At 34.8% G+C, this 95,109-nt stretch carries 94 protein-coding genes and 1 tRNA gene; 47 read left to right on the forward strand and 48 right to left on the reverse strand.

Annotation, left to right across the window (positions count from 1 at the left end; translation table 11 throughout):
• The 7 genes from GA0061080_RS02450 to GA0061080_RS02480 all read right to left on the reverse strand — a co-directional run.
• Positions 1-243, reverse strand: a 243-nt coding sequence (locus GA0061080_RS02450; protein ID WP_141683077.1) for a transposase, incomplete at its 3' end; no start/stop codon positions are given.
• Between the two features lie 128 nt (positions 244-371).
• Positions 372-1,286, reverse strand: coding sequence for a UTP--glucose-1-phosphate uridylyltransferase GalU (galU, locus tag GA0061080_RS02455; protein ID WP_091120490.1), 915 nt, complete (start codon positions 1,284-1,286; stop codon positions 372-374).
• A gap of 19 nt (positions 1,287-1,305) precedes the next feature.
• The gene (locus GA0061080_RS02460) at positions 1,306-1,818 is read right to left on the reverse strand and encodes a DUF2569 family protein (protein ID WP_091120494.1); all 513 of its coding nucleotides are present in this window, start codon (positions 1,816-1,818) and stop codon (positions 1,306-1,308) included.
• 432 nt (positions 1,819-2,250) lie between these two features.
• A complete protein-coding gene (locus GA0061080_RS02465; protein WP_141683078.1) occupies positions 2,251-3,198 on the reverse strand; it encodes a hypothetical protein in 948 nt (315 codons plus the stop codon).
• Positions 3,199-3,751: 553 nt separating this feature from the next.
• Positions 3,752-3,883, reverse strand: coding sequence for an entericidin A/B family lipoprotein (locus GA0061080_RS02470; RefSeq protein ID WP_202112501.1), 132 nt, complete (start codon positions 3,881-3,883; stop codon positions 3,752-3,754).
• A gap of 35 nt (positions 3,884-3,918) precedes the next feature.
• Complete coding sequence (locus tag GA0061080_RS02475) at positions 3,919-5,121, reverse strand: amino acid aminotransferase (protein ID WP_091120502.1); 1,203 nt, start codon at positions 5,119-5,121, stop codon at positions 3,919-3,921.
• Between the two features lie 272 nt (positions 5,122-5,393).
• Complete coding sequence (locus GA0061080_RS02480; RefSeq protein ID WP_091120505.1) at positions 5,394-5,777, reverse strand: RidA family protein; 384 nt, start codon at positions 5,775-5,777, stop codon at positions 5,394-5,396.
• A 199-nt stretch (positions 5,778-5,976) separates the two neighbouring features.
• On the opposite strand from GA0061080_RS02480, the gene ffh reads away from it, so the two are divergent.
• Positions 5,977-7,344, forward strand: a complete 1,368-nt coding sequence (ffh, locus tag GA0061080_RS02485; protein ID WP_034915314.1) for a signal recognition particle protein — start codon at positions 5,977-5,979, stop codon at positions 7,342-7,344.
• 138 nt (positions 7,345-7,482) lie between these two features.
• Here the strand turns inward: ffh and GA0061080_RS02490 are convergent, their stop codons facing one another.
• Positions 7,483-8,355 carry an EamA family transporter gene (locus GA0061080_RS02490; protein ID WP_091120507.1) on the reverse strand — a complete coding sequence of 291 codons (873 nt, stop codon included), beginning with the start codon at positions 8,353-8,355 and terminating at the stop codon, positions 7,483-7,485.
• A gap of 109 nt (positions 8,356-8,464) precedes the next feature.
• The gene (ispB, locus tag GA0061080_RS02495; RefSeq protein ID WP_091120510.1) at positions 8,465-9,451 is read right to left on the reverse strand and encodes an octaprenyl diphosphate synthase; all 987 of its coding nucleotides are present in this window, start codon (positions 9,449-9,451) and stop codon (positions 8,465-8,467) included.
• 200 nt (positions 9,452-9,651) lie between these two features.
• Here ispB and GA0061080_RS02500 point away from each other — a divergent pair, with 200 nt between their 5' ends.
• On the forward strand, positions 9,652-10,440 hold the full coding sequence (locus tag GA0061080_RS02500) for a TonB family protein (RefSeq protein WP_167349166.1): 789 nt from the start codon (positions 9,652-9,654) through the stop codon (positions 10,438-10,440).
• A 92-nt stretch (positions 10,441-10,532) separates the two neighbouring features.
• On the opposite strand, the gene pepP is transcribed toward GA0061080_RS02500, so the two are convergent.
• A complete protein-coding gene (gene pepP, locus GA0061080_RS02505) occupies positions 10,533-11,843 on the reverse strand; it encodes a Xaa-Pro aminopeptidase (protein ID WP_439330214.1) in 1,311 nt (436 codons plus the stop codon).
• Between the two features lie 44 nt (positions 11,844-11,887).
• Positions 11,888-12,430: a UPF0149 family protein gene (locus tag GA0061080_RS02510; RefSeq protein ID WP_091120521.1), complete on the reverse strand. Its 543-nt coding sequence runs from the start codon at positions 12,428-12,430 to the stop codon at positions 11,888-11,890.
• Positions 12,431-12,553: 123 nt separating this feature from the next.
• Between GA0061080_RS02510 and GA0061080_RS02515 the strand changes: the two genes are divergently transcribed.
• The 4 genes from GA0061080_RS02515 (at position 12,554) to crr (ending at position 15,622) form a co-directional block, all read left to right on the forward strand.
• Entirely contained in the window at positions 12,554-12,916 is a 363-nt protein-coding gene (locus GA0061080_RS02515; protein WP_091120524.1) for a hypothetical protein, read from the forward strand.
• Between the two features lie 155 nt (positions 12,917-13,071).
• Entirely contained in the window at positions 13,072-13,329 is a 258-nt protein-coding gene (ptsH, locus tag GA0061080_RS02520; RefSeq protein WP_091120528.1) for a phosphocarrier protein Hpr, read from the forward strand.
• Positions 13,330-13,381: 52 nt separating this feature from the next.
• Positions 13,382-15,109, forward strand: coding sequence for a phosphoenolpyruvate-protein phosphotransferase PtsI (gene ptsI, locus GA0061080_RS02525; protein WP_091120532.1), 1,728 nt, complete (start codon positions 13,382-13,384; stop codon positions 15,107-15,109).
• A 9-nt stretch (positions 15,110-15,118) separates the two neighbouring features.
• A complete protein-coding gene (gene crr / locus GA0061080_RS02530; RefSeq protein WP_091120535.1) occupies positions 15,119-15,622 on the forward strand; it encodes a PTS glucose transporter subunit IIA in 504 nt (167 codons plus the stop codon).
• An 82-nt stretch (positions 15,623-15,704) separates the two neighbouring features.
• Here crr and pgi read toward each other — a convergent pair whose 3' ends face one another.
• The 22 genes from pgi to GA0061080_RS02640 form a co-directional block, all read right to left on the reverse strand.
• The gene (gene pgi, locus GA0061080_RS02535) at positions 15,705-17,354 is read right to left on the reverse strand and encodes a glucose-6-phosphate isomerase (protein ID WP_091120539.1); all 1,650 of its coding nucleotides are present in this window, start codon (positions 17,352-17,354) and stop codon (positions 15,705-15,707) included.
• Between the two features lie 317 nt (positions 17,355-17,671).
• On the reverse strand, positions 17,672-18,259 hold the full coding sequence (yfbR, locus tag GA0061080_RS02540) for a 5'-deoxynucleotidase (RefSeq protein ID WP_091120542.1): 588 nt from the start codon (positions 18,257-18,259) through the stop codon (positions 17,672-17,674).
• Positions 18,260-18,341: 82 nt separating this feature from the next.
• On the reverse strand, positions 18,342-19,256 hold the full coding sequence (gene lpxC / locus GA0061080_RS02545) for a UDP-3-O-acyl-N-acetylglucosamine deacetylase (RefSeq protein WP_209435706.1): 915 nt from the start codon (positions 19,254-19,256) through the stop codon (positions 18,342-18,344).
• A gap of 62 nt (positions 19,257-19,318) precedes the next feature.
• Positions 19,319-20,449 (reverse strand): cell division protein FtsZ, encoded by a 1,131-nt coding sequence (ftsZ, locus tag GA0061080_RS02550; protein WP_439330215.1) that lies wholly within the window; start codon positions 20,447-20,449, stop codon positions 19,319-19,321.
• A gap of 93 nt (positions 20,450-20,542) precedes the next feature.
• A complete protein-coding gene (gene ftsA, locus GA0061080_RS02555; protein WP_091120553.1) occupies positions 20,543-21,796 on the reverse strand; it encodes a cell division protein FtsA in 1,254 nt (417 codons plus the stop codon).
• Positions 21,797-21,805: 9 nt separating this feature from the next.
• Complete coding sequence (locus GA0061080_RS02560) at positions 21,806-22,651, reverse strand: cell division protein FtsQ/DivIB (RefSeq protein WP_091120557.1); 846 nt, start codon at positions 22,649-22,651, stop codon at positions 21,806-21,808.
• A gap of 13 nt (positions 22,652-22,664) precedes the next feature.
• Positions 22,665-23,573 (reverse strand): D-alanine--D-alanine ligase, encoded by a 909-nt coding sequence (locus tag GA0061080_RS02565; RefSeq protein ID WP_091120560.1) that lies wholly within the window; start codon positions 23,571-23,573, stop codon positions 22,665-22,667.
• An 11-nt stretch (positions 23,574-23,584) separates the two neighbouring features.
• On the reverse strand, positions 23,585-25,024 hold the full coding sequence (murC, locus tag GA0061080_RS02570) for a UDP-N-acetylmuramate--L-alanine ligase (protein ID WP_091120563.1): 1,440 nt from the start codon (positions 25,022-25,024) through the stop codon (positions 23,585-23,587).
• 131 nt (positions 25,025-25,155) lie between these two features.
• The gene (gene murG, locus GA0061080_RS02575) at positions 25,156-26,208 is read right to left on the reverse strand and encodes an undecaprenyldiphospho-muramoylpentapeptide beta-N-acetylglucosaminyltransferase (protein WP_091120566.1); all 1,053 of its coding nucleotides are present in this window, start codon (positions 26,206-26,208) and stop codon (positions 25,156-25,158) included.
• Positions 26,208-27,359 (reverse strand): cell division protein FtsW, encoded by a 1,152-nt coding sequence (ftsW, locus tag GA0061080_RS02580; RefSeq protein ID WP_091120569.1) that lies wholly within the window; start codon positions 27,357-27,359, stop codon positions 26,208-26,210. Before ftsW ends, murG begins: the two co-directional genes overlap by 1 nt.
• On the reverse strand, positions 27,356-28,690 hold the full coding sequence (gene murD / locus GA0061080_RS02585; protein ID WP_091120573.1) for a UDP-N-acetylmuramoyl-L-alanine--D-glutamate ligase: 1,335 nt from the start codon (positions 28,688-28,690) through the stop codon (positions 27,356-27,358). Before murD ends, ftsW begins: the two co-directional genes overlap by 4 nt.
• Positions 28,691-28,715: 25 nt before the next feature.
• Positions 28,716-29,798, reverse strand: a complete 1,083-nt coding sequence (gene mraY / locus GA0061080_RS02590; protein ID WP_091120577.1) for a phospho-N-acetylmuramoyl-pentapeptide-transferase — start codon at positions 29,796-29,798, stop codon at positions 28,716-28,718.
• A gap of 4 nt (positions 29,799-29,802) precedes the next feature.
• The gene (gene murF / locus GA0061080_RS02595; RefSeq protein ID WP_091120580.1) at positions 29,803-31,176 is read right to left on the reverse strand and encodes a UDP-N-acetylmuramoyl-tripeptide--D-alanyl-D-alanine ligase; all 1,374 of its coding nucleotides are present in this window, start codon (positions 31,174-31,176) and stop codon (positions 29,803-29,805) included.
• A complete protein-coding gene (gene murE, locus GA0061080_RS02600) occupies positions 31,173-32,726 on the reverse strand; it encodes a UDP-N-acetylmuramoyl-L-alanyl-D-glutamate--2,6-diaminopimelate ligase (protein WP_091120584.1) in 1,554 nt (517 codons plus the stop codon). The genes murF and murE overlap by 4 nt, the downstream gene beginning before the upstream one ends.
• 9 nt (positions 32,727-32,735) lie before the next feature.
• Positions 32,736-34,517 (reverse strand): peptidoglycan glycosyltransferase FtsI, encoded by a 1,782-nt coding sequence (ftsI, locus tag GA0061080_RS02605; RefSeq protein WP_091120588.1) that lies wholly within the window; start codon positions 34,515-34,517, stop codon positions 32,736-32,738.
• On the reverse strand, positions 34,517-34,900 hold the full coding sequence (gene ftsL / locus GA0061080_RS02610) for a cell division protein FtsL (RefSeq protein ID WP_091120594.1): 384 nt from the start codon (positions 34,898-34,900) through the stop codon (positions 34,517-34,519). Before ftsL ends, ftsI begins: the two co-directional genes overlap by 1 nt.
• On the reverse strand, positions 34,893-35,828 hold the full coding sequence (gene rsmH, locus GA0061080_RS02615; protein ID WP_065637024.1) for a 16S rRNA (cytosine(1402)-N(4))-methyltransferase RsmH: 936 nt from the start codon (positions 35,826-35,828) through the stop codon (positions 34,893-34,895). The genes ftsL and rsmH overlap by 8 nt, the downstream gene beginning before the upstream one ends.
• Positions 35,829-35,844: 16 nt before the next feature.
• Positions 35,845-36,291, reverse strand: coding sequence for a division/cell wall cluster transcriptional repressor MraZ (mraZ, locus tag GA0061080_RS02620; RefSeq protein WP_065637023.1), 447 nt, complete (start codon positions 36,289-36,291; stop codon positions 35,845-35,847).
• A 774-nt stretch (positions 36,292-37,065) separates the two neighbouring features.
• A complete protein-coding gene (locus GA0061080_RS02625) occupies positions 37,066-37,395 on the reverse strand; it encodes a hypothetical protein (RefSeq protein ID WP_091120598.1) in 330 nt (109 codons plus the stop codon).
• 15 nt (positions 37,396-37,410) lie between these two features.
• Positions 37,411-37,620 (reverse strand): hypothetical protein, encoded by a 210-nt coding sequence (locus tag GA0061080_RS02630; protein ID WP_091120601.1) that lies wholly within the window; start codon positions 37,618-37,620, stop codon positions 37,411-37,413.
• A gap of 11 nt (positions 37,621-37,631) precedes the next feature.
• Positions 37,632-38,330, reverse strand: coding sequence for a DeoR family transcriptional regulator (locus GA0061080_RS02635; RefSeq protein ID WP_091120605.1), 699 nt, complete (start codon positions 38,328-38,330; stop codon positions 37,632-37,634).
• A gap of 23 nt (positions 38,331-38,353) precedes the next feature.
• Positions 38,354-39,103: a YaaW family protein gene (locus tag GA0061080_RS02640; RefSeq protein ID WP_091120608.1), complete on the reverse strand. Its 750-nt coding sequence runs from the start codon at positions 39,101-39,103 to the stop codon at positions 38,354-38,356.
• 353 nt (positions 39,104-39,456) lie between these two features.
• Between GA0061080_RS02640 and GA0061080_RS02645 the strand changes: the two genes are divergently transcribed.
• Entirely contained in the window at positions 39,457-39,765 is a 309-nt protein-coding gene (locus tag GA0061080_RS02645; RefSeq protein ID WP_167349167.1) for a transposase family protein, read from the forward strand.
• A complete protein-coding gene (locus tag GA0061080_RS13080; protein ID WP_091120616.1) occupies positions 39,746-39,910 on the forward strand; it encodes an integrase core domain-containing protein in 165 nt (54 codons plus the stop codon). Before GA0061080_RS02645 ends, GA0061080_RS13080 begins: the two co-directional genes overlap by 20 nt.
• A gap of 486 nt (positions 39,911-40,396) precedes the next feature.
• Here the strand turns inward: GA0061080_RS13080 and GA0061080_RS02655 are convergent.
• Positions 40,397-40,484: transfer RNA gene (locus GA0061080_RS02655), tRNA-Ser, on the reverse strand.
• Between the two features lie 193 nt (positions 40,485-40,677).
• Between GA0061080_RS02655 and GA0061080_RS02660 the strand changes: the two genes are divergently transcribed.
• From GA0061080_RS02660 to GA0061080_RS02685, 6 genes are read left to right on the forward strand one after another with little or no spacing between them, the layout of a single operon-like run.
• Entirely contained in the window at positions 40,678-40,995 is a 318-nt protein-coding gene (locus GA0061080_RS02660; RefSeq protein ID WP_065637018.1) for a TusE/DsrC/DsvC family sulfur relay protein, read from the forward strand.
• 21 nt (positions 40,996-41,016) lie between these two features.
• Positions 41,017-41,313, forward strand: a complete 297-nt coding sequence (gene ftsB / locus GA0061080_RS02665; protein ID WP_065637017.1) for a cell division protein FtsB — start codon at positions 41,017-41,019, stop codon at positions 41,311-41,313.
• Positions 41,313-42,026: a 2-C-methyl-D-erythritol 4-phosphate cytidylyltransferase gene (gene ispD, locus GA0061080_RS02670; protein ID WP_091120619.1), complete on the forward strand. Its 714-nt coding sequence runs from the start codon at positions 41,313-41,315 to the stop codon at positions 42,024-42,026. The genes ftsB and ispD overlap by 1 nt, the downstream gene beginning before the upstream one ends.
• A 4-nt stretch (positions 42,027-42,030) precedes the next feature.
• A complete protein-coding gene (gene ispF, locus GA0061080_RS02675; protein ID WP_091120622.1) occupies positions 42,031-42,516 on the forward strand; it encodes a 2-C-methyl-D-erythritol 2,4-cyclodiphosphate synthase in 486 nt (161 codons plus the stop codon).
• Between the two features lie 18 nt (positions 42,517-42,534).
• Complete coding sequence (gene truD, locus GA0061080_RS02680; RefSeq protein WP_091120626.1) at positions 42,535-43,560, forward strand: tRNA pseudouridine(13) synthase TruD; 1,026 nt, start codon at positions 42,535-42,537, stop codon at positions 43,558-43,560.
• A 5-nt stretch (positions 43,561-43,565) separates the two neighbouring features.
• A complete protein-coding gene (locus GA0061080_RS02685; RefSeq protein ID WP_091120630.1) occupies positions 43,566-44,192 on the forward strand; it encodes a protein-L-isoaspartate(D-aspartate) O-methyltransferase in 627 nt (208 codons plus the stop codon).
• A gap of 123 nt (positions 44,193-44,315) precedes the next feature.
• Here the strand turns inward: GA0061080_RS02685 and rsgA are convergent, their stop codons facing one another.
• Positions 44,316-45,344: a small ribosomal subunit biogenesis GTPase RsgA gene (rsgA, locus tag GA0061080_RS02690; protein ID WP_091120634.1), complete on the reverse strand. Its 1,029-nt coding sequence runs from the start codon at positions 45,342-45,344 to the stop codon at positions 44,316-44,318.
• Positions 45,345-45,423: 79 nt separating this feature from the next.
• Between rsgA and orn the strand changes: the two genes are divergently transcribed.
• The 3 genes from orn to hemH are packed head-to-tail and all read left to right on the forward strand — an operon-like array spanning position 45,424 to position 48,229.
• Positions 45,424-45,987, forward strand: a complete 564-nt coding sequence (gene orn, locus GA0061080_RS02695) for an oligoribonuclease (RefSeq protein ID WP_065637012.1) — start codon at positions 45,424-45,426, stop codon at positions 45,985-45,987.
• Positions 45,988-45,992: 5 nt separating this feature from the next.
• Positions 45,993-47,267 carry a lipid IV(A) 3-deoxy-D-manno-octulosonic acid transferase gene (gene waaA / locus GA0061080_RS02700; RefSeq protein WP_091120638.1) on the forward strand — a complete coding sequence of 425 codons (1,275 nt, stop codon included), beginning with the start codon at positions 45,993-45,995 and terminating at the stop codon, positions 47,265-47,267.
• A complete protein-coding gene (gene hemH / locus GA0061080_RS02705; protein ID WP_091120642.1) occupies positions 47,267-48,229 on the forward strand; it encodes a ferrochelatase in 963 nt (320 codons plus the stop codon). Before waaA ends, hemH begins: the two co-directional genes overlap by 1 nt.
• A 214-nt stretch (positions 48,230-48,443) precedes the next feature.
• Here the strand turns inward: hemH and lolA are convergent, their stop codons facing one another.
• The gene (gene lolA, locus GA0061080_RS02710) at positions 48,444-49,037 is read right to left on the reverse strand and encodes an outer membrane lipoprotein periplasmic chaperone LolA (RefSeq protein ID WP_091120644.1); all 594 of its coding nucleotides are present in this window, start codon (positions 49,035-49,037) and stop codon (positions 48,444-48,446) included.
• A 178-nt stretch (positions 49,038-49,215) separates the two neighbouring features.
• Between lolA and GA0061080_RS02715 the strand changes: the two genes are divergently transcribed.
• From GA0061080_RS02715 to nrdB, 3 genes are all read left to right on the forward strand, one after another.
• Complete coding sequence (locus GA0061080_RS02715) at positions 49,216-50,553, forward strand: replication-associated recombination protein A (protein ID WP_091120648.1); 1,338 nt, start codon at positions 49,216-49,218, stop codon at positions 50,551-50,553.
• Positions 50,554-51,094: 541 nt separating this feature from the next.
• On the forward strand, positions 51,095-53,383 hold the full coding sequence (gene nrdA / locus GA0061080_RS02720; protein WP_091120651.1) for a class 1a ribonucleoside-diphosphate reductase subunit alpha: 2,289 nt from the start codon (positions 51,095-51,097) through the stop codon (positions 53,381-53,383).
• Between the two features lie 144 nt (positions 53,384-53,527).
• Entirely contained in the window at positions 53,528-54,658 is a 1,131-nt protein-coding gene (gene nrdB / locus GA0061080_RS02725; protein WP_091120751.1) for a class Ia ribonucleoside-diphosphate reductase subunit beta, read from the forward strand.
• Between the two features lie 144 nt (positions 54,659-54,802).
• On the opposite strand, the gene mutH is transcribed toward nrdB, so the two are convergent.
• The 3 genes from mutH to GA0061080_RS02740 form a co-directional block, all read right to left on the reverse strand.
• On the reverse strand, positions 54,803-55,489 hold the full coding sequence (mutH, locus tag GA0061080_RS02730) for a DNA mismatch repair endonuclease MutH (RefSeq protein WP_091120655.1): 687 nt from the start codon (positions 55,487-55,489) through the stop codon (positions 54,803-54,805).
• Positions 55,490-55,564: 75 nt separating this feature from the next.
• Complete coding sequence (locus GA0061080_RS02735; RefSeq protein ID WP_091120660.1) at positions 55,565-56,113, reverse strand: NADPH-dependent FMN reductase; 549 nt, start codon at positions 56,111-56,113, stop codon at positions 55,565-55,567.
• 71 nt (positions 56,114-56,184) lie between these two features.
• Entirely contained in the window at positions 56,185-56,721 is a 537-nt protein-coding gene (locus GA0061080_RS02740) for a Dps family protein (protein WP_065637005.1), read from the reverse strand.
• A 264-nt stretch (positions 56,722-56,985) separates the two neighbouring features.
• On the opposite strand from GA0061080_RS02740, the gene srlA reads away from it, so the two are divergent.
• The 6 genes from srlA to srlR all read left to right on the forward strand — a co-directional run bounded on the left by srlA (position 56,986) and on the right by srlR (position 61,127).
• On the forward strand, positions 56,986-57,534 hold the full coding sequence (gene srlA, locus GA0061080_RS02745; RefSeq protein ID WP_065637004.1) for a PTS glucitol/sorbitol transporter subunit IIC: 549 nt from the start codon (positions 56,986-56,988) through the stop codon (positions 57,532-57,534).
• Positions 57,535-57,554: 20 nt separating this feature from the next.
• The gene (gene srlE, locus GA0061080_RS02750; protein ID WP_091120664.1) at positions 57,555-58,562 is read left to right on the forward strand and encodes a PTS glucitol/sorbitol transporter subunit IIB; all 1,008 of its coding nucleotides are present in this window, start codon (positions 57,555-57,557) and stop codon (positions 58,560-58,562) included.
• Positions 58,563-58,639: 77 nt separating this feature from the next.
• The gene (locus GA0061080_RS02755; protein ID WP_091120668.1) at positions 58,640-59,005 is read left to right on the forward strand and encodes a PTS glucitol/sorbitol transporter subunit IIA; all 366 of its coding nucleotides are present in this window, start codon (positions 58,640-58,642) and stop codon (positions 59,003-59,005) included.
• Between the two features lie 14 nt (positions 59,006-59,019).
• Positions 59,020-59,799: a sorbitol-6-phosphate dehydrogenase gene (srlD, locus tag GA0061080_RS02760; RefSeq protein WP_091120672.1), complete on the forward strand. Its 780-nt coding sequence runs from the start codon at positions 59,020-59,022 to the stop codon at positions 59,797-59,799.
• Between the two features lie 79 nt (positions 59,800-59,878).
• Entirely contained in the window at positions 59,879-60,244 is a 366-nt protein-coding gene (gutM, locus tag GA0061080_RS02765; RefSeq protein ID WP_091120676.1) for a transcriptional regulator GutM, read from the forward strand.
• Positions 60,245-60,344: 100 nt separating this feature from the next.
• Entirely contained in the window at positions 60,345-61,127 is a 783-nt protein-coding gene (gene srlR, locus GA0061080_RS02770; protein WP_065636999.1) for a glucitol operon DNA-binding transcriptional repressor SrlR, read from the forward strand.
• Between the two features lie 278 nt (positions 61,128-61,405).
• Here the strand turns inward: srlR and serA are convergent, their stop codons facing one another.
• On the reverse strand, positions 61,406-62,647 hold the full coding sequence (gene serA / locus GA0061080_RS02775; RefSeq protein WP_091120680.1) for a phosphoglycerate dehydrogenase: 1,242 nt from the start codon (positions 62,645-62,647) through the stop codon (positions 61,406-61,408).
• A gap of 72 nt (positions 62,648-62,719) precedes the next feature.
• On the reverse strand, positions 62,720-63,385 hold the full coding sequence (gene rpiA, locus GA0061080_RS02780) for a ribose-5-phosphate isomerase RpiA (protein WP_091120684.1): 666 nt from the start codon (positions 63,383-63,385) through the stop codon (positions 62,720-62,722).
• 205 nt (positions 63,386-63,590) lie between these two features.
• Between rpiA and GA0061080_RS02785 the strand changes: the two genes are divergently transcribed.
• From GA0061080_RS02785 to GA0061080_RS02800, 4 genes are all read left to right on the forward strand, one after another.
• Positions 63,591-64,505 (forward strand): LysR family transcriptional regulator ArgP, encoded by a 915-nt coding sequence (locus GA0061080_RS02785; RefSeq protein WP_091120688.1) that lies wholly within the window; start codon positions 63,591-63,593, stop codon positions 64,503-64,505.
• 84 nt (positions 64,506-64,589) lie between these two features.
• The gene (gene hemE / locus GA0061080_RS02790) at positions 64,590-65,660 is read left to right on the forward strand and encodes a uroporphyrinogen decarboxylase (RefSeq protein ID WP_091120691.1); all 1,071 of its coding nucleotides are present in this window, start codon (positions 64,590-64,592) and stop codon (positions 65,658-65,660) included.
• Complete coding sequence (locus tag GA0061080_RS02795; protein WP_091120695.1) at positions 65,657-66,250, forward strand: YjaG family protein; 594 nt, start codon at positions 65,657-65,659, stop codon at positions 66,248-66,250. Before hemE ends, GA0061080_RS02795 begins: the two co-directional genes overlap by 4 nt.
• A gap of 181 nt (positions 66,251-66,431) precedes the next feature.
• Positions 66,432-66,704, forward strand: coding sequence for an HU family DNA-binding protein (locus GA0061080_RS02800; RefSeq protein WP_065636993.1), 273 nt, complete (start codon positions 66,432-66,434; stop codon positions 66,702-66,704).
• A gap of 176 nt (positions 66,705-66,880) precedes the next feature.
• On the opposite strand, the gene ybaK is transcribed toward GA0061080_RS02800, so the two are convergent.
• From ybaK to glyQ, 4 genes are all read right to left on the reverse strand, one after another.
• Positions 66,881-67,366, reverse strand: coding sequence for a Cys-tRNA(Pro) deacylase (gene ybaK / locus GA0061080_RS02805; RefSeq protein WP_091120699.1), 486 nt, complete (start codon positions 67,364-67,366; stop codon positions 66,881-66,883).
• 91 nt (positions 67,367-67,457) lie between these two features.
• Positions 67,458-68,276 (reverse strand): hypothetical protein, encoded by an 819-nt coding sequence (locus GA0061080_RS02810; RefSeq protein ID WP_091120702.1) that lies wholly within the window; start codon positions 68,274-68,276, stop codon positions 67,458-67,460.
• A gap of 72 nt (positions 68,277-68,348) precedes the next feature.
• Positions 68,349-70,421, reverse strand: coding sequence for a glycine--tRNA ligase subunit beta (gene glyS, locus GA0061080_RS02815; RefSeq protein WP_091120706.1), 2,073 nt, complete (start codon positions 70,419-70,421; stop codon positions 68,349-68,351).
• Between the two features lie 10 nt (positions 70,422-70,431).
• Entirely contained in the window at positions 70,432-71,364 is a 933-nt protein-coding gene (glyQ, locus tag GA0061080_RS02820; protein WP_091120710.1) for a glycine--tRNA ligase subunit alpha, read from the reverse strand.
• 1,245 nt (positions 71,365-72,609) lie between these two features.
• Between glyQ and GA0061080_RS02825 the strand changes: the two genes are divergently transcribed.
• Positions 72,610-74,154: a hypothetical protein gene (locus tag GA0061080_RS02825; protein ID WP_091120713.1), complete on the forward strand. Its 1,545-nt coding sequence runs from the start codon at positions 72,610-72,612 to the stop codon at positions 74,152-74,154.
• A 447-nt stretch (positions 74,155-74,601) separates the two neighbouring features.
• Positions 74,602-76,185, forward strand: a complete 1,584-nt coding sequence (locus tag GA0061080_RS02830; RefSeq protein WP_091120717.1) for a hypothetical protein — start codon at positions 74,602-74,604, stop codon at positions 76,183-76,185.
• 70 nt (positions 76,186-76,255) lie between these two features.
• Here the strand turns inward: GA0061080_RS02830 and argA are convergent, their stop codons facing one another.
• The gene (gene argA / locus GA0061080_RS02835) at positions 76,256-77,584 is read right to left on the reverse strand and encodes an amino-acid N-acetyltransferase (protein ID WP_091120720.1); all 1,329 of its coding nucleotides are present in this window, start codon (positions 77,582-77,584) and stop codon (positions 76,256-76,258) included.
• A 354-nt stretch (positions 77,585-77,938) separates the two neighbouring features.
• Between argA and focA the strand changes: the two genes are divergently transcribed.
• The 10 genes from focA (at position 77,939) to GA0061080_RS02885 (ending at position 91,584) form a co-directional block, all read left to right on the forward strand.
• On the forward strand, positions 77,939-78,787 hold the full coding sequence (gene focA, locus GA0061080_RS02840; protein WP_245174429.1) for a formate transporter FocA: 849 nt from the start codon (positions 77,939-77,941) through the stop codon (positions 78,785-78,787).
• A gap of 67 nt (positions 78,788-78,854) precedes the next feature.
• On the forward strand, positions 78,855-81,137 hold the full coding sequence (pflB, locus tag GA0061080_RS02845; protein WP_091120723.1) for a formate C-acetyltransferase: 2,283 nt from the start codon (positions 78,855-78,857) through the stop codon (positions 81,135-81,137).
• A 503-nt stretch (positions 81,138-81,640) separates the two neighbouring features.
• Positions 81,641-84,709, forward strand: a complete 3,069-nt coding sequence (gene fdnG / locus GA0061080_RS02850; RefSeq protein ID WP_091120727.1) for a formate dehydrogenase-N subunit alpha — start codon at positions 81,641-81,643, stop codon at positions 84,707-84,709.
• Positions 84,710-84,724: 15 nt separating this feature from the next.
• Positions 84,725-85,699, forward strand: a complete 975-nt coding sequence (fdxH, locus tag GA0061080_RS02855) for a formate dehydrogenase subunit beta (protein WP_091120730.1) — start codon at positions 84,725-84,727, stop codon at positions 85,697-85,699.
• Entirely contained in the window at positions 85,692-86,375 is a 684-nt protein-coding gene (locus GA0061080_RS02860) for a formate dehydrogenase subunit gamma (RefSeq protein WP_065636154.1), read from the forward strand. Before fdxH ends, GA0061080_RS02860 begins: the two co-directional genes overlap by 8 nt.
• 119 nt (positions 86,376-86,494) lie before the next feature.
• Complete coding sequence (fdhE, locus tag GA0061080_RS02865; RefSeq protein WP_065636155.1) at positions 86,495-87,403, forward strand: formate dehydrogenase accessory protein FdhE; 909 nt, start codon at positions 86,495-86,497, stop codon at positions 87,401-87,403.
• A gap of 159 nt (positions 87,404-87,562) precedes the next feature.
• Positions 87,563-88,525, forward strand: coding sequence for an ABC transporter substrate-binding protein (locus GA0061080_RS02870; RefSeq protein ID WP_091120734.1), 963 nt, complete (start codon positions 87,563-87,565; stop codon positions 88,523-88,525).
• A 306-nt stretch (positions 88,526-88,831) separates the two neighbouring features.
• Positions 88,832-89,782, forward strand: a complete 951-nt coding sequence (locus GA0061080_RS02875) for an ABC transporter substrate-binding protein (RefSeq protein WP_091120759.1) — start codon at positions 88,832-88,834, stop codon at positions 89,780-89,782.
• Positions 89,783-89,842: 60 nt separating this feature from the next.
• The gene (locus tag GA0061080_RS02880; RefSeq protein ID WP_065636158.1) at positions 89,843-90,787 is read left to right on the forward strand and encodes an ABC transporter permease; all 945 of its coding nucleotides are present in this window, start codon (positions 89,843-89,845) and stop codon (positions 90,785-90,787) included.
• Positions 90,788-90,789: 2 nt separating this feature from the next.
• A complete protein-coding gene (locus GA0061080_RS02885) occupies positions 90,790-91,584 on the forward strand; it encodes an ABC transporter ATP-binding protein (protein WP_091120737.1) in 795 nt (264 codons plus the stop codon).
• A gap of 197 nt (positions 91,585-91,781) precedes the next feature.
• On the opposite strand, the gene smpB is transcribed toward GA0061080_RS02885, so the two are convergent.
• Positions 91,782-92,264, reverse strand: coding sequence for an SsrA-binding protein SmpB (gene smpB, locus GA0061080_RS02890; protein ID WP_065636160.1), 483 nt, complete (start codon positions 92,262-92,264; stop codon positions 91,782-91,784).
• A 33-nt stretch (positions 92,265-92,297) separates the two neighbouring features.
• Here smpB and GA0061080_RS02895 point away from each other — a divergent pair, with 33 nt between their 5' ends.
• Genes GA0061080_RS02895 through GA0061080_RS02915 form a run of 5 tightly spaced genes read left to right on the forward strand, consistent with a single transcriptional unit; the run spans position 92,298 to position 94,213 of the window.
• Positions 92,298-92,759 carry a type II toxin-antitoxin system RatA family toxin gene (locus GA0061080_RS02895; RefSeq protein ID WP_081300137.1) on the forward strand — a complete coding sequence of 154 codons (462 nt, stop codon included), beginning with the start codon at positions 92,298-92,300 and terminating at the stop codon, positions 92,757-92,759.
• A 1-nt stretch (position 92,760) separates the two neighbouring features.
• Positions 92,761-93,036, forward strand: coding sequence for an RnfH family protein (locus tag GA0061080_RS02900; RefSeq protein WP_167349168.1), 276 nt, complete (start codon positions 92,761-92,763; stop codon positions 93,034-93,036).
• Between the two features lie 15 nt (positions 93,037-93,051).
• Positions 93,052-93,486 (forward strand): zinc uptake transcriptional repressor Zur, encoded by a 435-nt coding sequence (gene zur, locus GA0061080_RS02905; RefSeq protein WP_091120744.1) that lies wholly within the window; start codon positions 93,052-93,054, stop codon positions 93,484-93,486.
• The gene (locus GA0061080_RS02910) at positions 93,474-93,830 is read left to right on the forward strand and encodes an EamA family transporter (RefSeq protein ID WP_065636162.1); all 357 of its coding nucleotides are present in this window, start codon (positions 93,474-93,476) and stop codon (positions 93,828-93,830) included. Before zur ends, GA0061080_RS02910 begins: the two co-directional genes overlap by 13 nt.
• Positions 93,830-94,213, forward strand: a complete 384-nt coding sequence (locus GA0061080_RS02915; RefSeq protein WP_065636163.1) for a DMT family transporter — start codon at positions 93,830-93,832, stop codon at positions 94,211-94,213. Before GA0061080_RS02910 ends, GA0061080_RS02915 begins: the two co-directional genes overlap by 1 nt.
• A gap of 206 nt (positions 94,214-94,419) precedes the next feature.
• Here the strand turns inward: GA0061080_RS02915 and GA0061080_RS02920 are convergent, their stop codons facing one another.
• Complete coding sequence (locus GA0061080_RS02920; RefSeq protein ID WP_091120747.1) at positions 94,420-94,635, reverse strand: DUF4177 domain-containing protein; 216 nt, start codon at positions 94,633-94,635, stop codon at positions 94,420-94,422.
• Between the last annotated feature and the right edge of the window lie 474 nt (positions 94,636-95,109).

Below are 95,109 nucleotides of genomic sequence, written 5' to 3' on the forward strand. Positions count from 1 at the left end.
AACCAGACGACGTTCACTGGGAATACCGAAAAGATACCCCAATAGCATGATTTTAAACAGTCTGACCGGATCTTCTGCCAGGCGCCCGTTATTAGGGCAATAAAGTGGTGCTACCGCTTCTCGAATAAATTCAAAATCAATGACTTTAGCTATTTTACGAACAAGATGATTTTGAGGAACAAGCGCATCTAGTGAGATTTGCTCTATTTTTTCTGGTGTCGCTGGAGTTGGTTTTTTTAGCATAGAAGAATTCCTCTTATAATGGACTCCTCTCTATTAGATCAAAGAACTCGCCAAAAAGCGAGTTCTTTGTCATCAATCTGAAGGACACAAACTGTGTCCTTCTTAGTATTGTTTGATATTAGTTAAAACTAAAGCGTTTTTAACCAAGTTTTAACATCACCACCTAAGCTTTTATGTCGCATCGCATATTGAACAAAAGTTTGTACATAACCTAATTTATTACCACAGTCATGACTACGGCCTTTTATGCAATAAGCATCAACGGGATCTTCTTCAAGTAACATGGCAATGGCATCAGTTAACTGAATTTCACCACCTGCGCCTAATGGCGTTTTAGCAAGTAAAGGCCAAATTTTTTCAGATAACACATAACGCCCAACAATAGATTGATTTGATGGTGCTTCGTCAACCGGTGGTTTTTCAACAACGCTATACATTTGTGTAACATTCCCGGCAGATAGCGATTCACCATGGCAGTCAACAATACCGTAAGAAGAAACTAATTCTTTTGGCACGGGCTCTACCATGATTTGGCTATGTTTGGTTTCATGGTAATTTTTGATCATTGCAGCTAAATTATCGCTGGTAAGGTCACTTTCGTATTCATCGATAATCACATCGGGTAAAACAACAGCAAAAGGTTCATTACCAACCAAAGGGTAAGCACATAATACCGCATGGCCAAGCCCTTTTGCTAAGCCTTGGCGAACGCTAGTTATAGTGACATTTTTAGGTAAAATGCCTTGTACTTCTTGTAATAATTGGCGTTTAACACGCGCCTCTAACATGGCTTCTAATTCAAAACTAGTATCGAAATGGTTTTCAATTGAGTTTTTTGATGAGTGCGTAACAAATATAATTTCAGTTATGCCTGCGGCAATACACTCTTTAACTACATATTGAATAAGTGGCTTGTCAACAACAGGGAGCATCTCCTTTGGAATAGCTTTAGTTGCTGGTAACATACGAGTACCCAAACCTGCAACAGGGATAACCGCTTTTGTTACTTTTCCATTTACTAAATTTTCTAAATTTGATGTCATTTTATTTCCTTAAAACAAATTAACTAATTATGTCGCTATGAGTAACTTCACTATGGCGACCATTAACAAATGTATTTTTGACTCGCACTGACTTTAACACATAAGCAATCCAAATACTGGTATAAATGATTGCTATCACAATATCTTTTATAAAAGAAAACTCAAATTCGAATGGTAATATGATAAAAAGATACCAACATCTTTCAATTAGCTTAAAAACAATAAAACTGCTACTAAATATAATAAAAAAGTTAGGAAATTTATAACTTTTAGTAAAATATAAAAATATAATATAAGCGTTTAAAAGCAATAATAAACAATTTAGACCCATGTCACCTAAAATAAACAGACCCAAATGAATTGTGTGCATTTTCGAGTAGGGATCCAATAATTGTGTCCATACGTCGATAAAATCAACCACATTTAGTATAGAAAAAATAACATATCCAATGTAAAAAAAATAAGAAAATAATTCAATACCAACTAAAATTAGCCAACCGCCTAAACCTTTAAGTTCTTTTTCCTTGATCATTTTTGTTCCTGCTTAATAATCGATAAATCGTTAGATTCAATGAGTGAAGGATTATCCTTATCTTTAGCTAAAGAATCAATAGCGATATAAACAATTTGGCAATTTTGTAACACGGTTTGTCTTTTAACCCCTGTTAAATTTATGTATTTACCTATTTTTTGAACGACTCTAATTAATAAAAACAAGGTAAATATAAAATAGACAAACAAAAACTAAGAAAATGGCAGCAGGACTGGATAAAAGCATAAAAATGTAGAAAGACTTAGGAAAACAAGCATTCTATCTGAGTATTTTTAGCCAATTCAGCGCTTACTCAAAAGATTTTTTATTTCAAAAAAGCGCTTTTGCTATCTAATCACAAAAGCGCAGCTTTATTGGTTTAACACCCATCTTATGCTAGGGTAGCTTTCTATTAGGATTAATGGCTAAAAACTAAGGTGTAACACAAATCATACGTAGAGAAGTAGAATAATCATAGCCGCCTATATCACCAAAACGTGGCCACACAGTGAGCTGGTACCTGTGGTCATCACTTTCGTCACTCGTCCAGTGAAACCCTTCTCTAAATTCTGCGCCATAAACTGAGAGTAGCCCCCACTCTGTAATAAACCCGGCGCCTATTCGACGCTGATAATGATTACCATTTGAGGACGGCGTAGCGCCAACAGCGCCTTTACACCAAAATCCTGAGTTAAAATTGAAACAAACTGCGTTAGTGACATCTTTTACTTTAATAAGTCGATAGCCTAAACTACGGCACCAACTTACTTGATTAGGAAGAGTTTCGAATTTATTAGGCCCTCCACTGACAAACCATTTCTGCAAAACAAATCCATATTTTACAACTTCATTACCTGAACTATCCCTACCCACTAGCTCAAATGTCTGTGGTAAATTTGGCACAGTAATTTTACCTGGATCTGTTGACTGTTTCTGACTATTATTTGCCATTGGTCCGGTTAACTTAACACGTGCTACAACTTTTCCTTTATCGGCAGGAGTAGTCATCCACCACTCATTAGCAACGACATTCGTTACTGTTGCTGTTATTCCCTCATGTGTGACAGGTTCCCATATCAATCCCCCCTCATATCCGTCTATCAATAAATCAAAATATAACCCATCAGCACCCGTTGTCGGAAAATTTTGACTGTATAACATCGGGTTAATTTGAACTAAGAATCCCTTATATGGATTCCATATTTCAGCTGGACCTGCCAGAAAGTCGCTATCGTGAATATCGTCAAGAACGCCACCACCAAATCGTAGACTCGGCCTTGCGTAATTGATAACTGGCGACGGAATCATTATTGCATCACTACGATTACCCGATCGTTCAATTTTACTTATTGATGCCTGTAAATTCCATGAAGACGACAATAATAATGCTAATACTAGCACGGCTTTTTGAGATAACTTCGGCGATAATGCCGATAATAATTTAAGTGATAACTTCGAGAATATAAACGAGGAAAGCGTAAAAAATTGTCTAAGGGCGTTATTTGATAAATTTAAGAGATAGGGTTGCCAGTGTCGGTGTTCGGTGTTCGGTGTTTAAAATTATACAACATAACATTTCGCCTGTCAATTAATTATTTGTTTTATTTAATTTTTTATTTTTATTAGTTCACTAAGTGAACTGAATTGGTTATGATTGTAACTATAAAAAAAACACTTGGCTAGTTTTTTGTGGGATTTTTTTGAAGACTGCTAATAACCTTCTGATTTATCAAAAGGATTATTTCAGGTATATGCTAGGTGATGTATTTAATAAAAATTCGATAGGTTTGAATATTGGCAATTTTCCATAATTAAAGGTGCAATTCGTAAATTTAACGAACCGCACCCAACAAGTAAAAATATAAAATACAAAACATTTTTACTCTAAAAATAGTTAAAAAACGGATATTTTGCTAGACATAGATAACCTTAGTTACATTTTATCACTCACTTTTTCGGCTGTATGTGAAATGGCTTTTCCGCCAGATTCGACATCTTGACCAACACCTTTAACGGTGTTACATCCAACAACTAGAGTCGTCATTGCTATACCTAATATTAACATTAACATTTTATGGAACATAAAAATACACTCCTTTATTAACATGATTGTTTTAGTGCAGCAAATGCTTCTGCCACACGTTCGATATTATGGTGATTTAAACCTGCTACACACATTCTTCCGCTACCCACCAAATAAATAGCAAAATTATCTTTTAATTGTGTAACTTGCTCTTTACTAAAACCGGTATAACTAAACATGCCTTGCTGTTTTACTAAATAATCAAAATGACAATCAGGTACTGCTTTTTTTAATAATTCAACTAGAGTTGATCGCATGGTTACGATGCGATTTCTCATGGAGTCGACTTCTTTAAACCATTGCGCTTTAAGTTCTGGATTATTTAAAACATAACTCACTAACTGCACGCCATATGCCGCAGGAGAAGAATAATTTTTGCGAACGGTTGCTTGCAGCTGCCCTAATACGCAGTTGGCAACATTATTGTTATCACATAAAACCGATAAACCACCGACACGTTCACCATAAAGTGAAAATGTTTTCGAAAATGAGTTGCTAACAAATCCACACAATCCTGCATCTGCCATTTTTCGAATCGCATAAACGTCTTGTTCAATACCTTTGCCAAAGCCTTGATAAGCAATATCCATAAATGGAATAAGATCTCGTGCTTGTAAAACTGCTATTACTTTATCCCACTGTGCTTGCGTTAGATCAGCGCCAGTTGGGTTATGGCAACAAGGGTGTAGTAAGACTATGCTTTTAGCTGGTAGTTGATTTAATGTTTCAAGCATTGCCTCAAATTTTACGCCACATGTTTGTTCATCAAAGTAAGGATATTGGTTTACTTTAAAACCTGCACCATTAAAAATGGCGATGTGATTTTCCCAAGTTGGAGCGCTGACCCATACTTGTGAATTTGGGAAATAGCGAAATAAAAAATCAGCACCTATTTTAAGAGCACCCGATCCGCCTAAGGTTTGTATCGTTGCGATACGTTTATCTTTATAGGCCGAATGCTCTTCACCAAATAATAAAGATTGGATCGCTTGGCAATAAGCTGGTAGCCCACTCATGGGTAAATACAATTGAGCATCTTGATTGTGATGATAGATATAATCACGCGCCGTTTTAATACATTGTAATTGAGGCACTATGCTATTTTCATCATAATAATAACCAATACTTAAATTTATTTTGTTGTCTCGACTATCATTAATAAATTCAGAAACTAACGATAAAATCGGGTCCCCTGCATACGGCTCTACTTTTTCAAACATTTTTACAATCCAATTGGTACAAATAATAATAATAATAAATAATTGTAGATTATTGCACCAACTCTATTGGCGATCAATCATTAAATATTAGTTTTATAGCAAATAATTAAGTTGATTTTTGGTTGGAAAATTGCCGTTTTTTAATAAGAGGAATAAACAACAAAATAACCCAAAAAGGCATGTTTTTATATTAATTTTATACTGAAACACATAGTTACCTGAAACTTTTTGACAAAAATTAGCACCTATTGGTGCTAATTTGATAAGCAAATTTATTTAGCGGCAATAACTTCGATTTCGACTTTAGCATCTTTGGGAATTCGAGCTACTTGTACGCAAGAACGTGCAGGGAAAGATGCATTATTTTCAATAAAAAAGGCTTCGTATACTGCATTTACCGCAGCAAAATCATTCATATCGGCTAAAAAAATAGTCGTTTTAACAATATTATTTACTTGATAACCCGCAGCGGTAACAATGGCTTTAACATTAGCTAAACTTTGTTTGGCTTGCTCTTTAACACAAGTTGGCATTTCACCAGTTGTTGGATCTAATGGAATTTGTCCTGAGGCAAATAACATATTGCCTAAATCCATAGCTTGAACATAAGGTCCAATAGCGGCTGGCGCTTTATCAGTACTAATTATTTTTGCCATATTTAATTTTCTCCTTTTTAATCTATTGCATTATTTAGTTATCAATATGGTGAATATATTTGGTTTTTCTTTTTTGTTTTATGTTCTCATTTCATCAGGAACACAATTTAGTGTCAAGCTAACGCAAAATTATGATCGTGGGACTTATTGAAATTTTCTGATATTATAAACATAATTTTTTTATTCATTGAGAGTTAATATGTTCGAGAATTTAACCGACCGTTTATCACAAACATTCCGCAATATTAGTGGTCGAGGAAGATTATCTGAAGATAATATCAAAGATGCATTGCGCGATGTTCGTATGGCACTACTTGAGGCCGATGTTGCACTACCCGTAGTTCGTGAATTTATTAATCAAGTTAAAGAAAAGGCTGTTGGATTAGATGTCAATAAGAGCTTAACCCCAGGTCAAGAATTTATCAAAATAGTTCAGGCAGAATTAACAACGGCTATGGGTGAGGTTAATAGTTCGCTCAATTTGGCAACTCAACCACCCGCAGTGATTTTAATGGCAGGTTTGCAAGGGGCAGGTAAAACAACGAGCGTTGCTAAGCTAGCTAAATTTTTAAAAGAAAAACATAAAAAGAAAGTGTTGGTTGTTTCTGCCGATGTTTATCGCCCTGCTGCGATTAAACAGCTCGAAACGTTAGCTAAAGCTATTGATGTTGAAGTTTTTCCATCTGATATTGCTGAAAAGCCAGTCAATATCGTTAATAAAGCTATTTCGCACGCTAAATTGCAATTTTTTGATGTGTTAATTGTTGATACTGCAGGCCGTTTGCATGTTGATAGCGATATGATGGATGAAATCAAAGCGCTCCATCATGCCGTCAATCCAATTGAAACGCTATTTGTGGTCGATGCTATGACAGGGCAAGATGCTGCTAATACCGCAAAAGCATTTAATGATGCATTACCGCTTACTGGTGTAATTTTAACAAAAGTTGACGGGGATGCTCGTGGTGGTGCAGCGTTATCAATTCGCCATATTACCGGTAAGCCAATTAAATTTTTAGGAATGGGTGAAAAGACAGACGCTTTAGAGCCATTTTACCCTGATCGCATTGCTTCACGTATTTTAGGTATGGGCGATGTGCTATCTTTAATTGAAGAGTTGCAAAGCAATGTCGATCGCGAAAAAGCTGAAAAAATTGCCAAGAAGCTAAAAAAAGGTGATAAATTTGATTTTAACGATTTCCAAGATCAGTTAAAACAGATGCGTAATATGGGCGGAATGGGGGCTTTGTTAGCTAAATTGCCAGGTGTTGGTCAACTTCCTGATCATATTAAAGCACAGATGGATGATAAAATTACCATCAAAATGGAAGCAATCATTGGTTCAATGACATTAAAAGAGCGAGCTAACCCTGAAATCATTAAAGGATCTCGTAAACGCCGTATTGCCAACGGTTCGGGAACTCAGGTTCAAGATGTCAACAAGCTGTTAAAACAGTTTGAAGATATGCAAAAGATGATGAAAAAAATGAAAGGTGGCGGCATGATGAAGATGATGCGCCAAATGAAAGGATTAATGGGCGGTGGTATGGGATTACCTCCTCGTTAAGTCATTAATACTAAATTTTCAATTAAATGAGTTATAACTGAGTACTTAGTAACTGTTAACTATAGCTCGCCGTACAACCACTATCGCGCTTATAAACCACTATCCACTTATAAATAGTGCGATAGTGGTTTTAATTGTTTAATTGTTTGGTTTACTCGATTTTATTTTTACTGGACGACTCATAGTTAGCACTGTACCTATCGATGAGGTAATAATAAAAATAATGGCTAACCACTGGTAGTGGGTTAGTTGTTCATGCAAAACAATGAATCCAGAAAGTGCGGCAAAAACAGGCGATAAGCTCATTAATGTACTAAATGTTTGTGCTGGTAATTTTGGTAGTGCAATCATGTCTAATCCATAAGGGATTGCTGATGCTAATAATGAGACCAGAAAAACCATTGGGAGCAATTCCAACGAAAACATGGTACTGCCACTTTGCCAAATTCCAATAGGAAATAAAAAGCACGAAGCAATGACTGATCCAATCGCTACGCTGGCTGAGCCATAAATAGTGCTGGCTTTGCGTCCAAATAAGATGTAACACGCCCAACCACTTCCCGCTAACAACGCAAATAAAATCCCTATAGGGTCTAAATTATCTGAAACTTGATAAAGTGGTAAAAGCATAGATAGACCAATAATAGCAATACCTAACCAAATAAAATCAAGTAGTTTTCGTGATGAGCACATCGCCACTATAATTGGCCCAGTGAGTTCAATGGCAACTGCAATACCTAGCGGAATTCTTGCGATTGCGTTGTAAAACGCTAAATTCATACAACCAATTGAAATGCCATACAAAAAAACGTATTTCAATGCCTGTTTTGTCATTGTTTTACGCCATGGTTTGAATATAAAAATCAACATAATGGATGAAAAAAACAATCGCCAAGCCGTCATCCCTTCAGGCCCTAATACAGGAAACAGATATTTGGCTATTGAGGCACTACCTTGCACTGAAATCATCGAGATAAAAATTAACAAAACAGGCCAAAACCTTTTAAGCATAAATAATTACCTTAAATTTAATTATTGTATATGAAACTAATGACAAAAAGTTTCAGGAAACTATGCGTTTGAGTATAAAAAGCATATATTTAATTGATTTATTGGATAATTAGCTTTCTCTTTTTACTGACAATAAGGCAAGATCTTGTAACGCTTGTTTATAAGGCGAATCAGGTAAAATTGCGATAACGTCAAACGCTTTTTGCGCTTCTTTTTGAGCGGTTTGTAACGTAAAATCTAGCGAACCACATTCGTCCATGATGTTTAAAATACGATCTAATAATTGTCGACCATTACCTTGCTCTATTGCTTGGCGAATTAATGCCGCATCTTGGGCATTTTTTGTGTGGTGCATAGCATGTAAAAGCGGTAGAGTGGGTTTGCCTTCGTTAAGATCGTCCCCTAAATTTTTACCTAATTTTTGATTGCTATCAGCGCTATAATCAAGTAGATCATCAATGATTTGAAAGGCTGTGCCTAGATATTTTCCATATTCTTGTAAGGCGAGTTCTTGCTCCTCACTAGCTCCTGCTAGGACTGCAGCAGAATGCGATGTTGCTTCAAATAGACGTGCCGTTTTGCGATAAATTACATCTAAATATTGTTCTTTTGTGATATCAGGATCATTACAATTAATCAACTGTTGTACTTCACCTTCAGCTATTACATTGGTTGCAGCCGACATGATCGTCAATACTTTAAACGATTCTGTACGTACCATCATTTGAAAAGAGCGTGTGTAAATATAATCGCCAACTAATACGCTCGCGGCATTTCCAAAAAGTGCATTGGCGGTTGATTTACCTCGGCGTAAATCGGATTCGTCAACAACATCATCATGCAATAAGGTGGCGGTATGAATAAATTCAATAAAAGCAGCTGTGATAATATGTTTATCACCTTGGTAGTTGAGTGCTTTAGCAATTAACAATGCAATAACCGGACGAATACGTTTTCCACCACTACTAATAATGTAATTGCCTAATTGATTAATTAAAGCCACATCAGAAGTTAGTTCTGCCTGTATTGCCTCATTTACTTTGACTAAATCATTTTTAACAAGATCGAGTATTTGATTCATTGATGGAGTGTTCATCAGCCTAACCACTACAAATAATAAATATTTGTTTCTATTATCTGATAAATATCTTTATGCAACAAGGTGTCATCTATCTTATTTTAAAATAACACTACAAATGATAAGCATTTTCATTTAGAATAACGGTCATTAAGTTAAATATGATTATTATTATGAAGATTAACTTTGATATAGATCTCAATAATACTAAGGTCCCTTTGAGTCCAATTAAAAAAAAACCTAGAAACACCTATGCATATACATCAGTTTCTGTATTGTCGCATCTTATCTTATTTGCACTGATCTTTAGTTCTGCCTTGTTTGCTAAAAATATTACTGTTGATGAAGGTGATAATGCTATTAAAGCAATTATGGTCGATCTATCGCAATTTGCCGCCCCTGAACAATCATTAGTTGAAAATACCCCAGAAACTCAAGGTGCGGAAAATAGCGAACTGATCGATAACAAACAAATTGAAGAAACACCAATTGATCCTGTTGTTGAACCTGAAGTGGTTAAAGAAGAAAATTCGGAACCTATTATCGAAAAAAAACCTGATAAATCAACCACTTCCCCCCAAAAGGAAGTTGTAGTAAAAAAAGAGAAAAAGCCCAAAAAAAAGCGCCAATCAGTCCAAAAATCTTCTCATAAACAAGTTAGGCAAGAAGTGATTAGTGAAAATTTGGCAAATACCTCTGTTGCACCCAAACTTTCAGATAATCGCCAATATTCAGGTAATCCTTCTCCAATTAGACGAAATCAACCTGAGTATCCACGCCGAGCGCTTGATATGCGCTTAGAAGGTTATGTGATAGCAATGTTTGATGTTAATAGCGATGGTCGAGTTGAAAATATTCGCATCGTTGAAGCAAATCCTAATAATATATTTAATCGTTCGGTAATAAATGCCATGAAAACTTGGAAATACAAGCCAATTCCGGCAAAAAACCTAAAAATTAGAATTATTTTTAATCGTGATAAATCGATTCGTTTAGATAACAATTAGATGCCTAAATAGTTAGGTATTAACTTTTTGATGATTAGCTAACTAATAAGCCATAACTTTAAGCAAAGAGGTTATGGCTTACCATTAATAATTTACTTATTTTTTCCCATTAGCTTTTCAATTTCGTTCGGTTCTTTAGGAACACCGCTGGTTAGAACTTCATTGCCTGATTGTGTGATTAAAATATTATCTTCAATCCGAATACCGATACCTTTATATTGCTCTGGCACATCGGCATCTTGATTAATATATAACCCTGGTTCTACTGTTAAAACCATACCTGGCTCTAATATTCTAGCTCGATTACTACCTACATCATGCACATCAATTCCTAACCAATGTCCTAAACCGTGCATGTAATATTGTGTATAAGCTTTATTAGCAATTAAGCTATCAACATCACCTTGCATAATCCCGAGTTTTACTAAACCTTCTACCATCGTTCTTACAACTTGATTATTGACTTCCATAATTGAAGTGCCCGGTTTAAATAATTTAATGGCTTGATATTGTGATGCTAAAACGATGTTATAAATTTCAAGTTGAGCGTGGTTAAATTTGCCATTGATAGGAAAAGTGCGAGTTATATCTCCTGCATAGTACTGATATTCACAACCCGCATCAATTAAAACTAAATCGCCATCTTTTAACTGCTGACTATTATTTTCATAATGTAGTATACATCCATTATTACCACTACCAACAATGGTGTTATAAGATGGATATCGAGCTCCATGCCAAGCAAATTCGTGTAAAATTTCGGCTTCTAGCTGGTATTCAAACATAGTTGGCTGACATTTTTGCATAGCACGAACATGTGCTTTAGCACTAATTTGACAAGCTTGGCGTAAAATAGCCATTTCAAAGTCAGATTTAAACATGCGCATTTCATGAACTAGCGGTCGCCAATCAATCATGCAATTGGGTGCGAAAAGATTCAATTTATTACCTTTTCGCAACGTTTCCATCGCATTATCAACAATGTCATCAGCATAATCATATTGTTGATCAGCATGATAGATTGCTGTTTTACCATTCAATAAATGAGGTAATACGGTATCAATTTCATCAAATGCATAGGCTTCATCAACAAAAATGGCATCTAACGCTGCTTGTTGTCCTAATCGGTAACCTGTCCAAGTTTCGGCTAACGGATCTTTTTTGCGATTAAATAAAACAAATTTAGTTGAATTATCTTGTTGTTTAACAATAATAAAAACTGCTTCTGGCTCAGCAAAAAGCGTAAAATACCAAAAATCACTATTTTGTCGATAAGGGTAATTTGTGTCATTACTTCGTGTTATTTCAGGGGCCGCAAAAAAAAGTGCAACGCTATTTGCGGTCATCTGAGCTAATAGTTTTTCCCGTCGTGTCAATAGTTCTGTTTTGATATTACTGTTTATCATAGTTATGGCCTTATTTAATGGGATGTAATTATTAATATTGATTAATGAATTGTTGTAGCTATATCGGGCTCGTTAAACTCATCAAAACAGAGCATAGCGGTTATACGAACATACTCTTTAATTTCTTCAAATGCAAAACCAAGTTCTTGTTGATCTTCACTTTCATCATAACCCAATTTAACAATTTGGCGTAGATCATAGATTGCTTCACCAACATCACCTTTAAGATGATTAATTTTTGGCTGTGCAAGTCCAATACCAAGCAAAAAGTGATTCACCCAGCCAACCAAATCATCAATTTGCGTAAACAAATCATGATGGCTAAGTAACAGCTCAAATTCAAAATTATCTTCAGAAAACTGTTGCTTAGTTAACTGATAAAGCCTTGTTATTTGCTCAGCTAATGGTTCAACAATCGCTTGACCATTATTTAACATATCGCTAACTAAAGGACGCCAACTTTCATCATGATTACCACCTGCTAAAATTCCAGAAAGAAAACCATGAAACTCAGCAGCGGTAATACCGATTTTATTTTGGATTAGTTGACGATTAAATTCGTCGTAATTAATAGTATCTTGCATAAATTTCCTCTAATATTATCACATTGCTAAAAATGTACTCTGCACTTTCTTTGATTATTAGTATATAATCCGTAACCAATTGTAAATAATAAACAGGTTACTGTGCTTTATAAAGGAATTATTTTGAACATTGTTAGATTAATTGCCAAATTACCTCTGAAACGATTAAGTCTATTATGTTTTTCAGGATTAGTGTTTTTGTTAGCATCCTGTAGTTCATTTTTACCTAATAAAGGTGTCATTATCCTTGATGTACAGGATAAAATACAGACCAATGTAACCAGTCAAGATTTACCTAAATCATATAAAATAGGTGATGGCGAACAAGAATTACAGAGATTTGAAACTTTCTGTAAAGAAGAAATTCACGCCTCACAACTTGATGGTAGTGAAGAAATTGTGTTTGAAAACATCAAACATGGAATCCATGGACAGGTAGAATTTAAAAAATGTAGTGATAAAATCACTCGCATCTACCGATATTAATAAAATGGTATTAATAAAAGGTAGCTATCTTTATAAATTAAAGCTAATAAGATTGAGTTAATATAAAAGATATATGAAAAATCTTACTAGCCTTTCAGACAGTTTTTATTTATATTGGTCGCTAGAATGAAAATATTTTTGGGAGTAACAATAATATGTACAAACAAGATGTAACCATTACTGCATCTAATGGTCTTCATACTCGCCCTGCAGCACAATTTGTGAAAGAAGCCAAAAACTTTAATGCAGAAATTACTGTCACATCTAATGGTAAAAGTGCAAGTGCTAAAAGCCTATTTAAATTACAAACATTAGGTTTAACACAAGGTACAACCATTACCATCGCAGCCGAAGGTGAAGATGAAAAAGAAGCAGTTGATCATTTAGTAAAATTAATTCCTAAATTGGAATAATAACTCCCGATTAGCTATGAAAGGTTTTGAAATTGAATAAGGATTAAATGTTATGGTATCAGGTATACTTGTTTCCCCCGGCATCGCGTTTGCGAAAGCGTTATTACTAAAAGAAGAACCAATTGTTATTAACAATAGACAAGTTGTTGATAATAAAATTGACTCTGAAATCGAACGCTTTAAGGCAGCTCGAGAAAAATCAAGTGAACAGTTACACGTAATTATGGAGCGTGCAAAATCAACATTAGGCGAAGATAAAGCAGCCATTTTTGAAGGACATATTATGCTTCTTGAAGATGAAGATCTTGAACAAGAAGTGATTTCTCGTATTCAAAGCAAACATTCAAGTGCAGACGCTGCGGTCCAATCTGTTTTTGAAACTCAAGCTAAAGAATTAGAAAACTTAGATGATGAATATTTAAAAGAGCGTGCTGCCGATATTCGTGATATCGGTAAACGATTACTTAAAAATATTTTAGGTATCGAAATTGTTGACTTGAGTGCAATAAGCCAACCATGTGTTTTAGTTGCTACTGACTTAACACCGTCAGAAACCGCGCAATTAAACTTAGACATGGTATTAGGTTTTATTACTGACGCAGGTGGCCGTACTTCACACACATCAATTATGGCTCGCTCTTTGGAAATCCCTGCTATTGTTGGTACATCTAATGCTACTCAAAAGATCAAGCATGGTGATTTTATTATTTTAGATGCAATAAATAATGCCATTTATATTAATCCAAATCATAGCACTCAAGAAAAACTAAAACAAGTTCAGACCAAATACGTTGCCGATAAAGAAGAACTGGCAAAGTTAAAAGATTTACCTGCAGTCACACTTGATGGTCATCAAGTAGAAATTTGTAGTAACATAGGTACCGTCCGTGATATTACTGGAGCTGAGCGTAATGGTTACGAGGGGGTTGGGCTTTATCGTACTGAATTTTTATTCATGGATCGTGAAGCATATCCAAACGAAGAGGAACAATTTAAGGCCTACAAAGAAGTTGCTGAAGCAGCTAATGGCCTATCAATTATTGTCCGTACCATGGATATTGGTGGTGACAAAGATGTACCTTATATGCACCTACCAAAAGAAGAAAACCCATTTTTAGGCTGGCGAGCTATTCGTATATGCTTAGATCGCAAAGAAATATTACACGCACAACTACGTGCAATATTACGGGCATCGGCATTTGGTAAACTTCGTATCATGTTCCCGATGATTATTTCAGTTGAAGAAATTCGTACCTTAAAGTCAGAAATCAATATTCTTAAAGAACAATTAAATGTTGAAGGTAAAGCATTTGATAAAAATATTGAAATCGGTGTTATGATTGAAACACCAGCAGCAGCTGTAATTGCACACCATTTAGCCAAAGAGGTGGATTTCTTTAGTATCGGTACTAACGATTTAACACAATACACTTTAGCTGTTGACCGTGGTAATGAACTTATTTCTCACCTTTATAATCCTTTTTCACCTTCAGTGTTGGCACTGATTAAAAAAGTTATTGATGCTTCTCACAAAGAAGGTAAATGGACTGGCATGTGTGGTGAACTTGCTGGCGATGAAAGAGCAACTATCTTATTACTTGGTATGGGACTTGATGAATTCAGTATGAGTGCAGTATCTATTCCAAAAATTAAAAAATTAATTCGCAATACAAATTACGCAGAAGCGAAAAAATTTGCAGATACCGTACTTGAAAAAGCAACATCCAAAGAAATCATCGAGTTAATTGAAAATTATACTGCTGAAAAGCAAGTTTGTTAGGAGACAATAATGGGTCTATTCGATAAAATTAAGCAATTTGTATCCGATGATAATAAAAACAGCATCGAGATTATTGCTCCTCTAAGTGGCGAAATTGTCAAAATCGAAGATGTTCCAGATGTAGTTTTTGCTGAAAAAATCGTTGGAGATGGCATTGCAATTAAACCATCTGGCAATAAAATTGTTGCACCATTAAATGGTAAAATTGGCAAAATTTTCGAAACCAACCACGCTTTTGCTATTGAATCAGACGAAGGCATTGAACTTTTTGTTCACTTTGGTATTGATACCGTAGAACTAAAAGGCGAAGGCTTTACTCGAATTGCAGAAGAAGGTCAACACGTAAAAGTAGGTGATACGATTATTGAAATCGATTTGCCATTACTTGAAAGCAAAGCAAAATCAGTGTTAACCCCAGTGGTTATTTCTAATATGGAAACTGTCGTTGAGTTAACTAAATTATCTGGTTCTGTTGAAGCGGGTAAAACACCAATAATACGAATTAAAAAGTAACTCCATAAAATATAATAAAACCTTCAGCCAAGGCCGAAGGTTTTATTTTGTCCTCTTATAATAGCTGATTGACTAAAACAATCTAACGCCACTTTTTATATTGGTTGATCAAATTGTTGGTCGAATCATCATGGGAACTCACTGGCTTATCATCAGCTAATTCAGGTAGAATTCGCCCAGCTAATTGTTTACCAAGCTCCACACCCCATTGATCGAAACTAAAGATATTTAAAATAACCCCTTGAGTAAAAATTTTATGTTCATACATCGCAACCAATGCGCCAAGTGTATAAGGAGTGATTTTCTTCACTAATATCGAATTAGTCGGTTTATTACCATCAAAGACTTTAAATGGCACAATAGATTTAACCTCGTTAAGTGTCTTACCTGCGGCAATAAACTCTTGCTCGACTTGCGCTTTTGTTTTACCAAATGCTAATGCCTCGGTTTGAGCAAAAAAGTTAGAAAGCAACTTAGGATGATGATCGCCAACAGGATTATGGCTAATTGCTGGAGCAATAAAGTCACAAGGAATGAGCTTAGTTCCTTGATGAATTAATTGATAAAACGCATGTTGACCATTTGTTCCTGGCTCACCCCAAATAATTGGACCTGTAGTATAAGGCGTTTTATTTCCATTACGATCAACACTCTTACCGTTCGACTCCATATTCCCTTGTTGGAAATAAGCAGCAAAACAATGCATATACTGATCATAAGGCAAAATTGCCTCGGTTTCAGCACCGCAAAAATTGTTATACCAAATACCAATTAACGCAAGCAAAGTTGGAATATTTTTATCGATTGGTGCATTTTGGAAGTGTTTATCCATTGCATGGCCGCCAGCTAAAAATTGCTTAAAGTTATCAAATCCAATAGATAAAACAATCGATAATCCTATTGCAGACCATGACGAATAACGTCCACCAACCCAATCCCAAAACTCAAACATATTAGCTGTATCAATACCAAATTTTTCAACCTCTTTGGCATTGGTTGATAATGCAACAAAATGCAACGCAACCGCTTTATCATCCTTAGCAGCATCAATTAACCATGCGCGTGCTGTCTGTGCATTAGTCATAGTCTCTTGTGTAGTAAAGGTTTTAGAAGCCACTAAAAATAATGTCGTTTCAGGATTTAAACCTTTAAGTGCTTCAACAATATGTGTACCATCTACATTTGATACGAAATGCATGTTCAAGTGGTTTTTATAAGGTCGTAGTGCTTCGGTAATCATTACTGGTCCTAGATCTGAACCACCAATACCGATGTTCACCACATCAGTAATTTTTTTACCGGTATAGCCTTTCCACTCACCATTGATCACTTTTTTACTGAATGATTCCATCTTAGCTAAGACAGCGTTAACATCATCCATCACATTCTTACCATCAACATAAATTGGTGTATTTGATACGTTACGTAATGCAACATGTAATACAGCTCGATTTTCTGTACAATTAATCTTTTCACCACTATACATGGCTTTAGTAGCACCAATTAGATCGCATTCATCAGCTAGCTTATAAAGCAATTCTAGCGTTTCTTGCGTTACTCTATTTTTAGACAAATCAACTAAAAACTCATCTTCAAAAGGAATAGTAAGTTTTTCAACGCGTTTCGGTTCTTCTTTCAAAATTTGTGCAATGGTTTTATTGTGGTGTTTTTCGTAACTAGCTTGAAGGGATTTCCAAGATTGGGTTGTTGTCGGATCAATTGATTTTAACATAATTTATTCCTTAAATAACATTATATTCCTTTCATAATATAACTAAGCCTAAAATGATGCAAGTTAATGATCTTATCAGTAAAAATAAGTTTAATAGGAAATAATAGATACTATATTCTTTAATCAAAGTACATAAAATATGGCATTAAATTAAAATAGAACTTACCCTAAATTTTGTATCTATCAATTAAAGTTTAGCTACAACTAAAAACTATTACCGTTATTAAAATATCTTTCTTATCGGCAATATCATATTTTATGTTCTGAAAATAATGGATTAGCTGTAATAGATAATACCTTAACTAGGTAAATTATTTTTACATCGTTATTTCATCTAATGACAAACTAAAACTAGGAAGAAAAGCATCTAAAAAATAGTCCATTTCAGGGCTGCTGCGTTCAGATAAAGTTTTCTTTAAACGTTGTTCTGCTAATTTAAACTCATTATTACCAGCACTCAATTCTTCAATCGTTTTAAGATAGGCACATAATGCATCAGCCTGTTTTACGATACTTTTTTCTGCTTCGTTATAAAAATCATCATCAATGAGTGTTTTAAAATCTTCCTGTAGATCTTTTGGAAGCATATTAATTAGTTTGTGTTGGGCTATTTTTTCAATTTTTTTATATTCAACGGTAATTTGTGGGTTGTAGTATTTTGTCGGTGTTGGTAAATCGCCCGTGATAACCTCTGAAACATCATGATACATTGCTAACAATGCAATTCGTTCGGGGTTTACATTGCCATTAAATTTTTTATTTTTAATTATAGCCAAAGCATGCGCAATAAAAGCAACTTGTAAACTATGTTCTGATACATTTTCTGTTCTTACATTACGCATTAAAGGCCAACGGTTAATAAGTTTTAATCGCGATAAATGAGCAAAAAAATGACTATTATTCATGTTATTATCTCTTTAATATAAAATAAAAACGCCCCTATTTAAAATAGGAGCGTTTATAATATATAATAATATTTTTATGACTTTATGCTAGAATAAGCTGCTTAGTACCCAACGCAAGTGGTACAGTTTGTTCTTCTGTAAATGTCACATATTCCCACGCACTTTGTTTAGCTAACAATGCTTGTAATAATTGATTATTTAATGCATGGCCTGATTTATAACAAACGACTTCACCAATCATATTATGACCGCTCATATATAAATCACCAATAGTATCAAGCATTTTGTGACGTACAAACTCATCCTCAAAACGCAGTCCATCTTCATTAAGCACTTTATAATCATCAACAACAATTGCGCAATCTAAACTACCACCTAAGCATAAACCTTTAGATTGCAATGCTTCAATATCACGCATAAAACCAAACGTCCTAGCTCGGCTAATTTGACAAATAAATGATTCAGATGAAAAATCCAATTGATAGCGTTGTGAACTACTATCAATAGCAGGATGATGGAAATCAATAGTAAAATCTAATCTAAAACCACTATGAGGTCTTACTTCTGCCCATTTATCACCATTTTCAACTCGAACAGTTTCCTTTATTCGTAAAAATTTTTTAAGTGCATTTTGTTCAGCAATACCTGCATCAAGTAATAAATAAACAAAAGGGCTAGCACTACCATCCATAATTGGAATTTCAGGAGCATTAACTTCAATAATAATATTGTCAATGCCAAGTCCTGCTAAGGCAGAATTAATATGTTCGACTGTTGAAATTCGAACATTATCTTCGTTTACTAAACAAGTACAAAGCATCGTATCACGTACAGATTTTGCATCTACAGGAAAATCCACATATGGATCTAAATCAGTACGACGATAAATAATACCTGTATTTTCAGGCGCAGGGCGTAATGTCAAAGTAACTTTCTTGCCGGTATGTAAACCAACTCCAGTTGCTTGAATAGTTTTTTTTAATGTTCTTTGTTTCACTTTGCACCTACTTTTTATATATACCTATCGATTTTGACAATAAAAAATCAAATAAGTTCATTTTAATTTGCTTGCTTACGTATGAAAGCAGGAATATCTAAAATCTCACGATTATCAAGAGGAGAAACCGTTGGCTCATTAACAACTTTAGCTAATTTCTCTTCTGATTGTCCTAACTCATTATTTTGACCAAATAATGCATTATGTGCTGGAACCGTTTTAGGCATTTTAACTTCTGGACGTTTATCTATACCAATGCCGGTCGCAACCACTGTTACTCGAATTTCATCAGACATATCAGGATCAAAAGTTGTACCAACAACAACTGTCGCATTGTCAGAAGCAAATGCACGAACCGTACTACCAACAGTTTCAAACTCTTCTAAGCCAAGATCTAATCCTGCAGTTACATTTACCAATACGCCTCGAGCACCAGATAAATCAATATCTTCAAGTAATGGACTAGAAATTGCCATTTCAGCCGCTTCTTCAGCTCGATTATCACCACTAGCTCGGCCAGAGCCCATCATTGCATATCCCATTTCAGACATTACTGTCCTTACGTCAGCAAAGTCAACATTGATATGACCAGGTTTAGTGATAAGCTCAGCTATACCTTGCACAGCACCTTTTAAAACACCATTAGCTGCTGCAAAAGCATCAAGTAATTTCACTCCACGACCTAATACTTTTAATAATTTGTCATTTGGAATAGTTATCAGTGAATCAACATGCTTTGCTAATTCAGCAATACCCTGCTCAGCAAAGGCCATACGCTTTTTGCCTTCGAAACCAAAAGGCTTAGTAACAACAGCGACAGTTAGTATACCTAACTCCTTTGCTATTTCAGCAACTACCGGTGCAGCACCTGTTCCTGTGCCCCCACCCATACCCGCTGCGATGAAAACCATATCAGCTCCTTCAATAGCACTACGGATGACCTCGCGATCTTCCTCAGCTGAGTTCCTACCAACCTCTGGATTAGCACCAGCACCAAGTCCTTTAGTTACATTAGTACCAATTTGAATAGTTTGACCTACCTTAATTCTTTTTAATGCCTGCGCATCTGTATTTGCCGCAAAAAATTCAACACCTTCAATATGCTCGGCAATCATATGCTCGACGGCATTACCACCGCCACCACCGACACCAATAACTTTAATGACTGCTGCTGGTTCATCATCTGCAACCATAGGCTCAAACATAACTTATCTCCAAATTTACGATCTTGAAACATTGTACAGATAATCATCTACAATGTCCACGAAGTTCTTGAAATATATTAGCTAAAATTCTTTTTTAAACCAACCGGTCAATCGTTTAGCTATCCCTTTTAATGATGATTTATTACTATCTTTAGCATCATCATTTAATAAACTCTGTTTTCCATAATGTAATAACCCTATAGTTGTTGAACAATATGGTTTTTGTACATAATCAGTTAACCCTGATATATTTAATGGTTGCCCAATACGAACTTGATTTTGAAAAACTTTTTCAGCACACTCAACCATTCCTTTTATTTGAGCAGCTCCACCTGTTAATACAATACCTGCTGCTAATTGGTATTTAATATTTTGTTTTTTAAGTTCATCTTGTAGTGTAATTAATTCTTTTTTCACCAATAAAAGAAGCTCGGAATAGCGAGGCTCAATTACATCAACAAGGGTTTGGCGTTGCAATGAACGAGAAGGCCTACCGCCAACACTTGGTACATCAATAACTTCATCTTTACCAATCAGTGAACCAACAGCGCATCCATAACGAATTTTAATATTTTCAGCATCCATCGGTGGTGCACCAAATGCATAGGCAATATCACTAGTAACAACATTACCAGCATATGGAATTACAACAGAATGACGTAAAGCACCACCAGTATAAACTGTCACATCCATTGTGCCACCACCTATATCAATAACACAAACCCCTAATTCTTTTTCATCATCGGTTAAAACAGCATAACTAGAAGCTAACCCTGAAAAAATAAGTTGATCGACTTTCAATCCACAACGTTCAACAGCTTTAACAATATTTCTAGCCATATCATTATGACAAGTGACCAAATGAACTTTAGCTTTCATTCTTACGCCAGATAAGCCGATAGGGTTTTTAATACCTTCTTGTAAATCAATAGAATATTCTTGTGCAATAACGTGTAATATACGATGCTCATCTAGAATTCTGACCGATTTTGCAGTATGAACAACATTGTCGACGTCTTCTGCTGTTACTTCTTCATCCGCTATTGGCACCATGCCTATTTCATTTTGACAACGAATGTGTTTACCTGAAAGGCTTAGATATACTGAAGATATTTGGCAATCCGCCATTAGTTCAGCTTGTTCAACTGCTCGTTGGATTGATTTTACGACGGCCTCTAGATCGTTAACCCCTCCTTTATCAACCCCTTTTGATGGACAGTGTCCTACTCCAATAATATTAATAATACCATCGGGAAGAACCTCGCCAACAAGAGCAAGTACTTTAGAGGTACCAACTTCTAGTCCAACAACCAATTTTTTTTCTGTTGCTTTCATACTTCAGCCTTAATTTATTCCTTTCTGCACCATTTTTTCTTTTTGCACTGAAATACCATTTTCGTAACGTAAATCAGCGACCATTATTCTTTCATTTTCTGGCAACCGTGATTGAATTTCAGGAAATAATTTAATAAATTGTTGATATCGCTGTTCAATATTTTCATTGCCTAACAATAGCTTTATTTCCTGATTTTCAAGGCAAAAACCAGATACACACGGTTCCACCATTAATTGCCATGCATTCCTTTCATCAGTTATAGCCACTTTAATTTGTAATGCTAACTGATTATTCGCTAGCTTTTTGGAAAGACTCTCTAATTTATAATAAGTTTCTAAAGCCGATTTAGCCTTACCTTCAGGGCCATATAGCCTTGGCAATTGTAGTTTAGTAATACGGTCAAGTGGTACACTAAAAATATTGCCATTTTCATCAAGTAAAAATAGATCATTCCAATAAAGCACAGGTCTATACTCTTCCACATAGACAATTAACCTATTAGGCCACTGTTTACGCACACTTGTTTTCTTAACCCATGGAAATCGCATCACTTCTTGTTGGATATCATTCACGTCTTGTCCAATATAAGTGTTAGGTAATCCTAATCCAAGAATGGCCTCACGAAGATCATTCTCAGTTGTATAAGTATATTCACCACTTAATGTCAATTGTGATAATACCATTTGTTCGGGATCATCCATCCAATTTTTGAAGCTTTGAACAACCCAAATACAAATAAAAATAATTATAATAAAGAACAAAAATCCAATTAATTGTTCAGTATTACGAAAGATAAGCAATCGCCTTCTATTTTTATCTTCTCGTCTATGCGCTGCCTGCCTAACTTGCTTCATAAAATAAGGTCAGTTATAGTGTTGCCAAATTTAAAATTCTGTCCACAAGTTCATTAAATGACCAACCATATTGTTTGGCTGCCATTGGCACTAAACTATGATCTGTCATACCTGGCGCTGTATTAACTTCAAGCAAATACGGATTTTGATTAGTATCAAATATAATATCTACTCGTCCCCAACCTCTACAACCCACAGCTTTATAAGCCTCTAATGCTAATTTGCTAATCTCTTGTTCTTTATTATCTGGCAATCCACTTGGACAAAAATATTGCGTTGAGTTCGATAAATACTTTGCATCATAATCATAAAATTCAGTAGTCGGTTGGATGCGAATTGTAGGTAAAACATCTTCGCCTACAATTGCAACTGTAAATTCTGGACCTGCTAAAAATGACTCAACCATTACAATGCTATCATATTTGAAAGCTACATTAATAGCAGACTGTAATTCAGATGCTTCATTAACTCTGGTCATTCCCACACTTGAACCTTCATGACTTGGTTTTACAAACAATGGTAAACCAAGTTGTTTAACAATAGCATCTGTATCAATTAATTGTGATTTTTCTATTATAACATAATCAGCAACAGGTAAATTAAGTGATTTCCAAACTAATTTAGTTTTTAACTTATCCATTGTTAATGCAGATGATAAAACATCACTACCTGTATAAGGAATATTTTGATAAGTCAAAATCGCTTGAATAATACCATCTTCCCCACCACGTCCGTGTAAAATAACGAAAGCTTTTGTATAACCTTGTTCTTTCAAATTGGTAACAAGAAGCTCTTTTGTATCAATAAGATGAGCATCAATACCATTTGCCAACAATCCTGCATGCACTGCTTTACCTGACTTAAGTGATACTTCTCGCTCAGCAGAAGTGCCGCCGTACAATACAGCAACTTTATCAACCATTTTTATAAAACCTATTTTGAGAATAATTGAGTTTGGGTTAATTGGCGCGCAATACGGCCAACACTACCAGCCCCTTGTGTAATTAATAAATCACCACCTTGTAATACTTCTTGCATAATTTCAGGTAGCAAATCTAAATCCGAAACATAAATTGGGTCAACTTTGCCTCGATTACGTATTGAACGACATAAAGATCGGCTGTCAGCCCCAGTAATAGGCTGTTCTCCCGCTGAATAAACATCTAACATTACAAGCGTATCGACTTGAGAAAGTACTTGTGCGAAATCATCAAATAAATCGCGAGTCCGTGTATATCGATGGGGTTGAAATAACATTACAAGCCGTCGATCAGGCCAACCATTTTTTGCGGCCTGAATTGTTGCATTAACTTCACTAGGATGATGACCATAATCATCAACCACCATAATATCACCACCATCAACATGCGGAAAAACACCTAATAAATCAAAACGTCGACTAGTACCAGCAAATTTAACCAATGCATTGATAATTGATTCATCATCAATACCGTCTTCAGTCGCCGCAATAATTGCAGCTACCGAATTTAAGGCGTTATGTTTACCTGGTGCATTTAGTTCAATCTGTAAATCACGATAGCCAGGACGACAAACCGTGTAATAACTTACACCTCGTTCTTGATGATAATTTTTAATGACAACATCAGCATCTTCACTAAACCCATAAGTAATTATTTTACGTCCTACAATCGGTAATAATTCGCGATTAATAGGATCGTCGTAACACATAATAGCTAAGCCATAGAATGGAAGATTACGTAAAAACGAAATAAATGTTTGTTTAAGATTATCAACACTTCCTTGATACGTATCCATATGGTCTGGCTCGATATTTGTTACAATAGAGACCATTGGTTGCAAATGAAGAAATGATGCATCGCTTTCATCTGCTTCCGCAATAAAATAACGACTATTACCTAATCTAGCATGTGTTCCTGCCGCCTTAACTAAACCACCATTGACAAATGTTGGATCAAGTTTGGCTTCGGCATAAATAGCTGTAACCATTGCGGTAGTGGTGGTTTTGCCATGAGTACCAGCAATAGCTATTCCGTAACGAAAACGCATTAATTCTGCCAACATTTCTGCACGTTGAATTACAGGTATACGCGCTTCGCGTGCAGCAATCACTTCAATGTTATCTTGTGAAATAGCCGAAGATATAACAACAACACTAGAGTTAAGCACGTTTTCAGCAGCATGACCAATAACAATTTTTGCACCTAATGTTTCAAGATGTTGAGTGACCGCATTTTCAGCAATGTCTGAACCACTGATTTTGTAACCTTCATTAGCTAGAACTTCAGCGATTCCCCCCATACCGGCGCCACCAATTCCCACAAAGTGGATATGCTTGACTCGTTTCATTTGAGGAATAATTACTCTTAACTCCGCTAATTCCCTTGTATTCACTATTGGACTCCTAAATTATTCTTTTTATTGTATAGTGCCTTATATCATCATGGCTTATTTGTATCGCAATTATTTTTCTTAGCTTACACAAATTATTCCGCCAACTACATAAGATGTATATCTAAATTCTACTATTTTATCACTGACTCAAGGTTTTTAGCTACTTTTTCAGTGGAATTTACAATAGATAGGCTTTTAGCTTTAATTGCCATTTCAAGTAACTTATTGCGATGCAAATTTAATAACAAATTTGATAGTGATTCAACGTTAAAATCTGGTTGCTCTATAATATGGGCAGCGCCTATATCCGCTAATGATTTTGCATTCCAAAACTGCTGGCGATCTTTATGCATAAATGGCACAAAAATAGCGCCAATACCTACGACCTCAATTTCACTAACAGTTAATGCACCACTGCGACAAATCACAATATCGGCCCAATTGTATGCATCTGCAATATCAGATATAAATTCCGTCACTTTATTATTGGTCATATCACAATTTTGATAAGACTGAGTTACCGAATCTAACATTCCTTTACCTGTTTGATGCCATACCTCATATTTATCGGACAATTTTGCCATCACTTGAGGTACAATATCATTAATAATTTTAGCTCCTTGACTTCCCCCCATGACCAACACTCTAATTGATCCATTACGATTTTTGAATCTTTCTTCAGGTTTTGCAACCGTTAAAAGATCACTTCGTACAGGGTTACCAACTACTTCAGCCTTAGAAAAAGCGGTAGGAAATGCCTGCAAAACTTTAGTTGCAATTTTAGCTAGCCACTTATTGGTTAAACCAGCTATACCATTTTGTTCATGTACTACAATTGGTATGCTTAGTGTTTTAGCTGCGATTCCTCCAGGACCAGAAACATATCCCCCCATTCCTAAAACAACATCAGGACGATAAGCTTTCAATATTTTTCTAGCTTGTAAAACTGCTTTTAGAATTTTATAAGGTGCTTTTAATAATGCCATAACACCTTTTCCTCGTAGCCCTGATATTTCAATAAAATCAATATCAATACCATTTTCAGGAACTAGCTGTGCTTCCATTCGATCGGCGGTACCTAACCACCTGACTTGCCAACCTTGCTTCATTAAATAATGCGCAACAGCAATACCGGGAAAGACGTGTCCGCCAGTTCCACCTGCCATAACTAATAACTTTTTCATTATTTTATTAACCTTATTCGTGCTTGCGCTTGTTGTTGTCTAAATTCAAAATCTATTCTGAGTAGTATTGCAACTGCAATACTACTCAGAATAAGGCTTGAACCACCATAACTGATAAATGGTAATGTTAATCCTTTAGTTGGTAACATACCAGATGTAACTCCGACGTTAACAAACGTTTGAAAACCAAACCATATACCTATTTCACAGGCTAAATAACCTGAAAACAGTGAGCCTTCATTCAACGCTCGATAACCAATTGCTAGAGCTTTAAATGTCAAAAAGAAAAGTAATGACAATAAAGCAACTACCCCTATATATCCATATTCTTCAGAAATAATCGAAAAAATAAAATCAGTATGACATTCGGGCAAATAACCTAATTTTAAGATAGAATTCCCCATACCTTGCCCAGTAATACCGCCACTACCAATTGCCATTAATGATGCAACTAGTTGATAACCAGAACCTGTTGCATCTTGCCAAGGGTCAAGAAAAGTTAACAGCCTTGTTAAACGGTATGCTTCGTATAAAATCAAACAAATTACAACACCAACCCCCGTTAACAAAATAGCAATAAATTGCCACAATTGTGCACCAGCAATAAATAAAATACCGATAGTTACCATAAACAAAACGATAACTGTACCTAAATCAGGTTGTTTAAGTAACAAAACTGAGAGTATGGCCATAACAACCATTGGTTTAAAAAAGCCCCAAAAGCCATTTTTTACTTCTTCACATTTACGTGATAAATAACCAGCTAAAAATAAAAATAAAGCTAACTTTGAAAGCTCTGCAGGCTGAAAATTAAACACACCTAGAGGTATCCAACGAGATGCTCCATTAATCGAAGAACCAATACCTAACACAACGATTAACATAATAATAGCAATAATAAGTAAAACAGAAGCAAACTGTTGCCAACGTTGCATCGGAATATACAATGTAATAAACATTAAAAATAACGATATTCCTAACTGAATAAGCTCTCGTTGTGTATAAAAAAAAGGGTTGCTTTCATTAAATGACATCGAAGCTGATGTCACCATAATCAAACCAAATATCATTAAACCTAGCACAGTCCAAAGTAGTTGGTTATCAAATGGTACATGTGGGTTAACTTGTTTTTTTAACCAAAAAAATGTCATTTTTTACCCCTTTGAACATATTTTTTAGCTAATTTTGCAAATTGATTTCCTCGTTCGATATAATTTTTAAATTGATCTAAACTTGCGCAAGCAGGCGAAAGCAAAACCACATCATTTGATATTGCTTTTTGAGCAATGATTTGCATCGATTCAGCCATTGTTTCAGTTATTGTTGTTATATTAGGAGCTAATTTACCAAGCAAATAACGATCTCGCCCAAAACAGAAAACCTCAAGATTGTTATTTTGTAAGTAAGGTAATAGAGGAGAAAAATCAGCTGATTTGCCATCACCACCTAATAATAAGTATAGTTTACCGTGGCAAATAACACTTTTTAGCGCTGCTTCCGTGCTACCTACATTGGTCGCTTTAGAATCATTAATCCACTTTACACCATTTTGCTCAAAAACCAGTTCAAAACGATGTGGCAAGCCTTGAAAGGAGGCTATTGTTGCTAAGCTTGATTGTCGTGGAATATTTAATTTATCTGCAATTGCTAAAGCAGCTAACGCATTAAGATAGTTATGACACCCAATTAGTTTTATCATTTTAGTATCTAACACGCTTTGTTTTTGTGCAATTAGGTGTTCATAATGGACATCTAAATGATAATCACCTTTATTCACACCGAATGAAACACAGTTGCTTTGTTTATCAGTTGGAATAGTTAATTTATCATCATGGTTAATTACACAATATTTTGCATTATGATAAATACGTTGCTTAGCCTCGACATATTGCATTAAACCAAGAGGATACCGATCCATATGATCTTCTGAAATATTTAAAATTGTTGCAACAGTCGCCTGCAAACTATATGTTGTTTCTAGCTGGAAACTTGATAATTCAAGAACATATACATCATATTCCTGCTTTAAAAGGGATAATGCAGGTTCGCCTATATTTCCACCAACACCCACTTTAATACCGGATGATTTAATTATATCACCAACCAATGTTGTCACCGTTGTTTTACCATTAGCTCCAGTGATCGCAACAATTTTTTTATTTGGTTGCAGATTAACTTCACGACAAAAAAGTTCTATATCACCAATAATTTCGATACCTTTTTCAGCTGCTTTTTTCAATTCTGGAGTTGATAATGCAATGCCTGGGCTAGTGATAATTAAATCAGCTTTTAACAACCAATCAATATTTAAGTCACCTAAATGATAATTAACACGATTATCTAATTGCTCTAATCCTTGTGGTTTTAAACGAGTATCAATTACCTTTGGGATAACGTTTTGATCAAGAAAATAATCAACACAAGAAAGACCTGTAATGCCTAATCCAATAATTACAACATTTTTGCCCTGATAGCTAACCATGATTCAATCCTGATCTATGTTTAAATTAACGTAATTTTAGAGTTAATAATCCAATTAAAACTAACATTAATGAAATAATCCAAAAACGCACAATAACTCTAGGCTCTGGCCAACCTTTTAATTCATAGTGATGATGAATCGGTGCCATCTTAAATATCCTTTTACCTCGTAATTTATATGAGCCTACTTGTAAAATCACGGATAAAGTTTCGATAACAAAAATTCCACCCATAATTAGTAATAAAAATTCTTGTCGTAATAAAACAGCAATAATTCCAAACACACCACCTAAAGCTAATGAGCCAACATCCCCCATAAAAACCATAGCAGGATAGGTGTTAAACCATAAAAAACCAAGTCCAGCACCAATAATTGCAGTACAAACAATCATCAACTCTCCGCTGAATTTGATATAAGGAATATTCAAATAAGCCGCAAAATTGACATTCCCTGTAGCCCAGGCTACAAGCGTAAAACCAGTGGCTACAAAAACAGTTGGCATAATTGCTAATCCATCAAGTCCATCTGTTAAATTAACGGCATTACCAGCCCCAACAATAACTACGTAAGTTAACAAAATAAACCATAGTCCCAATTGAGGCATAACGTCTTTAAAAAATGGCACAACAAGTACTGTTACCGAGCTATCTTTGCCATAAACATAAAGACCAAAAGCAACAATTAACGCAATAACCGATTGCCAAAAGTATTTCCATCTAGCAATTAATCCAGCACTATTTTTACGAATCACTTTTAAATAATCATCAGCAAAGCCAACAATGCCATAACCAATTAAAACAAACAAAGTTACCCAAACATAAGGATTGCGTAAATCTGCCCATAACAATACCGATAAGGAAATTGAAGCTAAAATTAGCGTCCCCCCCATAGTCGGTGTTCCTTTTTTACTTAAATGAGACTCAGGTCCATCATGACGAATAACTTGGCCAATCTGTAATTTTTGTAGCCAATCAATGACTTTTTGCCCCAAAAATAATGAAATTGCTAACGAGGTTAATAAACCTAAAATAGCTCTTACCGTTAAATAAGAGATAACATTAAAAAAGGTAAAATGTTTAACTAAATATTCTGATATCCAAAGCAACATAATCTTAATCCTGACTCATTTTGAGTTGTTCAATTTGAATTTTTTCGATAACTTCTTCCATTTTTGCACTACGTGAACCTTTAACTAAGATTGTTAAACTTGGTTGTTGACGTAACAGCATTAATAGATAATTCACTGCATCTTGTTTGTTATTAAAATGGTGACCCTCACCACTATACTGACTAATAAATTGACTTAATTTGCCAATACTTACTACACAATCAAGCTTTTGATCGCGGGCAAGTTCTCCTATTTGTCGATGATATTTTTCAGATTCAGGCCCTAGTTCCCCCATATCTCCAACGACCAAAACTCGATAGCCTGGCTGTTTTGCCAAGACTTTGACTGCCTCTGACATTGATCCAACATTAGCATTATAAGAATCATCCCAAATTAATTGAGTATGATTCAATTTTATTGGAAATAACCGCCCTTTTACAGGTGTTAAAGAGGTTAAGCCTTGCTGGATCTGATCCAAAGTTGCTCCGACAGAAAGCGCTAAAGCTGATGCTGCGATCGCATTTGAAATATTATGTTTCCCAACTAGCGATAACATAATCTCACATTCACCTTTAGGTGTATGTAATGTAAATGTTGTTTTTTTATCGTGTTGAATATTGCTAGCATAAAATTGAGCGGAAGGATTCGTTAACGAAAAAGTCCAAACTGTTTTGTTTACTAACTGGGTAAACCATTTATCTGAACAACTATCTAAATTAATAATAGCAATACCACCATTAAGCAATCCTTGAAAAATTTCACCTTTAGCTTTTGCTACACCTTGAAGCGATCCAAAACCTTCTATATGTGCTTCTGCAATATTATTAATTAAAGCGCTTTGTGGTTTAACAATATTCGTAGTATAGGCTATTTCACCAATATGATTAGCGCCTAATTCTATAACTGCAAACTGGTCTTGTTTAGTTAAGCGTAACAGTGTTAATGGCACCCCGATATCATTATTGAAATTGCCTTGTGTAGAAAGAGTCTGTCCACAGTGTTGTAATATTGCCGCAGTCATTTCTTTAACTGACGTTTTACCTGATGAACCTGTAAGTGCAACAATTTTAGCTGTGCTTTGCTGCCGGATAAAATTAGCGATTACCCCTAAAGCCAAGCGAGTATCCTTAACAACAATCTGTGGTATAGTCTTATCAAGTTTATGATCGACGATCACGGCTATAGCACCATCTTTAATAGATTGTTCAGCAAAAGCATGTCCATCAAAATTATTTCCAACAAGTGCGATAAACAATGATTGTTTTATTATTTTTCGTGAATCAGTACAAATAGTATCAATCACAGCACTTTCATCATGAATGTAATAAGATTCACCATTAACTATTTTTTTTATTTGCTCAATTTCTAATGGAATCATGATTGATTCTCTACTCCTAGAAGTTTTTTCACTGTTTCTTGATCTGAATAGTGATATTTAGTTTTACCGACTATTTGATAGTCTTCATGCCCTTTGCCTGCAATTAAAATGACATCATTAGGCTTAGCCTGCTTTAATGTTTGTGTAATAGCCTGCACTCTATTGGTAATTATGTGTACATTATCGGTGTGATATAAACCTTGTTGAATATCATGAATGATCTTCATTTCATCTTCAGTGCGTGGATTATCATTAGTCAAAACAATTTTATCGGCAAATTGTTCTGCTATTTCAGCCATTAAAGGTCTTTTTCCAGTATCCCTATCGCCACCACATCCAAAAATCACCCATAAAGAACCTTTACAATGAATTCGACTAGCTTGCAAAGCTTTCTGTAACGCATCTGGAGTATGCGCATAATCAACAATAACCGTTGAGCTATTTTTTACATGTAAAACCTCCATTCGTCCACAGATTGGAGTCAAAAAAGAAGCCATATTAACAACAGCAAAAAATGGGTAGTTCAATGTTAAAAGTGTAGCTATAGCCAATAGCAAATTAGAAACATTAAATTCACCTAGCAATCGGCTATTAATAATGGCGTTTCCCCAACTTGACTCCATATGAATTTGGGCACCTTTATCAAGATATTCGATCATTGATACACCAACGTAAGGTATATTTAACGCTTTGAGTCGACGTAATGATTTTGTTTGACATGATACAGCTGTCACTTGTGGAAGTTTTTCAATCCATCTTTTACCATATTTGTCATCATAATTAATAATTGATTTACCCGTAGTTAAAACTTGTTTTTCTTTTTCATCGGGACTAAATAACGACCATTTTGCTTTTGCATATCTACTCATTGTTTTGTGATAATCAAGATGATCTCTACTTAAATTGGTAAATACAGTAGCAGCGCAATTTAGCCCTTTAACCCGATCCATCGCAAGCCCATGTGAAGAAATTTCCATCGTGACAGCTTTGACCTGTTTCTCTACAAATTCAGCTAATAAGGTTTGCACATCAACCGCCGATAACGTTGTATTAACTGATGGCTCAAGTTCATTATAAATCCCATTACCAATAGTTCCCATTAATGCTGTTTTTTCATTCAATAATGTTAAACATTGGGCAATAAGCTGACTAACAGTTGTTTTCCCATTGGTTCCTGTCACACCAATAACGGATAATTTTGTTGATGGGGAATAATAAAACTCATTAGCAATCAGAGATAAGCGTTGTGAAAGTTGGAAAACACTAATTTGTGGAATTATCGATTTATTTTCACGCTTAATATAGTCAATTTTTAAGTCATTTGATTTTCTACTTGCTTCTACTAAGATAACAACCGCCCCCATTGAAATAGCTTGAGGAATAAATGCTCGACCATCAACTGTATGACCTTTAATTGCGATAAACACATCATTTTTTTTCACTTTACGACTATCTATACGCAAATGATTAAGTGGAAAATCATCTAATTTTAAATTACATCTTCCACCTAATAATTCAAATAATGTTTTAAACGAGTTTGTTGCTAACATTTTCACCTACTAATAAATAATCATTTGCCTATCAACTTGGCGATCAGGTTTTACATTCATCGTTCTAAGCACACCACCCATAATGCGACTGAAAACAGGCGCAGAAACCGAACCACCATAATATTGTCCTGCTTTAGGGTTATCAATAACAACAACAAGTGAATACTTTGGCGCTGTTGCTGGAGCGATACCTGCGGTATAAGCTAAATATTGATTAACATACCGTCCACCAGATAATTTTTTCGCCGTTCCTGTTTTAACTCCAACACTATAACCAGGAACCGATGCTTTAGTTCCGCCACCGGTAACAGCTACAGCTTCCATTAATTGAACGACTGTTTTAGCATCTTTTTCAGAAACTACACGTTTACCCTTAACAGGTTCCGTAACTTTTAAAATTGATACAGGTCGGTAAATTCCATAACTACCGATGGTGGCATAAGCTCTTGCTAATTGTAATGGGGTAACACTTAATCCATACCCAAACGCAAATGTTGCTCGCTCAATATCAGCCCATTTTCTGGTTCTATCAGCTGCAATTGAACCACTAACTTCACCGCCTAAACCTAATTCCGTTGGTTGACCTAATCCAAACCGGCTATAGAACTCTACCAGATCATCCTGCTGCATTTGCAAAGCGAGCTTACTTACGCCAACATTACTTGATTTTTCTAAGATACCAGCCAAATTTAATGTTTTTTGATATGACACATCTTTAATTTCATAGCGATTAACATAAAACGGTCTAGTATCGATAATAGTATTTAAATTAGCAATTTTTTTTTCTAAAGCAGCCATTACAACTAGCGGTTTAACCGTAGAGCCCGGTTCAAACGCATCAGTAACAGCTCTATTTCTCAATAAATTATAATCAATTGATGAACGGTTATTAGGATTATAAGATGGACTGGTTGCCATCGCTAAAATCTCACCAGTATGTACATCAATCAATACAGCTGTTCCACTGTCAGCTTTGTTAAATTTAACTGCTTGACTAAGTTCACTATATACAAGTGATTGTAAACGCTCGTCTATACTTAATGTTAAGTCTGATGCCTTTTCGCTTTCTGTACGTTGCAATTCCTCAATTACACGACCTACTCGATCTCGGCGAACTATTCTTTGCCCTGCTTCACCAATTAACCATTGATTAAAGCTTTTTTCGATCCCCTCAGAACCTTTTTCTGTTCCATTTTCATCTATTTCTGTTAAACCTATTAATTGAGCAATATTTTCTGCCGCTGGATAGTAACGTTTAGATGTTTTTGCAAATGATATTCCGGGTAATTTCAACTTTTTCAGATAGTCAGATATTGTTGGCGTTACTTGCTTAGATAAATAAACAAATCTCATTGATGGGTTGTTTAATTTTTGTTCTAGCGTTGACATTGGAATATTTAACGTTTGAGCTAATCCTTGCCATCTAATATCATCCGCTTTAACCCCTCCTTTTTTTACAACAATTTTGGGATCGGCCCAAACGTCGAACATTGGCACACTTACTGCTAATGCACGACCGTTACGGTCGGTAATCATTGCTCTTGGTGCATCCATTTCTTGGTGACGAAGTGAACGTTTATTACCTTCAGCAATAAGTTTATCAGGCTCAATAATTTGTAACAATGCCATTCGAACAATAAGGCAAATAATCGCAAAAATAATTAAACCATATATAATATAAAAACGATTGGGTGTAAAAAATTTCTTTTTACTGTTATTCAACTTATTGGCTTTAGTTGTTTTAGTAGCCTTTTTTACTTTATTGTTTTTATATTTAGTGACAGGTTTCATTATTTACTCTTTATCACAATAACTGTTTCATTTTGCGGTGTGACATAAGACATACCTAATTGATTCTTAGCTCTTTCTTCCACTCGTTTGGGATCGGCTAAGACATTTTCTTCAATAACTAGATTCCGCCATTCGCTTTCTAATACATCTTGTTCTAATAAAAGTTGCTCACGCTCAAATAACTGCTTACGAACCTGCTGAGTTGTTATTAATACCGCACCAGCAGACATAACAATCATTACAAGTAATAATAATGAAAGTTTTTGATGACCAAATAAATCACTAATAATTAAGCCACATAAACTTCTACTTGGCCTTTTTTGAATCTCTTTATCAATATAGGTGTTATTTTGAAAATTATCATTGTATTGGTTGCTATTCATTTTTCCTTTCTGCTACCCTTAATATTGCACTTCGAGAGCGCGGGTTATTTTTGATTTCAATAGTATTTGGCTTGATTTTACTAATAGATTTTAATTTAGCACTACCATATTGTTTAATTTGCTGCTCTGTTAGTGGTAATCGAGCAGGTAAATTAGGACCTTTACTATGCTTACCAATAAATTGCTTTACAATTCTATCTTCTAGTGAATGAAAGCTGATAACCGCTAATCTTCCTTGACCTGCAAGTACGGATAAACTGCTATTTAGTGCTTGCTCAACTTCTTCCAATTCGCTATTAATATAAATACGAATAGCCTGAAAACTACGTGTAGCAGGGTGCTTATTTTTATCTTTTCTTGGTGTTGCTCTTTCAATTAAATTAGCCAACTCTAAAGTACGGGTGATTGGCGAAACTTTATTTTGCTCCACGATCGATCGAGCAATACGTTTGGCAAATTTTTCTTCACCAAATGTTTTTAACACCCATGAAATATCATCTTCATCACTGCTAAGTAACCATTCGCTTGCTGTTAAACCTTTATGGTTATTCATGCGCATATCAAGCGGTCCATCTCGCATAAAAGAAAACCCTCTTTCAGGATCATCAAGTTGTGGGGATGAAACACCAAGATCTAACAAAAGTCCATCAATCTTACCTAATAGTTCAAAATTATTAATATATTGGTAAATATTTGAAAATTCGCCCCTAATAAAAGTAAATCGAGGATCTGTTATTTGTAAAGCAACTTGCTCAGCACGCTCATCACGATCAATCGCAATTAATCGACCTTGTGGACCAAGTTGTTCAAGTATTAAACGAGAATGACCGCCTCGCCCAAAGGTACCATCAACATAAATGCCATCTTTTTTTATATTTAGTGCGTTTACAGCTTCGTTTAATAAAACCGTTTTGTGTTGGTAATCCATCAATCTTTTACTCTTATTAAATAGTTAAATTTTTTAAATTATCTGATAAGTTTTCAATATCCGTTGGTAATGCGGCAATATCGTCTTTAATTTGTTGATACCAAATTACCTCATCCCAAATTTCGAATTTATTAGATTGACCAACAAACATTGTATTTTTTTCTAATTTAGCATAAGTACGTAACGTAGGTGGTAATAAAATTCGACCTGAATTATCCATTAAACACTCAGTTGCATAACCCAATAATAGTCTCTTAATTCTACGTTCAGCTTCTACAATCGTTGATAATGTCGCAAGTTGCTGCTCTATACATTTCCATTCAGATAAAGAGTAGAGAGTTAAGCAAGGATGGTATAAACCAATTGTGCAAACCATACCTTCAGATAAAGATTCACGGTAGCGAGTAGGAATAGCTAACCGCCCTTTATTATCTAAATTGATTGAAATTGCACCACTAAACATAAAAGAATTGTTATTTATAAATTTTTTGTCATTTTTTAATTAAAAAAATCAAAGTGTTAATTAAAAGTTCATTTTCACCACTTACTCCCACTTTTTACCACAAAATCTCACAAAATAATAGGTTGTTAATTAATTATTTATAATACATTGATTTTATTACCAAAATAAACAAAGTCTATAATAAAGTATAGCAGAGGGAATATATAAAAATTCCTCGTGTTGTTTACAGTAATTTGAGAAATGGCTGTAATAAATATTCATAAAAAAACAAAATTAACGCTCTATCACAAATAAACGATAGAGCGCTGATATCATAAAGAAAATAACCGTTACTAATTTGGCTAGGCGCGTTATGGTTTCCCGACCATTTATAGCGTACTAAATAAAGCCCAATTAGAGTTTTTGTCTTTTTAAGTAGTAAAAATGAATGTTATAAAACCATCAGTTAGGGTATTAACTATCTGGTTAAATTCGAAAAATCTATTGAAAATAAATTAAGACGGTAAGCTAAAGGCGATAACAAAACCTCTCTGAGCGAAATACTACAGGTTGATACTAAAGGTTTACCTTTACTTAAAAATCAAACTAAACGGCAAATTAGAGAATATTTATTTTTAAGTAACATAATGATTTTTTTATTTTTTTACATAAACGTGGTGCGTTCCTGAAACTTTTTGACAAAATGGAGCAGCTTTTATTTGTTTAGATAAACAGCGTATCAGAATCGACCCTGTAAATAAATTTGTGTATTTACAGGATCAACATTAAAAGTATTTATTTAAACGAATAGGTTTTCGTACCTTTATTTGTTGCAACTTTAACTTCAAGAACTGAACATCCAATAATTGGTGTTACCCGTACACGTTGCCCGTATTTTAGTGTAACTCTATACTCTCTAGGTGACGTACCTATTCTACAATTTCCTTTATTGATTGTTACGCCCTTTATTGCAACCGAATTTTCCATAGAGGTAATATAAACATGTTGGCTATACATTCCAGCTAAGCTATTGTAGTAGTTTTGAACATTCACTTTTAATTGAACAGCAAAAGAATTGAATGTACTTCCAACTAATATTAGCAGTAATAATATCTTTTTCATCATTGTTTTCTCTTCATTTTATTTATAGATAGATTTAATAACGTTACTAATTGTGCCACCAATAGCAGCCAATACAACAAAACTAGTTATTACTCTAGCCGCTATATTTTGGTTTGTTGATAATGCATATTCATTGCATTTTTTCCCTACAACTTTTTGAGCTTCATAAATAGAAGAAACGGTTAATATAAGTCCAGAGGTAATACTAATAATTCTAAAAATAGGCATTTCTATCCCCTTTAAATGTTATGTTTGTTAATTTTGTGAAGAATCTTAGTTGTATAATTAGGAAGTGATTGTATAAAATCATCTTCCTGAATTGTTTCAGAAATATTCAAATCAATCTTAAAAGAAGCCTCAATTTTTTTTATTTCTTTAATAACGTCATACGCTATAACAAGGATATGTTTCTCTAATTCTCCTACTAAATACCAATGACGTTTAAAATGAATAAGTTGATAAGGAGCGAAGTTATTACATACTTCATTATTCGTTTTTATTGTAATTAACGTTCTATCAATGATAGATTGAATAATAGTAAGAAAAGGTCCATACATACTAGGTTGATCATCTAACGAATCAGTATAAATAATACAAGGTGAATGATTTTTATTTGAAAGTAGAATATCAATAAACTTATGATCAAAAGCATGTTTAGGGAATAATTTATCAATATCAATTATTCGACTAAAATGTAATATTTCTCTATAAGTTTTTAATGAACCTGCAGAATACTTAGATAATTTAAAATATCCTTTTTTAACGTCTTTAATTTCTATATCAGGAATCATCTTTATGCGGTCATTAAAATCTCTACGTATTGTTCGTTTAGAGACGTTAAATTCATGAGCTAAATCTGTTACTGAAAGTGTTTCCCCAAGAAATAAACGCACTAATATCGTATAAATTCTCATACATAATGGATCATGTTCAGACATGTTATATTCCCTAAATTTGTGCCTCAATTCTTATTAATAATTTCCTTATTTAGATACTTTTGTCGCATATATGCGACAATTACACATGCAGGAACTGTGACCCTAAAAGCAGGAGAAGCAAAATCACTTGCTAGCCAAGATGCAGTTATTCCCCAACCTATTGGACCTGCTAAAATGCTCATTGCTGTGGTTAATGAAGTATAAACAAAAAAAGGAACCTTCATACCAATTTGCCTTAGTACCATAGCAAGAGTACGAGTAGCAAAAGTATAGGCAGCAAAACCGGAAAGATTAATAGCAGATTGAATCGACATCAAAATTAACTCAGGAGTAGGATTCATTAAATCCATTTGCATATCTTTTGATACTTGATTTAGTTGTTCTGTTGTCATTTCTTTTAATGACTCTTCTAGAATTTTTAAAAGCAAATTCATTTCAATAACTTCTATTGAAGAATTTTTATTAAAATTCACTTTTTTCTTTTCACAAACATCTATTAAAATCTCACGATAAGAAACACCTTTCCCCCCTCTAAATAGTTTTGTGACAAATGTATTAGCTCCATAGGTTTGTAGCTCAGCAGCAATACTTTCCCAATATCGGTTATGATTGGGATAATGTCTTTTATACATCTCACATCCCGTTAATTCTTCTGTATATCGAGGTCTATTATCAGCAGGATCAACGGTTAAAATAGAAACCAACAATTCTAAATCGTCATTGCTACAGTGTTTTAAAAAAGCAAGATCTGTGTCAGAACGGTAAATAGCCATTTTTATCTCCTCAATATTGATATAATAAATATTCAGGGATAATTTAATGGATGTTATGGACAGGTTATGACCATTGTTAAAAATAATTAAAAATTTTTTTATTTCCAAAATAACAATAAAACATAAAATGTATTATGTTGATTTTTAATAAAATTTATCAATAATGAAAAAGTGAGAATATCAGCATTTCAATATAATTAATACTGAAATAAAGAAACACAAAAAAGACATGCTTTAGATAAAATAGTGCTAAAATCCTTTCAAAGCTGACTAGTTTTAACAAAGTGTAAATAAGAGAAATAGCCTATCGTTCAAAAACAAGAATGGAATTGTTGCTTTGCAAACAGGGCTATTTGATAAGTGATAATTTATTTATTGGCATTGATGATTTTTCATGTGAGCTTTATGCCGGTATTTACCCTGATAAATCCCAATTTAGTGCAGCACAATTTTTACAAAACGATGTGTTAGCCCAGTGTCCTTATACCACTACATGTATTTATTCCGATAATGGACGTGAATATCAAGGCGCCAGTGAACACCTATTTGTTAAAACGTGCCATAGCCATCGTATTAATCAAAAATTCACCAAGCTCACCCTGCCCACAAACGAATGGGAAAGCCGAAAGAGTGATATGAACTTTGAATTGCGATGTACATAATCAGCATATATTTAACGATTCAAAAGATAGAAAACAAAAACTGAAACGCTTTATTAATTTTTATAATACTGTTAAACCACATAAAGCGATTTTTGGAAAAACGCCTTATGAGTTTTTAGAGGATTATTTTAACCATGAAGTGTAAACAACTCGGCGTTTTCCTACATACGTAAGCTGTACTATTGGCTATTTACTCAACTATTTGCTTTTTCAGGTAAATATTTTTGTAAAAAATATTCAGGAGTCTATACCGTCTGGAGATTAAAAAAATAATAATATTGAGGCAAAATTTGAATTAAGGTTTGGCATTATCGCAAATATTCAACAAGTTAAAGAATTGAAAACAAATATTAAGCCATTTTGGGAAAAACGGGTTATGCCCGTTCTAAGAATTATTTAATCATGAAATGTAAACAACTCGATGTTTTCCTACATGTTGTATCGCTAGATTATTTTTAACTGAACTATCGGTCTGGAAAGCCTGTGTTTCTTGATGCTATAGCGAATAAAAATGTTTAAATCCTCTTTTACATTTATCATAGAGAATTTTCTACTTTCGGGTCGTATTATTTAGGGGATAGTTAAAAATAGAATAGTACGATTTGGTTTTTAAATGATCTTTGTAGGAAGATGGCGGAAGCGCAGAGATTCGAACTCTGGGAGGGTCGCCCCTCGCCGGTTTTCAAGACCGGTGCTTTCAACCGCTCAGCCACACTTCCGCAATGGCTGTGAATATTAAAGGAGACTTGCTTATTTGTAAATAGCTATTTTAAGATTTTTTATTGTTTGCTTTAAATTTCATCAAATTTTATGAGGATCAGGCAAGCGATGGTGCATTAGTCATCAAAATTAGTGTTGGTTTTTGATTAATTGAGTATAATATAACGCAAATTAAATAATATGCTTTAAAAAATGTTAGATCAGATAGAAACCGATGATAAAGGTTATTTAAATAATTGGCAGGATTGGACTGTTGAGTTGGTTCCTGAATTGGCCACCAAAGAAGGCATTGATTTAACCGATGCTCATTGGGAAGTTATCTTATTTGTTCGTGATTTTTACTTAGAATATAAAACCTCACCGGCTATACGTGCATTAGTTAAAGCGATGGAAAAGAAATTTGGTGCAGAAAAGGGCAATAGTCGTTATTTATATAAGTTATTTCCAGATGGTCCAGCCAAACAAGCAACTAAACTTGCTGGTTTACCAAAACCCGTTAAATGTATATAGATAAAGGATAATATTAAGCTAATGATAAGATGGAAGCTCCCTTTATTATTACTAGTCGTGTTTGGTTATCTGCAATATGCTTTATGGTGTGGTAAAAATAACGTGTACGATTATCGAGATAATGTCGAAATGTTAGTCAATTTGCGTGCTGATAATGAAAAATTAAAGGCTCGTAATGAGCAAATGTTTGCTGAAATTAATGATTTACAACGAGGTTATGAAGCAATAGAGGAGCGTGCACGTAGTCATTTAGGGATGGTTAAAGCTAATGAATCTTTCTATCGAATTATTATTGATTCGGATACAAAAAAACAATAATGCATAACGTAAATAATCTTAATAATATTATTGCTATTGTGCCGGCAGCAGGAATTGGTAGCCGTATGAATAGCCAAATTCCCAAGCAATACCTAAAAATCGCTTCAAAGACGATTTTAGAACATACGTTACATAAATTATTAACGCATCCTCAAATTACTCAAGTTATTGTTGTAATCAGTCCTGAAGATCATCTATTTAACACCCTTTCGATCGCCTTGCATGATAAGATTAAAATGACGTTAGGCGGTGAAACTCGTGCTGATTCTGTTTTAGCCGGATTAAAATTGCTGAATGATGAACAGTGGGCATTAGTTCATGATGCTGCAAGGCCTTGTGTTGATCATGATGATATTACGCGCTTGATTGAAACGGTAACAAATAAAAAGCAAGGTGGTATATTAGCTACTCGTATTAGCGATACGGTTAAACGAGCTTATCGAAATAATGATACGGTTATTGATTATTCTGAAGACCGAACTTATTTATGGGGCGCTGCTACTCCTCAACTGTTTAATGCTGGCGAACTAAAATCATGTTTGCAACAAGCTCTAAATGACCATGTTGCCATTACTGACGAAGCTTCAGCCATTGAGTATTGTGGTGGGCATCCTTTATTAGTTGAGTGTCGTGGGGATAATATAAAAATAACCCGTCCTGAAGATTTAGCTTTAGCAACTTTTTATTTAACTAAGCAAACTCCAAATAGGTAAAAGTATGAGAATAGGACAAGGTTTTGATGTGCATAAGTTTGGTGGTGAGGGTCCTATAACTCTTGCTGGGGTAAAAATTCCTTATCAATATGGCCTTGTTGCTCACTCTGATGGTGATGTTGTGTTACATGCAATAACCGATGCTTTAATTGGCGCATTGGCATTAGGTGACATCGGTAAGCTATTTCCTGATACAGATCCTAAATATAAAGGTATAGATAGTCGAATATTATTGAAAGATGTGTATACCCTTGTTCAAGCTAAAGGTTATGAATTAGTTAATTTAGATACTACTATTATTGCCCAAGAACCTAAAATGCGACCTCATGTTGATCAAATGCGAGTTAATATAGCAGAAGATCTGAAAGTTCATTTTGATCAAATTAGTGTAAAGGCAACAACAACTGAACAATTAGGCTTTACTGGGCGTAAAGAAGGCATTGCTTGCCAAACGGTAGTGTTATTAAGTAAAAAATCCGAAACAGTTTAAATTATACAATAGGCGATAATAGTGTTAGCACAACTTAATTATTTATATGGTAAACCGACCACTAAAGGACAATACAAGCAACAATACGAAGATTTTAATGTGACAGAAGATCTTGGCTTTGAATTGACTGGTGAAGGTGAACATGTTTTAGTTTTTTTGCAAAAACGTGATTGTAATACCCTATTTGTGGCCGAACAGTTGGCTAAATATGTCGGTATTTCGCCAAAGTTAGTAAGTTATGCAGGATTGAAAGATCGTCACGCAGTAACTCAACAGTGGTTTAGCTTACATATGCCTGGTCAGCAAACACCTGACTTTTCGGCATTTGATTTAGCATGTTGTGAAATATTAGACGTTACTCGGCATAATAAAAAATTAAAAATTGGTGCTTTAAAGGGAAATTATTTTAAAATTATTTTAAGAGATTTAAGTAACCAACCCGAAATCGAATCTAAATTAGCATTAATCAAACAACACGGCGTACCTAATTATTTTGGTGAACAGCGTTTTGGTCGTGATGGAAATAATATTACTCAAGCCATAAGTTGGGCTAAAGGTGAAATTTCGGTAAAAGATCGCAAAAAACGCAGTTTTTATCTTTCAGCAGCACGAAGTGCAATTTTTAATGATATTGTCAGCCAACGAATTGCACAAAACTTACAGCAAACCGTGCTTGATGGCGATATATTACAATTAGCACAGCGCAATAGTTGGTTTGTTGCACAGAATGATGAATTAACACTGTTACAACAGCGCTTAGATAGCGGTGAACTTAATATTACAGCACCTATGATAGGCGATTCCCCACTCGGTACTTTGTGTAAAGCACTAGAGTTTGAGCAAAAATGTTTAGAAACTTGGTCTGAATTTAATGATTTATTTAAAAAAGAGCGAGTAGAAACAGCAAGGCGATCCATATTGTTACGAGCACATCAGCTTAATTGGCAATGGTTAGATGAGCATAGTCTCGAACTCAATTTTTATTTGCCATCAGGTTGTTATGCAACAAGTGTGATACGTGAACTAATAATAGAAAATGAGTAGCCCAAATGCAAAGTTTAAAAATGCAATCCTTAATTAAATTCTTGCGTCAACAAGGCATAAAAGATGAGCGCGTTTTAAATGCTATTGCCAGTGTTCCTCGGGAACACTTTGTTGATGAAGCGCTTTCGCATCAAGCTTATGATAATCGTCCATTGCCAATTGGCAGTGGTCAGACCATTTCTCAACCTTATATTGTAGCAAAGATGACAGAGCTATTAAGATTAGAACCACACTCCAAAGTGCTTGAAATCGGCACAGGGTCAGGGTATCAAACTGCCGTTTTAGCTAAATTAGTTGAAAATGTCTGTTCAGTAGAACGAATAAAAAGCCTACAATGGAATACTAAGCGCCGTTTAAAGCAACTTGATATTCATAACATTGCAACGCGCCATGGTGATGGTTGGTTAGGTTGGCCTGAGCGTGGACCATTTGATGGCATCATTGTTACCGCCGCCGCATCTGAAGTACCACAAAGCCTATTAGAACAGCTAGCCGATAAAGGTCGATTAGTGATTCCAGTTGGTGAAAATAAACAATTTTTACAACTAATTGAACGTGTTGGCAATAGCTTTTTAGCTAAAAATATGGGCGAGGTCATATTTGTACCTTTGGTTAAAGGCGATATAGAATAATGATTTCTCATCACAAATTAAATAGTTACTCATTTTAGCGGATAGTTTGGTTAACTTATTATTTCATTTATAAATTGAAAGAATAATGATTTATCTAACTACCCACTAAAATGGTACAACTGGTTATTTATAGCTTTTATTAGTTTTTGCCTTAACTTCTTGCATTGACTGCAAAATTCGATGATAGTTATCTAACCTTGATTGAGCAATTTCACCATCTTGCACGGCTTTTTGTAGTAAACACCCTGGCGTATCAAAATGGTTACAATCACGAAAATGGCAACCGCCCAAATAATTATTAAACTCTTTAAAACCACTAATCACTTGCTGTGGCTCTAAGTGCCATAATCCGAATTCACGGATCCCTGGAGAATCAATAATATCACCACCGTTTGGTAAGTGATAAAGCCGAGAGGATGTGGTTGTATGTTGACCAAGTCCTGATATTTCTGAAATATCCCCTGTCATGGCTGATTGTGATTGATGCGGTAACAGCAAATTAATAATACTTGATTTACCCACACCAGACTGACCCACTAAGATAGAAATCTTACCTTGCAAAATATCTTGTAATACCGCGATACCTTGTTGATGCTGGCATGAAACATACAACACTTGATAACCAATTTTAGTATAAATAGCCAACTGGCTTTCAATATTTTCTCGCTCGGCATCGTTTAACAAATCAATTTTATTTAAAACAATAATTGGTCTTATCTCTGTTGCTTCACAAGCAACTAAATAACGGTCAATAATATTAAGAGATAACTCTGGCAATACTGCCGATATAATCACAATTTGATCCACATTTGCCGCAACGGGTTTAACGCCATCATAAAAATCAGGCCGAACCAATTCAGAATGCCTAGGATGAACCGCTTCAATCACACCATTGGTATTAGGCTCTAAACTTTCACGCCACACCACTTTATCGCCAGTGACTAACGAAGGCAAAGTTCGACGAATACTACAGCGATAAATATTGCCGGTACTATCTTCAACATCAGCCGATTTACCAAAACGACTAATAACCACACCATCGCGCGGTGATGAAAAGTTAGATAAACTTTCATCTTGCTTTGTTGCTAACCGTTGTTGATGTTTATCTGCCATGCGTCTTTTTTGATTATTGGATAATTGAATTTTTGCCATAGTACTCATTTTTTACTAAAACAGATTGCCAGTTATGCTACACTACTCAGTATCAAAAAGAAATTATCTATCACATATTATGACCAAACAAACACAAATTAATAGCAACAATCTAATTTGGATTGATCTTGAAATGACTGGCCTAGATCCTGCCGTTGATCGCATTATTGAAATTGCAACGATCGTCACCGATTCCGACCTTAATATCCTTGCTGAAGGACCTGTCATTGCCGTTCACCAATCTGATGAGCAATTAGCACTAATGGACGAATGGAACCAAAACACACATGGCAAATCAGGATTAATTGATCGTGTTCGCCAAAGTACCATCGGCGAACAACAAGCCGAATTACAAACCATTGAGTTTTTAAAACAATGGGTGCCAGAAAACAGCTCACCAATTTGTGGCAACACCATAGGGCAAGATCGACGCTTTTTATTTAACTATATGCCTAATTTAGAAAGCTATTTTCATTACCGCTATTTAGATGTCAGCACAATTAAAGAGCTAGCCAAACGTTGGAATCCCGAAATATTAAAAGGCATCAGCAAACAAAGCTCACACCAAGCACTTGAAGATATTCGTGATTCGATTGCTGAATTGGCTTATTATCGCCAACACTTTTTTAACATAACCATTTAACTCGTATGCAAATTTTATATACTATTTTATTGTATTTGCTACAACCCTTTGTCTGGCTAAGGCTACTCTGGCGTAGCCTTAAAGCGCCAGCTTACCGCAAACGTTGGCTTGAGCGTTATGGTTTTTGCAAAAACAAAGTCAAGCCCAACGGCATTTTAGTTCATGCTGTATCGGTAGGCGAAACCATCGCCGCAATACCACTTATCCAAGCACTTAAGCAACAGTATCCGCATTTACCCATTACTGTCACCACCATGACACCAACAGGATCTGAACGAGTCAAATCGTTACTTGGTGATAGTGTCAGCCATGTTTATTTACCTTATGATTTACCTTGTGCAATTCATCGGTTTCTAAAAACAGTACAACCAAAGTTAGTAATTATTATGGAAACCGAACTTTGGCCTAACATTATTAGCCAATGTCATAACAAAAACATCCCCCTAATTATTGCCAATGCTAGATTATCTGAGCGATCAGCCAACCGATACCGAAAACTCGGTTCAGCCATTAGCTACTTATTATCAAAAATCAGCACTATTGCCGCACAAAATAAGCAAGACGGCGAACGGTTTATATCATTAGGCTTACCGCCTGACCACTTAACCGTCACAGGCAGTATTAAATTTGATATTGAGTTAACCGAACAACAACAGCAAAAAATTGCTACGCTAAAACAGCAATGGCCATTAAATCGCCCAATATTTATTGCCGCAAGTACCCATAATGGTGAAGACGAAATTATTTTAACGGCCTTTCAACGGTTATTACTCAAACATCCTGATTTATTATTAATTATTGTTCCTCGTCACCCTGAGCGCTTTAAAACCGTCGAAAAATTAATTAATGATTGCGGATTAAATTATATAAACCGCAGTAGCGGTCAAACTCCTGCTAAACAAACACAAGTCATTTTGGGCGACACAATGGGCGAACTGATAGAACTTTATGGCATTGCCAACATCGCCTTTGTTGGGGGAAGCTTAGTAGAGCATGGCGGACATAACCCACTAGAGCCAGCACTCCATCACATCCCAATTATTAGTGGTAAACACTTTTTCAATTTTAAAGTGATTGGTGAACAACTCATTTCAGCGCAAGGAATGCAAGTTTGTCAAAGCTCGGCTGATGCAATTTATGCAACGATTGATGCATTGTTAAACAACCAAAATAATCGCCAACAAATGGGTGAAAACGCCTATCAAGTATTAAAACAAAATCAAGGAGCATTAGGTCGGCTTCTTGCTATTATCAACCAATATCTTAAAAATAAGGATTAATGGTGAACCAAAAAGAAGGGCTATTACTCGTTAACCTAGGCACTCCAAACGCCGCAACGCCAAAAGCCATAACGCAGTATTTAACTGAATTTCTGCTTGATAGGCATGTTGTTGATCTACCTAAACTACTTTGGTATCCGCTTTTAAAGTACCGCATAATCCCCAAACGGGTACCTTATATTATTAAGCATTACCAAAAAATCTGGATAGAGGGTAGCTCGCCATTATTGCATTATAGCCAATTATTATGTAACAAGTTACAGCAGCGTTTACCCAATGTGCAATGTGAATTAGCCATGACCTATGGTGAACCCTCTATGCAATCGGCATTGAATAATCTTAGCTCATGTACCAAAATTACGGTATTACCTCTTTTTCCGCAATACTCAACCACCACAACACTTGCGGTAATAGATAAACTTAACCAACTGATCACCCTAAATCAAATTATTGCTGAGATTAACTACATTCGTGATTATGCTGATCATCCAAGTTATATCAATGCGCTTTATTTACAAATTAAGCAAGCTTTTGAAGATCAAGGCGAGCCTGAAATGCTCGTGCTGTCTTACCATGGTATTCCTGAACGTTATATTCACAAACGAAAAGACGATTATATAAAACGCTGTAAACTAACCACGCAATTATTAATTGAAAAGTGCCAAAAAAATGACATAAATCTGCCGATTGAAATGGCTTACCAATCCAAATTTGGCAAAGGCAAATGGGTCGAACCCAATACCAGTGATGTATTAGAACAGTTAGCCAAGCAAGGCATAAAAAACGTGAACGTTATTTGCCCGGGTTTCTCGGTAGACTGTATTGAAACCCTTTATGAAATTGATGGAGAAAATCGAGAACTGTTTTTTAATGCAGGCGGAAAAACATTTTATTATATTCCTGCATTAAATGATACGGATTTGCAGGTTGAGTTGGTAGTGGATTTATTGGTTAATAATTAGGGAGTAAGGTGTTCATAAGTTGAATTGCCCATGCTTTATTCATGGTAAGATATTGGCTTGGGCTTTTTTATATAGATAAATTTAGTGTTCAGTCATCTTTTTCATGTCTAAATTTTCTTTTATTTTTATTATAGATAATTTTCTACTTGTTGGCTGTACTATTTTAGAAGGGAGTTATTGTTCCATAAACCACCTTTAAGTACTGTAAAATCAACTAACGTTGATCATCAATGGTTACGCCTGCTGGCGGGGTAAATTTAAATTTATTTAGATCGACTTTACCTAGTTTTTGATGAGACAAGTCATAAAAGCTACGCTGACCATCTTCTTCAATTATCGTAAAATTTGAGATCATTCCAGTTGGTAAAACCGAAATCACAAAGTCTTGATTAGAACCATCAGTCGCTTTAAGTGTAAATGAGTTTTGCTTACGTGTAACGTTATAAGCATTCCATATGGAATTGTGGCTATCGGTAATAAGTAACATTAATCGGTTATCGATCGCTTTTTTCAAGTCCATTACACTAACTTGTTGAACTGCTGGTGTGTATACCCACATATTCTTTCCATCAGAAATAATCGATGTTTCATCAGGTTCATTCATCGTCCAATTAAAATAGTAAGGTCTACTAACCCATAAATCGCCTTTACCTTCTTGTACTTGTTGATTATCGGCCGTTTTCACATCTTGCGAAAACCTTGCATAAAATCCGTCAATTTTATCTAAACGTTGTTGTAATACTTCTTTATCGCCTGCCCATGCTGATAAACTAACTAATGCTCCAATTAAAAGTAAAAACTTTTTCATAACCAATCCTTATGTATTTTTTCTATAAAAATATGTTAAATATATTTTGATTACTATATATGATCGAAATATTACCGTTTTTATTCTAGTGGGGGAAGATATTTTCTTTTCTTTTTTCACTTGCAGAATAACAAGTATATAATAGGTTTTATTTTATAAATGCGGATAAATACCTGCCATGCCGAGTATGTCTTTTGAATTTACTACTGATGAATTTAAACCATTAGCAGCTAGAATGCGCCCACGTGATCTAGCTGAATATATAGGTCAATCTCATCTATTAGGTAAAGATAAACCGCTATCCAAAGCGATTGAGGCTGGAAATTTACACTCAATGATCCTCTGGGGGCCACCAGGCACAGGCAAGACAACTTTAGCTGAAATTATTGCTCATCATGCTAATGCTAAAGTTGAACGAGTTTCTGCCGTTACATCTGGCATAAAAGATATTCGTGAAGCAATTGAACGAGCTAAAATTAATCAGCAAGCAGGGATCCGCACTATATTATTTGTTGACGAAGTTCATCGTTTTAATAAAAGTCAACAAGATGCGTTTTTACCTTATGTTGAAAACGGTACTGTTACGTTTATTGGGGCAACAACTGAAAATCCATCATTTGAATTAAATTCTGCGTTATTATCTCGTGCGAGAGTTTATTTGCTCAAATCATTAACCAACCATAACATTGAGCAAATTTTACAGCAGGCAATGAACGATCCTAAGCGTGGTTATGGTAATAAAAACATCAATCTACCCGAAGAAACAAAAAAACAAATTGCTGAATTTGTTGGTGGTGATGCAAGGCGAGCACTCAACACACTTGAACTATTAATTGATATGTCAGATGGGCATGAACTTACACCTGATTTACTCAAAGAAGTTATGGGAGAACGTAGTGCGAGATTCGATAATCAAGGCGATCGTTTTTACGATTTAATTTCCGCAGTACATAAATCAATACGTGGTTCCGCACCTGATGCCGCTCTTTATTGGTATGCAAGAATTATCTCAGCTGGGGGCGATCCGCTTTATGTTGCACGTCGATTATTAGCCATTGCCTCGGAAGATGTTGGTAATGCCGATCCTAGAGCTATGCAAGTAGCGCTTGCCGCATGGGACTGCTTTACAAGAGTTGGTCCTGCCGAAGGTGAACGTGCAATTGCACAAGCAATCATCTATCTTGCTTGTGCACCAAAAAGTAATGCGGTTTATCTTGCATTTAAACAAGCAATGACTGATGCCGAATCAAAACCTGATTACGATGTTCCTGAGCATTTACGCAACGCTCCAACAAGCTTAATGAAAAACTTAGGTTATGGCGCTGAGTATCGTTACGCCCACGATGAACCCAACGCTTTCGCCGCAGGTGAAAATTACTTTCCGCCAGAAATGGCTAATACAAAATATTATCGCCCAACAACTCGTGGTGCTGAAAAAAATTATACTGAAAAATTAGCATGGATAGAAGAACAAAACCTCTCAAGCTCTATTCAACGTTATAAGTCTAAAAAATAGAGGCTATGATTATTTTTATAAAAATATTTTGAAGAAATCTGATCTAAAAAAATACTAAATCGATAAGCTTCAACTAAAAATAAAAGAAGATAACAAAATGCTTGTAAAATAGAGAGTAGTATTTCTACGTACTAATTTGCGTACCCTACTTTCAAATCTTAAAATGATGTTAAAAACTTTCAGAAAAGTATGTGTTTGAGTATAAAACATTAAATAATAAAGTACTATTTATCTAAAAATAGCAATCAAATTCTTGTACAATAAGTACATTTTATCCTATATAAGTTTTACTTTGCTGATAACCAATTGAATGATATCCACTGCATGGCGTAACTTGCATGAATTCTTTCTTTCATTTTTTAGACAAAATAAACTTTAACTATTTAAATCAATATCGTTTTATTTAAATCAATAAATTTGAGCTATTGATTAATAATACTACATATAGTGACAAATTCAATTAATAGGTACTACATATTGTATGTTTTAATAAATATGAATTATCATAACTAAAAATATATGTTAATGTTGGAATGAAAGAATGAATAAATCAATACTAGTTACTAAAAGAAATGGAAAGAAAGAACCTATCAACCTTGATAAAATCCACAAAGTTATTACGTGGGCCGCTGAGGGGTTAGACAATGTCTCGGTGTCGCAAGTTGAATTACGTTCTCATATTCAATTTTATGATGGCATTCGTACTTCCGATATTCATGAAACAATTATTCGAGCCGCCGCCGACCTTATTTCACAAGATGCACCAGATTATCAATACTTAGCTGCTCGTTTGGCCATTTTTCATTTACGTAAAAAAGCTTATGGTCAATTTACTCCACCACCACTTTATGATCATGTGAAAAAACTAGTTGATAGTGAACGTTATGATAGACATTTGCTTGAAGATTATACCCAAGAAGAGTTTGAACAGATGGACAAAATTATTGACCACTGGCGTGATATGTCGTTTTCGTACGCTGCGGTTAAACAACTTGAAGGTAAATACTTAGTACAAAACCGTGTTACAGGTGAAATATACGAAAGCGCACAGTTTTTATATATTTTAGTTGCGGCTTGTTTATTTGCCAACTATCCCAAAGAGACACGCCTTAACTATATCAAACGCTTTTATGATGCTGTTTCAAATTTCAAAATTTCGCTACCAACGCCAATTATGGCGGGGGTTCGTACTCCTACTCGTCAGTTTAGCTCTTGTGTATTAATTGAATGTGATGATAACTTAGATTCAATTAATGCAACGGCAAGTGCTATTGTGAAATATGTATCACAACGAGCAGGAATTGGGGTTAATGCAGGGCGAATTCGTGCGTTAGGAAGCTCAATTCGTGGTGGTGAAGCTTTTCATACAGGCTGCATTCCATTTTATAAATATTTCCAAACAGCGGTTAAATCTTGTTCGCAAGGTGGGGTGCGCGGAGGAGCTGCTACTGTTTTCTATCCGCTTTGGCATTTAGAAGTTGAAAGTTTATTAGTTTTACGTAATAACCGTGGCGTTGAAGAAAACCGTGTTCGTCATTTAGATTATGGCGTACAAATTAATAAATTGATGTATCAACGACTAATTAAAAACGAAAATATTACTCTATTTAGCCCATCAGATGTGCCAGGGCTTTATGAAGCCTTTTTTGCCGATCAAAATAAATTTGAAGTACTTTATTGCCAATACGAACAAGATCCAAATATTCGCAAACGAGTAGTTAAAGCTATTGAACTTTTTGCATTATTGATGCAAGAACGTGCATCAACTGGCCGTATTTATATTCAAAATGTTGATCACTGTAATACTCATAGCCCATTTAATGCGCAACTTGCTCCAATACATCAATCCAATTTATGTATGGAAATCGCGCTACCGACTAAGCCACTTTATAATATTAATGATGAAAACGGCGAAATCGCACTTTGTACTTTATCAGCATTTAATTTAGGCAAAATAGAATCACTTGATGATTTTGAAGAATTAGCTGACCTAACCGTTCGTGCACTCGATTCTCTATTAGATTATCAAGATTATCCTGTTCCTGCAGCTCGTAATTCTTCATTAAATCGCCGCACATTAGGTATTGGTGTTATTAACTATGCCTATTATTTAGCAAAACATGGGGTTAAATATTCCGATGGCAGTGCCAATAATTTAACTCATCGTACTTTTGAAGCCATTCAATACTATTTGCTAAAAGCCTCTAATAACCTTGCTAAAGAAAAGGGTGCATGCCCACTATTTAACGAAACAACCTATGCGCAAGGCATTTTACCAATCGATACTTACAAAAAAGATTTAGATACTATTACCAAAGAGCCTTTACATTATGATTGGGAATCGCTACGAGCATCGATTAAAAGCTATGGACTTCGTAATTCGACATTATCGGCATTAATGCCATCAGAAACTTCATCACAAATTTCCAATGCAACAAATGGTATTGAACCACCACGTGGTTTTATTAGTGTAAAAGCATCAAAAGATGGTATTTTAAAACAAGTAGTTCCAGAGTATAACCATCTGAAAAACTTCTACGAGTTACTTTGGCAAATTCCAAATAACACAGGGTATTTACAATTGGTGGGTATTATGCAGAAATTTATTGATCAATCAATTTCGGCTAATACAAACTATGATCCGACCAAGTTTCCAAATGATAAAGTACCAATGAAACAATTATTAGCTGATTTATTAACGGCTTATAAATTTGGCGTAAAAACACTCTATTATCATAATACTCGTGATGGTGCTGAAGATATTCAAGGTGATATTGTTCCAACAACCCATGGGGATGATGGCTGTGAAGGTGGAGCTTGTAAGATTTAACCTTGATTAAAACCAAACAGTTATACGCTAAAATTTAATTTTTTATTGGGGAAAACTAGTAATTTCCCCATTCAATTAGCCTTTTACACTGTCGAAAGGTAGCAGTAAAAGCAACAGTGAATGAATAGGAGCTTTTTTATGAGTATGAATTACAGTACCTTTTCGCATGTGCATAATGACCAGCTTAAAGAACCAATGTTCCTTGGACAATCGGTCAATGTTGCGCGTTATGATCAACAAAAATATGAGATGTTTGAAAAACTAATTGAAAAACAACTTTCCTTTTTTTGGCGCCCTGAAGAAGTCGATATCTCGCAAGATCGCATTGATTATGCTGCGTTACCAGAACATGAAAAACATATATTTATCAGTAATTTAAAATATCAGACGTTACTTGATTCAATCCAAGGTCGTAGTCCTAATGTGGCTTTACTGCCACTCATTTCAATACCTGAACTTGAAACATGGGTAGAAACTTGGTCATTTTCTGAAACCATTCACTCTCGTTCATATACTCATATTATTCGTAATATTGTTAACGATCCCTCAGTGGTCTTTGATGATATCGTTACCAATAAAGAGATCCAAAAACGGGCTAGTGATATTGCAGGTTATTATGATGATTTAATTAGCTACGCAAGTTATTATAACTTATTTGGCGAGGGTAAACATAATATCAATAATCGCACTGTTTGCATTAATTTACGCGAACTCAAAAAGAAGCTTTACCTGTGTTTAATGAGTGTCAATGCACTTGAAGCGATTCGTTTTTATGTTAGTTTTGCTTGCTCGTTTGCATTTGCCGAACGTGAACTAATGGAAGGTAACGCAAAAATTATCAAGCTTATTGCTCGCGACGAAGCGCTACATTTAACTGGCACTCAGTTTATGATCAACACACTGCGCAGTGGTGAAGACGATCCCGAAATGGCAGCTATCGCTAAAGAGTGTGAACAAGAGTGTTATGACCTCTTTTTGCAAGCAGCAAATCAAGAAAAAGAGTGGGCACAATACCTGTTTGAAGGCGGATCAATGATTGGTTTAAATAAAGATATTTTATGCCAATATGTCGAATACATCACCAATATCCGTATGCAAGCAGTTGGTCTAAAATTGCCGTTTGAAGCAAAATCCAATCCAATTCCATGGATCAACAATTGGCTAGTGTCTGACAACGTACAAGTTGCGCCACAAGAAGCCGAAATGAGCTCTTATCTGGTTGGGCAAATTGATGCTGAAATTAGTGAAGATGATTTAAGTGATTTTAAATTATAATTTTATACTCAAATGCATGCTTTCCTAAAAATTTTTTATAAAAGAAATAAATTATTGTTGATAAAGTTATCTAATAACCGCTTGTTGTTTTAGACAATAATTTGATTTTATAGATAAAAATAATCTTTAGTTTCTATTGTTAATTTATTTACTTTGGTGGGAACTACATATTGAAGCTTGTAAGATCTGCATCGTAAATGTTTTTTTTAAATAAAATCCACGTGGGCGAGTTAAAATAATTTGTCCATTTTCACCAATTGCTTCGGTAAGGGCTTTTCCGTTGGCGGCTTTAGGTCTAATTTGTAAATAAGTACCATATCGAGCAGTAATTTTTTCAACTTTGCCAAGCGTTACCATATCCATTAATTCTTCCCAGTCTTGTTTTAGCTGTTGTTCTTGTTCTTGATTTGGTTCCCATAAAATCGGTTTTCCAACTTTTCGCTCTACAAGAGGAATTGTTCTGTCACCTTCAATTGGAATCCAAAGTACCTTGGCAAGTTTGTATTTAACATGACTTGTTTCCCAAATAACGCCATGATTAGCCATTAATGGCGTAACACTGACAAACGTTGTTTCTAATGGTTTTCCTTGTTTATCAACAGGGATTGTTTTTAACTCTATACCTAGTTTAACAAAGTCTCGTTCGGCTTTACTGCCTGCATTTGCGCCTAAAAAAGTTTCGATGAGGTTACCAACCCAGCCTTTTTGTTTGTTTAAATTAGCAGGTATGGGAATGTTTAAATATTGTGCTATTTCACCAAAGCTATAACCTGCAACTAACTCTGCCCGATTTAATAATTCTTGCTCGCTTGTTGGAATAGATAAAATCATTACAAAAAATCTGAATTAGTTATTAATAAAAAAACAGCCAAAAAATTTGGCTGTGAATATAAAAATCTATATCAATTAGCTTAACTTTTCAACCCAAGCAGCATAACTATTGATAAATAATGATAAAAATTCTTTGCTTTTTTCGGTAATATTGCCTTGTTCATCAAAGGCAGTACTTACTCCACCAAAATAAGCTTCCGGTTGCTGTAAGGTAGGCATATCAAGAAACACTAATGATTGACGTAATTGATGATTTGCACCAAATCCACCAATTGCGCCCGGAGAAACAGAAATAATAGCCGCTGCTTTTTTTGACCAAACACTTTTACCATAAGGACGTGAGCCTACATCTATGGCATTTTTAATAACAGCAGGTAAACCTCGATTGTATTCAGGTGTGACAAATATAGCACCTTGGCATTCAGCTATTTCTTGGCGAAAACGAGTATACGAGGCAGGAGGGGTATCAATATCAATATCTTCATTATATAAAGGTAGATCCCCAATTTGAATAATTTGTAACGAAAGTGATGGTGGTGCAATTTTCTGAAAAACTTTTGCCACTTTTAAGTTATAAGAGTCTTTACGTAAACTCCCAACTAATACAGCAATTTTTTTACTCATCTTAAATCTCCACGTAGTTTTAATAAGAGGCATTGAATATACCTCTTATTATTGTCATTAATAATTAGTTATTAATGTCCTGATGAGTCGACTTTTCGGCCAGCTTCAAATAAGAACCATGCACGCTGTTCAGTTTGATCTATCCACTCTTCAATTAAACTTGCAGTTGCAGTATCGTTATATTTATCACAGATATCATGGGCAACACGCATACGTTCAGTGAGCCTTACATTATCTTGACAAAGTTCAGCAAGCATATCTGATGGTTCGACAAAATCAGCATTATTATCTTCAATGCTTTGTAATTTAGCAATATGACCGATTGAACGTAGTGTTGTGCCACCTAATTTACGTACTCGCTCTGCAATTGGATCTGTCATAGCAAATAACTCATCACCATGATCGTCTAACATCAAGTGGTAATCACGAAAGTGAGGGCCACTAACATGCCAGTGGAAGTTTTTAGTTTTTAAATATAAAGCAAATACATCTGCTAAAACAGAATTCATTGCTCCAGAAATATCTTTTGATGCCTGTTGACCTAAATCAGTTGGAAACAAAATCGCTGATTGCTGTAACTTTTTAGCAGAAGTCGTACTTTTAGCCATGATATATTCTCCTTTAAATTGAATAATAAATACCCGTATTGACAAAATTACGCCAACTTAATGTTAATGTCCAATGAAAAAAGTTATTTTTTTACTATTATTGCCATTACAGTAACCTATGACTTTTTTATTTTTTCATTATTTTTATTTAAAATATTTTCTTTCAAAATAAAAGAAAATATTTTAAATTGTGATCTAGTTAAAAGTTTTATTCTTTCTTAATTGATAATATTTTCTCGAACTTTAACAAAAACAGGAGGAAATATGATCGACGCTATCTCATTTGGTGCCGAATGGTTTATTGGTTTATTTCAAGAAGGTGGAAAAGTCTTTGTTGGGATGGTAACAGGTATTTTACCTTTGTTAATTTCACTACTTGTTGTAATGAACGCTGTAATTAAATTTATTGGGCAAGATCGTATTGAGCGTTTAGCTCAAGCATGTGCAGGTAACCCTATCTCTCGATATCTTTTATTACCATTAATTGGTACCTTTGTTTTTTGTAATCCAATGACATTAAGCTTAGGGCGTTTTATGCCTGAGTTTTACAAACCAAGCTACTATGCGGCAGCTTCTTATAGTTGCCATTCAATGAATGGATTATTTCCACATGTTAACCCCGGTGAGCTATTTGTGTATTTAGGTATTGCTGCTGGTTTAACTAAATTAGGCCTGCCACTTGGTCCCCTTGCTGTGAGCTATTTTTTTGTTGGTTTAGTCACTAACTTTTTTAGAGGTTGGGTTACTGACTTTTGTACAGCCATTTTTGAAAGAAAAATGGGCATTAAATTAGAAAGAAAAGTTCATCTATAACAGTAATAAGGAATATAAAAATGACTAAATTTATTCGAATTGAAAAAGGTGAAGCGGGTTGGGGTGGTCCATTAGAACTTCCTGTTATTGAGGGTAAAAAGATTGTTTATATTGCAGCAGGTACTCGTCCAGCAATAGTTGATACCTTAGTTGAACTAACAGGCTGGCAAGCTATTGATGGTTTTAAAGATGGTGAACCACCTAAAGATGAAATCGGTGTTGCCGTAATTGACTGTGGTGGTACGTTACGATGTGGTATTTATCCTAAAAATCGTATTCCAACTATCAATATTCACGCAACAGGTAAATCAGGCCCACTTGCTCAATATATTATAGAGGATATTTATGTTTCTGCGGTTAAATCAAACAACATTAAAGTGATAGAAAAAGAAGGGGATGCAATAACCGAAGTTCAATTAAATCATAAACAACAGCAAACCAATAAGACATCATCTGAATATAAAGAATATGATACTAGTAAAAAAATCACTGAACAAAGTGATGGATTATTGGCAAAAATTGGTATTGGGATGGGATCTGGCGTTGCCGTTTTCTTCCAAGCTGGTCGTGACACTATTGATACTGTACTTAAAACCATACTTCCTTTCATGGCGTTTGTCTCTGCAATTATTGGAATCATTATTGCATCAGGTTTGGGTAACTTTATTGCTCATGGTTTAGTTCCGCTAGCGAATAACCCAATTGGGCTTGTTATCTTAGCTTTAATTTGTTCTTTTCCATTACTTTCACCATTTTTAGGGCCAGGTGCTGTTATTGCACAAGTTATTGGTACATTAGTTGGGGTACAAATTGGTTTGGGTAATATTCCGCCTCAATTAGCATTACCTGCACTTTTTGCGATTAATGCCCAAGCTGCTTGCGATTTTATTCCGGTAGGTTTATCGCTTGCAGAAGCAAAACAAGATACGGTACGTGTTGGCGTTCCCTCTGTGCTTGTTGGGCGTTTTTTAACAGGTGCACCAACCGTGTTGCTTGCATGGGCTATTTCGTTCTTTATTTACCAGTAATCATATTTTGTTTGCTAGCTAGTGTTTGCTAGGAACGAAAACCTTAAAACTATATAAATATTTAAGCAGGTTAAATAATGTCAAAAACTATTTATCAATCAAAAATTAATCATATTGGAGAATTTGCTCAAGAAGCCTTAGCCGATGGCATGTTAATTCTATTTAAGGAAGGTGCTCCATCAGACTTAGCGGATTATTGCTTTATTCACAGTCATGATGATTTTCAACTAGAACTATTGGTTGGGCAAACACTTCAATTAGGTAATCAAAGTTATCTCATTACTTCGGTTGGTGAAGTTGCTAATGCTAATTTTCGTCAATTAGGGCACATCACATTAAAGTTTGATGGTAACCATCAGGCTGAGTTACCTGGAGCGGTTCATCTAGATGGGCAATGCCCGAACCAACTTTCTATTGGTGATGAAATTAAAATTTTAAATTGATGAGGAATCTAAAAATGAAACAAGTCGCAGTCATTATTGGTGGGGGACAAACCCTAGGTGAATTTTTATGCAATGGTATTGCTGATGCAGGATATCATGTTGTTGTTGCTGATTTAAATATTGACAATGCTAATAAAGTCGCAGAAGCAATTAATCAAAAACATGGCGTTGGCACAGCCAAAGGTTTTGTTGTTGATGCTACAAACGAAGAAAGCGTGATGCAATTAGCTCAAGATGTTGATAGTGTATTTAAACGTGTTGATTTAATGGTGTATAGTGCCGGTGTTGCAAAAGCATCACCTATTACCGATTTTACATTGAGTGATTTTGAATTATCCGTCAATGTTAATCTAACAGGTTACTTTTTATGTGCGCGTGAGTTTGCTAAACTAATGATTAAATACAATATTAAAGGTCGAATTATTCAAATTAATTCAAAATCAGGTAAAGTAGGTAGCAAACATAATTCGGGATATAGCGCTGCCAAATTTGGTGGGGTTGGATTAACGCAATCTTTAGCTTTAGATCTTGCTGAATATGGTATTACTGTTAACTCGTTAATGCTTGGTAATTTGCTTAAATCGCCTATGTTTCAATCATTATTACCTCAATATGCCAAAAAACTAGGTATTCCTGAAAGCCAAGTTGAACAGGTCTATATTGATAAAGTGCCACTAAAACGAGGTTGTGATTATCAAGATGTGTTGAATTTATTGTTATTTTATGCAAGTGATAAAGCTTCTTATTGCACTGGGCAATCAATTAACATTACAGGCGGACAAGTAATGTTCTAGTTAAAACAAAGTGCGAAAATTAATTTAAAATTTATCGCACTTTGTGCTTCTAATTTAAACTAACTGGAAAATCACACATATGACGACCACTCTAATAGCTATTGCTCTAATTGCTTGGTGCATTCAGATTATTTTTAGTTGGCTTCAAATTCGTCGTTTTAATCGAGCCTTTTTAGCAATGAAACGAGGAACTTATCTAGGTATTGGTCGTAATGAAACAACACGATTTAAGCCAAGAGTATTAATTGCAATTTCATTAGATGAACATCAAGTAGTTATTGATTCTGTATTAATGAAAGGTATTACTGTTTTTGCGTTACCAAAGCCAATTGCTCAACTGCATGGATTATCGGTTGCTAATATTATTCCTGAAAATATTTTCCCAAATGATTCTGCCTGCCAAAGCGCATTGATTGTGGCATTATCTGCAAAAAATAATAACTAGCAAACTTTTATTTTGAAAAATATTCCCTTTCATTATGAAATAATATATTTTAAAGTAAGATAGTTTATTATGCGTATCAATAATCATGGTGGATCTAATAATGAAAGTGAAACAACGACAAACAGCGATTTTGGAGTATTTGCAAAAAAATGGGCAAATTAGTGTTGAAGCATTAGCAGAGCATTTTAAAACAACAGGTACAACAATTCGTAAAGATCTCACACAACTGCATGAAAGTGGTTTAGTTTTACGCACATATGGCGGTGCTATGCTCAACCGTGAGGTTGGAGATAGAGCCATTGATCACAAAACTTATATTAATACGGCACAAAAAAAAGCCATCGCAGAAGAAGCAGCTAAACTTATTCATGAGGGCGATTCTATCATTTTTGATGCAGGAAGCACAGTTGCACAGATGATCCCTATATTAGCAAGGTTTAATAACTTAACGATTATGACCAATAGTTTACACATGGTTAATGAGCTAGTAGCAAATGATAATGATCAAACCATTATTTTAACTGGTGGCACATTTCGTCGAAAATCAGCCTCCTTCCATAGTAATAATGCTTTAGCTATTGCAGCGTTTGAATCTTATACGTTTGATAAGTTATTTATGGGAGCCGATGGAGTGGATCTAGTCGGTGGAGTGACCACTTTTAACGAAAGTTATCATGGTAGTGTAGCTATGAGTAAAGCTGCTGCGAAATTAATTTTATTAGCAGACTCATCAAAATTTGGTCGCCGTAGCCCAAATGTTGTGTGCGATTTAAGTGCTGTTGATACAATTATTACTGATGATAATTTAGATAATAAATATTATGATGCATTAACCCAAAAAGGAATTAATGTTATTAAAGTAAAAACTAACGAATGTGATTAGCGCAAATAAAATAGATTTTGTAGTTTATTTCATTAAATAAAAAGAAATGAATATTTTGCAACAAGAATTAGGTTACGGTAGAGCGATAAGCATTCTGTTATTAACGCAGTAGAATAATTATCGGATGGAGACTAGATAGGACTTACCACGATGAAGAAATAACTGCACGTGTAAGCCCTTAAAATCAAACAATGTCAGATTTGCTTTAACTACTATCTCATTTAAATAATAGTGATTAGCCACTTATCAAAAGATTGGTGGCATTTAACACATGTAACTTAAAACAACAACCTTGCCCGAATTGTGCCAAGTACACATTTTAATTTTGCAAGTAATTCTTCAGCTTTACTTTGTTCAACTCTATCAATATCAATCACAACATAACCAATTTTAGTATCGGTTTGCAAATACTGTGCTGAAATATTTAATCCTTGCTCGGCAAATAGCGTGTTTATGGCTGTTAACACGCCGGGTTGATTATGATGGATATTAATAAAACGGCTTGAGCCTTTAGCTGGAATAGGTAAAGAAGCTTCAGGAAAGTTAACGGCTGAAAGCGTTGCGCCAGTATCTGAATATTTAGCGAGTTTTGTGGCAACTTCAATACCAATATTTTCTTGTGCTTCGCTAGTAGAACCACCAATGTGTGGGGTAATAATTACGTTATCAAATTGGCACAATGGTGATTCAAATGGATCGTTGTTACTAGCAGGCTCTGTTGGGAAAACATCAATAGCTGCCCCACTAAGTTTATTGGTTTTCAGTGCTTTAGTTAAAGCATCAAGATCGATAACTTTACCACGCGAAGCATTAATCAAAATTGCACCTGATTTCATCGCATCAATTTCTTTATCGCTGATCATTTTGATAGTAGTTGCGTTTTCTGGCACATGCATTGAAACAATATCACTTATAGCTAGTAATTCTTCCATTGTTGAAATTTGTTTAGCATTACCTAAAGGTAGTTTTGTTTCGATATCGTAAAAATAGACATTCATCCCTAATGACTCAGCCAAAATACTTAACTGGCTACCAATATGTCCATAACCAATGATACCTAAATTTTTACCACGAGCCTCGTGCGAACCTGTGGCAATCTTATTCCATTTTCCTTGGTGTGCTTTAGCATTTGCTTCGGGTACTCGGCGCAATAGCAAAATAGCTTCAGCCAAAACAAGTTCAGCAACTGATCGAGTGTTTGAAAATGGCGCATTAAATACAGGAATACCTTTTACAGTAGCAGCATCAAGATCGACTTGATTCGTACCAATACAAAAACAACCAATGCCAGCAAGCTTTGGTGCTGAGTCGATGATCTCTTTGGTTAATTGCGTTCTTGAGCGGATACCAATAAAACGGACATCTTTTAAGGCTTGTTTTAGTTCTTCGGACGATAGTGCACTTTTTTGATATTCAATATTCGTAAAACCAGCGGATTTTAATACATCTATTGCACTAGAATGAACACCTTCAAGTAACAAAAACTTGTTTTCATCTTTGGTTAAAGTCTGAACAACCATTATTTCCTCTCTTTCCTTTTTTCTTCAAAATGCGAATGGATACCTATTGTTATACAAAATGATAAGTTGATTCTAATTAGCTAATTTCAGCTCTTTTACACCAGAGCTACAGCCAACTAGAGCAATATCCGCCCCTTTATTAGCAAATAGGCCAACAGTAACCACCCCGGCAATGCTATTAATTCGATTTTCTAACTCTATTGGATTTGAAATGACAAGATCATGAACATCCAAAATAACATTACCATTATCAGTAACGACACCTTGACGATATATTGGTTTGCCTCCCAATTTAAATAATTCGCGAGCGACATAAGATCGCGCCATAGGGATCACTTCAACAGGTAATGGAAACGAACCTAAAACATCAACAACTTTGGATTCATCAACAATACAAATGAATTGCTTAGCTATGGCAGAAACAATTTTTTCGCGCGTTAAAGCTGCACCACCACCTTTAATCATTTGTAAATGATGATTTATTTCATCAGCACCATCGACATAAACATCTAAGTAATCGACTTCATTACAATCTAATACAGTAATACCATAGTTTTTTAATTTTTGTGTTGATGCTTCTGAGCTTGAAACAGTGCCTTTGATTTGATCTTTAATTGTTGCTAATGCATCAATAAAATGAGATGCCGTTGAGCCAGTGCCTACACCGACATAAGAATCGGGTTTGATAAATTTTAATGCTGACCAACCTACGGCCTTTTTTAATTCGTCTTGAGTCATGGTACCGCCCTAATTTAAGGATAATTTTCTAAAAAAATAAAATTTTGAAAGAAAAATTATTGAAGATATGGCATAGTACCCAATTAGAAAATAAAAATCATCAGTATTTTAAGAAATATATCAACTTTTTGATATATTTAAAACTTATTGCGATATCCAATTAGCTTGAACATTCAAGCAATGATCAAATCATAGTAAAGAGATTATGAAGCGTCCAGATTATAGAGCATTACAAGCGTTAGATGCAGTGATAAAAGAGCGAGGATTTGAGCGAGCAGCAGATAAACTGTGTATTACACAGCCTGCCGTATCGCAACGCATTAAGCAATTAGAAAGCTTTTTTGGTCAGCAATTGTTGGTAAGAACTATACCTCCGAAAGCAACTAAACAAGGTAAACACTTACTTGGTTTATTACATCAAGTTGAATTATTAGAACAGCAATGGTTAGGTGATAACGATAAAAATGCCACACCATTATCACTATCTATTGCGATTAATGCAGATTCCTTAGCAACTTGGTTTTTACCTGCATTAAAACCAGTTTTGAATAAAAATATCTTACGTTTTGATATTCAGGTCAAAGATGAAGAACATACTTTAGAATTATTGCGTTTAGGAACTGTAGTTGGTGCAATTAGCATTCAAGCTACCCCATTACCAGGTTGCCTGTCTGATTTATTAGGTGCTTTAGACTATATTTTTGTGGCTTCGCCCGATTTTGCTAAAACATACTTTGCAAACGGTGTAAGTCGAGCTTCATTATTAAAAGCGCCAGCGGTTGCATTTGATCATTTAGATGACATGCATCAAGCCTTTTTGCAAGAAAACTTCAACCTTACGCCTGGCAGTGTCATTTGCCATATTACTAGTTCATCTGAAGCATTTGTGCAACTCGCTAAGCAAGGTTCAGCTTGTTGTATGCTACCTAAATTACAGATTGAACAAGAATTAAAAAGCGGCGAACTAATTAATTTAACCGAAGGATTATATCAAAGACGAATGCTCTATTGGCACCGTTTTGCACCAGAAAGTTGTGTAATGCAAAATATCTCTGAGACCTTGATTAATTATGCGCAACATACATTATCACAGCCTCAGGTTTTAAATCACAAAAAATAGATAAATTAACTGATTTTTATACTGAAACACATGCTTTCCTGAAACTTTTTAACAAAATAAAGTCTATATTTAAAGGCTGAAAATATGAGTCAATTAAAAAATGATCGTTATTTACGCGCTTTGCAATGTTTGCCTGTTGATTACACACCAATTTGGATGATGCGCCAAGCTGGTCGTTATTTACCTGAGTATCGTCAATTAAGATCAAAAGCGGGTGATTTTATGACAATGTGTCAAACGCCAGAATTAGCTTGTGAAGTCACCTTACAACCATTACAACGATTCGAGCTTGATGCGGCTATTATTTTTTCGGATATTTTAACTATTCCTGATGCTATGGGGCTTGGCTTATATTTTGAAGCTGGTGAAGGTCCTAAGTTTACACAATCGATCACTTGCATGTCCGATATTGAGCAATTACCGATTCCCGATCCAGAGCAATCACTTAGCTATGTAATGGATGCAATTCGTTTAACCAAAAAAGAACTTAATGGCAAAGTGCCATTAATTGGATTTTCAGGCAGCCCATGGACATTAGCTACCTACATGATCGAAGGGGGAAGTAGCAAAGCATTTACTAAAATAAAAAAAATGCTTTATAGCGATCCTAAAGCGTTACACCTATTACTGGAAAAGCTCGCAGACAGTGTGGCATTATACTTAAATGCCCAAATCGAAGCTGGAGCGCAATCTATTATGATTTTTGATACTTGGGGTGGCGTATTAAGCCATCAAAGTTATCAAACATTTTCACTGCATTATATGCAATTAATCTTATCAAAATTAAAGCGTGGCCATAAAACTCAAGATATTACTTCATATGTACCTGTTACGTTTTTTACAAAAGGTGGGGGATTATGGTTAGATAGCATTGTCAATACAGGTTGTGATGCCATTGGTGTTGATTGGACAGTTAATTTAAGTGCTATCACGCAAAAAGGGTACATTGCCGTACAAGGGAACTTAGAACCATCGGTTTTATATGCCGACAAACTAACAATAGAATCTAATGTAGAGAGTGTTTTGAGTGAATTTGGTATTTATAATGGTCATATCTTTAATCTAGGTCATGGTATTCATCAAGACATTCCTATCGAACATGTGCAATATTTAATTGAAGCAGTGCATCAACAGTCAAAAAGGTTTCATCAATGATTAAAAACCCCGTTCAATTAAGAATAGAAAAATTACCACAATGGCAACAACGTTTATTTATGGCTTGCCTATGTGAAAGAATGTATCCTAATTTTGTTTTTTATTGCCAACAACAACAAAATGATGAAGATCCCAAAAGCTACAAAAAAATACTGGACTTAGTTTGGGAGTCATTATTGTTTGAAGATGCTAAAATCAATTTTGATTTACAGCTTGAAAAATTAGAAGCTATTATTCCTACAGTGACTAACAATAGCCCTTATATGGTTTACCCTGCTATAGATGCGTGTCATGCGCTTAGCGAAGTTTTACACTCCTATTTAAGTGGCGAAATTACCGAACATAGCGCTAAAGTAAGTAGTATATCAGCCACGACAGTTGCTGAATTTGAAATGACCAAAAATAATGTTTCATTAACAGAAGATGAACAACAAGCTTTATCTAGTGTAATTGATGAATTTGATTTACAGTGGGAATTATTTCGCTTATTGCGTGATGAAAACAACGAAAAAAATGAATTAATAAAAAGTTTAAAAGATGAAATTCGAGTAACGAAAACAAGTAATATTGGTGTTTTTTTAGGCGATTAGCTAGCCTAAAGTATAATTTTTTTATTTTTTATTAAATTTTTCTTTAATATTATGCAAATATAGACTACATTTAGCAACAATGTAATCTAAATAACGTTTACAGTAACGGCGCTAAATTTTAAGTTTAGCTTCGTTTATAATGTTAACTTTAACAATAAAATAACATGTAAGGATATCCCCCATGAATAAAACAGAACTTGTCGACGCTATTGCTAGCAAAGCTGATATTACTAAAGTAGCCGCTAAAACAGCGTTGGAAGCTACATTAGCAGCTATTACTGAATCATTAAAAGCTGGTGAACCAGTTCAATTAGTTGGTTTTGGTACATTCAAAGTTAATGAGCGTAAAGCACGTACTGGCCGTAATCCAAAAACGGGTAAAGAAATTAAAATTGCAGCAAGTAAAGTACCAGCATTCGTATCTGGTAAAAGTTTAAAAGAAGCAATCAAATAAGTTGTGTTTCTTTCTGTCGATGATTTTTGATGGAACACTTAAGGGCATAAGGCGGCGTCTTATGCCTTTTTATTGTACTAAAATAACATGTGTTATAAAAAAATAGATACCTACCTAATATTATATTGATTTTCTAACTCATTGGCTATATTCAAACTTGATTGCCATTAACCATGTTAGGTCGTTATTTCTATTAATTTGGCTTGTAATATGCTAGCTAAATCGTGAGGTGATATTTCAATTTCTAGGCCTCTTTTACCACCAGATACAAACATAGTGTTGTACTGAATAGCACTTAAATCTATAAGTGTTGGGAGCGTTTGTTTTTGGCCTAAAGGGCTAATTCCCCCAATTAAATATCCGGTTACTTTTTGTGCTAAATTAGGATCAGCTAAATCTATTTTTTTACATTTTAATGCTTTTGCGGCTTTTTTAAGATCTAAATAACCATCAACGGGTAACACACAAACAGCTAGAGTTTTAGAGTTACCGTTCAAACATACAACTAACGTTTTAAAAACTTGATCTGCAGTAATATTTAAGCTTGGATCAAGCTTATCGACAGCTTCTTGCCCATAGTGGGTTTGGTTTGGATCGTGTTTATATTGGTGGATATTAAATTTGAATTTTAACTTTTTAAGTAAATCAATTGCTGGAGTCATAGCTTTTATCCAATAGATTTAGTTAAATCAAAATAGTATATGGCAAATAATATCCTTACCAAAATAGAGTTGGTAAGGATATGAATAACAATTAAAGAATTAATTTGTGGTCTTCTTTATTTTTATCATCATTGTTAGGTGGTGCTGCTGAGTTAGAGGTAGTATTTGCTAACGTATAAAGACGATAGAAAAAGCTAGTAACAAAGATATCAAAAAAGATACTACAGAAAGAAAAGAGCGTATCAAGGATAAAATTGTCATTATCAAACGCAATAGCTAATTGAGCAAAAACCATCACAAATGCTAGGCAGATTAATACCATCAAAATAGCTGGGCGCCACTGTGTTTTTGATAACTGAATGCTTAATGAAAGTGAGTCAAGAATATTGTTTTGACTAGGTTCAACCAGCGAAGCCAAAAAGAAGTTACAAAAGATAATTAAAATTAGGATTGGAATCAGTAGTACTAAAAAAATTAATATAAAAATAAGTTCTTTAGGTAAAAGCAAAGTTAAAATAATAAGCACTATAGATAACATAAATAAGATAAAAAATATAAAGGCTCCAATGATAAGATAAAAAAGAATAATTTTTAATGTATTTGATAACGCTTTAGACAGTAATAGATTTAAATTAAGTTTATCGCTGATATAAAAGTTAGAAATTGTTGCTATACTAATTGCTTTTAAAATAATGCTAATTAGTAATGTCAGCATCATGAATAAAATATAGTTAGTTAAATTTCGTGAAACATAGATTTGTTCAGCTAGATTTTGTTTGTCAAAGAAAGAATTAAAAAACGCATAAAATAAAGCTAGCGTTAGACTAACAAGAGTAAATTGCGTAATACGATTACGAATAAAATTGCGAGTTTGTGTAAAAGTTAAAGGAAAAGAGATTTTTTTTTGCATTTCTATGTAAGTTCCTTATATGTGGTAACTGGTTTAGTTACCACTATTATTTTGAATGATTAAATTCGTAAATTAAGCTTGCAATAATGAAATATCAGCCACTTTTAAAAATAGATTTTGCAGTTTTTCTAAAAGAGCTAATCGATTTACCTTAATTTGTTCATCATCGACCATCACCATCACCGACTCAAAAAAAGCATCAATAGGCGTTTTAAGCGAAGATAATTCGACTAAAGCATCTTGGTAATGCCCATTATTAAAATAAGGGACTAGTTTGTCGGTTAAAATGGCAACTTGTTTAGCTAATTCACCTTCTGCGCCTTCTTCTAATAAAGCAACATTGATTTTTTCAGGAATTGCAATATTCGCTTTAGATAGAATATTTAACACTCGCTTATTGGCTTCAGCTAAAGAAGCGGCTTCAGGTAGCGTTCTAAAGTGAGTAACTGCCTTAACGCGTGCATCAAAATCAGCAGGCTTGGTTGGATTCAACGCTAAAACAGCTTGAATTGTATCAATGGCAAAACCTTGCTCTTGATACCAAGCTCGGAAACGACCTTGCATAAAATTAACAATATCTTCAACCACGTTTTTATTATTAAGCTTATCTTCATATAATGATGCGGCATAACCTGCCAATTCAACTAGATCTAAAGGCAGTGCTTTTTCAACAATAATACGTAAAACACCAATAGCAGCGCGACGTAATGCAAAAGGATCTTTATCACCCTTAGGATGCTGACCAATACCAAAAATGCCGGCTAAAGTATCCAATTTTTCAGCGATAGAAACTGCACAAGAAACAGCAGTACTTGGTAATTCATCGCCAGCAAAACGCGGTTTATACTGTTCTTCAATGGCGGTTGCAACTTCAATATTTTCGCCATCTTTAAGAGCCAAATAACGCCCCATAATACCTTGTGTTTCAGGGAACTCAAAAACAGTATTAGTCACTAAATCGCATTTTGTTAATTTGCCTGCTCGTTTGGCTTGCTCAACATCAGCACCAATTTTATCGGCAATAAAGCCTGATAACGACTCAATGCGAATTGCTTTATCCCTAACTGTTCCAAGTTGTTGTTGAAATAAAACTGTTTCAAGGCGAGGCAAACGGTCTTCTAAACGTTGTTTTAAATCAGTTTGATAAAAGAATTCTGCATCAGCAAGGCGTGGGCGAACCACTTTTTCATTACCCGAAATTACAACTTGTGGATCTTTTGACTCAATATTAGCCACAAAAATAAAGTTTGGTAATAATTTGCCTTGTTTATCATAAACAGGGAAGTATTTTTGATCGCCTTTCATGGTATAAACCAATGATTCAGCAGGAACCTCTAAAAATCGCTCCTCAAATTTAGCAGTTAACACAACAGGCCATTCAACCAGAGAGGAAACTTCTTCAAGCAAATTATCTGTTAAATCTGCTTTACCATTTAATTTTGCGGCTTCTTCTTCAGCTTGTTGTTTAATGATAGATTTACGTTTATCGTAGTCAGCAATTACTTTACCACGTTGTTCTAAAATTTCAGGATACTGGTCTGCATTATCAATAGTGAACTCTTGCTCACCCATAAAACGATGGCCACGAATAATGCGATCTGATTTAATCTCTAAAATCGTGCCAGGCACAAGCTCATCACCATACAACATGGTAACAGTATGACATGGACGAATAAATTCAACTTGGCGAGCAGCCCAACGCATTGGTTTAGGGATAGGTAATTTACTTAATGCGGTTTTAACCATATCACATAACAAATTAACAACTGGTTGGCCTTTTTGATTTTGAGTATAAGAAAGCCATTCACCTTTATCAGTTTGTATACGCTCAGCCTGATCAACCGTAATACCACAACTGCGCGCCCAACCTTCAGCAGCTTTAGTTGCATTACCATTGGCATCAAAAGCAGCACTGACCGCCGGACCTCGTTTAACTATTTGGTTATCGGGTTGCGTATCATTCAAATTTAAAACTTTTAATGCTAAACGACGGGGCGATGCATACCAAAGCACCTCACCATGTTCTAAATTGGCATTATCAAGCTGCTGTATAAAATTAGCCGCAAAGCTTTCTGCTAACGTGCGGAGTGATTTTGGTGGTAACTCTTCGGTACCAATTTCCACTAAAAATGTTTTTTGCATAATCTTCTAATTCCTACTTTGATGCACTTTCGTTAGATTGTGAATTTTGGCACATAGGAAAGCCAAGAGCTTCGCGAGATGCGTAATAGGCTTCTGCCACCATTTTGGTTAATGTTCTGATGCGCAAAATATAACGTTGTCGCTCAGTTACTGAAATTGCTTTACGAGCATCAAGTAAATTAAAACAGTGGGCCGCTTTTAAGATGCGTTCATAAGCAGGTAGTGGTAGTGGTTTTTCTAACTCAAGTAAAAAATTGGCTTCTTTTTCGTGTTGTTCAAAACAATAAAATAAAAATTCAACATTTGCATATTCAAAATTATAAGTGGACTGCTCAACTTCGTTTTGATGAAACACATCGCCATAAGTTGTTTTACCAAATGCACCATCACTCCAAACCAAATCATAAACACTATCCACGCCTTGAATATACATTGCTAAGCGTTCAAGTCCATAAGTGATTTCACCAGTAACTGGTTTACATTCAAGCCCACCAACTTGTTGAAAGTAAGTAAATTGGGTTACTTCCATACCATTTAACCAAACTTCCCAACCAAGCCCCCAAGCACCAAGGGTTGGGTTTTCCCAATTGTCTTCAACAAAACGGATATCATTAACAGTGGGATCAAGACCTAATTGTTTTAACGAACCTAAATAAAGCTCTTGAATATTGTCAGGAGAAGGTTTTAAGATAACTTGAAATTGATAATAATGCTGAAGCCTGTTTGGGTTCTCGCCATAACGACCATCGGTTGGGCGACGTGATGGTTGAACATAAGCCGCATTAATAGGTTCTGGTCCCAGCGCTCGTAAACAAGTCATCGGGTGAGATGTCCCTGCACCGACTTCCATATCTAAAGGTTGAATTACGGTGCATCCTTGATTAGCCCAGTAATCTTGTAACGTAAGGATTAACCCCTGAAAGGTTTTGACATTAAACTTTTGCATGATGTTATCTTTATGGTTGAATTGATATTTCGATAATTTAAATAGTGCTATATATTATACTTTTTATCAATACTTGTGAAATGTCTAATTTTACATTGTTTGCTATATTACCTAATTAGGTTATTTGTAGGAATGCTTCGCGTTGTTTACACTTTATGATTAAACTAATCCACTAAAAACGCATAAGGCGTTTTTCCTAAAATTGCTTTATGCGGTTTAACGGCATTATAAAAATTAATAAGGCATTTAAGCTTTTGTTTTCTCTCTTTTGTATCACTAAATATTGGCTGATTGTGCAACTTCCCATTAACGTACCTATCACTATTTCGGCTGTTCTATTCGTTTGTGGGCAGGTGGGGTTGGTAGATTTTGGCTTGATATGATGGTTATCAGGCAGTTTATCTAAACAAACATTTATCTAACAAACAAAAACAGTATTATTTTTGTCAAGAAATTTCAGGAAAATAATGTATTTAAGTAAAAAAATCAACAAAATCAACATTAATTCCGAAAAATGAATGTTCTCTAGCTTATTTTTTAGTTTGATTTTTAATCAAATGCAAGCCTTTGGTATCAACGTGTAGTATTTCATCCGGGTAGGTTTTGTTATCACCTTTAGCTTGCCGTCTCAATTTAGCTTCAATAGATATTTCGACTTTAACCAGACGTTTAATACCCTAACTGGTGATTTTATAACGTTCATTTTTACTACTTAAAGGGACAAAAGCTTCAATCGGGCTTTTTTAGCTCGTTATAAATGGCTAGATTACTGACCATAAAGCGTTTATCCAAATTGGTGACTGTATTTTTCTTTATGATATCAGCGCCCTATCGCGTGTTTTTGGTAGGGGGGATAGCTTTGTTTTTTATGTATATTTGACTTTTCGCAAATAACAGCAGTTTCTTTAATTATTGTAGAAAGCGCAAATTATTTCTATATTTAATAGTATTTGAGTAATATAAAAACAAATAAAAATAGGTTATACTCTAAAATAATATAAAAAAAGTCATGTTTTTAATGTTTATATGCTAATTTAAGACTTAGTAAAACAAAAAAACATCTTTGATTATTTTATATTCGATTAACATTGATTTTGTTTTGATAGATAAATAAAAATAAGCGATAATAAAGATTAAAGATCTTTATTATTGTTGTTTAAATAATTGACGCGATTTTTAATTGATAAAAATTAACTTTAATAATCTATATGCTGATTATTAATAATAAATAATTGAGAAATAAATATGAAACAAAATATAAAGGATTATCCGAGCTTTTTTACAAAATATTATTTTTTTAGTAATATCCATTCTCGATTGACTTTGGGTTTAAATAAGGATTTCTTAGGTGTATCTTCTGTATTTAATACTCAAAGAAAAATTACGAAAATAACTTTTTTTTCTGCTATTTTTGCATTAAATAGTTTTAATGTGGCTAATGCAGCAATTTCATCCACAACTTCCCATACAATTCAAGGAACTAAGCCACAATTTTTTGCAACCGAGACTGCAATAAATAAACTTGGATTTAACTACAAAGGAAACGATTATAGTGAAATAAAGGGAAATATAAGAAGTGATACTACTAAGTATTTTGATGAAAATACTAAACTTAGTGAATTTGTAATAAAAAGTTATTTTATACCTAGAACTACAAAAGATGATCTAGATGGTGATTATTTTGATTTTGATGGTGATGCTTTTGATCCTGTCATGCCGATTACAAGTACACTTGAATACGTTTGGAAAGATAGTAGTGGTAAAACTATTGATAAAGCGGATTATGATGATATTGCGTGTACTCATAATAAGTACACAATGCCTTTACAATTAGAAATTACAGCAAAAGATATTCAAGTTAAAACAGAATATGGCGATCCTAAAGAAAGTGATCCAGTAAGCAGCATTAGCAAAACGTATCAAATCGCGGTTGCTAAAACATGTTTTGCTAAACCAAATGGAATCAATCTAGATCCTAAAACTCAATGGCGTTCAGTCAGAAATGATAGTGCCGAAAATGATGCTCAATGGAATCTCACTGGAGCAGGCTTAAACGGTATAGATAAAGATAAACCTAATCCTAAGGTGGGCGGTGGTCATACTGATGATTATGTAATAAACCAAGGTTTTAAAGTTGAACCTAAAGTGGCTAACAAACATTTTCCAACCACTGGATTTCCTGGTGCGCAGTTCCAACTGGTTATGGGCGGAATACAGCAAGATTATACTTTTACAAGTAGTAGTGATCAAGCATCCGTGGATAAAGATGGTATTGTTACTTTAAAAAGCCCAGTTAAAGAGGTCACTATTTCTGCAACGCTAAAATCAGACAGTAACATTCATTATGATTATAAGTTTACATTAGATCTATGGGTTGAACCTCAGTCTGAATATGTAGCTAACCAAGCAGAAGCAAGATCAAAATGTACTAGCCCTATGCAATTATTAGAGCGCAAAGATTTAAATAATGCTTCCAGTTTTGCAAGTGCGAATTTAAATAATCATCAAGGACGTATATATAATATATTTACGCGAGGTATTGGTTTAGGTGTTTTGAGCGAGTGGGGAAGACCGTTAAGAGCAGCATATGGAGTTATACCAGCTACTTATCCACAGTCAAAATGGAATTTTGGTTGGTATTTCACAAATGAAAATCACCCAACCACTGATAGCGAGAATCAACCTATTACGGAAGGAATAGTTGTTGCTAGTCATGATGGCATGATATCATTTCCAAGTGCATGGGGACGTGATGAACCTAAATGGGCGGTTTGTGGTAAGCATTTATAGTTAACCCTTGTTTAACTAGTAAGAAAGGTATTTCAAGAACCTTTTAAAAAATCTTTATAATTTCTAATATAAAAGACTTCTCTTTGGTCTTTATATAAAAAGAGGAGTCCTAACATTTTGTTTTCGTTATACTTAATAGTACGATGAGTTTATTCTAAGGTAGAAAAACATCGGGTTGTTTACAATTACTGATGAAAATAACCTTCTAAAAATCCATAAGGTGTTTTATTGAAATTACTTTATGTGGTTTTAATCCTATTATAAAAGTTAATAAAGCAGTTAAAATTTATTTTTATAAGTATTTATTACAGTAACAAGTTTGAATAATTTCTAAAATTAAAGCGTAGTAATCGAAGAAAATATTTGATTAATTTTTATATCTAATTTGTGTTAATTTTGTTCTTTTTGTCCAGAAAAACAGTCAATAATAGAAAACGAGAATTAAATATGAAACAAGATAATAGAAGATGTCATTCAGGCTTTTTAAGTGGAATAAAATATCATTTTTTAGAAAAGTTCAACTCTCACTTAACTTTGGATTTAAGTGAGAATTACAAATACACATTTTTTTCCTTAAATATTAAACAAAAAATTGCAAAAATAAGTTTTTTTTCTGCTATTTTTGTATTTAATAGTTTTAATGTGGCTAATGCAGCAATTTCATCCACAACTTCCCATACAATTCAAGGAACTAAACCACAATTTTTTGCAACCGAGAGTACAATAAATAAACTTGGATTTAACTATAAAGGAAATGATTATAGTGAGCTAAAAGGCAATATAAAAAGTGATGCTATTAAGTATTTTGATAAAGATACTAAACTTAGTGATTTTGTTATAAAAAGTTTTTTTACACCTAGAACATCAGAAGATGACCTTAATGGTGATTATTTTGATTTTGATGGTGATGCTTTTGATCCCGTTACAGCAATTACAAGTACGCTTGTACCTGTTTGGAAAGACAGTAACGGTAAAGTTATTGATATAGCAGATTACGATAATGCTGCTTGTAACCCTAATAAATATACCATGCCTTTACAATTAGAAATTATAGCAAAGGATATTAAAGTTAAAACAACATATGGTGACCCTAACGAAAGTGATCCTGTAAGTAGCATTAAAACTTCATCCCAAGAAAAACCAATAACCAAAACATATAAGATAATGATTGCTAAGGCCTGTTTTGCAAAACCAAATGCAACAAAGTTAGATTCAGGCACTCAATGGCGTTCAGTTAAAAATGATAGAACTGAAAATGATGCTCAATGGAATCTAACAGGACTTGGTTTAGGCGGTATAAATAAAGATAAACCGAATCCAGCTGTTGGTGGTGGACATACTGATGATTATGTAATAAACCAAGGTTTTAAAGTTGAACCTACTGTGTCACACAAGCATTTTCCAACAACTGGCTTTTCAGGTGCGCAGTTCCAACTTGTTATGAGTGGAATGCAAAACGATTATAATTTTACAAGTAATAATAGCCTTGTAGAGGTTGATAGGGAGGGAATTGTTACTTTAAAGGCCCCAGTTAAAGAGGCCACTATTACAGCAACGTTAAAATCAGATGCTAATATCCGTGATAATTATACATTTACATTAGGTTTATGGGTTGAGCCTCAGCCTGAATATGTAGATAATCAAGCAGATGCAAGATTAAAATGTACAAGCCCTATGCAATTATTAGAACGTAAGGATTTAAATAGTGCTTCAAGTTTTGCAAGTGGGAATTTAGATAGCTATCAAGGCCGTGTATACAATGTATTTACTCGAGGTATTGGTTTAGGCGTTTTTGGCGAATGGGGAAGAATGCTTAAAGCTCAGCATTATGGTCTATCGCCTACTTATCCACAATCAAATTGGAATTATTCTTGGTATTTTACGAGTGAATCGCACCAGACCACTGATCTTAATCACCAACCAATTACAGAAGGAATAGTCGTTTCTAGTCATGATGGCATGATATCATTTCCAAGTGCGTGGGGACGTAATGAACATAAGTATGCTGTTTGCGGTAAAAAAATTTACTAATGCCTGATAAGTAAGGGCTTCTTTTTTAGCGTTATAATAAAAAAGTAGCCCTTACTTGTTTTATAAAACACTAAATAATATTAAACATTAGGATTTTTGAATTTCGCTGATAATTATAAAGTTGTTTCTTTTTAATTGGTAAATCATCTACTTCAGCAGGGCTAAAGCCTTTTTCGCGAAACCAATGAATGCTACGTGTAGTTAAGACAAAAATTGTTTTAAGTCCTAACTGCTTTGCTTGTTCTATTAACTTTTCAATAAGAATATTTCCTCGAGATGAGTTTTGATAATTTGGATGAATAGCCACACATGCCATTTCGCCCATTTTTTCTTCTAGGTAAGGGTAAAGTGCAGCACAACCTATCGTCATATTATCGCGTTCAATAATAGTAAATTTATCAATTTCCATCTCTAATTGTTCACGTGAACGTTTAACTAAAATACCTTGTTCTTCAAGTGGCCGAATAAGTTCTAATATTCCACCGATATCGTTAATTTTTGCCGAACGAACTTGTTCAGAGTGTTCCATTGCAACTTGTGTTCCAATTCCATCACGAGAAAATAATTCTTGTAAAATCGAACCATCAACCAAATAACTTACCAAATGGCTTCGCCTAACACCATTACGGCATGCTTTTGAAGCTGCTCGCAAAAAACGTACCTCACTGGATAAATGCTTACCTTGCTGTTCTTTTTGTTTAATATAATTATCAGCATCAATAGGATAAAGGTCGGTGATAACATGGCCATATTCATCTAACACACCTTGTTCCGCACAAAAACCAATCAATTTATCGGCTTTTAAGCGAATAGCTACTTCAGCGGCAACATCTTCAGAAGCTAAATTAAAACTTTCGCCTGTAACTGAAACACCAACAGGGCCTAACAATACAATAGAATCTCGTTCTAATTGTTGTTCTATGGACTCTTTATTAATACGCCGAATTTTTCCTGTATGGCAATAATCAACACCATCATCAACCCCCAAAGGTTGTGCAATGACGAAATTACCACTCACAACACTGATATGTGCACCTTGTAATGGTGTATTATTTAAACTCATTGATAAACTTGCTGTAATATTGAGTTGTAACAATCCAGTGACCTGTTTAACAATATCTAAAGTGCTTGCATCAGTAATTCTAGTATTTTTATGATATTTAGGTTGGATTTTATGGTTTATAAGAGATTCATCAATTTGATTACGTGCGCCATGAACAATAACCAGTTTAATACCAAGGCTATATAACAGTCCAATATCATTGATGATACTTGAATAATTATTACTTTTTAAAACAGCACCAGTGAGTAATATAACAAATATTTCACCATGATGTGCATTGATATAAGGTACTGAATGCCGTAATCCTTCAACTAATTCCGTTGTTCGCTCTTTCATTTTGCACCCTTTTAAAATGAATATTTATTCACATTTTATATATTTTTATTTATTTTGGATTTAAACACAAGATGTTTTTATAAAAATTTATTAAATAATCAATAGTTATTGCAAGTCATATACAGCTTATCCTTTTGTTTGTTGTTTTCTTTTGTGTTAAGTAAGGTTAGTACATTAAACGCAGACAAATTTCTTATAAAACTTTAGCTGATTAAATTTTTATTATAAATAACTTATTTAATAAATAATGGTTTTTTGGGTTTATAATTTTTTTTAATAAAAAAACGTGATCTGCTTCAAATTTTGAGTATACTATGCGTCTCATAAAACCCTAGTTTTTTTGAGGATGTTAGTTTGAGTACAGATAAACTTGTGGATTCATATTCTCCCGCACAAATGACCCAAATTGCCGAAGACCTTGGCAATTACAAAGTAAACAAACACCCATGTAGTACAATTTTATCTGCGATGCTTGCTGGTGTTTATATTTCTATCGCTTTTGTATTTTATATTACTGTAACAACAGGAACAGCAATCGTTGCTTTTGGTTTGGCAAAATTAGTAGGCGGTATTTGTTTCTCTTTAGGGCTTATGCTTGTTGTGTGTTGTGGTTCTGACTTATTTACTTCAACAGTATTGACCATTTTACCTAAAATGACCCATAAAATTGGCTGGACTAAAATGATTCGTAATTGGATTTTGGTCTATGTTGGTAACTTTATTGGTGCTATACTGTTTGTCACAGTTATTTGGTTTTCAGGCCAGTATATGGTAGCCAATGGTTTGTGGGGATTAAATATTTTACAAACCGCTGATCATAAATTACATCATACCTTTATTGAGGCAGTATGTCTTGGCTTTCTAGCTAATCTAATGGTTTGTTTGGCCGCTTGGTTGAGTTACGCTGGTCGTAGTTTACTTGATAAAATGCTAATTATGGTTTTACCTGTTGCGATGTTTGTTGCCAGCGGTTTTGAGCATAGTATTGCAAATATGTTTATGATTCCTATGGGAATTGTAATTAACAACTTTGCTTCCCCTGAGTTTTGGCAAGCAGTTGGTGTATCGGCAGATGCCTTTAAAGAGCTAACTGTATCGCATTTTATATTTAACAATTTAATTCCAGTTACAATCGGGAATATTTTAGGTGGTTTAGCGGTCGCGCTACCTTATTGGGCTTTATATTTACGTAAGCCACATTGATTTTATGATATTTGCCCTAACATATATGAGGGTAAATAGATATTTTTGTAAACCTGAGGTGAAAATTATGAGTAATTTAAACGAAGTACAAGCAGCTGCTTGGAAAGGATTTAAAGATGGTGATTGGCAAAATAATGTCAATGTCCGCGATTTTATTCAAAAGAACTACACGCCATACGAGGGCGATGAGTCTTTCTTAGCTGGTGCAACAGAAGCTACAACTAAGTTGTGGGATAAAGTAATGGAAGGCATTAAAGTTGAAAATGCAACCCATGCTCCTGTGGATTTTGATACAAGTGTTATTTCGACAATTACTGCTCATGATGCAGGTTATATCGAAAAAGATTTAGAAAAAATTGTTGGTTTACAAACTGAAAAACCACTAAAACGTGCGATTATTCCGTTTGGTGGTATTAAAATGATCGAAAATTCTTGTAAAGCTTATAACAGAACGCTTGATCCTTTAGTCAAAAAAATCTTCACTGAATATCGTAAAACTCATAACCAAGGTGTTTTCGATATCTATACTCCTGATATCCTTCGTTGTCGTAAATCTGGTGTTATCACTGGTCTGCCTGATGCTTACGGTCGTGGTCGTATCATTGGTGATTACCGTCGTGTGGCACTTTACGGTATTGATTATTTGATGCAAGACAAATTTGCACAGTTCAATTCATTACAAGCTGATTTTGAAAATGGTGTTGATTTAGCAATGACTATGCAACGTCGTGAAGAAATCGCTGAGCAACATCGTGCACTTGGTCAAATTAAAGAAATGGCTGCTAAATACGGCTTTGATATTTCTGGACCTGCAAAAACAGCACAAGAAGCGGTTCAATGGACATACTTTGGTTATTTAGCTGCAGTTAAATCACAAAATGGTGCGGCAATGTCTTTAGGTCGTACTTCAACTTTCTTTGATATCTATTTCCAACGTGATCTTGCCGCTGGTTTAATCACTGAAAAAGAAGCACAAGAAATTGTTGACCATTTCGTGATGAAATTACGTATGGTTCGTTTCTTACGTACTCCTGAATATGATGAGTTATTCTCAGGCGATCCAATTTGGGCAACTGAATCTATCGCTGGTATGGGTGTTGATGGTCGTACATTAGTAACTAAGACTTCTTTCCGTTTCTTAAATACTTTATATACAATGGGACCTTCACCAGAGCCAAATATGACTATCCTTTGGTCTGAACAATTACCAAGTGGATTTAAAGAGTTCGCATCAAAAGTATCTATCGATACATCATCATTACAATATGAAAACGATGATTTAATGCGTCCAGACTTTAACAACGATGACTACGCTATCGCATGTTGTGTAAGCCCAATGATCGTTGGTAAACAAATGCAATTCTTTGGTGCACGTGCTAACCTTGCTAAAACACTTCTATACGCAATCAACGGCGGTGTGGATGAAAAATTAAAAATGCAAGTAGGCCCTAAAGAAGATCCAATCACTGATGAGTATTTAGATTTTGATACAGTGTTTGCTCGTTTAGATCACTTTATGGATTGGTTAGCAAAACAATATGTAACTGCATTAAATGCTATTCACTATATGCATGATAAATATAGCTACGAAGCGTCATTAATGGCATTACACGATCGTGATGTTATTCGTACTATGGCATGTGGTATTGCTGGTCTTTCTGTTGCTGCTGACTCACTTTCTGCAATTAAATATGCAAAAGTGAAAACAATTCGTGATGAAGATGGTTTAGCTACTGACTTTGAAATCGAAGGTGAGTACCCACAATTTGGTAATAATGATCCACGAGTTGATGATATCGCTGTTGATTTAGTTGAACGTTTTATGAAGAAAATTCAAAAACTTAAAACTTATCGTAATGCTATTCCTACTCAATCAGTACTTACTATTACATCAAATGTTGTATACGGTAAGAAAACAGGTAATACACCTGACGGACGTCGTGCTGGCGCACCATTTGGACCAGGTGCTAACCCAATGCACGGTCGTGATCAAAAAGGTGCGGTTGCTTCATTAACTTCTGTGGCAAAACTACCATTTGCTTATGCTAAAGATGGTATTTCATATACTTTCTCTATCGTTCCAAATGCATTAGGTAAAGATGATGATGTGCGCAAACGTAATTTAGCTGGCTTAATGGATGGTTATTTCCATCATGAAGCGACAATTGAAGGTGGTCAACATCTAAATGTTAACGTGTTAAATCGTGAAACATTATTAGATGCAATGGAACACCCTGAAAAATATCCACAATTAACAATTCGTGTTTCTGGATACGCAGTACGTTTTAACTCTTTAACGAAAGAGCAACAAAAAGACGTAATTAGTCGGACATTTACCCAATCAATGTAATGTGTGATAAATGAGCACTAGCTTGAAGTCAACTTATTGATTTTAATAATAAGTTGACTAGATTGGATGGTTATTTTTATTATCTAATCTTTGATAATAGCCTTGTGGAAAATTATATAATGTCCACAGGGCTATTGTATAAAAATCAAAAAGAAGATGTAGCCTTTAACTATTGAAAGTAAATCATAGTCTAAAAGAGCCTATTTTTTAGGATTTCTTTTTTAAATCGATCACAAAAATTCTTTTTTATCCAAAAACGTATTTATACTGAAACCTAGTTTTTTCTGAAACTTTTTTACATTAATATCATTTTTTTACCAAATGTGATATAAATTAAGCTGTTGAAGATTTATTTTTTGACATATATCAAACTTTGTGAATTCATACCTGTTTTTCCCTTTATTTCCATGCCATTAAAGATTATCATTACAACTTGTAGGGATGTTAATAGCTTCCAATATAATAAATCAAATAATGTAATGTCAGCTTTCTAAGGAGCCCATATGCTATTTAACCGTAGGCAGTTCTTTAAGATCTGCGCTGGTGGTATGGCAGGAACAACGGTAGCCACACTAGGATTAGCGCCTAATTTGGCGCTTGCACAAACTCGCCAATTTAAATTACTCAAATCTAAAGAAACTCGAAATAATTGTACTTACTGCTCTGTTGGCTGTGGTATGTTGCTATATAGCCGTGGCGATGGGGCTAAAAATGCCGAATCGTCTATTTTCCATGTAGAAGGCGATCCCGATCATCCTGTTAGTCGTGGTTCTCTTTGTCCTAAAGGTGCTGGTGTACTTGACTTTATAAAAAGTGAAAATCGTGTTAAATACCCCCAATACCGCGCGCCAGGTTCTGATAAATGGCAAAAAATAAGTTGGGATGAGGCTATTGACCGTATAGCTCGTTTGATGAAAGCTGACCGAGATAAAAATTTTATTGAGAAAAATGAGAAAGGCACAACAGTTAACCGCTGGACAACAACAGGGTGGCTTGTTACATCTGCTGCAAGTAATGAAACAGGTTGGTTAGCATTTAAAGTTGCTCGTGCATTAGGTATGTTAAGTCTTGAAACTCAAGCACGAGTTTGCCATGGCCCTTCTGTATCTAGCTTAGCAGCTACATTTGGTCGAGGAGCAATGACTAACAACTGGAATGATATCAAAAACGCTAATGTTGTTATTGTCATGGGCGGTAATGCCGCAGAAGCCCATCCAGTTGGTTTTAAATGGGCAATTGAAGCTAAAATTAATAATGGCGCAGAACTAATTGTTATTGACCCTCGTTTTCAGCGAACGGCTTCAGTTGCCGATCACTATGTACCGATTCGTTCAGGATCTGATATTGCTTTTTTACTTGGTATTATTAATTATCTGATTACTCACAACGAAGTTAACTTTGAGTATTTGGTAACACACAGTAATGCTAGTTTAATTGTGCATGATGATTTTAATTTTGATGCCAATAGCGGATTGTTTAGTGGATATGATGCAACTAATCGTCAATACGATCAAACTAGTTGGGCATATCAAAAAGATGAAAATGGTTACGCACTTCGGGATAAAACACTAAGCCATCCTCGTTGTGTTTGGAATTTATTAAAACAACACGTTAGCCGTTATACACCCGAAATGGTCAATAAGGTAACTGGTAGCCCAATTGATGGCTTTTTACATGTCTGCCGCTCACTTGCTAGTACCAAAACCAATGATAGAGCCGCAACCTTTTTATATGCATTAGGTTGGACTCAGCACACTTATGGCTCACAAATTATCCGTACTGCAGCCATGATTCAGCTTCTTTTAGGCAATATTGGTGTTATGGGTGGAGGCATTAATGCACTGCGTGGGCATTCAAATATTCAAGGTTTAACCGATGTAGGTTTGTTGTCAAATCGCCTGCCTGCTTATCTTGATTTACCAAAAGAGTCTCAAGTTTCACTTGCTCAGTATCTAGATGAAAAAACACCAAAACCACTTGGCCCAAGTGAAGTGAATTTTTGGGGAAATTATCCAAAATTCTTTGTTAGCTTTATGAAATCAATGTACGGTGATAAATCGACTCAAGATAACGATTGGGGATTTGATTGGTTACCAAAATGGGATAAAACCTATGATGTTTTAAGATTTAGCAAAATGATGCGTGATGGTCAAGCTAATGGCTTTATTTGTCAGGGCTTTAACCCACTTGCTGCACTTCCCGATAAAAATAGTATTCGTGAAGGTTTATCTAACTTAAAATTCTTAGTTAGCATCGATCCTATGCCGACCGAAACCGCGGAATTTTGGAAAAACCACGGTGAATCAAATGATGTGGATTCTAGCAAAATTCAAACCGAAGTATTTAGATTACCATCAAACTGTTTTGCTGAAGAAAACGGAACAATTGTTAACTCTTCTCGTTGGCTACAATGGCATTGGGCAGCAGCTAGACCGCCTTACGAAGCATTATATGATCCTGAAATTATTGCGCGTATCTTTTTAAGAATTAAAGAGCTATATGCCGAAGAAGGAGGCGCTTATCACGAGCCAATTGATAATTTAGTTTGGGATTATCAAAATCCTGAAGGTCCAGCAGCCGAAGAGCTAGCCAAAGATTATAATGGACGTGCGCTTGCAAATATCACTGATACAAATGGAAATGTTATCCTTAAAAAAGGTCAGTTACTTAGTGGTTTTTCGCAATTAAAAGCAGACGGAACAACTTCATCAGGTATTTGGATATTCTGTGGTTGTTGGACAGAACAAGGTAACCAAATGGCAAGGCGTGATCCAAGCGATCCATCAGGAAAAGGCGTTCATGCTGGTTGGGCTTGGGCATGGCCAATGAATCGACGTGTACTTTATAATCGTGCATCAGCAGATGAAAACGGCAAACCATGGGATCCTAAACGAGTTCTAGTAAAATGGAATGGCTCAAGCTGGGTTGGTAATGATGTTCCTGATTTTACTGCAACGTTATCGCCAAGTGTTGGTGCAGGTGCTTTTATCATGAATAACGATGGTTTAGGTGGATTATTTTGTTTAAATCGATTAGTCGATGGGCCATTCCCTGAGCATTATGAACCATTTGAAACACCTATTACCAATAATCCATTGCATCCAAATCAAATAAGCAGTCCAGTTGCACGAGCATTTAAAGAAGATTTGGCTCGCTTAGGGAATGCTAGCGAATTTCCTTATGTTGGTACGACTTATAGCATCACAGAACATTTCCACTTCTGGACACAACATGCAAGGTTAGCATCGATAACTCAACCAGAGCAATTTATTGAACTAAGTGAAAATTTAGCCAATAAAAAAGGTATCAAATTAGGTGATACGGTTAAAGTGACTTCATATCGGGGCTATATCAAAGCCAAAGCTGTTGTGACAAAACGTCTTCCGACATTAACCGTGGATGGTAAAGAGATTGAAACCATAGGAATTCCGATTGTATGGGGATTCACAGGGCAAACAAAGAAAGGATTTTTGGTTAATGAATTAACACCTCATTTAGGTGATGCTAATTCACAAACACCAGAATATAAATCATTCTTAGTCAATATCGAAAAAGTTACCAGTGCGGCATAAGGAGGAAGAGCAATTATGTCATTACAAACACAAGATATTATTCGCCGCTCAGGAACCAACTCATTAACCCCTGCACCACGAGCGCGCGATTATCAACAAGAAGTCGCAAAATTAATTGATGTAACAATATGTATCGGCTGTAAAGCGTGCCAAGTTGCCTGTAGCGAATGGAACGATTTGCGAGCTGAAATTGGCAATACTGTTGGTGTTTATGATAATCCCGCTGACTTAGAGCCCAAAGCTTGGACAGTAATGCGTTATTCGGAAGTTGAAATTAATGGTAAATTTGAATGGCTGATCCGTAAAGATGGTTGCATGCACTGCTCAGATCCTGGTTGCTTAAAAGCTTGCCCTGCAGAAGGTGCTATTATTCAATACGCAAATGGTATTGTGGATTTTCAATCCGAACATTGTATTGGTTGTGGTTACTGTATTGCTGGTTGTCCGTTTAACATTCCAAGAGTTAGTAAAGAAGATAACCGTTCTTATAAATGCACTTTATGCGTAGATCGCGTCGCTGTTGGACAAGAGCCAGCGTGCGTAAAAACCTGCCCGACGGGTGCTATTCATTTTGGCACAAAACAAGACATGATTCGCCACGCCGAACACAGAATTGCCGATTTGAAAAAACGAGGGTTTGACAATGCGGGGCTTTATGACCCACAAGGTGTTGGTGGCACGCATGTGATGTATGTTTTACACCATGTAGATCAACCAGAACTTTATCATGGTCTGCCTAAAGATCCACAAATTAGTGAAATTGTTAAATTTTGGAAAGGTGTTTGGAAACCACTTTCAGCCGCAGCATTTGTTGCCACTTTTGGTGGCTTACTATTTCACTATATGGGTGTTGGTGCAATTGATATCGATGAAGATGATATTGAATACGAAAAAGAAGCAGATAAGCAAGCACGAAAAAAATTAGGCTTGCCAGTTGCTGAATGTAAAAATAGTGATAACTTACCGCAACAGGAGAATCATCATGAATAAAAAAAGCATGATATTAAGAACACCACTTATTGTTCGCTTCTGTCATTGGTGCATGGTGTGCCTGTTTATTTTAACGGCATTATCAGGTTTGTCGCTGTTTTTTCCATCAATTAAACTGTTTGGATTATTTCTTGGCACACCTCAATTAGTCAGAGAATTACACCCTATTTTAGGCTGTGTTGTTTTTATCTTACTAATGTTTATGTTTTTAAAATTGGCTCATCATAATATTCCTAATAAAGATGATCTTTTATGGATTAAAAACTTTAAACATGTGATTTTAGGTAAAGAAAGAGGCATTCCAATAGGTAAATATAATGTGGGTCAGAAATTTTTATTCTGGTGCATAATGGGATTAATTTTTGTCTTATTTGTCACAGGAATAATTATGTGGCGTCGCTATTTTGCTGATAACTTTTCTATTCCAATTATTCGTATTGCTATATTTTTCCATTCACTTGCCGCAATTGGCCTAATTCTACTTGCTATTGGCCATGCTTATATGGCAATTTGGGTTAAAGGTTCAATTAAAGGAATGATAACTGGCTATGTATCGCGTGCTTGGGCTTGTAAAAACCATTCATCATGGTATCAAGAAGAAATGGAAAAAATCTATCAAGAAGAGCTAAAATTAAAAGCTGAATTAAAAACTGAACAAGCAACCAAACCTGAATAAAAAATTTTTATAAGCAATTTTTAATTAAATAACAATATCGCTGATATTCATCAGCGATATTGTATTGTCTATATAGATAAACCTATTATGGATAAAATAATCATCAATGGTAACTAATAATGAGCATAAAAATCATCCCACAAAAACAACTTGAACAACACGCATCAAACTCAGTTATTAGGCAAATTCCATTACTGTTTTACCCATCACCAAAAACCATTTATGCACATCGAGCAAAGCGCTTAAAAACCTTGGCAACCAATAATCCATTTAGTGATTATTTAAATTTTTGCGCCACAATCGCCGAACAGCAAGCTAATTTAGTAAAACAAAATCCTATTAATGTCGATTTGTCTGAGTACCTTAACAACGAAAATCCACCATTAAGTTTAAGTAACCGACCATTATCAACAAATTGGCAAGAATACCTCAATGAATTATTAAGTTCGATAACAGCAACAACCGAACAAATAACATTAGTTATTGAGCAACTTAAAAAAAATAGTGTTCAACAGTTACAAGATAAAGCCCTACATCTACTCAATAATGAGTTTGCTCATGTAGAGGGCAACGAAGCAATATTTATTTGGGCAGCATTGTCGGTTTATTACAGTCAACTCGCAAGCCAAATTAAAGGCAAAGCAATAGCAGAAAGCACAGATAAAAGCTGGTTATGCCCTGTATGTAATAGCATACCTGTGGCTAGTATCATCCAATTAGGCAGCAACAATGGCCTGCGCTATTTACATTGCAGTTTATGTGAAAGCCAATGGTATGTGCCTAGAATAAAATGTACCTGCTGTGATAACATGAAAGATATCCAATATTTTTCACTCGATAACGAATTATCTGCCACCAAAACGGAATGCTGTGATGCTTGTCATAGCTATTTAAAAATCTTCGATCAAGATAAAGATCCACATATTGAAATTATTGCTGATGATATCGCTTCATTAATATTAGATATTAAAACAGAAGAAGAAGGTTTTACTAAAAGTGGAATAAATCCTTTTATATTTGCTCAATAAAACCAAAAATAACACAATGATTAAAAACAATTTAATATTATTTATCACCACTTTATAACGGCTGTGTTAGCAATAATCATTAATTCATAAAATACAACTTAACTTTTGAGAATAATAAGGCTACAATGGAACTATTGTACTAGTTTATGAGTGTATTTTATGAGACGTTTTACTTTATTGATAATAATGATATTGCTTGTGCCTTTTTATAGTTTTGCTGATGCAATGAAAAATGTTGCCATTACGGCAATTGTTGAACATCCTTCATTAGATCAAATTCGTGATGGTGTTAAAGATGAATTAACAGATAGTGGTTATAAATTAAATGAAAATTTAACTATTCAATATAAAAGCGCACAAGGAAGTAGTGCAACTGCAGCTCAAATTGCAAGGCAATTTATTTCAGCAAAATCTGACGTTATTGTTGCAATTGCAACACCAAGTGCACAAGCAACAGCAGCGGCTACAAAACAAATTCCTATCGTCTTTGCAGGTATTACCGATCCCATAGCAGCTAAACTAACCAAAGATTGGAAGCCAACAGGTACCAATATTACTGGCGTGTCTGATTATCAAGAAATAGGCCCACAAATTGATTTTATGAAAAAAATTGTACCTAACGTTAAATCAGTCGGTTATATCTATAGCCCGAGCGAAATAAACTCAACAGTGGTATTAAAACACCTGCAAACTCTACTGGCAGAACAAGGAATTGCTCTTTTTGCAGTACCTGCTCAACGAACAGCAGACATTTCAACAGCTGCATTTTCATTAAAAGGTAAAGTTGATTTAATCTATACTACAACGGATAACAATGTCGTTTCAGCTTATGAGTCTTTAGTCAAATTTGCTAATGAAAATAAAATTCCCCTTTTAGCATCGTTCCCAGATGCTATTGAACGAGGAGCTGTTGCTGCATATGGAATGAGTTATTACGATGTAGGTCGTCAATCAGGTAAACTTGTTGTACGTATATTAAAAGGGGAAGCAGTAGGTACCATTGCTCCAGAATTAGGGCAAGCTCTTCGCCTTGTCATTAATATGGATGCGGCTAAAAAACAAGGAATCACCTTTACACCTGAAGTGATTGAGTCTGCCGATAAAGTCATCGGTAATCATTAAATTTAATACCACTAAACAAATAATAAGCCTTGCTCGCTGAGCGAGTAAGGCGCTTGATATGGCAAAGGATCATTCCCAATAGATAAATATCACTAACTACCGACTTTAGTCTAATACTAAAATACCCCTCATCAACATCACTTCTTTAATAACCCTTCATTTCTGTAATGAAATATTTACAGCAAACATGCTTTTTACTCTAGAAAATTATCTATTTTTGCTTTATAGTAGCTTAATATTGAGCTTGGTTGTAAAAAAAATATTACAGGAGTGCTTTCTATGCGTGATTTTATTATTAGACTTTTTATGCTGCTTAGTGTACCGCTTGTAGCATTTTATTCTTCAGCAAATCCTAAAATTGAACAAAAATTTGTAGCCATTACAGCCATCGTTGAACACCCAGCATTAGATAATGTACGTAAAGGTGTTGAAGATGAATTAAAAGATAACGGTTATATTAATGGTGAAAATTTAAAACTACAATTTGCTAGTGCACAAGGCAGTAGTGCAAATGCAGCGCAAATTGCTAAACAATTTGCAGCAAGTAAACCTGATGTTATCGTTGGTATTGCAACTCCAAGTTCGCAAGCATTAGTTGCAACAACAAAACTGATTCCTATTGTTTTTACTGCTGTCACAGATCCTGTTGCAGCTAAATTAACATCAAGCTGGGAAGCATCAAAAACGAATGTAACTGGTGTGTCTGATGCACTGTCACTGGATTCTCAAATTGATATGATGCTTAAAATTAAACCAGATGCTAAAAATATTGGTTATGTTTATAGCCCAAGCGAAGTTAATTCAACAATCATACTTAAACAATTACAAGATGAGCTAGAAAAAAGAGGTATGAAAATTATTGCTGCACCTGCACAACGCACTTCTGATATCTCAACTGCAGCGAGAAGCTTAAAAGGTAAAGTTGATTTAATCTATACAACAACAGATAATAATGTGGTTTCTGCTTATGAGGCTTTAGCTAAAGTGGCTAATGAAAGTAAAATTCCTCTTATTGCTTCTAATCCTGAATCAGCAGAACGTGGTGCTATTGCTGCTTTAGGTATGAGTTATTATGATCTTGGTCGACAAGCAGGTAAAATTGTTATTCGGATTCTTAATGGCGAAAAACCGGGCGATATTCCACCACAAGTGGGTAATATTACTCAACTAACAATTAACAAAAAAGCAGCTGAACGCCAAGGTGTCACTTTATCTGAAGATATATTAAAATCAGCCGCAAAAATTGTCGAAAAATAATGTTTTATTTTTTTATAACTAAACCGCCAGCCTTGGCGGTTAACTTTAATGGATTTTTTCATGTCTTTTGAATTTTTATTTGGCTCAATGGGGATTGGGCTTATTTATGCACTTGTTAGTTTAGGTGTATTTATTTCGTTTCGTTTACTGGATTTTCCTGATCTTACTGCTGATGCGAGCTTTCCTCTTGGTGGCGCAATATGTGGATTATGTATTTATATAGGTATCGACCCTTGGATCGCAACACTATTAGGTATGTTTGCTGGTTGTCTAGCGGGAGCAATGACAGGGCTTTTATACGTTAAACTCAATATTTTACAATTGCTTTCTAGTATTATTGTCATGATAGGGCTTTATTCTATCAATTTAAGAATATTAGGTATTGGGCCTTATGTTATGAATGAAACAACGAGGCTTGCAGGTTCGCCTAATCTTTCATTACTCGGTCAAAATACTATTTTTTCACCGTTTATTTCTGACGATTTTAGTAATCAATATATAGTACAACCCATAATGATCTTAGGGTTTGTAATTGTATTTTGGATGTTACTAAATGTGTTTTTAAATACCCAAAAAGGGCTTGCCTTAAGAGCAACAGGCACAAATCCACGAATGGCAAAATCTCAAGGTATTCCAACTGATGGAATTACAATCCTTGGTATGGCAATATCAAATGGTTTAATTGCTTTAGGTGGTTCGTTATTTGTTCAAACGCAAGGAAGTGCCGATATTACTATTGGTGTTGGTACAATCGTTATTGGACTAGCCTCAATTATACTTGGTGAAAGCATTTTCCCAACAAAACGTATTTGGGCTGTTATGCTTTCGGTTATTTTTGGATCTATCTTGTATCGCTTATTTATTGCTTTCGCATTAAGTAATGAATTGCTACAAGATATAGGGGTTGGAACAGAAGACCTAAACCTTATTACAGCAATATTAGTTGTGTTGGCTCTTGTCTTACCGAAGCAGTTAAAAAAATTCTCTAAAAAAAGAGGAAAGTAAACATGATTAAAGCAGAACAATTACAATTAACCTTTAATCAAGGTACACCGATTGAAAATCATGTATTACGAGGGTTAAATCTTAACATCAGCGAAGGAGAGTTTGTCACTATCATTGGTAGTAACGGTGCAGGGAAAAGCTCGTTACTTAACGCAATTAGTGGTGATTTGCTAACTGATTCTGGCTGTATTGTGATCAATGATAAAAATGTTACTCGTTGGCCAGCATGGAAACGCGCAGGTATGGTTGCTCGAGTATTTCAAGATCCAATGGTTGGAACTTGTGAAAACCTAACAATTGAAGAAAACCTTGCTATTGCTTATAACCGAGGTAAAAAATTTACATTATCTTCCGCACTTAACCGCAAAGCACGCTCAATATTTAAAGATAAATTAGCGATGCTAAATCTAGGCCTGGAAAATCGACTAACCGACATGATGGGACTACTTTCTGGTGGGCAAAGGCAAGCTGTTAGCTTATTAATGTCAACTTTACAACCGTCTAAAATACTACTTCTAGACGAGCACACAGCGGCACTTGATCCTAAAACTGCGCAATTTGTTCTAGATCTTACCGATCAAATGGTGTCACAAAACAAATTAACGACCATGATGGTAACTCACTCAATGAAACAAGCCTTGGAATATGGCACCCGAACCGTCATGCTGCATCAGGGGCAAGTGGTGCTTGATGTATCGGGCGAAGAGCGTACAAAATTAACTATCACCGACCTTTTAGCCATGTTTGAACAGACACGCGGTGAAAAGGTTACCGACGATGCTTTACTTTTAGGTTAATAATAAATCAAAAAGCAGTATCTTGGTTAGATATTGTTTTTTGATAATTATAGAGACACATTTTATTCTAGCAACATCTGCTACTTACCGTGATTTGGAAGAAATAGAAACTAAAAATTGTAAGCGAAAGCAGATGTTTAATTAAGTTAGAAATTATAAGCCACCATAAAAGCTTTCAATAAATTAACACTGTAGTATTATCGATTGGAATTTTTCATTATCCGAGCTTTATCAACTTGCCATTGACGCTCTTTAATATCTGTTCGTTTATCGTATTCTTTTTTACCTTTGGCTACCCCAATTTTCACTTTCGCCCACGCATTCTTCCAATATAAAGAAAGGGCAACAACGGTATAACCTTGGCGATTGATTTGACCAAATAACGAATTGAGTTCACGCTCATTTAGCAGTAATTTACGGTTGCGCATAGGTTCGCAAATGACATGAGTTGAAGCAACATTTAACGGAGTAATAGTTGCCCCAAATAACCATGCCTCACCATCTTTTAGCAAAACATAGCTGTCGCTAATATTGGCTTTGCCTGCGCGCAGTGATTTTACCTCCCAACCTTGCAGAGATAATCCCGCCTCGATCTCTTCTTCAATGAAGTATTCATGACGTGCACGTTTATTTAATGCAATAGTTGCCGAACTAGGCTTGTGTGATTTTTTCTTATTCATAATGTGCGTTATTATAGAGTTACGTGATATTATATGCTACTAATTTTATTTTTTTATTTTATTATTATGGTACATGTTTTTCGCGAAGTTATCGAGCCTTATTCAATTGAACAAATGTTTGCTTTAGTCAACGATATTGAAAAATATCCAGAATTTATTCCAGATTGTATTGCAACAGGTATTATTAAAAAACAAGATAATATTACTGCCGCATTTATTGAGGTTGAAAAGTTTGGTTTCAAAAAATCGTTCACCACATTAAATCAAATCAATGAACCTAATTCAATTGATATTACGCTTTTAGAAGGTCCATTTAAACAATTATCAGGCCGGTGGCAATTTGTTAAAATTACTGAAAACCAAAGTAAGATCAGTTTTAATTTAGATTTTGAGTTCAAAAATAAATTATTAGATATGACTTTTTCTCCTGTCTTTAAAGAAGTCATGAATGGCATGGTTAATGCGTTTTCAAAACGAGCAAGGCAGATTTATTAAAATGATAAGAATTCAAATTGTTTATGCATTACCCAATAACGCAATTGTTATTGATTGTGATGTCGATGAGCAAACGAATGTATTGCAAGCAATTACAAAATCCAATATCTTAACGATATGCAAAATAAAATTAGATGACCATCTAATTGGTATTTATGGAAAGCGTTGTGAGCCGACTCAATTGGTCAAAAACGGTGATCGCATTGAGATATATCGGTCGTTAATCAACGATCCCAAAGAAATAAGACGAAGAAAAGCCGCTCAAAAAAATAATTAAAGCAAAGGAAACTAAATGCACAATCTGCTAATTGAAAAGATTGAAAATTTATGCAAAAAGCGTGGCATTAAACTGACAACTCAACGTCGAACTGTTTTAGGTATTATGTTAACGGCCAATAAAGCAATGAGTGCGTATGATCTTTTAGATCTGCTCAAAGTTAGTGAACCACAAGCTAAACCACCGACCATCTATCGTGCGCTTGAATTTTTACTTGAGCAAGGGTTTATCCATAAAGTGGAATCCTCTAATAGCTATATTATTTGTCCACATTTTCAAGATCCAGAACATATTTCGATTTTATTTATTTGTGATAAATGCCAACAAATTATTGAAAAACATTCTGAAAATATTGAAGAGCAGCTTAAACAACTTGCACACCAAAATCAGTTTTTAATAAAGCACAGCGTGCTTGAAATACATGGACTTTGTCAGCAGTGTCAACTTTAATTATTTTTCTTTGGCTAATTAACATTGCTTGCGATACCGTTGGGCAAATTGCATTTAAGTATGCCGCACTCACCTCCAAAAATAAGCAAGGTTTACATTATTGGCAAACATTATTTAGTAATATTTGGATATGGATTGGTTTTAGTACTTATTTTCTTGGATTTATTTGTTGGTTGGCGTTTTTAAGTGAAGTGCCATTATCAGTAGGCATTTTATTAGGATCATTTAATATTATTACCGTTATGTTAGCAGGGCGAATTTTATTTAAAGAGCATCTAACTTTGTTTCGTATTGTGGGGATATTTTTTATTACCATCGGTGTAGTATTAGTGGGACTGACTTAATGAAAAAATTTTATATTATTGGTTTTATCTTACTGCTATTTTTTGATACTTTTGGACAAACTAGCTTTAAATTAACCGCACTATCAGCCTTGCCCTTTGAAATCAGTTTTGATTGGTTGGTTCGTATTTTTACTTATGGTTGGGCTTATTTAGTCATATTGGGTTATACAGGAGCGTTTATTACTTGGATGATATTATTAAAAAAAGCTCCAGTTGGTCCGGCCTTTGCGGCATCTCATTTACAGGTGGTTACAGTGATGCTAGTATCGGTGATTGTTTTTGATGAAAAAATTACATTCACACGCATGCTTGGTGGATTATGTATTATTATTGGTATTGTTTTTTTGGCTATAGCCGAGCAAAAATTGCAGCGTAAATCGTAAATCCCTTCTATTTTTATACTAAAATTCCGTGTTTTCTGAAAGTTCTTTACAAAATATTACGGATCTAATTTGTTTAATTTAGTAATTTATTCTATTTTGTGAAATTAATATGCTTCAGTAAGTATATTAATATTCAACCTCATAATTATTAATTTGGAATATTACTTCTAAAAAGATTTTGTTAATAAAAATTATTTTCGGTTTATTTAAATACGGTCACGTTCAAGGATAACTATGTGAGCTTCTCGTTTCCAAAATAGGAACAAGCGACGAATCTCTCTTTCCATAGTAACTACACGCCAGCCTGCTTCAGCATTTCTATTTAACAATTGGGAAAATCTAACGGGATTAACATTGGCTGCGCCAAAAAGAAATGAAGAAAAAGCATTTTCTTGATAAATAACTACCTTATATTCTTTCATAGCAATTAAATCTCCAGTACTTTCTTAAATTAACATTAAAGTTTGTAACATTATATACTTTTTAAACGTTAGTATCTATCACACAACAATTTGGTTTTTATTTAAAAATAGTTATGATTATTTGTTTTTATTCTGTAGTGTAACTATTCCTTAGAATAGTACAACAAAAAGTAGAAAATTCTCCATAATAAAAGTAAAAGAAGATAGCCACCGCTCCCTTACCCAAATCCTTGGTGAAGAGGATAGTTAGAAAAGTTAAAATCTACAGTTATCTAAACAAAGACCGCCCCATTTTTGTCAAAAAGTTTCAGGAGTGCACTACGTTTATGTATAAAAACAATAAAAATCAAATGGGTATTAATGGGTAAATATTCTTTAGTTTGCTGTTTTGTTTGATTGTTAAGTCAAGGTAAACCTTTGGTATCAGCCCTTATCGTGTGTCTGTGACAGGCGTTAATTCTGTTTTTTATGGGG

Source organism: Gilliamella intestini, assembly GCF_900094935.1.
Lineage (GTDB): Bacteria > Pseudomonadota > Gammaproteobacteria > Enterobacterales > Orbaceae > Gilliamella > Gilliamella intestini.

Bases quoted from the DNA above. Each gene is read 5' to 3' on its own strand.
- GA0061080_RS02640 (WP_091120608.1), bottom strand. From the start codon at position 39,103: ATGGCTATTTACCGTTCTGACACAGATCTTGCTTTTTTAAAACACTGT.
- GA0061080_RS02875 (WP_091120759.1), top strand. From the start codon at position 88,832: ATGCTGCTTAGTGTACCGCTTGTAGCATTTTATTCTTCAGCAAATCCT.
- orn (WP_065637012.1), top strand. From the start codon at position 45,424: ATGACCAAACAAACACAAATTAATAGCAACAATCTAATTTGGATTGAT.
- GA0061080_RS02870 (WP_091120734.1), top strand. From the start codon at position 87,563: ATGAGACGTTTTACTTTATTGATAATAATGATATTGCTTGTGCCTTTT.
- GA0061080_RS02830 (WP_091120717.1), top strand. From the start codon at position 74,602: ATGAAACAAGATAATAGAAGATGTCATTCAGGCTTTTTAAGTGGAATA.
- ffh (WP_034915314.1), top strand. From the start codon at position 5,977: ATGTTCGAGAATTTAACCGACCGTTTATCACAAACATTCCGCAATATT.
- ispB (WP_091120510.1), bottom strand. From the start codon at position 9,451: ATGAACACTCCATCAATGAATCAAATACTCGATCTTGTTAAAAATGAT.
- GA0061080_RS02685 (WP_091120630.1), top strand. From the start codon at position 43,566: ATGCAAAGTTTAAAAATGCAATCCTTAATTAAATTCTTGCGTCAACAA.
- pflB (WP_091120723.1), top strand. From the start codon at position 78,855: ATGAGTAATTTAAACGAAGTACAAGCAGCTGCTTGGAAAGGATTTAAA.
- GA0061080_RS02635 (WP_091120605.1), bottom strand. From the start codon at position 38,330: ATGTCTGAACATGATCCATTATGTATGAGAATTTATACGATATTAGTG.
- serA (WP_091120680.1), bottom strand. From the start codon at position 62,647: ATGGTTGTTCAGACTTTAACCAAAGATGAAAACAAGTTTTTGTTACTT.
- ispD (WP_091120619.1), top strand. From the start codon at position 41,313: ATGCATAACGTAAATAATCTTAATAATATTATTGCTATTGTGCCGGCA.
- ptsI (WP_091120532.1), top strand. From the start codon at position 13,382: ATGGTATCAGGTATACTTGTTTCCCCCGGCATCGCGTTTGCGAAAGCG.
- rsmH (WP_065637024.1), bottom strand. From the start codon at position 35,828: ATGGATTACCAACACAAAACGGTTTTATTAAACGAAGCTGTAAACGCA.
- GA0061080_RS02470 (WP_202112501.1), bottom strand. From the start codon at position 3,883: ATGTTAATATTAGGTATAGCAATGACGACTCTAGTTGTTGGATGTAAC.
- rpiA (WP_091120684.1), bottom strand. From the start codon at position 63,385: ATGACTCAAGACGAATTAAAAAAGGCCGTAGGTTGGTCAGCATTAAAA.
- murE (WP_091120584.1), bottom strand. From the start codon at position 32,726: ATGTTAGCAACAAACTCGTTTAAAACATTATTTGAATTATTAGGTGGA.
- GA0061080_RS02900 (WP_167349168.1), top strand. From the start codon at position 92,761: ATGATAAGAATTCAAATTGTTTATGCATTACCCAATAACGCAATTGTT.
- zur (WP_091120744.1), top strand. From the start codon at position 93,052: ATGCACAATCTGCTAATTGAAAAGATTGAAAATTTATGCAAAAAGCGT.
- ybaK (WP_091120699.1), bottom strand. From the start codon at position 67,366: ATGACTCCAGCAATTGATTTACTTAAAAAGTTAAAATTCAAATTTAAT.
- GA0061080_RS02715 (WP_091120648.1), top strand. From the start codon at position 49,216: ATGCCGAGTATGTCTTTTGAATTTACTACTGATGAATTTAAACCATTA.
- crr (WP_091120535.1), top strand. From the start codon at position 15,119: ATGGGTCTATTCGATAAAATTAAGCAATTTGTATCCGATGATAATAAA.
- GA0061080_RS02510 (WP_091120521.1), bottom strand. From the start codon at position 12,430: ATGCAAGATACTATTAATTACGACGAATTTAATCGTCAACTAATCCAA.
- smpB (WP_065636160.1), bottom strand. From the start codon at position 92,264: ATGAATAAGAAAAAATCACACAAGCCTAGTTCGGCAACTATTGCATTA.
- GA0061080_RS02915 (WP_065636163.1), top strand. From the start codon at position 93,830: ATGAAAAAATTTTATATTATTGGTTTTATCTTACTGCTATTTTTTGAT.
- fdxH (WP_091120730.1), top strand. From the start codon at position 84,725: ATGTCATTACAAACACAAGATATTATTCGCCGCTCAGGAACCAACTCA.
- GA0061080_RS02625 (WP_091120598.1), bottom strand. From the start codon at position 37,395: ATGATGAAAAAGATATTATTACTGCTAATATTAGTTGGAAGTACATTC.
- ptsH (WP_091120528.1), top strand. From the start codon at position 13,072: ATGTACAAACAAGATGTAACCATTACTGCATCTAATGGTCTTCATACT.
- GA0061080_RS02660 (WP_065637018.1), top strand. From the start codon at position 40,678: ATGTTAGATCAGATAGAAACCGATGATAAAGGTTATTTAAATAATTGG.
- GA0061080_RS02735 (WP_091120660.1), bottom strand. From the start codon at position 56,113: ATGAGTAAAAAAATTGCTGTATTAGTTGGGAGTTTACGTAAAGACTCT.
- mraZ (WP_065637023.1), bottom strand. From the start codon at position 36,291: ATGTTTAGTGGTGCAATTTCAATCAATTTAGATAATAAAGGGCGGTTA.
- srlR (WP_065636999.1), top strand. From the start codon at position 60,345: ATGAAAGTGAAACAACGACAAACAGCGATTTTGGAGTATTTGCAAAAA.
- ispF (WP_091120622.1), top strand. From the start codon at position 42,031: ATGAGAATAGGACAAGGTTTTGATGTGCATAAGTTTGGTGGTGAGGGT.
- GA0061080_RS02880 (WP_065636158.1), top strand. From the start codon at position 89,843: ATGTCTTTTGAATTTTTATTTGGCTCAATGGGGATTGGGCTTATTTAT.
- GA0061080_RS02795 (WP_091120695.1), top strand. From the start codon at position 65,657: ATGATTAAAAACCCCGTTCAATTAAGAATAGAAAAATTACCACAATGG.
- ftsW (WP_091120569.1), bottom strand. From the start codon at position 27,359: ATGACATTTTTTTGGTTAAAAAAACAAGTTAACCCACATGTACCATTT.
- ftsI (WP_091120588.1), bottom strand. From the start codon at position 34,517: ATGAAACCTGTCACTAAATATAAAAACAATAAAGTAAAAAAGGCTACT.
- GA0061080_RS02490 (WP_091120507.1), bottom strand. From the start codon at position 8,355: ATGCTTAAAAGGTTTTGGCCTGTTTTGTTAATTTTTATCTCGATGATT.
- GA0061080_RS02895 (WP_081300137.1), top strand. From the start codon at position 92,298: ATGCTACTAATTTTATTTTTTTATTTTATTATTATGGTACATGTTTTT.
- GA0061080_RS02460 (WP_091120494.1), bottom strand. From the start codon at position 1,818: ATGATCAAGGAAAAAGAACTTAAAGGTTTAGGCGGTTGGCTAATTTTA.
- galU (WP_091120490.1), bottom strand. From the start codon at position 1,286: ATGACATCAAATTTAGAAAATTTAGTAAATGGAAAAGTAACAAAAGCG.
- GA0061080_RS02630 (WP_091120601.1), bottom strand. From the start codon at position 37,620: ATGCCTATTTTTAGAATTATTAGTATTACCTCTGGACTTATATTAACC.
- ftsL (WP_091120594.1), bottom strand. From the start codon at position 34,900: ATGAATAGCAACCAATACAATGATAATTTTCAAAATAACACCTATATT.
- fdhE (WP_065636155.1), top strand. From the start codon at position 86,495: ATGAGCATAAAAATCATCCCACAAAAACAACTTGAACAACACGCATCA.
- GA0061080_RS02565 (WP_091120560.1), bottom strand. From the start codon at position 23,573: ATGGTTGATAAAGTTGCTGTATTGTACGGCGGCACTTCTGCTGAGCGA.
- GA0061080_RS02885 (WP_091120737.1), top strand. From the start codon at position 90,790: ATGATTAAAGCAGAACAATTACAATTAACCTTTAATCAAGGTACACCG.
- murF (WP_091120580.1), bottom strand. From the start codon at position 31,176: ATGATTCCATTAGAAATTGAGCAAATAAAAAAAATAGTTAATGGTGAA.
- GA0061080_RS02810 (WP_091120702.1), bottom strand. From the start codon at position 68,276: ATGCAAAAAAAAATCTCTTTTCCTTTAACTTTTACACAAACTCGCAAT.
- mutH (WP_091120655.1), bottom strand. From the start codon at position 55,489: ATGATTTTATCTATTCCAACAAGCGAGCAAGAATTATTAAATCGGGCA.
- GA0061080_RS02740 (WP_065637005.1), bottom strand. From the start codon at position 56,721: ATGGCTAAAAGTACGACTTCTGCTAAAAAGTTACAGCAATCAGCGATT.
- fdnG (WP_091120727.1), top strand. From the start codon at position 81,641: ATGCTATTTAACCGTAGGCAGTTCTTTAAGATCTGCGCTGGTGGTATG.
- GA0061080_RS02825 (WP_091120713.1), top strand. From the start codon at position 72,610: ATGAAACAAAATATAAAGGATTATCCGAGCTTTTTTACAAAATATTAT.
- ftsB (WP_065637017.1), top strand. From the start codon at position 41,017: ATGATAAGATGGAAGCTCCCTTTATTATTACTAGTCGTGTTTGGTTAT.
- GA0061080_RS02860 (WP_065636154.1), top strand. From the start codon at position 85,692: ATGAATAAAAAAAGCATGATATTAAGAACACCACTTATTGTTCGCTTC.
- waaA (WP_091120638.1), top strand. From the start codon at position 45,993: ATGCAAATTTTATATACTATTTTATTGTATTTGCTACAACCCTTTGTC.
- GA0061080_RS02560 (WP_091120557.1), bottom strand. From the start codon at position 22,651: ATGAAGCAAGTTAGGCAGGCAGCGCATAGACGAGAAGATAAAAATAGA.
- gutM (WP_091120676.1), top strand. From the start codon at position 59,879: ATGACGACCACTCTAATAGCTATTGCTCTAATTGCTTGGTGCATTCAG.
- yfbR (WP_091120542.1), bottom strand. From the start codon at position 18,259: ATGAATAATAGTCATTTTTTTGCTCATTTATCGCGATTAAAACTTATT.
- srlD (WP_091120672.1), top strand. From the start codon at position 59,020: ATGAAACAAGTCGCAGTCATTATTGGTGGGGGACAAACCCTAGGTGAA.
- GA0061080_RS02755 (WP_091120668.1), top strand. From the start codon at position 58,640: ATGTCAAAAACTATTTATCAATCAAAAATTAATCATATTGGAGAATTT.
- srlA (WP_065637004.1), top strand. From the start codon at position 56,986: ATGATCGACGCTATCTCATTTGGTGCCGAATGGTTTATTGGTTTATTT.
- GA0061080_RS02475 (WP_091120502.1), bottom strand. From the start codon at position 5,121: ATGTTTGAAAAAGTAGAGCCGTATGCAGGGGACCCGATTTTATCGTTA.
- GA0061080_RS02800 (WP_065636993.1), top strand. From the start codon at position 66,432: ATGAATAAAACAGAACTTGTCGACGCTATTGCTAGCAAAGCTGATATT.
- GA0061080_RS02480 (WP_091120505.1), bottom strand. From the start codon at position 5,777: ATGGCAAAAATAATTAGTACTGATAAAGCGCCAGCCGCTATTGGACCT.
- ftsZ (WP_439330215.1), bottom strand. From the start codon at position 20,449: ATGGTTGCAGATGATGAACCAGCAGCAGTCATTAAAGTTATTGGTGTC.
- murG (WP_091120566.1), bottom strand. From the start codon at position 26,208: ATGAAAAAGTTATTAGTTATGGCAGGTGGAACTGGCGGACACGTCTTT.
- GA0061080_RS02785 (WP_091120688.1), top strand. From the start codon at position 63,591: ATGAAGCGTCCAGATTATAGAGCATTACAAGCGTTAGATGCAGTGATA.
- nrdA (WP_091120651.1), top strand. From the start codon at position 51,095: ATGAATAAATCAATACTAGTTACTAAAAGAAATGGAAAGAAAGAACCT.
- nrdB (WP_091120751.1), top strand. From the start codon at position 53,528: ATGAATTACAGTACCTTTTCGCATGTGCATAATGACCAGCTTAAAGAA.
- argA (WP_091120720.1), bottom strand. From the start codon at position 77,584: ATGAAAGAGCGAACAACGGAATTAGTTGAAGGATTACGGCATTCAGTA.
- srlE (WP_091120664.1), top strand. From the start codon at position 57,555: ATGACTAAATTTATTCGAATTGAAAAAGGTGAAGCGGGTTGGGGTGGT.
- GA0061080_RS02920 (WP_091120747.1), bottom strand. From the start codon at position 94,635: ATGAAAGAATATAAGGTAGTTATTTATCAAGAAAATGCTTTTTCTTCA.
- pgi (WP_091120539.1), bottom strand. From the start codon at position 17,354: ATGTTAAAATCAATTGATCCGACAACAACCCAATCTTGGAAATCCCTT.
- hemH (WP_091120642.1), top strand. From the start codon at position 47,267: ATGGTGAACCAAAAAGAAGGGCTATTACTCGTTAACCTAGGCACTCCA.
- glyQ (WP_091120710.1), bottom strand. From the start codon at position 71,364: ATGCAAAAGTTTAATGTCAAAACCTTTCAGGGGTTAATCCTTACGTTA.
- murD (WP_091120573.1), bottom strand. From the start codon at position 28,690: ATGGTTAGCTATCAGGGCAAAAATGTTGTAATTATTGGATTAGGCATT.
- rsgA (WP_091120634.1), bottom strand. From the start codon at position 45,344: ATGGCAAAAATTCAATTATCCAATAATCAAAAAAGACGCATGGCAGAT.
- mraY (WP_091120577.1), bottom strand. From the start codon at position 29,798: ATGTTGCTTTGGATATCAGAATATTTAGTTAAACATTTTACCTTTTTT.
- ftsA (WP_091120553.1), bottom strand. From the start codon at position 21,796: ATGAAAGCAACAGAAAAAAAATTGGTTGTTGGACTAGAAGTTGGTACC.
- lolA (WP_091120644.1), bottom strand. From the start codon at position 49,037: ATGAAAAAGTTTTTACTTTTAATTGGAGCATTAGTTAGTTTATCAGCA.
- hemE (WP_091120691.1), top strand. From the start codon at position 64,590: ATGAGTCAATTAAAAAATGATCGTTATTTACGCGCTTTGCAATGTTTG.